This window comes from Micromonospora sp. NPDC005252, from assembly GCF_042872475.1.
In the GTDB taxonomy this organism is placed as follows: domain Bacteria; phylum Actinomycetota; class Actinomycetes; order Mycobacteriales; family Micromonosporaceae; genus Micromonospora.
The window spans coordinates 1-112274 of record NZ_JBIAKN010000008.1; the positions used below are offsets into that span (position 1 = coordinate 1).

Annotated in this window: 110 protein-coding genes, 3 pseudogenes and 1 riboswitch (1 of these 114 running past the window's edge); of the genes and pseudogenes, 83 read left to right on the forward strand and 30 right to left on the reverse strand. The window is 71.5% G+C overall.

All coding sequences use genetic code 11. From position 1 onward, the window contains the following. Positions 1 to 172: 172 nt before the first annotated feature. From ACFYPH_RS22005 to truA, 40 genes are all read left to right on the forward strand, one after another. A complete protein-coding gene (locus ACFYPH_RS22005; RefSeq protein ID WP_354858669.1) occupies positions 173 to 4060 on the forward strand; it encodes a DNA-directed RNA polymerase subunit beta' in 3888 nt (1295 codons plus the stop codon). A gap of 92 nt (positions 4061 to 4152) precedes the next feature. Continuing rightward, positions 4153 to 4521, forward strand: a complete 369-nt coding sequence (locus ACFYPH_RS22010; RefSeq protein WP_354858666.1) for a hypothetical protein — start codon at positions 4153 to 4155, stop codon at positions 4519 to 4521. Positions 4522 to 5229: 708 nt separating this feature from the next. After that, on the forward strand, positions 5230 to 5610 hold the full coding sequence (locus tag ACFYPH_RS22015; RefSeq protein WP_354858671.1) for a hypothetical protein: 381 nt from the start codon (positions 5230 to 5232) through the stop codon (positions 5608 to 5610). A gap of 479 nt (positions 5611 to 6089) precedes the next feature. Then, positions 6090 to 6464, forward strand: a complete 375-nt coding sequence (gene rpsL / locus ACFYPH_RS22020) for a 30S ribosomal protein S12 (RefSeq protein WP_007465318.1) — start codon at positions 6090 to 6092, stop codon at positions 6462 to 6464. Between the two features lies 1 nt (position 6465). Beyond that, positions 6466 to 6936 carry a 30S ribosomal protein S7 gene (gene rpsG, locus ACFYPH_RS22025; protein ID WP_007465317.1) on the forward strand — a complete coding sequence of 157 codons (471 nt, stop codon included), beginning with the start codon at positions 6466 to 6468 and terminating at the stop codon, positions 6934 to 6936. A gap of 74 nt (positions 6937 to 7010) precedes the next feature. Further along, a complete protein-coding gene (gene fusA / locus ACFYPH_RS22030; protein ID WP_354858664.1) occupies positions 7011 to 9107 on the forward strand; it encodes an elongation factor G in 2097 nt (698 codons plus the stop codon). 213 nt (positions 9108 to 9320) lie between these two features. Continuing rightward, complete coding sequence (gene tuf / locus ACFYPH_RS22035) at positions 9321 to 10514, forward strand: elongation factor Tu (RefSeq protein ID WP_007465313.1); 1194 nt, start codon at positions 9321 to 9323, stop codon at positions 10512 to 10514. Between the two features lie 350 nt (positions 10515 to 10864). Further along, positions 10865 to 11173: a 30S ribosomal protein S10 gene (gene rpsJ, locus ACFYPH_RS22040; protein ID WP_007073037.1), complete on the forward strand. Its 309-nt coding sequence runs from the start codon at positions 10865 to 10867 to the stop codon at positions 11171 to 11173. 11 nt (positions 11174 to 11184) lie between these two features. After that, on the forward strand, positions 11185 to 11850 hold the full coding sequence (gene rplC, locus ACFYPH_RS22045; protein ID WP_354823900.1) for a 50S ribosomal protein L3: 666 nt from the start codon (positions 11185 to 11187) through the stop codon (positions 11848 to 11850). After that, on the forward strand, positions 11847 to 12497 hold the full coding sequence (gene rplD / locus ACFYPH_RS22050) for a 50S ribosomal protein L4 (protein ID WP_354858661.1): 651 nt from the start codon (positions 11847 to 11849) through the stop codon (positions 12495 to 12497). The genes rplC and rplD overlap by 4 nt, the downstream gene beginning before the upstream one ends. Further along, positions 12494 to 12796, forward strand: coding sequence for a 50S ribosomal protein L23 (rplW, locus tag ACFYPH_RS22055; protein WP_088998352.1), 303 nt, complete (start codon positions 12494 to 12496; stop codon positions 12794 to 12796). Before rplD ends, rplW begins: the two co-directional genes overlap by 4 nt. A 12-nt stretch (positions 12797 to 12808) precedes the next feature. Continuing rightward, on the forward strand, positions 12809 to 13648 hold the full coding sequence (gene rplB, locus ACFYPH_RS22060) for a 50S ribosomal protein L2 (protein WP_007465301.1): 840 nt from the start codon (positions 12809 to 12811) through the stop codon (positions 13646 to 13648). A 12-nt stretch (positions 13649 to 13660) separates the two neighbouring features. Continuing rightward, on the forward strand, positions 13661 to 13942 hold the full coding sequence (gene rpsS / locus ACFYPH_RS22065; protein WP_007465299.1) for a 30S ribosomal protein S19: 282 nt from the start codon (positions 13661 to 13663) through the stop codon (positions 13940 to 13942). A 41-nt stretch (positions 13943 to 13983) separates the two neighbouring features. Continuing rightward, complete coding sequence (gene rplV / locus ACFYPH_RS22070; RefSeq protein WP_007465297.1) at positions 13984 to 14442, forward strand: 50S ribosomal protein L22; 459 nt, start codon at positions 13984 to 13986, stop codon at positions 14440 to 14442. Continuing rightward, complete coding sequence (rpsC, locus tag ACFYPH_RS22075; protein ID WP_007465294.1) at positions 14442 to 15311, forward strand: 30S ribosomal protein S3; 870 nt, start codon at positions 14442 to 14444, stop codon at positions 15309 to 15311. The genes rplV and rpsC overlap by 1 nt, the downstream gene beginning before the upstream one ends. A gap of 3 nt (positions 15312 to 15314) precedes the next feature. After that, positions 15315 to 15740, forward strand: a complete 426-nt coding sequence (rplP, locus tag ACFYPH_RS22080) for a 50S ribosomal protein L16 (RefSeq protein WP_007465292.1) — start codon at positions 15315 to 15317, stop codon at positions 15738 to 15740. Continuing rightward, entirely contained in the window at positions 15740 to 15976 is a 237-nt protein-coding gene (gene rpmC / locus ACFYPH_RS22085) for a 50S ribosomal protein L29 (protein WP_007465283.1), read from the forward strand. Before rplP ends, rpmC begins: the two co-directional genes overlap by 1 nt. Further along, a complete protein-coding gene (rpsQ, locus tag ACFYPH_RS22090; protein ID WP_354858656.1) occupies positions 15973 to 16251 on the forward strand; it encodes a 30S ribosomal protein S17 in 279 nt (92 codons plus the stop codon). Before rpmC ends, rpsQ begins: the two co-directional genes overlap by 4 nt. A gap of 101 nt (positions 16252 to 16352) precedes the next feature. Continuing rightward, the gene (rplN, locus tag ACFYPH_RS22095; protein ID WP_007073026.1) at positions 16353 to 16721 is read left to right on the forward strand and encodes a 50S ribosomal protein L14; all 369 of its coding nucleotides are present in this window, start codon (positions 16353 to 16355) and stop codon (positions 16719 to 16721) included. Further along, complete coding sequence (gene rplX, locus ACFYPH_RS22100) at positions 16718 to 17038, forward strand: 50S ribosomal protein L24 (RefSeq protein WP_007465276.1); 321 nt, start codon at positions 16718 to 16720, stop codon at positions 17036 to 17038. The genes rplN and rplX overlap by 4 nt, the downstream gene beginning before the upstream one ends. Further along, positions 17038 to 17604, forward strand: a complete 567-nt coding sequence (gene rplE / locus ACFYPH_RS22105; RefSeq protein WP_354858655.1) for a 50S ribosomal protein L5 — start codon at positions 17038 to 17040, stop codon at positions 17602 to 17604. Before rplX ends, rplE begins: the two co-directional genes overlap by 1 nt. A 1-nt stretch (position 17605) precedes the next feature. Continuing rightward, complete coding sequence (locus ACFYPH_RS22110; protein ID WP_007465272.1) at positions 17606 to 17791, forward strand: type Z 30S ribosomal protein S14; 186 nt, start codon at positions 17606 to 17608, stop codon at positions 17789 to 17791. 116 nt (positions 17792 to 17907) lie between these two features. Beyond that, positions 17908 to 18315, forward strand: a complete 408-nt coding sequence (rpsH, locus tag ACFYPH_RS22115; protein ID WP_007465270.1) for a 30S ribosomal protein S8 — start codon at positions 17908 to 17910, stop codon at positions 18313 to 18315. Between the two features lie 16 nt (positions 18316 to 18331). Then, positions 18332 to 18874, forward strand: a complete 543-nt coding sequence (gene rplF, locus ACFYPH_RS22120; protein WP_354858653.1) for a 50S ribosomal protein L6 — start codon at positions 18332 to 18334, stop codon at positions 18872 to 18874. A 64-nt stretch (positions 18875 to 18938) separates the two neighbouring features. Beyond that, entirely contained in the window at positions 18939 to 19316 is a 378-nt protein-coding gene (rplR, locus tag ACFYPH_RS22125) for a 50S ribosomal protein L18 (protein WP_355068567.1), read from the forward strand. Between the two features lie 33 nt (positions 19317 to 19349). Continuing rightward, the gene (gene rpsE / locus ACFYPH_RS22130; RefSeq protein WP_007465263.1) at positions 19350 to 19964 is read left to right on the forward strand and encodes a 30S ribosomal protein S5; all 615 of its coding nucleotides are present in this window, start codon (positions 19350 to 19352) and stop codon (positions 19962 to 19964) included. Then, positions 19964 to 20146, forward strand: a complete 183-nt coding sequence (rpmD, locus tag ACFYPH_RS22135; protein ID WP_007465262.1) for a 50S ribosomal protein L30 — start codon at positions 19964 to 19966, stop codon at positions 20144 to 20146. The genes rpsE and rpmD overlap by 1 nt, the downstream gene beginning before the upstream one ends. Further along, positions 20146 to 20589, forward strand: a complete 444-nt coding sequence (rplO, locus tag ACFYPH_RS22140; RefSeq protein WP_007465260.1) for a 50S ribosomal protein L15 — start codon at positions 20146 to 20148, stop codon at positions 20587 to 20589. The genes rpmD and rplO overlap by 1 nt, the downstream gene beginning before the upstream one ends. A gap of 231 nt (positions 20590 to 20820) precedes the next feature. After that, complete coding sequence (gene secY / locus ACFYPH_RS22145) at positions 20821 to 22149, forward strand: preprotein translocase subunit SecY (protein ID WP_354858647.1); 1329 nt, start codon at positions 20821 to 20823, stop codon at positions 22147 to 22149. Continuing rightward, positions 22150 to 22803, forward strand: a complete 654-nt coding sequence (locus ACFYPH_RS22150) for an adenylate kinase (RefSeq protein ID WP_007465256.1) — start codon at positions 22150 to 22152, stop codon at positions 22801 to 22803. Positions 22804 to 22891: 88 nt separating this feature from the next. Continuing rightward, on the forward strand, positions 22892 to 23743 hold the full coding sequence (map, locus tag ACFYPH_RS22155) for a type I methionyl aminopeptidase (RefSeq protein ID WP_354858645.1): 852 nt from the start codon (positions 22892 to 22894) through the stop codon (positions 23741 to 23743). A 122-nt stretch (positions 23744 to 23865) separates the two neighbouring features. Beyond that, a complete protein-coding gene (locus ACFYPH_RS22160; RefSeq protein WP_387184259.1) occupies positions 23866 to 24423 on the forward strand; it encodes a DUF1707 domain-containing protein in 558 nt (185 codons plus the stop codon). A gap of 339 nt (positions 24424 to 24762) precedes the next feature. Beyond that, positions 24763 to 24984 carry a translation initiation factor IF-1 gene (gene infA, locus ACFYPH_RS22165; RefSeq protein ID WP_007073013.1) on the forward strand — a complete coding sequence of 74 codons (222 nt, stop codon included), beginning with the start codon at positions 24763 to 24765 and terminating at the stop codon, positions 24982 to 24984. A gap of 91 nt (positions 24985 to 25075) precedes the next feature. Beyond that, complete coding sequence (gene rpmJ / locus ACFYPH_RS22170; RefSeq protein ID WP_043965539.1) at positions 25076 to 25189, forward strand: 50S ribosomal protein L36; 114 nt, start codon at positions 25076 to 25078, stop codon at positions 25187 to 25189. Between the two features lie 255 nt (positions 25190 to 25444). Further along, positions 25445 to 25825, forward strand: coding sequence for a 30S ribosomal protein S13 (rpsM, locus tag ACFYPH_RS22175; protein ID WP_007465236.1), 381 nt, complete (start codon positions 25445 to 25447; stop codon positions 25823 to 25825). A gap of 87 nt (positions 25826 to 25912) precedes the next feature. Next, complete coding sequence (gene rpsK / locus ACFYPH_RS22180) at positions 25913 to 26320, forward strand: 30S ribosomal protein S11 (RefSeq protein WP_030329919.1); 408 nt, start codon at positions 25913 to 25915, stop codon at positions 26318 to 26320. Between the two features lie 13 nt (positions 26321 to 26333). Further along, on the forward strand, positions 26334 to 26960 hold the full coding sequence (gene rpsD, locus ACFYPH_RS22185; protein ID WP_354858640.1) for a 30S ribosomal protein S4: 627 nt from the start codon (positions 26334 to 26336) through the stop codon (positions 26958 to 26960). 98 nt (positions 26961 to 27058) lie between these two features. Beyond that, complete coding sequence (locus ACFYPH_RS22190; protein ID WP_007465227.1) at positions 27059 to 28081, forward strand: DNA-directed RNA polymerase subunit alpha; 1023 nt, start codon at positions 27059 to 27061, stop codon at positions 28079 to 28081. 34 nt (positions 28082 to 28115) lie between these two features. Continuing rightward, positions 28116 to 28673, forward strand: coding sequence for a 50S ribosomal protein L17 (gene rplQ, locus ACFYPH_RS22195; protein ID WP_354858638.1), 558 nt, complete (start codon positions 28116 to 28118; stop codon positions 28671 to 28673). Between the two features lie 68 nt (positions 28674 to 28741). Further along, positions 28742 to 29572 (forward strand): tRNA pseudouridine(38-40) synthase TruA, encoded by an 831-nt coding sequence (truA, locus tag ACFYPH_RS22200; protein ID WP_355068552.1) that lies wholly within the window; start codon positions 28742 to 28744, stop codon positions 29570 to 29572. 110 nt (positions 29573 to 29682) lie between these two features. On the opposite strand, the gene ACFYPH_RS22205 is transcribed toward truA, so the two are convergent. Beyond that, on the reverse strand, positions 29683 to 30747 hold the full coding sequence (locus tag ACFYPH_RS22205) for a hypothetical protein (protein WP_387184263.1): 1065 nt from the start codon (positions 30745 to 30747) through the stop codon (positions 29683 to 29685). Between the two features lie 102 nt (positions 30748 to 30849). Here ACFYPH_RS22205 and ACFYPH_RS22210 point away from each other — a divergent pair, with 102 nt between their 5' ends. The 3 genes from ACFYPH_RS22210 to ACFYPH_RS22220 are packed head-to-tail and all read left to right on the forward strand — an operon-like array spanning position 30850 to position 34176. After that, positions 30850 to 31455, forward strand: a complete 606-nt coding sequence (locus ACFYPH_RS22210; protein ID WP_354858630.1) for a methyltransferase — start codon at positions 30850 to 30852, stop codon at positions 31453 to 31455. Positions 31456 to 31496: 41 nt separating this feature from the next. Then, positions 31497 to 33176, forward strand: a complete 1680-nt coding sequence (locus ACFYPH_RS22215; protein WP_355068556.1) for an ATP-binding cassette domain-containing protein — start codon at positions 31497 to 31499, stop codon at positions 33174 to 33176. A gap of 37 nt (positions 33177 to 33213) precedes the next feature. Further along, the gene (locus ACFYPH_RS22220; RefSeq protein ID WP_387184267.1) at positions 33214 to 34176 is read left to right on the forward strand and encodes an aldo/keto reductase; all 963 of its coding nucleotides are present in this window, start codon (positions 33214 to 33216) and stop codon (positions 34174 to 34176) included. Between the two features lie 94 nt (positions 34177 to 34270). On the opposite strand, the gene ACFYPH_RS22225 is transcribed toward ACFYPH_RS22220, so the two are convergent. Further along, positions 34271 to 34810, reverse strand: a complete 540-nt coding sequence (locus tag ACFYPH_RS22225) for a hypothetical protein (RefSeq protein ID WP_387184269.1) — start codon at positions 34808 to 34810, stop codon at positions 34271 to 34273. Positions 34811 to 34881: 71 nt separating this feature from the next. After that, positions 34882 to 40731 (reverse strand): ThuA domain-containing protein, encoded by a 5850-nt coding sequence (locus ACFYPH_RS22230; RefSeq protein WP_387184272.1) that lies wholly within the window; start codon positions 40729 to 40731, stop codon positions 34882 to 34884. A gap of 290 nt (positions 40732 to 41021) precedes the next feature. Next, a riboswitch (TPP riboswitch) is annotated at positions 41022 to 41131 on the forward strand. Here ACFYPH_RS22230 and thiE point away from each other — a divergent pair. The 7 genes from thiE (at position 41126) to thiC (ending at position 47074) form a co-directional block, all read left to right on the forward strand. Further along, on the forward strand, positions 41126 to 41749 hold the full coding sequence (gene thiE, locus ACFYPH_RS22235; protein ID WP_354858619.1) for a thiamine phosphate synthase: 624 nt from the start codon (positions 41126 to 41128) through the stop codon (positions 41747 to 41749). Its footprint overlaps the riboswitch before it by 6 nt. After that, a complete protein-coding gene (gene thiO, locus ACFYPH_RS22240) occupies positions 41746 to 42972 on the forward strand; it encodes a glycine oxidase ThiO (RefSeq protein WP_387184275.1) in 1227 nt (408 codons plus the stop codon). The genes thiE and thiO overlap by 4 nt, the downstream gene beginning before the upstream one ends. Then, on the forward strand, positions 42963 to 43163 hold the full coding sequence (gene thiS, locus ACFYPH_RS22245) for a sulfur carrier protein ThiS (protein WP_234583421.1): 201 nt from the start codon (positions 42963 to 42965) through the stop codon (positions 43161 to 43163). The genes thiO and thiS overlap by 10 nt, the downstream gene beginning before the upstream one ends. Further along, complete coding sequence (locus tag ACFYPH_RS22250) at positions 43160 to 43939, forward strand: thiazole synthase (RefSeq protein WP_387184278.1); 780 nt, start codon at positions 43160 to 43162, stop codon at positions 43937 to 43939. Before thiS ends, ACFYPH_RS22250 begins: the two co-directional genes overlap by 4 nt. After that, positions 43936 to 44682 carry a thiamine phosphate synthase gene (locus tag ACFYPH_RS22255; RefSeq protein WP_387184281.1) on the forward strand — a complete coding sequence of 249 codons (747 nt, stop codon included), beginning with the start codon at positions 43936 to 43938 and terminating at the stop codon, positions 44680 to 44682. Before ACFYPH_RS22250 ends, ACFYPH_RS22255 begins: the two co-directional genes overlap by 4 nt. Then, positions 44679 to 45464 carry a bifunctional hydroxymethylpyrimidine kinase/phosphomethylpyrimidine kinase gene (gene thiD / locus ACFYPH_RS22260; protein WP_363939468.1) on the forward strand — a complete coding sequence of 262 codons (786 nt, stop codon included), beginning with the start codon at positions 44679 to 44681 and terminating at the stop codon, positions 45462 to 45464. The genes ACFYPH_RS22255 and thiD overlap by 4 nt, the downstream gene beginning before the upstream one ends. A gap of 17 nt (positions 45465 to 45481) precedes the next feature. Next, entirely contained in the window at positions 45482 to 47074 is a 1593-nt protein-coding gene (gene thiC / locus ACFYPH_RS22265) for a phosphomethylpyrimidine synthase ThiC (RefSeq protein WP_387184285.1), read from the forward strand. Between the two features lie 123 nt (positions 47075 to 47197). On the opposite strand, the gene ACFYPH_RS22270 is transcribed toward thiC, so the two are convergent. The 4 genes from ACFYPH_RS22270 to ACFYPH_RS22285 form a co-directional block, all read right to left on the reverse strand. Then, the gene (locus tag ACFYPH_RS22270) at positions 47198 to 50260 is read right to left on the reverse strand and encodes a hypothetical protein (protein WP_387184288.1); all 3063 of its coding nucleotides are present in this window, start codon (positions 50258 to 50260) and stop codon (positions 47198 to 47200) included. 77 nt (positions 50261 to 50337) lie between these two features. Continuing rightward, complete coding sequence (locus ACFYPH_RS22275; RefSeq protein WP_266246239.1) at positions 50338 to 50646, reverse strand: cupin; 309 nt, start codon at positions 50644 to 50646, stop codon at positions 50338 to 50340. Then, a complete protein-coding gene (locus ACFYPH_RS22280) occupies positions 50643 to 51593 on the reverse strand; it encodes an LLM class F420-dependent oxidoreductase (protein ID WP_363939472.1) in 951 nt (316 codons plus the stop codon). The genes ACFYPH_RS22275 and ACFYPH_RS22280 overlap by 4 nt, the downstream gene beginning before the upstream one ends. Before the next feature lie 2 nt (positions 51594 to 51595). Beyond that, a complete protein-coding gene (locus tag ACFYPH_RS22285; RefSeq protein WP_354863214.1) occupies positions 51596 to 52381 on the reverse strand; it encodes an ABC transporter ATP-binding protein in 786 nt (261 codons plus the stop codon). Positions 52382 to 52650: 269 nt separating this feature from the next. Between ACFYPH_RS22285 and ACFYPH_RS22290 the strand changes: the two genes are divergently transcribed. Both ACFYPH_RS22290 and ACFYPH_RS22295 read left to right on the forward strand, forming a co-directional pair. Continuing rightward, positions 52651 to 53682 carry an ABC transporter substrate-binding protein gene (locus ACFYPH_RS22290; protein ID WP_354863213.1) on the forward strand — a complete coding sequence of 344 codons (1032 nt, stop codon included), beginning with the start codon at positions 52651 to 52653 and terminating at the stop codon, positions 53680 to 53682. 100 nt (positions 53683 to 53782) lie between these two features. Continuing rightward, on the forward strand, positions 53783 to 54643 hold the full coding sequence (locus tag ACFYPH_RS22295; protein WP_354863212.1) for an ABC transporter permease: 861 nt from the start codon (positions 53783 to 53785) through the stop codon (positions 54641 to 54643). Between the two features lie 189 nt (positions 54644 to 54832). On the opposite strand, the gene ACFYPH_RS22300 is transcribed toward ACFYPH_RS22295, so the two are convergent. Further along, positions 54833 to 55966: an ABC transporter substrate-binding protein gene (locus ACFYPH_RS22300; protein ID WP_387184490.1), complete on the reverse strand. Its 1134-nt coding sequence runs from the start codon at positions 55964 to 55966 to the stop codon at positions 54833 to 54835. Between ACFYPH_RS22300 and ACFYPH_RS22305 the strand changes: the two genes are divergently transcribed. From ACFYPH_RS22305 to ACFYPH_RS22325, 5 genes are all read left to right on the forward strand, one after another. Further along, positions 55917 to 56063, forward strand: a complete 147-nt coding sequence (locus ACFYPH_RS22305; RefSeq protein ID WP_357253710.1) for a hypothetical protein — start codon at positions 55917 to 55919, stop codon at positions 56061 to 56063. The genes ACFYPH_RS22300 and ACFYPH_RS22305 overlap by 50 nt on opposite strands. Positions 56064 to 56458: 395 nt before the next feature. Next, entirely contained in the window at positions 56459 to 59689 is a 3231-nt protein-coding gene (locus ACFYPH_RS22310) for a nitrate- and nitrite sensing domain-containing protein (protein ID WP_387184293.1), read from the forward strand. Beyond that, positions 59686 to 60093, forward strand: coding sequence for a roadblock/LC7 domain-containing protein (locus tag ACFYPH_RS22315; RefSeq protein WP_007465177.1), 408 nt, complete (start codon positions 59686 to 59688; stop codon positions 60091 to 60093). Before ACFYPH_RS22310 ends, ACFYPH_RS22315 begins: the two co-directional genes overlap by 4 nt. 91 nt (positions 60094 to 60184) lie before the next feature. Continuing rightward, complete coding sequence (locus ACFYPH_RS22320; RefSeq protein WP_007465174.1) at positions 60185 to 60550, forward strand: DUF742 domain-containing protein; 366 nt, start codon at positions 60185 to 60187, stop codon at positions 60548 to 60550. Further along, positions 60531 to 61157, forward strand: coding sequence for an ATP/GTP-binding protein (locus ACFYPH_RS22325; RefSeq protein ID WP_354862014.1), 627 nt, complete (start codon positions 60531 to 60533; stop codon positions 61155 to 61157). Before ACFYPH_RS22320 ends, ACFYPH_RS22325 begins: the two co-directional genes overlap by 20 nt. A 43-nt stretch (positions 61158 to 61200) precedes the next feature. On the opposite strand, the gene ACFYPH_RS22330 is transcribed toward ACFYPH_RS22325, so the two are convergent. Genes ACFYPH_RS22330 through ACFYPH_RS22350 form a run of 5 tightly spaced genes read right to left on the reverse strand, consistent with a single transcriptional unit; the run spans position 61201 to position 68708 of the window. Continuing rightward, positions 61201 to 62289 carry a uroporphyrinogen-III synthase gene (locus ACFYPH_RS22330; RefSeq protein WP_354862012.1) on the reverse strand — a complete coding sequence of 363 codons (1089 nt, stop codon included), beginning with the start codon at positions 62287 to 62289 and terminating at the stop codon, positions 61201 to 61203. Beyond that, positions 62289 to 62636 carry a nitrite reductase small subunit NirD gene (gene nirD, locus ACFYPH_RS22335; RefSeq protein ID WP_354862010.1) on the reverse strand — a complete coding sequence of 116 codons (348 nt, stop codon included), beginning with the start codon at positions 62634 to 62636 and terminating at the stop codon, positions 62289 to 62291. Before nirD ends, ACFYPH_RS22330 begins: the two co-directional genes overlap by 1 nt. Then, entirely contained in the window at positions 62633 to 65155 is a 2523-nt protein-coding gene (nirB, locus tag ACFYPH_RS22340; protein ID WP_354862009.1) for a nitrite reductase large subunit NirB, read from the reverse strand. Before nirB ends, nirD begins: the two co-directional genes overlap by 4 nt. Further along, entirely contained in the window at positions 65152 to 66591 is a 1440-nt protein-coding gene (locus ACFYPH_RS22345) for an FAD-dependent oxidoreductase (RefSeq protein ID WP_354862007.1), read from the reverse strand. The genes nirB and ACFYPH_RS22345 overlap by 4 nt, the downstream gene beginning before the upstream one ends. Further along, complete coding sequence (locus ACFYPH_RS22350) at positions 66588 to 68708, reverse strand: molybdopterin oxidoreductase family protein (protein ID WP_387184299.1); 2121 nt, start codon at positions 68706 to 68708, stop codon at positions 66588 to 66590. The genes ACFYPH_RS22345 and ACFYPH_RS22350 overlap by 4 nt, the downstream gene beginning before the upstream one ends. A gap of 529 nt (positions 68709 to 69237) precedes the next feature. On the opposite strand from ACFYPH_RS22350, the gene ACFYPH_RS22355 reads away from it, so the two are divergent. The 7 genes and pseudogenes from ACFYPH_RS22355 to glmM all read left to right on the forward strand — a co-directional run bounded on the left by ACFYPH_RS22355 (position 69238) and on the right by glmM (position 74197). After that, positions 69238 to 69933: a methyltransferase domain-containing protein gene (locus ACFYPH_RS22355; RefSeq protein ID WP_387184301.1), complete on the forward strand. Its 696-nt coding sequence runs from the start codon at positions 69238 to 69240 to the stop codon at positions 69931 to 69933. An 89-nt stretch (positions 69934 to 70022) separates the two neighbouring features. Then, positions 70023 to 70280, forward strand: coding sequence for a DUF6364 family protein (locus tag ACFYPH_RS22360; RefSeq protein ID WP_354855324.1), 258 nt, complete (start codon positions 70023 to 70025; stop codon positions 70278 to 70280). Beyond that, the gene (locus ACFYPH_RS22365) at positions 70270 to 70563 is read left to right on the forward strand and encodes a hypothetical protein (protein ID WP_354855325.1); all 294 of its coding nucleotides are present in this window, start codon (positions 70270 to 70272) and stop codon (positions 70561 to 70563) included. The genes ACFYPH_RS22360 and ACFYPH_RS22365 overlap by 11 nt, the downstream gene beginning before the upstream one ends. 156 nt (positions 70564 to 70719) lie before the next feature. Beyond that, positions 70720 to 71574: pseudogene (locus ACFYPH_RS22370) on the forward strand (nitrate/nitrite transporter); the annotation flags it as partial. A gap of 209 nt (positions 71575 to 71783) precedes the next feature. Then, complete coding sequence (rplM, locus tag ACFYPH_RS22375; protein WP_007465158.1) at positions 71784 to 72227, forward strand: 50S ribosomal protein L13; 444 nt, start codon at positions 71784 to 71786, stop codon at positions 72225 to 72227. A gap of 20 nt (positions 72228 to 72247) precedes the next feature. Next, the gene (rpsI, locus tag ACFYPH_RS22380; RefSeq protein ID WP_355068231.1) at positions 72248 to 72721 is read left to right on the forward strand and encodes a 30S ribosomal protein S9; all 474 of its coding nucleotides are present in this window, start codon (positions 72248 to 72250) and stop codon (positions 72719 to 72721) included. A 117-nt stretch (positions 72722 to 72838) separates the two neighbouring features. Then, the gene (gene glmM, locus ACFYPH_RS22385) at positions 72839 to 74197 is read left to right on the forward strand and encodes a phosphoglucosamine mutase (RefSeq protein WP_354855327.1); all 1359 of its coding nucleotides are present in this window, start codon (positions 72839 to 72841) and stop codon (positions 74195 to 74197) included. A 30-nt stretch (positions 74198 to 74227) separates the two neighbouring features. On the opposite strand, the gene ACFYPH_RS22390 is transcribed toward glmM, so the two are convergent. Together ACFYPH_RS22390 and ACFYPH_RS22395 are read right to left on the reverse strand one after the other, a co-directional pair. Then, on the reverse strand, positions 74228 to 75418 hold the full coding sequence (locus ACFYPH_RS22390) for a pyridoxal phosphate-dependent aminotransferase (protein WP_354855328.1): 1191 nt from the start codon (positions 75416 to 75418) through the stop codon (positions 74228 to 74230). Positions 75419 to 75458: 40 nt separating this feature from the next. Beyond that, on the reverse strand, positions 75459 to 76274 hold the full coding sequence (locus ACFYPH_RS22395) for an MmpS family transport accessory protein (RefSeq protein ID WP_387184307.1): 816 nt from the start codon (positions 76272 to 76274) through the stop codon (positions 75459 to 75461). Positions 76275 to 76641: 367 nt separating this feature from the next. Here ACFYPH_RS22395 and glmS point away from each other — a divergent pair, with 367 nt between their 5' ends. After that, positions 76642 to 78555: a glutamine--fructose-6-phosphate transaminase (isomerizing) gene (gene glmS, locus ACFYPH_RS22400; RefSeq protein WP_355068237.1), complete on the forward strand. Its 1914-nt coding sequence runs from the start codon at positions 76642 to 76644 to the stop codon at positions 78553 to 78555. Positions 78556 to 78562: 7 nt separating this feature from the next. Here glmS and ACFYPH_RS22405 read toward each other — a convergent pair whose 3' ends face one another. Together ACFYPH_RS22405 and ACFYPH_RS22410 are read right to left on the reverse strand one after the other, a co-directional pair. After that, positions 78563 to 80137: an alpha/beta hydrolase gene (locus ACFYPH_RS22405; RefSeq protein WP_355068239.1), complete on the reverse strand. Its 1575-nt coding sequence runs from the start codon at positions 80135 to 80137 to the stop codon at positions 78563 to 78565. Beyond that, the gene (locus tag ACFYPH_RS22410) at positions 80134 to 80430 is read right to left on the reverse strand and encodes a hypothetical protein (protein WP_354855332.1); all 297 of its coding nucleotides are present in this window, start codon (positions 80428 to 80430) and stop codon (positions 80134 to 80136) included. Before ACFYPH_RS22410 ends, ACFYPH_RS22405 begins: the two co-directional genes overlap by 4 nt. A 174-nt stretch (positions 80431 to 80604) precedes the next feature. Between ACFYPH_RS22410 and ACFYPH_RS22415 the strand changes: the two genes are divergently transcribed. From ACFYPH_RS22415 to ung, 6 genes are all read left to right on the forward strand, one after another. Continuing rightward, positions 80605 to 80973, forward strand: a complete 369-nt coding sequence (locus tag ACFYPH_RS22415) for a holo-ACP synthase (RefSeq protein ID WP_354855333.1) — start codon at positions 80605 to 80607, stop codon at positions 80971 to 80973. A 54-nt stretch (positions 80974 to 81027) separates the two neighbouring features. After that, positions 81028 to 82497 carry an NAD(P)H-hydrate dehydratase gene (locus ACFYPH_RS22420; RefSeq protein WP_355068241.1) on the forward strand — a complete coding sequence of 490 codons (1470 nt, stop codon included), beginning with the start codon at positions 81028 to 81030 and terminating at the stop codon, positions 82495 to 82497. Positions 82498 to 82587: 90 nt separating this feature from the next. Continuing rightward, the gene (alr, locus tag ACFYPH_RS22425; protein WP_354855335.1) at positions 82588 to 83709 is read left to right on the forward strand and encodes an alanine racemase; all 1122 of its coding nucleotides are present in this window, start codon (positions 82588 to 82590) and stop codon (positions 83707 to 83709) included. Positions 83710 to 83764: 55 nt separating this feature from the next. Continuing rightward, positions 83765 to 84868: an alpha/beta hydrolase gene (locus tag ACFYPH_RS22430; RefSeq protein ID WP_355068243.1), complete on the forward strand. Its 1104-nt coding sequence runs from the start codon at positions 83765 to 83767 to the stop codon at positions 84866 to 84868. Next, complete coding sequence (tsaE, locus tag ACFYPH_RS22435) at positions 84865 to 85347, forward strand: tRNA (adenosine(37)-N6)-threonylcarbamoyltransferase complex ATPase subunit type 1 TsaE (protein WP_354855337.1); 483 nt, start codon at positions 84865 to 84867, stop codon at positions 85345 to 85347. Before ACFYPH_RS22430 ends, tsaE begins: the two co-directional genes overlap by 4 nt. 76 nt (positions 85348 to 85423) lie before the next feature. Next, positions 85424 to 86125 (forward strand): uracil-DNA glycosylase, encoded by a 702-nt coding sequence (gene ung, locus ACFYPH_RS22440; RefSeq protein ID WP_354855338.1) that lies wholly within the window; start codon positions 85424 to 85426, stop codon positions 86123 to 86125. A 266-nt stretch (positions 86126 to 86391) separates the two neighbouring features. Here ung and ACFYPH_RS22445 read toward each other — a convergent pair whose 3' ends face one another. After that, complete coding sequence (locus tag ACFYPH_RS22445; RefSeq protein ID WP_354855339.1) at positions 86392 to 87096, reverse strand: helix-turn-helix transcriptional regulator; 705 nt, start codon at positions 87094 to 87096, stop codon at positions 86392 to 86394. A gap of 532 nt (positions 87097 to 87628) precedes the next feature. Between ACFYPH_RS22445 and tsaB the strand changes: the two genes are divergently transcribed. Genes tsaB through ACFYPH_RS22465 form a run of 4 tightly spaced genes read left to right on the forward strand, consistent with a single transcriptional unit; the run spans position 87629 to position 90096 of the window. Further along, complete coding sequence (gene tsaB, locus ACFYPH_RS22450; protein ID WP_355068247.1) at positions 87629 to 88306, forward strand: tRNA (adenosine(37)-N6)-threonylcarbamoyltransferase complex dimerization subunit type 1 TsaB; 678 nt, start codon at positions 87629 to 87631, stop codon at positions 88304 to 88306. Next, positions 88303 to 88788, forward strand: coding sequence for a ribosomal protein S18-alanine N-acetyltransferase (rimI, locus tag ACFYPH_RS22455; RefSeq protein ID WP_354855341.1), 486 nt, complete (start codon positions 88303 to 88305; stop codon positions 88786 to 88788). Before tsaB ends, rimI begins: the two co-directional genes overlap by 4 nt. Beyond that, positions 88781 to 89827, forward strand: coding sequence for a tRNA (adenosine(37)-N6)-threonylcarbamoyltransferase complex transferase subunit TsaD (gene tsaD, locus ACFYPH_RS22460; RefSeq protein WP_007465128.1), 1047 nt, complete (start codon positions 88781 to 88783; stop codon positions 89825 to 89827). The genes rimI and tsaD overlap by 8 nt, the downstream gene beginning before the upstream one ends. 14 nt (positions 89828 to 89841) lie before the next feature. Further along, positions 89842 to 90096: a hypothetical protein gene (locus ACFYPH_RS22465; RefSeq protein ID WP_039906914.1), complete on the forward strand. Its 255-nt coding sequence runs from the start codon at positions 89842 to 89844 to the stop codon at positions 90094 to 90096. A gap of 22 nt (positions 90097 to 90118) precedes the next feature. On the opposite strand, the gene ACFYPH_RS22470 is transcribed toward ACFYPH_RS22465, so the two are convergent. The 8 genes from ACFYPH_RS22470 to ACFYPH_RS22505 form a co-directional block, all read right to left on the reverse strand. Continuing rightward, complete coding sequence (locus tag ACFYPH_RS22470) at positions 90119 to 90859, reverse strand: DUF4142 domain-containing protein (RefSeq protein ID WP_354855342.1); 741 nt, start codon at positions 90857 to 90859, stop codon at positions 90119 to 90121. Between the two features lie 168 nt (positions 90860 to 91027). Further along, the gene (locus ACFYPH_RS22475) at positions 91028 to 91336 is read right to left on the reverse strand and encodes a DUF1707 domain-containing protein (RefSeq protein ID WP_354855343.1); all 309 of its coding nucleotides are present in this window, start codon (positions 91334 to 91336) and stop codon (positions 91028 to 91030) included. A gap of 19 nt (positions 91337 to 91355) precedes the next feature. After that, complete coding sequence (locus tag ACFYPH_RS22480) at positions 91356 to 92537, reverse strand: ROK family protein (protein WP_387184319.1); 1182 nt, start codon at positions 92535 to 92537, stop codon at positions 91356 to 91358. A gap of 22 nt (positions 92538 to 92559) precedes the next feature. Beyond that, the gene (locus tag ACFYPH_RS22485) at positions 92560 to 93822 is read right to left on the reverse strand and encodes a sugar ABC transporter permease (RefSeq protein ID WP_387184322.1); all 1263 of its coding nucleotides are present in this window, start codon (positions 93820 to 93822) and stop codon (positions 92560 to 92562) included. After that, the gene (locus ACFYPH_RS22490; RefSeq protein WP_387184325.1) at positions 93819 to 94637 is read right to left on the reverse strand and encodes an ATP-binding cassette domain-containing protein; all 819 of its coding nucleotides are present in this window, start codon (positions 94635 to 94637) and stop codon (positions 93819 to 93821) included. The genes ACFYPH_RS22485 and ACFYPH_RS22490 overlap by 4 nt, the downstream gene beginning before the upstream one ends. A gap of 115 nt (positions 94638 to 94752) precedes the next feature. Then, entirely contained in the window at positions 94753 to 95844 is a 1092-nt protein-coding gene (locus tag ACFYPH_RS22495; protein WP_387184328.1) for a sugar ABC transporter substrate-binding protein, read from the reverse strand. Positions 95845 to 96023: 179 nt separating this feature from the next. Continuing rightward, complete coding sequence (ybaK, locus tag ACFYPH_RS22500; protein ID WP_354855348.1) at positions 96024 to 96503, reverse strand: Cys-tRNA(Pro) deacylase; 480 nt, start codon at positions 96501 to 96503, stop codon at positions 96024 to 96026. A gap of 10 nt (positions 96504 to 96513) precedes the next feature. Beyond that, a complete protein-coding gene (locus ACFYPH_RS22505; RefSeq protein WP_354855349.1) occupies positions 96514 to 97710 on the reverse strand; it encodes a methyltransferase domain-containing protein in 1197 nt (398 codons plus the stop codon). Between the two features lie 262 nt (positions 97711 to 97972). Between ACFYPH_RS22505 and groES the strand changes: the two genes are divergently transcribed. The 3 genes from groES to ACFYPH_RS22520 all read left to right on the forward strand — a co-directional run bounded on the left by groES (position 97973) and on the right by ACFYPH_RS22520 (position 101800). After that, a complete protein-coding gene (gene groES, locus ACFYPH_RS22510) occupies positions 97973 to 98287 on the forward strand; it encodes a co-chaperone GroES (RefSeq protein ID WP_030330046.1) in 315 nt (104 codons plus the stop codon). Between the two features lie 70 nt (positions 98288 to 98357). Then, positions 98358 to 99998, forward strand: coding sequence for a chaperonin GroEL (groL, locus tag ACFYPH_RS22515; RefSeq protein WP_355068452.1), 1641 nt, complete (start codon positions 98358 to 98360; stop codon positions 99996 to 99998). 125 nt (positions 99999 to 100123) lie between these two features. Continuing rightward, positions 100124 to 101800 (forward strand): molybdopterin-dependent oxidoreductase, encoded by a 1677-nt coding sequence (locus ACFYPH_RS22520; protein WP_387184333.1) that lies wholly within the window; start codon positions 100124 to 100126, stop codon positions 101798 to 101800. A 201-nt stretch (positions 101801 to 102001) separates the two neighbouring features. Here ACFYPH_RS22520 and ACFYPH_RS22525 read toward each other — a convergent pair whose 3' ends face one another. Then, positions 102002 to 102385 (reverse strand): WhiB family transcriptional regulator, encoded by a 384-nt coding sequence (locus ACFYPH_RS22525; protein ID WP_234589302.1) that lies wholly within the window; start codon positions 102383 to 102385, stop codon positions 102002 to 102004. Positions 102386 to 102640: 255 nt separating this feature from the next. Here ACFYPH_RS22525 and ACFYPH_RS22530 point away from each other — a divergent pair. Beyond that, positions 102641 to 103184: pseudogene (locus tag ACFYPH_RS22530) on the forward strand (helix-turn-helix transcriptional regulator); the annotation flags it as partial. 71 nt (positions 103185 to 103255) lie between these two features. Next, positions 103256 to 103459, forward strand: a pseudogene (locus tag ACFYPH_RS22535) (response regulator transcription factor); the annotation flags it as partial. A gap of 37 nt (positions 103460 to 103496) precedes the next feature. Here the strand turns inward: ACFYPH_RS22535 and ACFYPH_RS22540 are convergent. Then, entirely contained in the window at positions 103497 to 103916 is a 420-nt protein-coding gene (locus ACFYPH_RS22540) for a DUF5319 domain-containing protein (RefSeq protein WP_354855353.1), read from the reverse strand. A gap of 186 nt (positions 103917 to 104102) precedes the next feature. On the opposite strand from ACFYPH_RS22540, the gene guaB reads away from it, so the two are divergent. Then, positions 104103 to 105665 (forward strand): IMP dehydrogenase, encoded by a 1563-nt coding sequence (guaB, locus tag ACFYPH_RS22545; RefSeq protein WP_354855354.1) that lies wholly within the window; start codon positions 104103 to 104105, stop codon positions 105663 to 105665. 27 nt (positions 105666 to 105692) lie between these two features. Further along, positions 105693 to 106811: a GuaB3 family IMP dehydrogenase-related protein gene (locus ACFYPH_RS22550; protein WP_354855355.1), complete on the forward strand. Its 1119-nt coding sequence runs from the start codon at positions 105693 to 105695 to the stop codon at positions 106809 to 106811. Positions 106812 to 106901: 90 nt separating this feature from the next. Here ACFYPH_RS22550 and ACFYPH_RS22555 read toward each other — a convergent pair whose 3' ends face one another. Next, positions 106902 to 110219, reverse strand: coding sequence for a ThuA domain-containing protein (locus ACFYPH_RS22555; RefSeq protein WP_387184337.1), 3318 nt, complete (start codon positions 110217 to 110219; stop codon positions 106902 to 106904). 214 nt (positions 110220 to 110433) lie between these two features. Then, positions 110434 to 111555 (reverse strand): sugar phosphate isomerase/epimerase, encoded by a 1122-nt coding sequence (locus tag ACFYPH_RS22560; RefSeq protein ID WP_354855357.1) that lies wholly within the window; start codon positions 111553 to 111555, stop codon positions 110434 to 110436. Positions 111556 to 111948: 393 nt separating this feature from the next. On the opposite strand from ACFYPH_RS22560, the gene ACFYPH_RS22565 reads away from it, so the two are divergent. Continuing rightward, positions 111949 to 112274, forward strand: partial view of a M1 family metallopeptidase gene (locus tag ACFYPH_RS22565; protein ID WP_354855358.1) — the 5' end (the start) only. The gene runs 1096 nt beyond the window's last position; 326 of the gene's 1422 nt are visible here — the first part of the coding sequence; its start codon is at positions 111949 to 111951; its stop codon lies off the right edge, out of view.

A 112274-nucleotide genomic window follows, 5' to 3' on the forward strand; every position in this document is an offset into this window, starting at 1 on the left:
GGCCGACCCCCGCTGTGTGGTGGGGCGGGCCGCGGGGGGCGGGGGCCCCCGCCGCGCCCCGCCGCCCGGGGGGGGGGGGGTGGGGGGGTGGGGGGGGGGGGGGGGGGGCGGGGCCCCCCCCCCCCGACCCCACCCGAGAATTAGCAGTACAGACGACGACATAGGGGACAGAGTGCTCGACGTCAACTTCTTCGACGAGCTGCGCATTGGTCTCGCCACCGCCGACGACATCCGTCAGTGGTCGCACGGCGAGGTCAAGAAGCCTGAGACGATCAACTACCGCACCCTGAAGCCGGAGAAGGACGGACTCTTCTGCGAGAAGATCTTCGGTCCGCAGCGGGACTGGGAGTGCTACTGCGGTAAGTACAAGCGCGTCCGGTTCAAGGGCATCATCTGTGAGCGCTGCGGCGTCGAGGTGACTCGCTCCAAGGTCCGTCGTGAGCGGATGGGGCACATCGAGCTCGCCGCTCCGGTGACCCACATCTGGTACTTCAAGGGCGTTCCGAGTCGGCTGGGCTACCTGCTGGACCTCGCCCCCAAGGACCTCGAGAAGATCATCTACTTCGCCTCGTACGTCGTGACGAGCGTGGACGCCGAGTCGCGTCACCGTGACCTCTCGACGATCGAGAACGAGATCCTGGCCGAGAAGCGGCAGTCCGAGAACAGCCGCGACTCGGAGATCGAGAAGCGGGCCGCCAAGCTCGAGGCCGACCTGGCCGAGCTGGAGGCCGAGGGTGCCAAGGCGGACGTCCGGCGCAAGGTCAAGGAGGGCGGAGAGCGCGAGATGCGCCAGATCCGCGACCGGGCCCAGCGCGAGATCGACCGCCTGGACGAGGTGCTGGACACCTTCCGCAAGCTGGAGCCGAAGCAGCTGGTCACCGACGAGCTGCTCTACCGCGAGCTGCGCGACCGGTTCGGTGAGTACTTCACCGGTTCGATGGGCGCGGAGGCGATCAAGGCGCTGGTCCAGAACATGGACCTCGACGCCGAGGCCGAGAGCCTGCGGGAGACCATCCGGTCCGGCAAGGGTCAGCGGAAGATCCGGGCGCTCAAGCGACTCAAGGTCGTCGCGGCGTTCCTGAACACCCGCAACTCGCCGCTCGGCATGGTGCTGGACTGCGTCCCGGTCATCCCGCCGGACCTGCGCCCGATGGTGCAGCTCGACGGTGGCCGCTTCGCGACCTCGGACCTCAACGACCTGTACCGGCGTGTGATCAACCGGAACAACCGCCTCAAGCGGCTGATCGACCTCGGCGCGCCCGAGATCATCGTCAACAACGAGAAGCGGATGCTCCAGGAGGCCGTCGACGCGCTGTTCGACAACGGCCGTCGCGGCCGGCCGGTCACCGGCCCGGGCAACCGTCCGCTCAAGTCGCTGTCCGACATGCTCAAGGGCAAGCAGGGCCGGTTCCGCCAGAACCTGCTGGGCAAGCGCGTCGACTACTCGGGCCGTTCGGTCATCGTGGTCGGCCCGAAGCTCAAGCTGCACCAGTGTGGTCTGCCCAAGCAGATGGCGTTGGAGCTGTTCAAGCCGTTCGTGATGAAGCGGCTGGTGGACCTCAACCACGCGCAGAACATCAAGTCCGCCAAGCGGATGGTCGAGCGTCAGCGCCCGGTCGTGTGGGACGTGCTGGAAGAGGTCATCGGCGAGCACCCGGTGCTGCTCAACCGGGCGCCGACCCTGCACCGTCTGGGCATCCAGGCCTTCGAGCCGCAGCTGGTCGAGGGCAAGGCGATCCAGATCCACCCGCTGGTCTGCACCGCGTTCAACGCCGACTTCGACGGTGACCAGATGGCGGTGCACGTGCCGCTGTCCGCCGAGGCCCAGGCCGAGGCGCGGATCCTGATGCTGTCGTCGAACAACATCCTCAAGCCGGCCGACGGCAAGCCGGTCACCATGCCCACGCAGGACATGGTCATCGGTCTGTACTACCTCACCCACCTCACCCCCGGTGAGAAGGGCGAGGGCCGGGTGTTCAGCTCGGACGCCGAGGCGCAGATGGCCTTCGACAACGGTGAGCTGGGCCTGCAGGCGCCGGTGAAGATCCGCCTGCGTGGCGTGGTCGGCGTCGACAACGGCACCGGCGCCGAGGCGTGGACCGCCCCGGAGGGCTGGGTCGAGGGTGACCCGCTGACCGTGGAGACCACCCTGGGCCGGGTGCTGTTCAACGAGACGCTGCCGCAGGGCTACCGCTTCGTGAACTACGAGATCCGCAAGGGTCAGCTCTCCGCGATCGTCAACGACCTCGCCGAGCGCTTCCCCAAGGTGGCGCTGGCCGCCACCCTGGACGGGCTCAAGGAGGCCGGTTTCCACTGGGCCACCTGGTCCGGCGTGACGATCGGCATGGAGGACGTCATCGCTCCGCCGCGCAAGGCGGAGATCCTGGCGAAGTACGAGAAGGAAGCCGACCGGATCGACAAGCAGTACCAGCGTGGTCTGATGACCGCCGAGGAGCGTCGCGGCGAGCTCATCGAGATCTGGACCAAGGCGACCAACGAGGTCGCCAAGGAGATGGACACCGCGCTGCCGCAGGAGAACCCCCTGTGGGTGATGATCAACTCGGGTGCCCGCGGTAACCTGCTCCAGCTCCGGCAGATCGCGGCGATCCGTGGTCTGGTGGCCAACCCGAAGGGCGAGATCATCCCGCGGCCGATCAAGGCCAGCTACCGGGAGGGTCTGTCCGTGCTGGAGTACTTCATCTCCACGCACGGTGCCCGTAAGGGTCTCGCCGACACCGCGCTGCGGACCGCCGACTCGGGTTACCTGACCCGTCGTCTGGTGGACGTCTCCCAGGACGTGATCATCCGCGAGGAGGACTGCGGCACCGACCGGGCGATCCCGATGCAGATCGGCGAGAAGCTGGACGGCAAGCTCGTCATTCACACCCACGCCGAGACCAGCGTGCACGCCCGGACCCTGGCCGACGACATCAAGGGGCCGGACGGCACCGTGGTGGCCGAGCGCGGTCAGGACATCAACTCCATCGGGGTCGACAAGATCGTCGCCGCTGGCGTGGAGACGGTCCGGGTGCGCAGCGTGCTCACCTGCGAGTCGAAGCTGGGCGTCTGCGCGGCCTGCTACGGCCGTTCGCTGCCGACCGGCAAGTCGGTCGACATCGGTGAGGCTGTCGGCATCATCGCCGCCCAGTCCATCGGCGAGCCGGGTACGCAGCTGACGATGCGTACCTTCCACACCGGTGGTGTCGCGGGTGAGGACATCACCCAGGGTCTGCCGCGTGTTCAGGAAATCTTCGAGGCTCGGGTCCCGAAGGGTAAGGCGCCCATCGCCGACACCCCCGGCCGGATCCGGATCGAGGACGGCGAGCGCTCGCGCAAGATCATCGTGGTGCCGGACGACGGCAGCGAAGAGATCGTCTACGACAAGATCTCGAAGCGGGTCAAGCTCCGGACCCACGACGGCGGTCACGTCGCGGTCGGCGAGAAGCTGACCGAGGGCACCATCGACCCGCACGAGCTTCTGCGGATCATGGGTCCGCGGGCGGTCCAGGTCCACCTGACCAGTGAGGTCCAGGAGGTCTACCGCTCGCAGGGTGTGCTCATCCACGACAAGCACATCGAGATCATCATCCGCCAGATGCTCAAGCGGGTGACGGTCATCGACTCCGGCTCGACCGAGTTCCTGCCGGGTGTGCTGGTTGACCGGGCGCTGTTCGAGTCGGAGAACCGCCGGCTCGTGTCGGAGGGTGGCGAGCCCGCCGCCGGCCGTCCGGTGCTGATGGGTATCACCAAGGCCTCGCTGGCCACCGACTCCTGGCTCTCCGCGGCCTCCTTCCAGGAGACCACCCGGGTGCTGACCGACGCTGCGATCAACTCGCGCAGCGACTCGCTGGTCGGCCTCAAGGAGAACGTGATCATCGGTAAGCTCATCCCGGCCGGTACGGGCATCAGCAAGTACCGCAACGTCCGGGTCGAGCCGACCGAGGAGGCCAAGGCCAAGGTCTACTCGATGACCGGCTACCCGGAGACCGACTACGGGTTCGGGCCGGCCAGCGGGCAGGCTGTGCCGCTGGACGACTTCGACTTCGGGTCGTACCGCTAAGCACCGACACCGACGAGGCCCCCGGCACCTGCCGGGGGCCTCGTCGTGTCCGGACCGACCCGGCCGTCGACCGGGTTGGGCATGATGGAGGCATGACGACCGCACCCGGACAGGTGTCCGTCGCGTCCCAGGGCCTGCGCCACCCGCTGGATCCGGACCCGGCCCGTGCCACGAAGGCGCGGGCGGTCTTCGCGCTGGGGCTGCTCGGCATGTTGACCGGGCTCTTCATCGGCGGGGTGGTGCCGGCGACGGTGGCGCTGCAACTGGCCCGGCAAGCCCGCCGGGAGGCGTACGCCTCGGGGGGTTTCCTGACCGGCGGCGTCTGGCTGCGGCGGGGGGAGCGGTTGGCCTGGACCGGCCTGGCGCTGGTCGCGGTCACCGTGGTCGTCGCCGTGGTGATCGGGGTGGTCCGGCTGGCTGACACGCCGTTCGGCCACGACTACCCGGCGAACATGGACTGACCGTTTCACCGGCCACGCCCAGCGCGGACGGCGCAGCTTCCGGCGGTAGCCTGGCCGGTGTCCGCCGCGCGGCGACGGCGGCCCTGTCGACAGGAGGACCTCGTGACGGAACCGGCGCGGCCCCCGGCGGACGAGCCGGCGGGGCATCCTGACGCGCCGGCCGCGAGCCCGGCCCCCTCCGGACCGGACGACCGGGCCCAACCCGATCCGGACGGGCAGCCCGCCCCACCCGCCGACGTCCCCGATCCGGGTACGCCGCCGTCGGGTTGGGGCGCGCCGCCCCCGCCCGGATGGGGTCCGCCCACGGCCGAGTGGGGCGGGGTCTATCCGCCCGGACACGGCCAGCCCCATCCCGCTTCCGGGGCGCCGCTGCCGCACGCCTGGGGTCAGCCGCCGTCGGGCCCGGGTGCGCCGTCGGGCTGGGGTCAGCCGTCGGGGCCTGCCGCGCCGTCGGGCTGGGGTCAGCCGTCGGGGCCTGCCGCGCCGTCGGGCTGGGGTCAGCCGTCGTCCGGGCCTGGTGCGCCCGGGGGTTGGGGGCACCCGCCGGCGGGGGTTGGTGTGCCGCCCGGCTGGGGTCAGCCGCCATCGGGGCCCGGCGCGCCAGCGGGTTGGGGCCACCCGGCGCAGGGCCAGCCGCCCGGGTGGGGCGTGGCTCCCGCCCGACCGGTGCCGCCGCCCACCGACGATCAGCGGCGGCCGCCGAAGCGGGTGGAGGCGGTGCCCGGCACGCCGTTCGGCGTGGTGTACCTGGACGTGCCGCCGGTCACCTCCGGACTGGCGACCGGGGCGCTGGTGGCGGGCATCGCGTCGATCCTGGTCTCGCTCCTGGTGATCTGCTTCGGGGTGGCCTTCGCAGACGACGGCGGCGTCTGGGCCTCCGGCGCCTTCACCGTTCTGGGGGTGCTGGCGGGGGTGGCGGCGATCGTCACCGGTCTGCTCGGTCGGCGGCAGATCGGCCGACCGGCCGCGCCGTCGGCGGTACGGTTCACCGGGCGAGGGCTGGCGGTGGCGGGCATCAGCTGCGGCGCGGCGGGTGCGGTGCTCAGCCTGCTGGGTCTGGGTCTGGCGTTGCTGATCACCCTGACGTGAGGCCGTGCGCCGGGTCTGCGGTGCCTGCCCGGGGGCGACGGGTGGTCCGGCGGGGAAGCCGGTACACTTGTGTCCGTAGGTGCCCATCGCGGGCGACGAGGCGGGACGAGATCCGGCCGGCGAGTGTGAGACGGTCGCCGACCCATTCCGTTTTGACCTGGGCGGCTGTGGTAGGTACTCTTTCCCCTTGTGCCCGGGCGTGCCCGGGCAACTCGTGCGTGCGCTGGATCCGGAGTCCGGACGGCGGCACGACAAGCCAGAGATCCGGGGCGGGGCGATCCGCGTGCCGGTGACAGAAAACCCGGTACGCCTGCGAAAGCGTCCGAACCGGGACCGTGAGCTGGGCGACACGCCCGACCGCGGGTGCCGGGGCCTCCGCAAGGTGGCCCTGGTCGGAATGTAGGAGAGCCGGTCATCAGGCCGGCTAACGAGCAGACGGCGCGGCCGCGTACAGCGGCCGAAGGGAGCGGAGAAACCCGGTGCCCACCATCCAGCAGCTGGTCCGAAAGGGCCGTCAGGCCAAGACGACCAAGACCAAGACCCCGGCGCTCAAGGGGTCCCCCCAGCGGCGCGGCGTGTGCACCCGCGTGTACACCACCACCCCGAAGAAGCCGAACTCGGCGCTGCGCAAGGTCGCTCGTGTGAAGCTCAGCAGCCAGATCGAGGTGACCGCCTACATCCCGGGCGTCGGTCACAACCTGCAGGAGCACTCGATCGTGCTCGTTCGCGGCGGCCGGGTGAAGGACCTCCCCGGCGTGCGTTACAAGATCGTCCGCGGCTCGCTGGACACCCAGGGTGTCCGCAACCGCAAGCAGGCGCGCAGCCGTTACGGCGCGAAGAAGGAGAAGAGCTGACATGCCGCGTAAGGGACCCGCTCCGCGGCGGCCACTGGTCGCTGACCCGGTGTACAACTCGCCGCTGGTCACCCAGCTGGTGAACAAGATCCTGCTGCGCGGCAAGCGTCAGCTCGCCGAGTCGATCGTGTACGCGGCCCTCGAGGGCTGCCGCGAGAAGTCCGGCACCGACCCGGTCGTCACCCTCAAGCGGGCGATGGACAACGTCAAGCCGACCCTCGAGGTGCGCAGCCGTCGTGTCGGTGGCGCCACCTACCAGGTTCCGGTCGAGGTCCGCCCCACCCGGGCGACCACCCTGGGCCTGCGCTGGCTGGTCACCTACTCCCGCGCCCGGCGCGAGAAGACCATGGTCGAGCGGCTGATGAACGAGCTGCTGGACGCGAGCAACGGCCTCGGTGCCGCCGTCAAGCGGCGCGAGGACACGCACAAGATGGCCGAGTCGAACAAGGCCTTCGCGCACTACCGCTGGTAACACCCTGGTTCCGGCGCCTCCGGGCGCCGGAACCGCCACCAGTTGAGTCGAGACGACGATAAGTAGGGATTGAAGTGGCCGCCGCAGACGCGCTCGCCAAGGTACGCAACATCGGCATCATGGCGCACATCGATGCCGGTAAGACCACGACCACCGAGCGAATCCTGTTCTACACCGGCATCACGTACAAGATCGGTGAGGTCCACGAGGGCGCTGCCGTCATGGACTGGATGGAGCAGGAGCAGGAGCGTGGTATCACCATCACCTCCGCTGCTACCAAGTGTGAGTGGAAGGGCCACACGATCCAGATCATCGACACGCCTGGTCACGTCGACTTCACGGTCGAGGTCGAGCGGTCGCTGCGTGTCCTGGATGGTGCGGTCGCGGTTTACGACGGTGTCGCCGGCGTGGAGCCGCAGACGGAGAACGTCTGGCGGCAGGCCGACAAGTACAACGTCCCGCGCATGTGCTTCGTCAACAAGCTCGACCGGACCGGCGCCGACTTCTTCCGCTGCGTGCAGATGATGATCGACCGGCTGAACGCCACCCCGCTGGTGCTCCAGATCCCGATCGGGCTCGAGGGCGACCACATCGGTGTCGTCGACCTGATCGGCATGCGCGCCCTCACCTGGCGTGGGGAGACTCAGAAGGGTGAGGACTACGCGGTTGAGGAGATCCCGGCCGACCTGGCCGACTCCGCTGCCGAGTGGCGCGAGAAGCTGATGGAGACCCTCGCCGACGTCGACGACTCGGTGATGGAGAAGTACCTGGAGGGCGAAGAGGTCTCCGTCGAGGAGATCAAGGCCGCCATCCGGCGTGCCACCATCGCCGGCAAGGCCAACCCGGTGCTCTGCGGCTCGGCGTTCAAGAACAAGGGCGTCCAGCCCATGCTCGACGCCGTGGTCGACTTCCTGCCGTCGCCGCTGGACGTTCCGGCGATCGAGGGTACGGCCACCGACGGCGAGACCCCGCTGCTGCGTAAGCCGTCCAACTCGGAGCCCTTCTCCGGCCTGGCCTTCAAGATCCAGACGGACAAGCACCTGGGCAAGCTCACCTACGTCCGGGTCTACTCCGGCACGCTCGATTCCGGTTCCCAGGTGGTCAACTCCACCAAGGACCGCAAGGAGCGCATCGGCAAGATCTACCAGATGCACGCCAACAAGCGGGAAGAGCGTCCGTCGGCGCAGGCCGGCGACATCATCGCCGTGCAGGGTCTCAAGCAGACCACCACCGGCGACACGCTCTCCGACCCGGCGAACCCGGTCATCCTGGAGTCGATGACCTTCCCGGAGCCGGTCATCTCGGTGGCGATCGAGCCGAAGACCAAGTCCGACCAGGAGAAGCTGGGCACCGCCATCCAGCGCCTGGCCGAGGAGGACCCGACCTTCCGCGTCCAGCTGGACGAGGAGACCGGTCAGACGGTCATCTCCGGCATGGGTGAGCTGCACCTGGACATCCTGGTCGACCGGATGCGCCGCGAGTTCAACGTCGAGGCCAACGTCGGCAAGCCGCAGGTGGCGTACCGCGAGACCATCCGCCGCAAGGTGGACAAGGTCGAGTACACCCACAAGAAGCAGACCGGTGGTTCCGGCCAGTACGCCCGCGTCATCGTGAGCGTCGAGCCGCTTCCGCTGGACAACGACTCGCCGACCTACGAGTTCGCCAACGCCGTCAGCGGCGGCCGCATCCCCCGGGAGTTCATCCCCTCGGTGGACGCCGGTGCGCAGGACGCGCTGCAGTACGGCATCCTGGCGGGCTTCCCGCTGGTCGGCGTGAAGCTGACCCTGCTGGACGGCCAGTACCACGAGGTCGACTCGTCGGAAATGGCATTCAAGATCGCCGGCTCGATGGTGATGAAGGACGCGGCCCGCAAGGCCGACCCCGCACTGCTCGAGCCGATGATGGCCGTTGAAGTCACCACTCCTGAGGAGAACATGGGTGACGTCATCGGTGACCTCAACTCCCGCCGCGGCATCATCCAGGCGATGGAGGAGCGCAGCGGCGCCCGCATCGTCCGGGCTCTGGTGCCGTTGTCGGAGATGTTCGGCTACGTCGGCGACCTGCGGTCGAAGACCCAGGGCCGGGCTAGCTACAGCATGCAGTTCGACTCCTACGCCGAGGTTCCGCAGAGCGTCGCGAAGGAGATCATCGCCAAGGCAACGGGCGAGTAACTTCCCTGAGCAGGTGATTCGTGGTCGGTCGCGGGTGGTTTCACCCGCCTGCGGCCACCACGATCGGATTGCGTGAGACCGGGCCTGTAGGCTTCATCGCCGCAGAACCCACAAAGGCTCTCCGGCCGCCAGGCCGGAAAGGCTGTCGACAGAGTCCTAAGCGCCGACCGGCGCGCCGGGCGTACGAACCAAGAAGTCCACAGGAGGACACCAGTGGCGAAGGCGAAGTTCGAGCGGACTAAGCCGCACGTCAACATCGGCACCATTGGTCACATCGACCACGGTAAGACGACGCTGACGGCGGCCATCACCAAGGTCCTGCACGACCAGTTCCCGGACCTGAACCCCTACACGCCGTTCGACGAGATCGACAAGGCGCCGGAGGAGAAGGCCCGCGGCATCACGATCTCGATCGCGCACGTCGAGTACCAGACCGAGGCGCGGCACTACGCGCACGTCGACTGCCCCGGCCACGCGGACTACATCAAGAACATGATCACCGGTGCCGCGCAGATGGACGGCGCGATCCTGGTGGTCGCGGCGACCGACGGCCCGATGCCGCAGACCCGCGAGCACGTGCTGCTGGCTCGCCAGGTTGGTGTGCCGTACATCGTCGTGGCGCTCAACAAGAGCGACATGGTCGACGACGAGGAGCTCCTGGAGCTCGTCGAGCTCGAGGTCCGTGAGCTGCTCTCCTCGCAGGAGTACCCGGGTGACGACCTGCCGGTCGTCCGGGTTTCGGCGCTGAAGGCCCTCGAGGGTGACCCCGAGTGGACCGGCAAGCTCCTGGACCTGATGACCGCGGTCGACACCGCGATCCCGCAGCCGGAGCGTGAGACCGAGCGGCCGTTCCTCATGCCGATCGAGGACGTCTTCACGATCACCGGTCGTGGCACCGTCGTCACGGGTCGCGCCGAGCGCGGCATCCTCAAGCCGAACGAGGAGGTGGAGATCGTCGGTATCCGCGAGAAGTCGCAGAAGACGGTCTGCACCGGCATCGAGATGTTCCGCAAGCTGCTCGACGAGGCCCGCGCGGGCGAGAACGTCGGTCTGCTGCTGCGTGGCATCAAGCGCGAGGACGTCGAGCGCGGCATGGTGGTCGTCAAGCCGGGCACCACGACCCCGCACACGGAGTTCGAGGCGACGGTCTACATCCTCTCCAAGGAGGAGGGCGGCCGGCACACCCCGTTCTTCCAGAACTACCGTCCGCAGTTCTACTTCCGGACCACGGACGTCACCGGTGTCGTTACCCTCCCCGAGGGCACCGAGATGGTCATGCCGGGCGACAACACCACCATGTCGGTGAAGCTGATCCAGCCCATCGCCATGGAGGAGAACCTCAAGTTCGCGATCCGCGAGGGTGGCCGCACCGTCGGCGCCGGGTTCGTCACCAAGATCATCAAGTGAGCTAGGTAACCCCGATTAGACCCGCCGCCGGTCGTGCGGCATACTAGTCAGGTTGCGTAACGACAGTTCGTCGCCTGTGTTCGGCTTTCGCTGAACCTCCGGGTGGCGAGACAGTCGAGCGTGGGGTGGTTGGCGGCCCAGTCGCCAACCACCCTCGCACGGCGTTCAGGTCGCGGTAATGCGATCGGCGCCTTGACCCACCGCGCGGTCAGCACCACTCCGGAACCACGGGGCGGAGCCCGGCCCGAGGGCGCGACACGCCCGACCGCGGGGGTCGGCGAAGTGGGCCTGTGCCAGCCGGTACAGGCGCCCGCAACACAGCGGCATCGAGAGAAGGAACAGAAGCCACCATGGCGGGACAGAAGATCCGCATCCGGCTCAAGGCCTATGACCACGAGGTCGTCGACTCCTCGGCTCGGAAGATCGTCGAGACGGTGACGCGCACCGGGGCGCAGGTCGCGGGCCCGGTGCCGCTGCCCACGGAGATCAACCGTTTCTGCGTTATCCGCTCGCCGCACAAGTACAAGGACTCGCGCGAGCACTTCGAGATGCGCACGCACAAGCGGCTGATCGACATCATCGACCCGACCCCGAAGACGGTCGACTCGCTCATGCGCCTCGACCTGCCGGCTGGCGTCGACATCGAGATCAAGCTGTAGGGACCGGACAAATGGACAGGCAAGTCAAGGGGATCCTGGGCGCCAAGCTCGGCATGACCCAGGTCTGGGACAACAACAAGGTTGTTCCCGTGACCGTGGTCGAGGCCGGCCCGTGCGTCATCAGCCAGGTTCGTAGCGCCGAGAAGGACGGTTACTCCGCGGTCCAGCTGGCGTACGGCACGATCGACCCGCGCAAGGTCAAGAAGCCGATCAGCGGGCACTACGCGAAGGCGGACGTGGCGCCGCGCCGGCACATCGTCGAGCTGCGCACCACGGACGCCGGGGAATACTCGCTGGGCCAGGAGGTCACGGTCGAGGAGTTCCCGGCAGGCGTCACGATCGACGTCACCGGCAAGACCAAGGGCAAGGGCTACGCCGGCCCGATGAAGCGGCACGGCTTCCACGGCCTGGGTGCCGGTCACGGCGTCGAGCGCAAGCACCGCTCGCCGGGCTCCATCGGCGCCTGCGCCACTCCGGGTCGTGTCTTCAAGGGCACCCGGATGGCCGGCCGCATGGGTGGCGTGCGCTACACCGTGCAGAACCTCACCGTCCAGGCGGTCGACACCGAGAACAACCTGCTGCTCGTCCGGGGTGCCATTCCTGGTCCCAAGGGCGCGCTGGTTCTGGTCCGTACCGCGGCCAAGAGCAAGGTGAAGAAGGGCGGTGCGGCCAAGTGACCACCGTTGACGTGCGCACCGTCGAAGGCAGCACCAGCGGCTCCGTCGAGCTGCCGGCTGACATCTTCGACGTGCAGGCCAACGTCGCGCTGATGCACCAGGTCGTGGTGGCCCAGCTCGCGGCGGCCCGACAGGGCACGCACAAGACCAAGACCCGCGGCGAGGTCGCCGGTGGCGGCAAGAAGCCGTACAAGCAGAAGGGCACCGGTCGCGCCCGGCAGGGCTCGATCCGCGCGCCGCAGTTCGCCGGCGGTGGCGTGGTGCACGGTCCCGTGCCGCGCGACTACAGCCAGCGGACCCCGAAGAAGATGAAGGCCGCCGCACTCCGCGGTGCCCTCTCGGACCGGGCCCGCGCCGGGCAGGTGCACGTCGTCGAGGCGTTCGTCTCGGGCGAGAAGCCGTCGACCAAGGCCGCACTGGCCACGTTGACCACGCTCACCGAGGCCCGTCGGGTTCTCGTCGTGCTGAGCAGCACCGACGAGCTGAACTGGGTGTCGCTGCGCAACGAGCCGCGGGTGCACCTGATCGAGTCCGGCCAGCTGAACACGTACGACGTGCTGGTGGCCGACGACGTGGTCTTCACCAAGGACGCCCTGGACGAGTTCCTGGGCGTGCCCGCCGAGACCACCGAGGAGGGTGGCAAGTGAGCACGATCGCCGACCCGCGCGACATCATTGTGGCGCCGGTCGTCTCGGAGAAGAGCTACAGCGAGCTGAACCGGAACTGGTACACCTTCCTGGTGCACCCGGACGCGAACAAGACCGAGATCAAGATCGCTATCCAGCAGATCTTCGACGTCCGCGTCCTGACGGTCAACACGCTCAACCGCCAGGGCAAGCGCAAGCGCACCAAGACCGGCTTCGGTCAGCGCAAGGCGACCAAGCGGGCGATCGTGAAGCTGGCTGACGGTGACCGTATCGAGGCCTTCGGCGGCCCGGTCAGCTGAGGGGTGTAGACAATGGCTATCCGTAAGTACAAGCCGACGACGCCGGGCCGACGTGGCTCCAGCGTCGCCGACTTCGCCGAGATCACCCGGTCCACGCCGGAGAAGTCGCTGCTGGCTCCGCTGCCGAAGAAGGGCGGGCGTAACGCCCACGGCCGGATCACCACGCGGCACCACGGTGGCGGTCACAAGCGCCAGTACCGTCTGATCGACTTCAAGCGGGTCGACAAGGACGGCGTGCCGGCGAAGGTCGCTCACATCGAGTACGACCCGAACCGCACGGCGCGCATCGCGCTGCTGCACTATGCCGACGGCGAGAAGCGGTACATCATCGCGCCGAAGGACATGAAGCAGGGCGACCGCGTCGAGTCCGGTCCGGGCGCCGACATCAAGCCGGGTAACAACCTGCCGCTGCGCAACATCCCGGTCGGTACCACGATCCACAACGTGGAGCTGCGTCCGGGCGGCGGGGCCAAGCTGGCCCGTTCCGCCGGCGTCGGCATCCAGCTGCTCGGCCGTGAGGGCGCGTACGCGACCCTGCGTATGCCGTCCGGCGAGATCCGGCGGGTGGACGTGCGCTGCCGCGCGAGCGTCGGCGAGATCGGCAACGCCGACCAGTCGAACATCAACTGGGGTAAGGCCGGCCGTATGCGGTGGAAGGGCAAGCGCCCGACCGTCCGTGGTGTCGCCATGAACCCGGTCGACCACCCGCACGGTGGTGGTGAGGGTAAGACCTCCGGTGGTCGCCACCCGGTCAACCCGCAGGGTAAGCCCGAGGGCCGCACCCGCCGTAAGGGCCAGCCGAGCGACAAGCTGATCGTCCGCCGCCGCTACGCCACGCGTAAGCGCGGCTGAGGGAGATAAGACATGCCTCGCAGCCTCAAGAAGGGCCCGTTCGTAGACGACCACCTGCTCAAGAAGGTGGAAGTGCAGAACGACAAGGGCTCGAAGAACGTGATCAAGACCTGGTCGCGGCGCTCGACGATCATCCCGGAGATGCTCGGGCACACGATCGCGGTGCACGACGGACGCAAGCACGTCCCGGTGTTCGTGACCGAGGCGATGGTCGGGCACAAGCTCGGCGAGTTCGCGCTGACCCGCACGTTCAAGGGTCACGAGAAGGACGACCGGAAGAGCCGTCGGCGCTGACGCCGCGGGCATACGGATAGAGGGAACAAGGGGTTACAGCGATGCCAGGAAAGGGCGACGCTCCGGTGCTTCCGGGCGCGCGGGCGGTTGCGCGGCACGTGCGCATCTCGCCGATGAAGGCGCGCCGGGTGGTCAACCTCGTCCGCGGCCTGCCCGCGAAGGAGGCGCTCACGGTGCTGCAGTTCGCGCCGCAGGCTGCGAGCGAGCAGGTGTACAAGGTGCTCGCTAGCGCGATCGCCAACGCGGAGAACAACGAGCGGCTGGACCCCGACGCGCTGCTCGTCAGCGAGGCGTTCGTGGACGAGGGCCCGACGATGAAGCGGTTCCAGCCGCGGGCACAGGGTCGGGCGTACCGGATCCGCAAGCGCACCTGCCACATCACCGTGGCGGTCGAGGCGGTCGCGCCGGCAGCGCCGAGGAAGGCCGCGGCGAAGAAGGCCGCCCCGGCCACGGAGGCCGCACCGGCCGAAGCGCAGAGCAAGACGGAGGACGCCGAGTAATGGGTCAGAAGGTTCACCCCACTGGGTTCCGGCTCGGCATCTCGACCGACTGGAAGTCCCGTTGGTTCGCGGACAAGCTCTACAAGGACTACATCGGCGAGGATGTCAAGATCCGCCGCATGATGTCCAAGGGCCTCGAGCGTGCCGGGATCTCCAAGGTCGACATCGAGCGCACCCGCGACCGCGTCCGCGTCGACATCCACACCGCCCGGCCGGGCATCGTCATCGGCCGTAAGGGTGCGGAGGCCGACCGGATCCGCGGCGAGCTCGAGAAGCTCACCGGCAAGCAGGTCCAGCTGAACATCATCGAGGTGAAGAACCCCGAGTCGGACGCTCAGCTCGTCGCGCAGGGCGTGGCCGAGCAGCTGTCCAGCCGGGTCAGCTTCCGTCGGGCGATGCGCAAGGCCATGCAGTCGGCCATGAAGAACCCGGTCTGCAAGGGCATCCGGGTTCAGGTCTCGGGTCGCCTCGGCGGCGCCGAGATGAGCCGGACCGAGTTCTACCGCGAGGGCCGGGTTCCGCTGCACACGCTGCGGGCCAACATCGAGTACGGCTTCTTCGAGGCCCGTACCACCTTCGGCCGGATCGGCGTGAAGGTCTGGATCTACAAGGGCGACGCGGTTCCGGGCCGGGAGGCTCCGGCCGAGGCCGGTCCGTCGCGCCCGCGTCGTGGTGAGCGCGGCGACCGTCCCGAGCGTCCGCGCCGTGGCCGGTCCGGTTCGTCCGGCACGACCGCTGGTGGCACCGAGGCCGGCCGGGCTGCTGCGACCACCATCGCGCAGCAGGCCGAGACGCCGAGTGGCGAGCCGGTCGACAGCGCTGCTGTCGCCGCGGCGGCTGCTCCGGCAGAAACGCAGCAGGAGGGCTGACAGATGCTGATGCCGCGCAAGCCCCCGAAGGGCTTCCGCAAGCCGCACCACCCGGACCGCAGTGGCGCGTCCAAGGGTGGTAACCGGGTGGTGTTCGGCGAGTTCGGGATCCAGGCTCTCGAGCCGGCGTACGTGACCAACCGCCAGATCGAGTCGGCGCGTATCGCGATGACCCGTCACATCAAGCGTGGCGGCAAGGTCTGGATCACGATCTTCCCGGACCAGGCCCTCACCAAGAAGCCTGCCGAGACCCGGATGGGTTCCGGTAAGGGTTCGCCCGAGTGGTGGGTCGCCAACGTCAAGCCGGGGCGGGTTCTCTTCGAGATGTCCTTCCCCAACGAGCAGATCGCGCGAGAGGCCATGCGTCGCGCGATCCACAAGCTCCCGATGAAGTGCCGCATTGTTACGCGCGAAGTGGGTGAATCCTGATGGCAGCGGGCGTTAAGGCGACCGAGCTGCGTGAGCTCTCCGAGGAGGAGCTGGTCACGAAGCTGCGGGAGGCCAAGGCGGAGCTGTTCAACCTCCGCGTGCAGGCCGCAACCGGGCAGCTGGACAACAACCGGCGGCTGCAGGTCATCCGTCGGGAGATCGCCCGGATCTACACGATCATGCGTGAGCGTGAGCTGGGGCTCTCGGCCGCGCCGACTGAGGTGACTGCATCATGACCGAGAACACCACCACTGACGCCACCCGCGCGCGCCGCAAGGTCCGCGAGGGCCTGGTGGTCAGCGACAAGATGGACAAGACCGTCGTGGTCGAGGTCGAGGACCGGGTTCGGCACGCGCTGTACGGCAAGATCATGCGCCGTACGCGCAAGCTGAAGGTGCACGACGAGCAGAACGCCGCCGGCATCGGCGACCGGGTCCTGATCATGGAGACCCGGCCGCTGAGCGCCACCAAGCGTTGGCGGATCGTGGAGATCCAGGAAAAGGCCAAGTAGCGAAGGCTCGATCTCGCCCGGCGTTGCGTCGGGCGTAGGTTCCGCCAGGCTCCGGCCGGCCGCTACGGCGGCCGGAGAACCGGCAGACATAGGAGATAGACGTGATTCAGCAGGAGTCGCGACTGCGCGTCGCCGACAACACGGGTGCTCGGGAGATCCTGTGCATCCGGGTTCTCGGTGGCTCCGGTCGGCGCTACGCGAGCATCGGCGACGTCATCGTGGCCACGGTCAAGGACGCGATCCCGGGTGCCGGTGTGAAGAAGGGCGACGTCGTCAAGGCGGTCGTCGTTCGCACGGCCAAGGAGAAGCGGCGGCCGGACGGCTCGTACATCCGCTTCGACGAGAACGCCGCCGTCATCATCAAGGACGGTGGGGACCCGCGCGGTACCCGCATCTTCGGCCCGGTGGGCCGGGAGCTGCGGGACAAGCGGTTCATGAAGATTATTTCCCTCGCGCCGGAGGTGTTGTGACCGTGAAGGTCAAGAAGGGCGACACGGTCGTCGTCATCGCCGGCAAGGACAAGGGTGCCAAGGGCAAGGTCATCGCGGCCTACCCGCGGCAGGACAAGGTCCTGGTCGAGGGCGTGAACCGGGTCAAGAAGCACACCCGCATCAGCACCACCCAGCGTGGCGCCAAGACCGGCGGCATCGTCACCCAGGAGGCCCCGATCCACGTCTCGAACGTGCAGGTCCTGGACTCCGACGGCAAGCCGACCCGCGTCGGTTACCGGATCGACGACAACGGCCAGAAGGTCCGCATCGCGCGTAGCACCGGTAAGGACCTGTGATGACCACGGCTACCGAAAAGACCATGCCGCGCCTCAAGGAGCGGTACCGCAACGAGATCGTGGCCCAGCTGCGTGAGCAGAACAGCTACGGCAACCCCATGCAGGTGCCGCGGCTGGTCAAGATCGTCGTCAACATGGGTGTCGGCGAGGCTGCTCGCGACGCCAAGCTGATCGACGGCGCGGTCCGCGACCTCGCCACGATCACCGGCCAGAAGCCGCAGGTGCGGCGGGCGACCAAGTCCATCGCGCAGTTCAAGCTCCGCGAGGGCATGCCGATCGGCGCGAAGGTGACCCTTCGTGGCGACCGGATGTGGGAGTTCCTGGACCGGCTGCTGTCCATTTCGCTGCCGCGTATCCGCGACTTCCGCGGTCTGGACGGGCGCAAGCTGGACGGGCACGGCAACTACACGTTCGGTCTGACCGAGCAGTCCGTGTTCCACGAGATCGACCAGGACCGGATCGATCGGCAGCGGGGTATGGACATCACGGTGGTCACGACCGCCACGACTGACGACGAGGGTCGGGCGCTGCTCAAGCTCCTGGGCTTCCCGTTCAAGGAGAACTGAGATGGCCAAGAAGGCGCTGATCATCAAGGCGGCCGCGAAGCCGAAGTTCTCGGTTCGCGCGTACACCCGCTGCCAGCGGTGCGGGCGTCCGAAGGCGGTCTACCGCAAGTTCGGGCTCTGCCGGGTCTGCATCCGGGAGATGGCCCACCGCGGTGAGCTGCCGGGTGTGTCCAAGGCTTCCTGGTAAGGGCGACCGCGTCCCGGCTGTCAGCCGGGAACTCCTGCACCGATTAGGTATTGCTCTTCGCCGTAGGCCCGGGGCTGATGCCCCGGGAACCCCGGCGAGAAAGGCTGACGAAATCCATGACGATGACCGACCCGATCGCAGACATGCTCACGCGTCTGCGTAACGCCAACCAGGCGTACCACGATCAGGTGAAGATGCCCTACTCCAAGATCAAGGCGAACATCGCCGAGGTCCTGAAGGCCGAGGGTTACATCGCCACCTGGTCGGTCGAGGAGCCCGAGGAGGGCGCCGTCGGCAAGCGACTGGTCGTCGAGCTGAAGTACGGCCAGAACCGGGAGCGGAGCCTGGCCGGCATCAAGCGCGTGTCCAAGCCCGGTCTCCGGGTGTACGCCAAGTCGGACGGGCTCCCGCGGGTGCTCGGTGGGCTGGGCGTGGCGATCATTTCGACGTCCCAGGGGCTGCTGACCGACCGGCAGGCCCGCAAGCGGAGTGTTGGCGGGGAAGTCCTCGCCTTCGTCTGGTAACGGGAGACTGGTAGAAATGTCGCGAATTGGACGTAAGTCGATCCCGGTACCAGCCGGCGTCGACATCACGATCGACGGGCAGACCGTCAAGGTCAAGGGCCCGAAGGGCGAGCTCCAGCACACGATCGCCGACCCGATCACGATCGAGCGTGCGGAGGACGGGCAGCTGAACGTCAACCGCCCGAACGACGAGCGCAAGGCCAAGGAGCTGCACGGCCTGAGCCGTACCCTGGTCGCCAACATGATCGTCGGCGTGACCGAGGGCTACCGCAAGAGCCTGGAGATCGCCGGCACCGGTTACCGGGTCACCGCCAAGGGTTCGGACCTCGAGTTCGCGCTCGGGTTCTCGCACCCGGTGGTCGTTCCCGCGCCGGCGGGCATCACCTTCACGGTGGAGCGGCCGACCCTGTTCCACGTGGCCGGCATCGACAAGCAGCAGGTCGGTGAGGTCGCCGCCAACATCCGGAAGATCCGTCCGCCGGAGCCCTACAAGGGCAAGGGCGTGAAGTACCAGGGCGAGGTCATCCGCCGCAAGGCCGGCAAGGCAGGTAAGAAGTAATGGGCGAGGTCATCCGCCCCAGCAACGCGAAGGCTGGAAAGGCAGGTAAGAAGTGAGCGCCACGCTGCTCAAGCGCCGCCGCGGCGTCGCCGCCAAGCGCGCCGTTGGGCGTGCGCGTCGGCACTTCCGCGTCCGCAAGAACGTCAGCGGTACGGCCGAGCGTCCGCGCCTGGTCGTCACCCGTTCGCTGCGGCACATGGTTGCCCAGATCGTCGACGACACCAAGGGCCACACCCTGGCGTCGGCGTCGACCCTGGACTCCTCGCTGCGCGGTGCGGAGGGCGACAAGAGCGCCCTCGCCGGCAAGGTGGGCGCCCTGCTCGCCGAGCGGGCCAAGGCCGCCGGCGTCTCCAAGGTCGTCTTCGACCGCGGTGGCAACCGGTACGCGGGGCGAGTCGCCGCGCTTGCCGACGCCGCCCGCGAAGCCGGGCTCGAGTTCTAACAACCCCGTCACGAGAGATAAGGAAGGCTGCTGATGCCAGGTCAACAGCGCCGTGGCGGCGGGTCCGGTGGCAACGAGGGTGGTCGCCGCGACAACCGCCGTGAGGGCGGCCGCGGAAACGCGCCCGTCGAGAAGACCCCGCACCTTGAGCGGGTCGTCGCGATCAACCGCGTCGCCAAGGTCGTGAAGGGTGGTCGTCGCTTCAGCTTCACCGCCCTGGTGATCGTGGGCGACGGCGACGGCACGGTCGGCGTGGGCTACGGAAAGGCCAAGGAGGTGCCCGCGGCGATCGCCAAGGGTGTCGAGGAGGCCAAGAAGCACTTCTTCAAGGTTCCGCGGATCGGTCAGTCGATCCCGCACCCGGTGACGGGTGAGGACGCCGCTGGCGTCGTGCTGCTCAAGCCGGCCTCGGCCGGTACGGGTGTCATCGCCGGTGGTCCGGTGCGTGCCGTGCTGGAGTGCGCCGGGATCCACGACGTGCTCTCCAAGAGCCTCGGCTCGTCGAACCCGATCAACATCGTGCACGCCACCGTGGCGGCCCTGAAGGGGCTTGAGTCCCCCGAGCAGGTCGCGGCGCGTCGTGGTCTGCCGGTGGAGGACGTCGCGCCGGCCGCCATGCTGGCGTCGCGTGCGGGGGTGGCGCGCTGATGGCACGCCTGAAGGTCACCCAGCTCCGGTCCGGTATCGGGACCAAGCACAACCAGCGTGAGTCGCTGCGTTCGCTCGGTCTCAAGCGGATCAACGACGTGGTGGTCAAGGAGGACCGGCCCGAGATCCGCGGCATGATCTTCACTGTGAGCCACCTCGTGAAGGTCGAGGAGGTCGAGTAATGACGATCAAGGTGCACCACCTGCGCCCGGCGCCCGGTTCGAAGACCGCGAAGACCCGTGTGGGTCGTGGTGAGGGTTCCAAGGGCAAGACCGCTGGTCGCGGTACGAAGGGCTCCAAGGCCCGCAAGAACATCTCGGCGGCGTTCGAGGGTGGGCAGATGCCCATCCACATGCGCCTGCCGAAGATGAAGGGCTTCAAGAACAAGTTCAAGGTGGTCTTCCAGGTGGTCAACCTGGACCGGCTCGCCGAGCTGTTCCCGAACGGCGGCCAGGTTGGCCCGCTCGAGCTGGTCGAGGCCGGCGCGGTCCGCAAGGGCCAGCCGGTCAAGGTCCTCGGCACCGGGGACCTTGGCGGGGTGGCGCTCCAGGTGTCGGCGCACGCGTTCAGCGCGTCGGCCAAGGAGAAGATCGCCGCCGCCGGTGGCTCCGCCACCGAGCTGTAAGGCGTACGACCTCGGCGCCCGTCAGTTGTGAGTAACTGGCGGGCGCCTAGGTCTGCCTGGGGCGTGTGCGCCCGGTAACATCGGATTCGGTTTATGTAGCCGGGCACACCTGCCCGGAGCGGGACAGGGCTGTTAGAGTCCCATCCCAGCCATGGATTGCGGGCACTCGCCCGTGATCCACCCCCACCCGCCAGGGATCACCGGCGGCCCGCCTCGCGCAGGAGGAAGAAGTTGCTGTCCGCCTTTCTCAGTGCGTTCCGTACGCCTGACCTGCGCAAGAAGCTGCTGTTCACAGTAGGCATCATCGCGGTCTACCGGCTGGGTGCCACGCTCCCCAGCCCGGGCGTCTCGTACGGCAACGTGCAGAAGTGCCTCGACTCCATCTCCGGGCAGACGACGGGCCCGCTGAATCTGCTCAACCTCTTCTCCGGCGGGGCGCTGCTCCAGCTCTCGGTCTTCGCGTTGGGCATCATGCCCTACATCACCGCGTCGATCATCCTGCAGCTGCTGACCGTCGTGATTCCGCGCCTGGAGCAGCTCCGCAAGGAGGGCCAGGCCGGCCAGGCGAAGATCACGCAGTACACCCGCTACCTGACCCTCGGTCTCGGCGTGCTGCAGGCCTCGGCGTTCGTGGCGCTGGCCCGCTCGGGGCAGCTGTTCCAGAACCGCTGCGACCAGTTCCCGATCATCCCCGAGGGCACCGGCATCCCGGACTGGCTGACCCTGTCCATCCTGGTGATCACCATGACCGCCGGCACGGGCATGGTCATGTGGCTCGGTGAGCTGATCACCGACCGGGGCGTCGGCAACGGCATGTCCGTTCTGATCTTCACCTCGATCGCGGCCCGGCTGCCCGGCGAGGGCTGGCAGATCAAGACCAGCCAGGGCTGGGGCAAGTTCGCCCTGGTCATCGCGCTGGTTCTGGTGGTCATCACCGCGGTCACCTTCATCGAGCAGGCGCAGCGCCGGATCCCGGTGCAGTACGCCAAGCGGATGATCGGCCGGCGGATGTACGGCGGCACCTCGACCTACATCCCGCTGAAGGTCAACCAGGCGGGTGTCATCCCGGTCATCTTCGGTTCGTCGCTGCTCTACCTTCCGCAGCTGGCGCTCCAGTTCTTCGACCAGAACGACCCGGGCAAGGTCCAGGCGTGGATCCAGAACAACCTGGTCGCTCCGAACAGCCCGATCTACATCTCGGTCTACTTCCTGCTGATCATCTTCTTCACGTACTTCTACGTCTCGATCACGTTCAACCCGACCGAGGTCGCGGACAACATGAAGAAGTACGGCGGGTTCGTGCCGGGTATCCGGCCGGGCAAGCCGACGGCCGACTACCTGGACTTCATCCTCAGCCGGATCACCCTGCCGGGCGCGCTCTACCTCGGCATCATCTCCATCCTGCCGAACTTCTTCTTCATCTGGCTGGACAGCCAGCAGTACCAGAACTTCCCGTTCGGTGGCACCGCTGTGCTCATCATGGTCGGCGTCGGTCTGGAGACCGTGAAGCAGATCGAGAGCCAACTCATGCAGCGGAACTACGAAGGGTTCCTGCGGTAGATGAGACTCGTTCTGGTTGGCCCGCCGGGTGCGGGTAAGGGCACGCAGGCAGAGTTCGTCGCCGCGCACCTGTCGGTACCCAAGATCTCGACCGGAGACATCTTCCGCTCGAACGTCACCCAGGGCACGCCGCTCGGCGTCGAGGCGAAGCGTTACATGGACGCAGGCGAGCTGGTTCCGGACGAGGTCACCATCAACATGGTCCGGGACCGGCTGGCCGAGCCGGACGCCAGCGAGGGCTTTCTGCTCGACGGCTTCCCGCGGACGACTCCGCAGGCCGCCGCTCTGGACAAGCTCCTCGCCGATCTGGGCACCGCCCTGGATCTGGTCCTGGAGCTGGTGGTCGACGACGACGAGGTGATCCGGCGGCTCTCCGGCCGGCGCACCTGCCGGGGTTGCGGCAAGATCTGGCACGTCGAGTTCGACGCCACCACCCGGCCGGGCATTTGTGACCGGTGCGGCGCCGAGCTGTTCCAGCGCGACGACGACAAGCCGGAGACCATCGCCACCCGCCTGCGGGAGTACAGCGAGAAGACCGCGCCCCTGGTCGACTACTACGGCGCCCAGGGCAAGCTGGTCGGGATCGACGCCACCGGCCCGGTGGAGGACGTCACCACCCGGGCCATCGACGCCCTGCGGTCGTACGGCGGCTGAGGTTCTCCCCGCGCCGCGGCGGATAGAGTGCGAACAGCGGGGTACGCCAGACGTGCCCCGCTGAATGGCCACGAAAGGTAACCGCTCCATGCGTCGTCCCCAGCTGGACATCCAGCTGAAGACCCCTGACCAGATCGAGAAGATGCGCGCCGCCGGGCTCGTGGTCGCCGAGGCCCTGCGCCGGATGCGCGAGGCGGTGGCCCCCGGCGTGAGCACGGCGGACCTGGACGCCATCGCCGAGTCGACGATCCGCGAGGCGGGCGCCGTCCCGTCCTTCAAGGGCTACCACGGCTTCCCGGCGTCGATCTGCTCGTCGGTCAACGAGCAGATTGTGCACGCCATCCCCTCGCCGGAGCAGGTGCTCGCCGACGGCGACCTCATCTCGATCGACTGCGGCGCGGTGCTCAACGGGTGGCACGGGGACTCCGCTATCACCGTCGGGGTGGGCGACGTCGACCCGGCGCTGCTCAAGATGGCCGAGGTCGCCGAGGACGCGATGTGGGCGGGCATCGCCGCCGCAGCGCGCGGAGCGGCCAGCGGCAAGGGGCGGCTCACCGACATCTCGTACGCCGTGGAGACGGCGGTCCGCAAGGGCGGCCGGTACGGCATCGTCGACGGCTACGGTGGCCACGGCATCGGCACCGAGATGCATCAGGACCCGCACGTGCTCAACCACGGCCGGCCGGGCAAGGGGCCGCGTCTGGTCCCCGGCATGGCGCTGGCGATCGAGCCCATGATCACCATGGCGTCCCCGCGTACGGTCGAACTGGCCGACGGTTGGACGGTCGTCACCCGGGACGGTTCGGTCGCGGCGCACGTCGAGCACTCGATGGCGCTGTTGCCCGACGGCGTGTGGGTGCTCACGGCCTTCGACGGGGGCCGCGCCCGCCTGGGCGACCTGGTCACCGCCCGCCAACCCGCAGAAACCACAACCCCCTGACCCACCTCGCCGGTTGATCATGAAGTTATTGCCCTGACACGCCGGTGCGGCTGGCAATAACTTCATGATCAACCGATGTTCGAGGTCGGGCTGACTGGCGGGGCGGTGGCATGCTTGCCGGCATGGACGGGCGCGACGGGATGCGAGCCGCGGACGCGGACCGCGAGGTGGTTGCCGACCGGCTACGGGCCGCCCTCGGCGAGGGGCGGTTGGACCTGCACGAGTACGACGAGCGGGTGCAGCGGGCCTACGCGGCGCGCACGTACGCCGAGCTGGACGCCCTGCTCACCGATCTACCCCCGGTCACGCCCCCGGAGCATTCGGCCCTGCGGCCGGCCAGCGCGTCGGCTGAGCCGCCCGTCGGCCCGCTCGCGCACGGCCACGTCAATCGTTGGCTGGCCGAGGTCTGGCTGCCGTACGCGAGGGTGATCGCGATCGTGGTGACCATCTGGGGCGTGACCTCGCTGCTGAGCCAGGAACTGCTCTACTTCTGGCCGGCGTGGGTGGCCGGGCCCTGGGGCGTGGTGCTGCTGCTCCGGACGGTCGGCGGGCTGGCCGGGGGAGAGCCGCGCCGGCAGGCGATCGAGCGGGAGCGCCGGCGTGAGCGCAAGCGAGCCAAGCGTGAGCGCCGCCGGGAGCTGCGCACCGACGGGCCGGAAGACCCCGGGCCTGAAACCTGACCCACCCCGATGATCATGGACTTGGTGTCGTCGATCGCGGTGTTTCGCCTCGACAACCTCATGATCGATATTCGGTGGGGCGCGGCTCCGCGAAGATCATCCGAGGGCCGGGTGGGGGAGCGGGGGCCGACGCGAGGCTGCGGTGGGTGGCCAATTTGGCGACGGCGCGCAGGCCGGCGTACACTTTCTGTTCGGCGCACAGCGTCCACTCCGGCATGCCCACCCTGCGCTTCGGTGGGACCTGGAGCCGCGGCTGGCGCGGGCTTCTGATCTTGGTCAGTTTCCCGTGTAAGACGTTGTGGGCCGCCCGGAGCAATCGACGTCAGGACAGCGGAGGACATGCCGAAAAAAGACGGAGCCATTGAGATCGAGGGTCGGGTCATCGAGCCCCTGCCGAACGCCATGTTCCGGGTGGAGCTCGCGAACGGCCACAAGGTGTTGGCTCACATCAGCGGCAAGATGCGGCAGCACTACATCCGCATCCTGCCGGAGGACCGGGTCGTCGTCGAACTCTCGCCGTACGACCTGACCCGCGGGCGCATCGTCTACCGCTACAAGTAGTCCTGACGGCGGCCGGGAAGTCCCGTGTCCGTCTTCGACGTCCGGTCTCGCGCATCGCGCGTCCCCGGGCCAGATGGGAAGTAAGGCAACCGTGAAGGTCAAGCCGAGCGTCAAGAGGATCTGCAACAAGTGCCGGGTTATTCGCCGGCACGGCCGGGTCATGGTCATCTGCAGCGACCCGCGCCACAAGCAGCGCCAGGGCTGACTCAGCCCGTCCGGTCGGAACACGGCCGGGTGGCGTTGGTCCGGGCAGTTCCTCAGCGACACACACATCACACATGCTCGTCCCAGCCGCGAGACGTACTTCTTCGTGGCTGACCCCCGGTCGGAGGCCGGGGCCCGCTCGGGCAGCGACCGATCCCGGTCGCCGGCGCTGACAGCGTCGGAAAGACGGGACGGCCGGTAGCGGGGTGGGACGGGTCCACACCTCCGCCACACATCACGAGGAGTACGCCCGCACATGGCACGTCTAGTCGGCGTGGATCTCCCCCGCGAGAAGCGGATGGAGATCGCGCTCACCTACATCTTCGGGGTCGGTCGCACCCGCGCCCTGGAGACACTCGCCGCCACCGGCATCTCGCCGGACAAGCGCGCTCGGGACCTCACGGACGAGGAGCTCGTGCAGCTCCGCGACCACATCGAGGGCAACTACAAGGTTGAAGGCGACCTGCGCCGCGAGGTCGCCGCTGACATCCGCCGCAAGGTCGAGATCGGCTGCTACGCCGGCATCCGGCACCGCCGGGGCCTGCCCGTGCGTGGCCAGCGGACCAAGACCAATGCACGGACCCGCAAGGGCCCGAAGCGGACCGTCGCCGGCAAGAAGAAGCCCGGCAAGAAGTAGTTCTTAACCGGATGACGGGGTCGGCCGCCGCCGAGGTAGGGCGGGCCGCAACCCAATCCGGAAAGTCAACTAGGAGCGCACAGACTTATGCCACCGAAGGCTCGTGCCGGAGCCGCTGTCAAGAAGGTCCGGCGCAAGGAACGCAAGAACGTCGCCCACGGGCAGGCGCACATCAAGAGCACCTTCAACAACACCATCGTGTCCATCACGGACCCGACCGGTGCGGTCATCTCCTGGGCCTCCGCGGGCCAGGTGGGCTTCAAGGGCTCCCGCAAGTCGACTCCGTTCGCCGCGCAGCTGGCCGCCGAGGCCGCCGCGCGTCGGGCCATGGAGCACGGCATGCGCAAGGTCGACGTGTTCGTCAAGGGCCCCGGCTCCGGCCGGGAGACCGCGATCCGTTCGCTGCAGGCCGTCGGGCTGGAGGTCGGCCAGATCGCCGACGTCACCCCGCAGCCGCACAACGGATGCCGTCCGCCTAAGCGTCGTCGGGTCTGAGAGGTAGAGAGAGATGGCTCGTTACACCGGTGCTGACTGCCGCCGTTGCCGGCGGGAGAAGATGAAGCTGTTCCTCAAGGGCAGCAAGTGCGATGGCCCGAAGTGCCCGTTCGAGTCCCGGCCGTTCCCGCCCGGGCAGCACGGCCGCGGCCGCACCAAGGAGACGGAGTACCTGCTCCAGCTCCGCGAGAAGCAGAAGGCCCGCCGCGTCTACGGCGTGCTGGAGAAGCAGTTCCGTGGCTACTACGAGGAAGCCGTTGGCAAGCAGGCCAAGACCGGTGAGGTCCTTCTGCAGATCCTCGAGTCGCGGCTGGACAACGTCGTTTACCGGGCCGGCTACGCCCACTCGCGGGACATGGCCCGCCAGCTGGTCAAGCACGGTCACTTCATGGTGAACGGCAAGAAGGTCGACATCCCGTCGTACCGCGTCAAGGAGCACGACATCATCGAGGTCCGGGGCAAGAGCAAGGAGCTCACCCCGTTCGTGGTGGCGCAGGCTCAGGCCGGTTCGAAGACGGTGCCGGCCTGGCTGGAGGCAATCCCCAGCCAGATGAAGGTGCTCGTGCACTCCCTCCCGGCCCGGCAGGTCATCGACACGCAGGTCCAGGAGCAGTTGATCGTCGAGCTCTACTCCAAGTAGTCGGGCTCGTTGCGGTGGCCCGCCCTTCGGGGCGGGCCACCGGAACAGTTTGTGTCGTGGACGTCAAATAGCGGGCGTCCTGAAAGAGAAGAGACAACATGCTCATCAGCCAGCGACCCTCCCTCTCCGAGGAGTCGATCAACGAGACCCGGTCGCGGTTCGCCATCGAGCCGCTCGAACCGGGCTTCGGCTACACCCTGGGCAACTCGCTGCGGCGCACGCTGCTGTCGTCGATCCCGGGTGCGGCGGTCACCTCGATCAAGATCGACGGCGTGCTGCACGAGTTCACCACGATCCCCGGTGTCAAGGAGGACGTGGTCGAGCTCGTCATGAACATCAAGGAGCTGTGCGTCAGCTCCGAGCACGACGAGCCGGTCAGCATGTACCTGCGCAAGCAGGGCCCGGGCGACGTGACGGCGGGCGACATCCAGCCCCCGGCCGGCGTCTCGGTGCACAACCCGGACCTCAAGCTCGCGACCCTCAACGGCAAGGGCCGGCTCGACATGGAGCTGACCGTCGAGCGGGGCCGGGGCTACGTGACGGCTGCACAGAACAAGCAGTCCGGCGCCGAGATCGGCCGCATCCCGGTCGACTCGATCTACTCGCCGGTGCTGAAGGTGACCTACCGCGTCGAGGCGACCCGCGTCGAGCAGCGCACCGACTTCGACCGGCTCATCATCGACGTCGAGACCAAGCCGTCGATGGGCCCGCGTACCGCGCTGGCCTCCGCCGGTTCGACGCTTGTGGAGCTGTTCGGGCTGGCCCGGGAGCTGGACGAGACCGCCGAGGGCATCGACATCGGGCCGTCCCCGCAGGACGCCCAGCTGGCGGCGGACCTCGCTCTGCCGATCGAGGAGCTGGACCTCACCGTCCGCTCCTACAACTGCCTCAAGCGCGAGGGCATCAACTCCGTTGGTGAGCTCATCGGGCGTACCGAGGCCGACCTCCTCGACATCCGCAACTTCGGTCAGAAGTCGATCGACGAGGTCAAGATGAAGCTCGCCGGGATGGGTCTCGGGCTGAAGGACTCGGCTCCGAACTTCGACCCGGCGCACGTCGTGGACACCTTCGGCGAGGCCGACTACGACACCGACGACTACCGCGAGACCGAGCAGCTCTAGTCCGCGCTGCCGCCACAACTGAGGAGCACCAAAAATGCCCACGCCCACCAAGGGCCCCCGCCTCGGCGGCAGCCCCTCGCACGAGCGGCTGATGCTCGCCAACCTGGCGACCGCGCTGTTCCAGCACGGCAAGATCCAGACCACCGAGACGAAGGCCCGCCGGCTGCGTCCGCTGGCCGAGCAGCTCATCACCAAGGCCAAGCGCGGTGACCTCGCCTCGCGGCGGCGGGTGCTGGGTGTCGTCAAGGACAAGGACGTTGTCTACGCCCTGTTCGACCAGATCGCGCCCCGGTACTCCAACCGCCCCGGCGGTTACACCCGGATCGTGAAGACCGGTCCGCGCAAGGGTGACAACGCGCCGATGGCCATCATCGAGCTGGTGGAGGAGCTTCAGGTCGCCGAGCCGAAGGTGAACAAGAAGACCGCCGCCCGCAAGGCCGCGCAGCAGGACAAGGTCGAGGCGCTCGCCCCGGCCGAGGAGGCCCCGCAGTCGGCCCCGGCCGACCAGGACTCCGAGGCACCGGCGTCGGCGTCCGGTGACACCGACGCCGCCCGCGAGGACAGCGACGAGGCCACCGAGAACAAGGCCTGATCAAGGGCAACGTCGGGCCCGGCACCCCCATCGGGGTGCCGGGCCCGACCCGTAACAGGAGGTACGAGGTGGACGAGCGGATCCGGCTGCGGCTGGACGTCTCGTACGACGGCGTTGGTTTCTCCGGCTGGGCGCCCCAGCCGACCCGGCGGACCGTCGCCGGGGTGCTCGTCGAGACCCTGGACCTGGTCCTCGGCGCGGGCACGGCGACCGGTCTGACCGTCGCGGGTCGCACCGACGCGGGGGTGCACGCCACCGGGCAGGTCTGCCACCTGGACCTCCCCGCCGAGGTGTGGCGGCAGCACGACGGACGGCTGCTGCGCCGGCTCGCGCGGCTGCTCCCCACCGACGTGCGGGTACGGGCGATGTCGGAGGTGCCGGCCGACTTCGACGCCCGGTTCTCGGCCACCTTCCGGCGCTACGAGTACCGGGTGACCGACGCCCCGTACGGCGCCGAGCCGCTACGCCGGCACGAGGTGCTGGCCTGGCCGCGACCGCTGGACCTGGCCGCCCTGAACGCCGCCGCGGCCGGTCTGGTCGGTGAGCACGACTTCGCCGCGTACTGCCGGCGCAAGGAGAACGCGACGACGCTGCGCGAGGTGACCCGGCTGGACTGGCGGCGCGACCCGGACGGCATCCTGGTCGCCACCGTGCAGGCGGACGCGTTCTGCCAGGCGATGGTCCGCAGCCTCGTGGGGGCGATGCTCGCGGCCGGCGACGGCCGTCGGGCGGTCCAGTGGCCGGGCAGCCTGCTCGACCGGCAGGAGCGTTCCAGCGAGGTGACGGTGGCCCCGGCGCACGGGCTCACCCTGGTCGCGGTCGGCTACCCGGCCGACCCGGCCGACTACGCCCGCCGCGCCGACCTGACCCGCCGCCTGCGCGTGCCCGTCGAGGGCTGACAACGGCGGCCGCGACCTCGTCCGCCCGTCGAGAAGGCTGACGACGGCGGCAGCGGACGACGACGGGTGTGCCACCGGTCGGCGGCACACCGGTCGGGCGGAGGCGCGGATCAGTCTCCGGGCAGTTCGCCGTCGCCGCTGCCGCTGCCGCTGCCGCTCTGGGTTCCGCCGCTCTCGGTCGGCGCTGCCGTTGGTTGTCCGGCCGTGCGGCTGTCGGCCCGCCGTTGCAGGACGCCTCGGCTGAGGTGCGCCTCGATCATGTCGAACAGGATCTCCCGGATCTTGGTGTCGCCGGACTTGACCGCGGCTCCGTCCGCGCGGACCACCAGCGCGTACGCCAGGTAGTGGCCCCGGACCTGCCAGCCGACCCGTGCCGGGGCGGTGGCCAGGACATCCGCGTCGTCGCCGGCGGACAGCCCCCGGAACCGGCCCTGCCGGTCGTCGAGGAGTTGCCGGATCCGGTCCCGGGCCCGTTCGGCGCTGACCTTGTCGGTGAGGTTGAACAGGCCGGCGGTGACCAGGTGGTCGCCGCCGGGTGCCCGCAACGTCGCCCGGACGACCTGGTTGCAGCCGAGCCGGACCAGCAGGTCGGCCACCTCGTCGGTGGCGGCGACGGCGCAACTGCCGCTGGAGTGCGTCTTGAGGATCTCGTAGGCGGGCTGGCCGTCGGCGAGCTTCAACTCCTTGCCGGGAAAGAGTTCCTTCGCGGTGAGCGGCGCCTGGTCGGTGTCCCGCGAGTCGAGATCCTGCCGCTGCGCGGAAGCGGACGCGGCGACGTTCGGCTGGTACGTCGGGGTGGCCTGTGGCGCCGGCTTGTTGTCCACCAGCAGCGCGGCGGCGCCCAGACCGCAGAGCGCGAGCAGGACCAGGACGGCCGCACCGCCGACCAGCACCTGCCAGAGTCGCCCGCCGCCGCGCCGCGCGGGCGGCTCCACCGGCTGGGCCGAGGTGTAGACCTGGCTGCGGGGGGCCGCGACCGGGGTGCTGACGCGGGTGACCGGCGGCGGCTGGGTCGACGGCAGCATCAGCTGGTTGGGTCGGGGCAGCGACGGAGCGGGAAACCGGGACGGTGAGGGGCCGGCCGGCGGAGGCGGACCGGCGCCGAGCACGGCCAGGTCGGAGCCGGGCTCCGGGTCCTCGAATGCGTCCTCTTCGGACTCGTACCGATACACCATGTCGCCTAGAGTAGGAGCCATTGTCCCTTTAGGGGGTAATATTGGGAAATGCGGCTGTGGGCCGTGTCGTGGCCGACCCGGGCCGGTGCGAGAATTGCCGGCGTGACCGGCGACCATTACTTCACCGCGCAGCCCGCCAGCGACGCGCCGGCGCGCGAAGTCGAGTTCTCTGTCGCCGACCGCGACTACCAGCTCGTCTCGGCCGGCGGCGTCTTCTCCGCCAGCCGCCTCGACCCCGGCACCGCGGTGCTCCTGCGCAAGGCCGAGCTGCCCGCCGCCGACACCACCGGTGACCTGCTCGACCTCGGCTGCGGGTTCGGCCCGATCGCCTGCGTGCTGGCCGACGTGGCACCGGCGAGCACCGTCTGGGCGGTCGACGTCAACGCCCGCGCCCGCGAACTGACCGCCGTCAACGCGGCCCGGATCGGCGCCGCCGACCGGGTCCGGGTCAGCGCACCGGACGACGTGCCGGCGGACCTCCGGTTCGCGCAGCTGTGGTCCAACCCGCCCATCCGCATCGGCAAGGACGAGTTGCACGAGCTGTTGCTGCGTTGGCTGCCCCGACTCGCCCCGGACGGCGTCGGCTGGCTGGTCGTCGCCCGCCACCTCGGCGGCGACTCGCTGCACCGCTGGATCGTCGACCAGGGTTGGCAGGTCGAGCGGCACGCCAGCCAGAAGGGCTTCCGGGTGCTGCGGGTCACCCGGTAATTGGATGTCCCTCCCGGCCCTCGCTGGGGCAGGATCCCGGCGTGGGATACGTGGACGTGGCAGCGGTCGGGCACATCCTGCCCGACGGTCGGGAACTCTTCGCCGACGTGTCGTTCCGGGTCGGTGAGGGCGCCAAGGTCGCCCTGGTCGGGCCGAACGGCGCGGGAAAGACGACCCTGCTGCGGATGGTCGCCGGTGACCTGCCGGTGCGTACCGGCACGGTCGCGCGGGCCGGCGGGCTGGGCGTGATGCGCCAGTTCATCGGCATGATCGGCGACGAGACGACGCTGGCCGACCTGGCGCTATCGCTCGCCCCGCCACCGCTGCGCGACGCCGGCCGCCGGCTCGCCGAGACCGAGACGGCCATGCGGGCGGCCGAGGTCCGCGGCAAGTTCAGCAGCGCCGCCGGAAAGGCCCAGCTGGCGTACGCCGACGCGCTCGGCGCCTGGGGCGAGGCCGGCGGGTACGACGCCGAGGTGCTCTTCGACACCGTCGCGACCATCGTGCTCAACCAGCCGTGGGACGCCGTACGGGACCGGCCGGTGCGTACCCTCTCCGGCGGCCAGCAGAAGCGCTTCGCCCTGGAGTTGCTGCTGCGCGGCCCGGACGAGGTGCTGCTGCTCGACGAACCGGACAACTTCCTCGACGTGCCCGGCAAGCGCTGGCTGGAGGCGCGGCTGCGCGAGTCCACCAAGTCGGTGCTCTACGTCTCGCACGACCGCGAGCTGCTGGCCCAGAGCGCCGACCGGGTGGTGGCCGTGGAGGGCGGCAGCGCCTGGGTGCACCCCGGTGGCTTCGCCAGTTGGTACGAGGCGCGGGTGGCCCGGCACGCCCGTCTCGACGAGCTGCGCCGGCGCTGGGACGAGGAGCACCAGAAGCTGCGCGAGCTGATGCTGATGTACAAGCAGAAGGCCGCGTACAACGACGGGTTGGCCTCGCGCTACCAGGCCGCGCAGACCCGGTTGCGCAAGTTCGAGGAGGCCGGGCCGCCGCCCGTACCGCCGAAGGACCAGGACATCCGGATGCGGCTGACCGGCGGGCGAACCGGCAAGCGCGCGGTCGTCTGCGACCAGCTGGAGCTGGACGGCCTGACCTTCCCCTTCGACCTGGAGATCTGGTACGGCGACCGGGTGGCGGTGCTCGGCGCCAACGGGACCGGCAAGTCGCACTTCCTGCGGCTGCTGGCCCGGGGTGGCACCGATCCCGACCCGGCGAACGGGCCGGTCGACGGGGCGGGCGGGCTCGCCCCGGTGACGCACGACGGCACCGCCCGGCTCGGCGCCCGGGTCCGCCCCGGCCACTTCTCGCAGACCCACGACCGACCGGAGTTGATGGGCAAGACGCTCGTCGAGATCCTGTGGCGGGGTGACGAGCACCGCACCGGGATGGACCGGCACGCGGCGATGGGGGTGCTCAGCCGCTACGAGCTGGCCGGGCAGGGCGACCAGCGCTTCGGCACGCTCTCCGGCGGGCAGCAGGCCCGGTTCCTGGTGCTGCTGTTGGAGCTGTCCGGCGCGACCCTGCTGCTGCTCGACGAGCCCACCGACAACCTCGACCTGGCCAGCGCCGAGGCGCTGGAAGCGGGCCTGAACGCGTTCGAGGGGACGGTGGTGGCGGTCACCCACGACCGGTGGTTCACCCGCTCTTTCGACCGGTTCGTGCTGTTCCGGGGCGACAGCGAGGTGGTGGAGACCCCGGAGCCGGTCTGGGACGTGGGCTGAGCGGTCGCCGGGCGGCGGTGCGTCCGGCCGGCATAGGGTGGATCTCGTGACTGAGATGACCTATCGCCGGCTGGGCGACTCCGGGCTCGTGGTGTCCGTCGTCGGGATCGGCTGCAACAACTTCGGCCGCAAGCTCGACCTCGATGGCACCCGCGCGGTCGTGGACGCCGCCCTGGACGTCGGGATCAACCTCTTCGACACCGCCGACATCTACGGCGAGCCGCAGGGCGGCTCCGAGGAGCTGCTCGGGCAGGCGCTCAAGGGACGCCGGGACGACGTGGTGGTGGCCACCAAGTTCGGCATGGACATGAACGGCCTCAACGGTCCGGACTTCGGCGCCCGGGGTTCGCGGCGGTACATCGCCCGCGCGGTGGAGGCGTCGCTGCGCCGGCTCGGCACCGACCACATCGACCTGTACCAGATGCACGAGCCCGACCCGGGCACCCCGATCGACGAGACCCTCGCGGCCCTCGACGATCTGGTCCGCGACGGCAAGGTCCGCTACCTCGGCAACTCCAACTTCGCCGGCTGGCAGATCGCCGACGCCGACTGGGTCGCCTCGTCCAACGGCCGGGCCCGCTTCATCAGCGCGCAGAACCACTACAGCCTGCTGGAGCGGTCCGTGGAGGCCGAGGTGATCCCGGCCTGCGAGCGGTTCGGCCTCGGCATGCTGCCGTTCTTCCCGCTCGCCAACGGCCTGCTCACCGGCAAGTACAAGCGCAGCGGGCAGCCGCCGGCCGGCAGCCGGCTCTCCGGCGGTGGCCGGTACGCCGACCGGCTCGCCGCGGCCGACTGGGACACCATCGAGGCGATCGAGGCGTACGCGGCCGAGCGGGGTCTGACCATGCTCCAGGTGGCGATCGGCGGGTTGGCCGCCCAGCCGGCGGTGACCTCGGTGATCGCCGGCGCCACCACGCCCGAGCAGGTGTACGCGAACGCCGCCGCCGGCACCTGGGAGCCCAGCGACGACGACCTGGCGGCGCTGCGCGCCATCCTCTGAGCGCGGCGGGCGCGTGGTCGCCTGAACGACACCGGGCCGGGCCGCTCGTCGCGGCCCGGCCCGGTCGTTTCAGTGGCGCCGGAGCGCCGGTCGGTCAGTCGTTCGGCGTGGAGGCGCGGCGGCGGCCGAACAGCATGGCCGCCCCCATCGCCGCGGCGACCAGCACGAGGCCGGCCGCCGCGAACGGCCACCAGCCGGCGCCCGCCCCGCTGTCGCCGGTCCCGTCCGCGGTCACCGCGACCGGTCTGGGGGCCGGAGGTGACTGCGCCGCCCGGGCCTGCACCGTGGCGGTGGCCTTGCCCTGCAGCGGAGCGGGGGAGTTCACCGTCACCTTCCACGTGCCGGTGGAGAGCACCGGGCCGCTGCTGTAGAACCCCTGCCCCTCGGGCTGTGGCTCCAGCTGCACCGGCCCGACCCGCTGCCCGTCCGGGCCGGTGGCGGTGAGCACCAACCGCACCAGCTGGTCCAGCCGACGGCCATCGGTGTAGGTGGCCTGGATGGTGACCCCCTCGGCGCCGTCGCCAGCCACCGTCAGCTTGAGTTTGTCGGCCTGGGCGGCCGCCGGGGCCGCGGCGAACAGGGTCAGGGCCAGTCCGGCGAACACGGCGGCGACCACCTTGCGGATACCCGTCACGGACATCTCCTCACTACGGATGAGGGAGGCCCCTCCCCGACACCGTGGCGTCGGGGAGGGGCCTCGTCGGATCAGAGCTGGCGGCCCGGAGCGAGCCGGGTGACGTCGCCACTCAGTCGCCCGGCACCCTTGACGGGTTTGCCGTCGTTCGCCTTGACCCCGGCGTTGCTGGCGGGCGTTCCGCCGAGCCGCACCGTCATGGCGTCGGCGTCGCGGATCAGCACGTCCCGGATCTCCGCCTCGGTCACCAGCTTGGTGTCCGCGGCGAGCTTCCGGAATGCGGTCAGTTCCTTGAGCGCCTTGTTGTCGTTGCCCGCCGCCTCGGCCTTACGGACGGCGTCGAGCTTGTTCGTCAGATCCTTGTGGGCCTTGGCCGAGAGCCGCCCCGTCGCCTTGAACCGGTCCAGCAGGAACTGCATGTCCCGGAACGAGGTGGTGACGAAGAACCGGACCGCCGAGGTCGTCGTGTTGCCGGCCTTGTCGGTCGCGGTGACGGTCAGCTCGTGCAGGCCGAGCGGCAGCTCGTACATGGCCTGCAGGGTGCCGCTGGCGTACGCCTTGCCGTCCAGTTGGCCGACCACGGTCGCGATGCCCGAGGTCGGGTCGACGGCCTGCCAGGACACCCGAACGTCCTGGCTGTCCCCGTAGAGCTGGCCGTCGGCGATACCGGAGACCAGCAGCGTCGGCTTGGTGCCGTCGATCTTCAGGATCGCCGACTTGAGCGTCTCGGCGTTGCCCGCCTTGTCGGTGGAGCGGTACAGCAGCTCGTGCTGCCCGTCACCGGTCACCTCGACCGGCTTCGAGTACGGCGTCCACGCGCCTCCATCCAGCGACCACTCGACCGTCTTGACTCCGGAACCGGCGTCGGTCGAGGTCAGCACCACCGGGATCGTTCCGTTGTGCCAGCCCGCGTCGTTCGCCGGAGCGAACGTCGCCGTGGTGACCGGCGCGGTGGCGTCGATCTTGACCGAGACGGTCTTCGTCGACTCCACGTTGCCCGCCTGGTCCGTCGAGCGGAATCGCAGCTCGTGCTCGCCGTCCCCGCTGACCGTCACCGGAGCGGTGTAGTCGGTCCAGGTGGTGGCCCCGTCCAGCTGGTACGCCGTACCGGCCAGTCCGCTGCCGCCGGCCTCGTCGGCGGCGGTCAGGGTGACCGTCACCGGCCCGGTGTACCACCCGTCGGTGGGGGTGCCGGACACCGCCGCCGTCGTCACCGGAGCGGTCTCGTCGGTGACCACCTTGGTGCTCAGCCGGAAGTAGTCGAACGAGGCCGTCTTCGACGCCGTCTGGTTGGCGCCGAGGGTGAACAGACCGACCTTCGGGGTGGCCCCGACCGCGCTGTTGGTCAGCGCCTCCAGCGTGGTCCAGGTCGTCCCGTCGGCCGAGTACGACGCCGTGAAGGTGTTGCCGCTGCGGGCCAGCCGCAGGTGCCACACCGCCGAGGTGAGGCTTGTGGCCTCCGGCTGCGGGTTCTGGACGACGCCGCCGATCTCGCTGCGGAACTCGATCCGCCGCGTCACCGTCTGGCCGGCCTGGTTGTCCGCGATGAAGTCGAACTTCAGGTAGTTGTCGTCGTCCGCCTGCACGAGCAGACCGGCCTGCTGGTACTGCTCGTTCAGCAGGCTGCCGTCGACAGTCGTCTCCAGGGTCCAGTCGCCCGAGGGCGCGGTCTGGAGGATGAAGTTCTTCGGCCCGGTGTTGCTGGTGCCGTAGATGTCACCGTTCGGCACGTCGATCCGCAACGCGCCACCGGTGACCCGGTAACCGTTCGGGTCCTCCCGCAGGATCGCGTCCCACCGGCACTTGTCCAGCGTGTCGCCGGTGAACTCGTCCGACGGGTCGATCGGGCCGGCCGGGGCGTCCGGCGTGACCTGGAACGAGTCGAAGGCCGCGTCGACCACGGGTGCCTCGGTGCCTCCGTTGAGCGCGAAGACCCCGATCCGCGGGTTGGTGATGCCGGCGAGCGCGGCCGACCGGCCGGCCGGGGTGAAGGTCTGCCCGTCGCCCGAGAAGGCCGCGGTCAGGTTCGTCCCGTCGCTGGTGATCCGCAGGTACACGGTGTCACCCGCCGGTGCGGCGGCGTTGTCGGCAGCGTCGTTGCGCGGCGTTCCGGCCGTCTCCCGGATGAACTCCACCCGCCGGCTGCCGTTGTAGAGCAGGTCCAGCTTGGCGTAGTTGTCGTCGTCGCCGTAGACCAGCAGGCCAGCCTGCTGGTAGTTGGCCGTCACCGGCAGGGTGACCTTGGTGGTCATCTCCCAGGCGCCGCTCGGAGCCGCCTGGAGCACCAGGTTGGTGGCGTCGTTGCGCGCGCCGTAGAGGTCACCGACCCCGGTCGGCAGCCGCAGCGCGCCGCCACTGACCGAGTAGAGCTGGTTCTCCCGGACCACGCTGGTCCACCGGCCCTTGTCGAGGCTGGTGCCGTTGAAGTCGTCCGAACGCGCCCCGAAGCAGGACGTGTCCGGCGCGTTCACCCGCACCGGCACCGTGGCGTACGACTTGGCGCCCTTGCTGTCGGTCACCGTGAGGGTGGCCGTGAAGGCTCCCACGCTTGTGTACGTGTGGCTGGCGTCCAGGGTGGACGCCGTACCGCCGTCACCGAAGTCCCAGGCGTACGTCAGCGGGGTGTCGCCCTCGGCGTCGGTGGCCGTGCCGTCGAAGGAGACGGTGACCGGCACGGTGCCGGTGGCCGGGGTCGCGGTGGCGGTGACCACCGGCGGCCCGTTCTCGGTGACGCCGCGGCCGACGAAGTCCATCCAGTTGACGTTGAACAGGGAACCCGTTCCGCCGTTCGGATCGCGGGCCACGAAGTACAGCGAGCCGCTCGCGGCACCGGTGACCGGCGCGCTCACGTCCGTGTACGTCTGCCACGCGCCGGTCGCCGGAACGGTGGCCGTGGCCACGACCGGTCCGTCGACGGCGCCCGCGTGGACCTCGATCCGACCGCCGGCGGCGGCCGAGGCGGCCCGGAACCGGATCTCGGTGATATTCGTCAGGTCCGCCGGGACGATCGACCACCAGTCGCCGTCCTCGATGAACCCGATGTTCTGGCCGCCACCGGCGGTGTCGGCCCCGGTCTCCCGCTGCACGCCGGCGTCTCCGCCGCCGGTGCCGCCCGGCACCCGTCCGGTGGCCGTGAAGTACTCGGCCTGCTTCTGCTTGGGCTGCAGGATCTCGATGTCCCGGCCGGTGAGCGCGCCGGACCCGCCGGCCCCGCCCTTGTCGGTGTAGGTGGCCTCGAAGACCGCGAACACGTTCGCCTCGGCGCCGTGCCCGGAGGCGAGCGACGTCTGGACGGTGCCGGTGCAGCCGGTGTGCTGCTCCAGCGGGTGGGCGTGCTCGTCGTGACCGAGCAGCACCTGCAGGTTCACCCGGGCGCAGTCGATCTGCCCGTCCTCGGGGTCGGTCACCTTGACCGTGTAGCGGACCTGGTCACCCCAGTTGAAGAAGCCACCGTCCGGCGGGAACTCGATGCTCACCGTCGGTGCGGTGTTGCCCACGGTGACCGGCACGTTGGCCACCGCGGTACGGCCCTTCGGGTTGGTCACGGTGAGCTGGGCGGTGTAGTTGCCCGCCGTGGCGTACGTGTGCGTCGGGTTGGCCTCGGTGGAGGTCTGCCCGTCGCCGAAGGTCCAGGCGTAGGTGAGCGCGCCGCCGTCCGGGTCCCGGGAGCCGGCGCTGGAGAAGGCGACCGTCAACGGCGCCGGCCCCGAGGTCGGGTTGGCGGACGCCGCGGCGATCGGTGCGCGGTCGCCGGCGGTGTAGTCGATCCGGTAGATGCCGGAGTCGTCGTTGTTGCCGCCGAAGCCCGTGCCCCACTCGATCAGGTAGAGCGCGCCGTCCGGGCCGAACTCGAAGTCCATCGGCCGGATCATGCGCATACCGGTGAGCAGCTGGTTGATGTCCACCAACGACTTGCCGTCGGCGGTCATCTGCATCGTGTACATCTTGTTCTGGTTCCACTCGCCGAGCAGCGCCTTGCCGTCGTAGTAGGCCGGCCACTTGCGGGTGGAGTTGAGGTTGGCGTCGTACCGGTAGGCCGGACCGCCCATCGGGGCGCCACCGCCACCGATCTCCGGGTACCGCGCGTCACCGGCGTAGCCGTAGTCGACGGTGGCCGGGACGACCGGCGGGAGGTTGGTCAGGCCGGTGTTGTTGGGCGAGTTGTTCACCGGCGCGGCGCAGTCGAACTTCGGACCGCTCGGGCCGGACGGGAACGTGTAGTCGTTGTACGCCTCGTTCGTCCCGGTGCAGTACGGCCAGCCGTAGTTGCCGGGGGTCACGACGTTCCACTCGACCAGACCGCGGGGGCCCCGGTTCGGGTTGTCCGCGTTGGCGTCCGGCCCGTAGTCCCCGACGTACAGCGTGTCGGTCTTCGGGTCGGTGCCGATCCGGAACGGGTTGCGGAAGCCCATCGCGTAGATCTCGGGACGGGTCTTCTCGGTGCCCGGCGCGAAGAGGTTGCCGGTCGGAACGGTGTACGTCCCGTCGTCCTCCGGGTGGATCCGGATCACCTTGCCGCGCAGGTCGTTCGTGTTGGCGGAGGTGCGCTGCGAGTCGTAGTCCTGACGGCCCGGCCGCTCGTCGAGCGGCGAGTACGCGTTCGACTCGAACGGGTTGGTGTTGTCACCGGTGGCCAGGTAGAGGTTGCCGGCGCTGTCGAAGGTCATGCTGCCGCCGGCGTGGCAGCAGGTGTTGCGCTGGGTGTCGACCCGCAGCACCTGCTTCTCGCTCGCCGGGTCGATGGTGTCGCCGGTCACCGTGAACCGGGACAGCAGGTTGCGGGTGACGCCGTCGTTCGGGGCGTAGTAGAGATACACCCACTTGTTGGTGGCGAAGTCCGGGTCGAGCCGGATGCCGATGAGGCCGTCCTCGTTGCCGGTGAAGACGTCCAGGTCGACGGCGGTGACGGTGCTGCCGGTGTCGGGCTTGATGATCTGCACCCGGCCGTCGCGCTCGATGTAGAAGACCCGCCCGTCGGGGGCGATGTCCAGCTCCATCGGGTTGCTTGTGTTGCTGTCCAGCGTGACCTTTTCGAAGCTGGACGTCTTCGAGGCGCCGCAGTCGGCGTCGACCACGCCGGCCGCCGTCTGGATGCCGCCGAGCAGGTGCTTGAGGAACTCGGGCTCGGCGTACGACTCCCGGGTGTGCCCGCCGCCGGTGTACCAGGAGCGGCCACCGTCGAAGTCCTGGCACCACGCGGTCGGGTGGTCGGCGCCCATCGCGCCGGCGCCCGGGGTGTAGCTCTTCTCGTCCAGGCTGGCCAGCACGTGCACGTCCGGCCGGGGGTTGGTCTGGAAGTTGTACCACTCGTCGAACCGGGACCAGCGGTCCGGCAGTTCGGCGGTGGACGGGTGGGCGTGGTCCTCCACCTTGACGGTGGCCTGCTGGTTCTGCGGGTGGTTGGCGAAGTACGCGCCGACCAGGTCGCCGTACCAGGCCCAGCTGTACTCGGTGTCCGAGGCGGCGTGGACGCCGGCGTAACCGCCGCCGGCCCGCACGTAGCGCTCGAAGGCCGCCTGCTGGTCGGCGTCGAGGACGTCACCGGTGGTGGAGAGCCAGATCACGGCCTTGTACTTGGCGAGGTTGGCGTCGTTGAACGAGGCGCCGTCCTCAGTGGTGTCCACTGTGAACCCGTTCGCCGCGCCGAGCTGCTGGATGGCGGCGATGCCGGTGGGGATGGAGTCGTGCCGAAAGCCGGCGGTCTTGGAGAAGATTAGGACGGAGTAGGGGTCGGCCGCTGCGGCCTTCGGTGCCTTCGGCACCACCTGGGTGACCGGAGCCGCGGCCTGCGCGTCTCGCGGGGGGACCTGCGCCGCGGCCGGAGCCGCCTGCGCCGGCGACCCGAGCAGGGTCGTCGAGGCGAGCGCTAGGGAGAGCAGGGTAGCGGTGAGTGGTAAACGGGTACGACGAGAACGGGACACGCCGCCTCCAATGTCGCGGTGGACAGGAATCGCGGGGGCCGGCTGCCGAAGACCGTCCCGGATGGAGCCGGCGGGGAGGCCGTGCCAGGGCGTCCCCACCGGCATTTTGTCGAATCGCTGAACAAATTAATTCTGGTGTATCCATGTCCGGCAAGATGCCGGCCGGTAACGGTTCTGCAACGGCGTGCGACATTCCGAACAGGACCGGAGAAAGTACCCCATCGATGGGACCCTGTCCGGCCGGCGGCCGCTCCCTTGGCAGACCGGCGGAACTGTCGTACGGTGACACGCAAGTAACCCACGGGAGCCCGGTGTACCGGGCTGAGAGGGGGGCTGACAGCCCCCGACCGTCGAACCTGATCCGGGTAATGCCGGCGCAGGGAGGAGTGTTGCCGTGCCGTCCCTTGGACGACTGCATCTGATCACCGACACCCGACCCGGGCGTGACCCACTCACCGTGGTCCGGGCCGCCCTCGCGGCGGCCCGCGCCGACCTCGTCGTGCAGGTCCGGGTGGAGGACTCCGCGACCGATCGCGAGGCGTACGACCTGGCCGGCCGGGTGCTGGCGCTCTGCGCGCCGTACGGAGCGACCTGCCTGGTCAACGACCGGCTGCACGTGGCGCTCGCGGTGGGCGCCGCCGGTGGGCACGTCGGGGCCGACGACCTGCCGGTCGCCGCCGCCCGGCACGTGCTCGGCCCGACCGGCGTGCTCGGCGCCACCGCACGCGCGCCGCAGACGGCGGTCGAGGCGGTCACCGCCGGGGCCAGCTACCTGGGTGTCGGCCCATGCCACGCCACCAGCACCAAGAACGGCCTGCCGGATCCCATCGGGCCCGCGGGCGTCCGCGCCGTCGCCGACGCCGTCGACGTGCCGGTCATCGCGATCGGCGGGGTGACCGCCGACCGGGTGCCGGCGCTGCGGGCCGCCGGGGCGTACGGGGTGGCGGTGGTCGGCGCGCTCTCCGACGCCGCCGACCCCGCGCGGGCGACCGCCGACCTGCTGCGGGCGCTGGCGTGACGCGCACCGATGTGGCGGTGGTCGGCGCGGGCCCGATCGGACTGGCCATCGCGTGGCGCTGTGCCATCCGGGGGTTGCGCGTCGAGGTGCACGACCCGGCTCCCGGGTCGGGGGCATCGGCCGTCGCCGCCGGCATGCTCTCCCCGGTCGCCGAGGCGTACTTCGGTGAGCGGCGGCTGACCGAGTTGCTGGTGGCGTCCGCCGCCCGCTGGCCCGGGTTCACCGCCGAGCTGACCGAGGCGAGCGGCACCGAGATCGGCTACCGGACCGAGGGCACCCTGATGGTCGGGCTGACCGGCGACGACCTCGCCGAGGCACGCCGGCTCTGGGCGTACCAACAGGGGTTGGGTCTGCCGGTGACGCCGCTGCGCCCCAGCGAGCTGCGCGACCGCGAACCGGCGCTCGCCCCTCGGGTGCGCGGCGGCGCGCTCGCGCCCACCGACCACCAGGTCGATCCCCGGCTGCTGGTGCCGGCGCTGCGCACGGCCGCGCGGCGGGCCGGCGCGGTGCTCGTGCCGCAGCCGGTCCGGCGGCTGTCCGACGTGGACGCGGGGGTCACCGTGGTCGCCGCCGGCTGCGGGGCCGCCGCGCTCACCGGCCTGCCCGTGCGGCCGGTGAAGGGCCAGATCCTCCGGCTGCGCGCGCCCGGCGGCGTCGCGCCGGGCTTCCGGCACGTGATCCGGGGGTACGCCGACGGCGAGCACGTCTACCTGGTGCCCCGCGCCGACGGCGAGGTGGTCCTCGGCGCGACGGTCGAGGAGCGCGCGGACACCAGCGTCACCGCCGGCGCGGTGCTGCGGCTGCTGCGCGCCGGTGTCGACCTGCTGCCCGAGCTGACCGAGTACGACCTGGTCGAGGCGGTCGCCGGCCTGCGGCCCGCAACGCCGGACAACGCGCCGATCCTCGGGCCGCTGCCCGGCCGGCCGGACGTCCTGGCCGCCACCGGGCACCACCGGCACGGCATCGTGCTCACCCCGATCACCGCCGAGAAGATCGCCGACCTGGTGACCACCGGCGTGCCCGACCCGCTGCTCGCGCCCTTCGGCGCGGACCGGTTCGCCGTCGCGTCGTCGACCGGGACCGGCGACGCGGCACGGCCCGACGCGGGCGACGTGAGCGGACGCCGGTTCGCCGTCGCCTCTCCGGCCGGCGACGCGGCACGGCCCGGCGCGGGCGACGTGAGCGGACCTGGACGGACGACCGAGGAGGACCTGTGGAGTTGACGGTGAACGGGGCCGGGCGCAGCGTCCCCGGCGGCGCGTCGGTGGCCGACCTGGTCCGCGACGTCGCCCCGCACCAGCGTGGCGTCGCGGTCGCGGTCAACGGCGAGGTGGTGCCCCGGGCCGGCTGGCCGGGCACGGTGCTGCGCGACGGTGACCGCGTCGAGGTGCTGACCGCCGCGCAGGGCGGGTGAGCGGCGTGTCCTTCGAACTGGGTGGGGTCACGTTCTGCTCGCGGTTGATCCTCGGCACCGGCGGCGCCGCGAACCTGCATGTGCTGGAACAGGCGATCCGGGCGTCCGGCTCGGAGCTGGTCACGCTGGCGCTGCGCCGGGTGGACACCGCCCCGGGCACCGCCGGAGGGCTGCTCGACCTGCTGGACCGGTGCGGCGTACGGCTGCTGCCGAACACCGCCGGCTGCCACACCGCGACCGAGGCGGTGAAGGTGGCCCGGCTGGCGCGCGACGCGTTCGACACCGACTGGGTCAAGTTGGAGGTGATCGGCGACGAGCGGACGCTGCTGCCCGACGGCGTGGAACTGCTCCGCGCCGCCGAGGAGCTGGTCGCCGACGGCTTCACGGTGCTGCCGTACACGAGTGACGACCCGGTGCTGGCCCGCCGCCTCGCCGACGTGGGCTGTGCCGCGGTGATGCCCGCTGGGGCGCCGATCGGCTCCGGGCTCGGCATCGGCAACCCGCACCACATCCGGCTGATCCGGCAGAGCGTGGACGTGCCCGTGATCCTGGACGCCGGCATCGGCACGGCGTCCGACGCGGCCCTGGCCATGGAGCTGGGCTGCGACGCGGTCCTGCTGGCCAGCGCGGTGACCCGGGCCGCCGATCCGGTGGCGATGGCCACGGCGATGCGGTACGCCGTCGAGGCGGGCCGACTGGCCGCCGGTGCGGGACGGATCGCCCGCCGCTTCCACGCCCTGCCGTCCACTCCCGACGAGGGAAGACCAGACCTGTGACGGGGTTGGTGCCGTCGGGGGTGGTCCTGTTGACCGATCGGCTGGTCGCCACGGGCGGGCTTGAACGGGTCGTCGCGGGAGCGGTCGCCGGGGGAGTGCGATGGGTCGTGCTGCGGGAGAAGGACCTGCCCCGCGCCGAGCGCGCCGCCCTCGCGGTCGACCTGCGCGCGATCCTCGCCGACGTCGACGGGACCCTCATCGTGGCCGGCCCCGACCCGCTCGGCGGCGACGCCGTCCACCTGCCCGCCACCGGCCCGTACCCGCCGCCGCCCCACCAACTGGTCGGCCGCTCCTGCCACAGCGTGGCCGAGCTGAACCGCCTCACCACCGAGCACTACGCCACGGTCTCCCCAGTCTGGCCAACAAAATCCAAGCCCGGCTACGGCCCACCCCTGAACGTCGCGGGACTGGGCAACCTGGTGCGCGCCAGCCCGGCGCCTCTGCTGGCTCTGGGCGGGGTTGAAACCCCGGAACAGGTAACCGCGTGCGTCGACGCCGGAGCCGCCGGAGTGGCCGTGCTGGGCGCACTCATGCGAGCCAAAGACCCAGAAGAAACAGCCGCCACCCTGAGCAGCGCTTGTGTCGAGGCGGTCACCCCTGAGCTCTTCCCAAGCCGGCACGGGCGCACGGAGGTCTCCCGGTCAGGGCTGCGGCCGACCGTGCCCACGCAGGGATCAAGCCTGACCGCCCGGAGTGGGCACGGTCGGCCGCAGCCCCATACCGCAACCAAAGAGGCAACATGACCCCGAGCACAGTGCTAACCATCGCCGGCTCCGACTCCGGCGGCGGCGCCGGCATCCAGGCCGACCTCAAGGTCTTCGCGGCGCTCGGGGCGTACGGCACCAGCGTCCTCACGGCGGTCACCGCGCAGAACACCCGCGGTGTCGACGCCGTCCTGCCGCTGCCGCCGCGCACGGTCACCGAGCAGCTGGACAGCGTCCTCGCCGACTTCACCGTCGGCGCGGTCAAGACGGGAATGCTCGGCACACCCGCCGTCGCCGACGCGGTGGCCCAGGCTGCCCAGGACGGCCGGCTGCCCCAACTCGTCGTCGATCCGGTGCTGGTCGCCACGAGCGGCCACCGGCTCGGCGTGGTGGGTGCGGTGGAGCGGCTGCTTCCGTACGCCCGGGTGGCGACGCCGAACTGCGCGGAGGCCGCGGCCATCACCGGACGCGCGGTGGACGACCTGGCCGGGATGGTCGTCGCCGCGGAGGCCCTCGCCGCCGGCGGCCCGGAGCACGTGGTGGTCACCGGCGGTGACCTGGGTGGAGGCGAAGCGGTCGACGTGCTGCACGGGGGCGGCGTCACGACCCTGCTGCGCGGGCCACGGGTGGACACCCGGCACACCCACGGCACCGGGTGCTCGTTCTCGGCGGCGATCGCCGTGCGGCTCGCGCTGGGCGATCCGGTGCCGGCGGCGGTGGGGGCCGCCAAGGAGTACGTGCTCCGCGCGCTGACCGGCGCGCGGGGCTGGGAGCTGGGCGCGGGGCGCGGGCCGCTGGATCACTTCGGCTGGTCCGCCTGATCACCAGGGAGGTTGTCATGCAGGCACGAGGCAAGGTGTACGTCGAGGGGTCACGGCCGGATGTGCGGGTGCCGTTCGCCGAGGTGGCGCTGACCGGCGACCATCCGCCGGTGCGGCTCTACGACACGTCCGGCCCGGGATCGGACCCGTCGGTGGGGTTGCCCGCGTTGCGGGGCCCGTGGATCGCCGAGCGGGGTGACGTGGCGCCGGTACGAGGCGCCGGTACGCCGCTCGCCGGTGTGGACGGACGACGTCCGACGCAGCTCGCGTACGCGCGGGCCGGCGTGGTGACGCCGGAGATGGAGTTCGTGGCGATCCGGGAGAACGTCGACCCGGAACTCGTGCGGGCCGAGATCGCCGCCGGCCGGGCGGTGCTGCCGCTCAACGTCAACCACCCGGAGTGCGAGCCGGCGATCATCGGCAAGGCGTTCCTGGTCAAGGTGAACGCCAACATCGGCACGTCGGCGGTCAGCTCGTCGGTCGCCGAGGAGATGGAGAAGCTGACCTGGGCCACCCGCTGGGGCGCCGACACCGTGATGGACCTGTCCACCGGCAAGCGGATCCACGAGACCCGGGAGGCGATCGTGCGGAACTCGCCGGTGCCGATCGGCACGGTGCCGATCTACCAGGCCCTGGAGAAGGTCGGCGGCGACCCGGTCAAGCTGAGCTGGGAGGTCTTCCGGGAAACCGTGATCGAGCAGGCCGAGCAGGGCGTCGACTACATGACGGTGCACGCCGGGGTGCTGCTGCCGTACGTGCCGCTGGCCGTGGACCGGGTCACCGGCATCGTCTCCCGGGGCGGCTCGATCATGGCGGCGTGGTGCCTGGCCCACCACGAGGAGAACTTCCTCTACACCAACTTCGCCGAGCTGTGCGCGATCCTCGCGCGCTACGACGTGACGTTCTCCCTCGGCGACGGGCTGCGGCCCGGCTCGATCGCCGACGCCAACGACGAGGCGCAGTTCGCCGAGCTGCGCACCCTCGGCGAGTTGACGACGGTCGCCTGGGAGCACGACGTGCAGGTGATGATCGAGGGCCCCGGCCACGTGCCCATGCACAAGATCAAGGAGAACGTGGATCTCCAGCAGGAGTGGTGCCACGAGGCGCCCTTCTACACGCTCGGCCCGCTGACCACCGACATCGCGCCCGCGTACGACCACATCACCTCGGCCATCGGCGCCGCGATGATCGGCATGTTCGGCACCGCCATGCTCTGCTACGTGACCCCGAAGGAGCACCTCGGCCTGCCGGACCGCGACGACGTCAAGGCGGGCGTGATCGCGTACAAGATCGCGGCCCACGCGGCGGACCTGGCCAAGGGGCACCCGGGCGCGCAGGCGTGGGACGACGCGCTGTCCAAGGCGCGGTTCGAGTTCCGCTGGGAGGACCAGTTCAACCTCTCGCTGGACCCGGAGACGGCGCGGTCGTACCACGACGCGACACTGCCTGCCGAGCTGGCGAAGACGGCGCACTTCTGCTCGATGTGCGGCCCGAAGTTCTGCTCGATGAAGATCACGCAAGAGCTCAAGGAGTACGCGGCCCGCGGCATGAAGGACAAGTCGGCGGAGTTCGTCTCCGGCGGCGGGAAGGTCTATCTGCCGCTCGCCTGACCGGTCCGGCATGGTCGACTCGGGTTCACTGAAGTCGGGGTGTCCCGGCGCGGTGGACAGCCCGGATTCAGGGAACCCGAGTCGATCAGACGGGGTCGGCGTCCCGAACGGACGTCAGGCGGGTCAGTCGCGGTGGTGACGGCCGGTGGAGCGCAGCGAGCGACGACCGTTCTCCTGCTCCGGCTCGTTGTCCGCGACCGGCTTGCCGAGCCCGGCGACCCAGTCGACGAACTCCTCGTCCTGCGTGGCCAGCGGCTCCGCCGCGTCCGCCGCGGGCCGCTTCTCCTCGTCGGCCCGGGCCCGGTTGCGCCGGAACAGGCCACCGAGCCGTCCCCGCCGGGAGGGCTGCTCCGCGTCGTCCGTGGACGCCGGTGCGGCCCGCCGAGCATCGCTGTCCGGCCCGCCACTGTCGGCGGTGCCGGACGCGCGGCCCTGCTCGGGTATGCCCGGACCGGCCGGCGGCGGCACGACCGGTCCCGCCGAGGCGGGCGCACCGGTAGCCTCGCCGACCCGGCCGCGCCTGCCGACGGCCCGGTCCGTCGCGTTGCTGGCCCGGTCGGTCATGCTGCTGGCCGGGTCGGTCGTGCTGTTGGCCGGGTCGGTCGTGCTGTTGGTCTGGCCCGTCGTGCTGGCGGCGCGGCCTCTCGACCAGCCCCCGTCGAGCGTGGCGGCGGTCGGGCTGTCCTGGTTCGGCGTGCTGGCGGTCGGATCTGTCGGGCTGCCCTGGTCTGGTGTGCTGGCGGTCCGATCCGACGCGGCGGCGCGTCGAGTGGTGTTGAAGGCGTCCCAGGTGCTGGCGCGGCTCAGGTCCGGCAGCGGCGCCCGGTGCCGGAAGCGGGGCGTCCAGTCGGTCGACTCCTCCGCCGGGACGGGAGCATCCGAACCGGACGGTTCGGGGTCGGCCGCCCCCGTCGCCGATCCGGTGGTCCACGCCGAGGTGACCGGCCAGGCCGGTGCCGTCGGGGCCCACAGGGCGGTCCCCGGGCCGTCGGCGGTCGCCTCACCGAACAACGAAGCGCCGCCGTCGCTCTCGGCCGCGGATCGTTCGGCGCGGCCCGTCCCGGACCCCTCGACGGGTGCGGGATCCCCAACCGGGGTGGTGGTGACCGCCGGCTCGGTGCTGGCGGCCCCGTCGCGCCGGCTCTCTCCACCGGTCCCGACGGTCTGCTCCTGCGGATCCTTGCCGCCGGTCTGATTCGCCTGGCCGGGCTCGGTGTCCTGGCCGGGCTCGGTGTGCCGGCCGGGCAGGGGAGCGTCCTGGTCGACGGGTCCGGCGGAGTCGGCGCCGGTCAGGTCGGTGGCCTTGCCGGACCGGGCCGGCCGCCTGGTGCGCCCAGCGGTCGATCCGGCGGCTGCCGCCGTGTGCTCGGCGGTCGTGCCCGGAGTGACGTCGGCGGGGGTGGACTTCGGCTTGCGCGTACGGCGCGGCTTGGGTGCGGGCGAGTCGGCCGCGCCCTCGCCCGCGCTGCTCGCGCTCGGCGTGGCCGCGTCGCCCGCGCTCGGCGTGCCCGGGGCCGTCGTGCCCGTGACCGGTGTGCCCGGGGCCGTCGTGCCCGTGACCGGCGTGACCGTGGCCGGCGTGCCTGGGGCCGGCGTGCCTGGGGCCGTCGTGACCGGGGTCGTCGGGTCGCTGGTCGTCGTGCGGTCACTGTCCCGCTTGTCCCCGCCGGCCGTGGTCGTCGTCGTGCTGCCGGTCGGGTCGTCGGCGCCCGCGTCGGGCGTCGGACCGACGGCCCCGGTACCGACGGCCCCTGTGTCGCCGGCCGCAGCGGTGGACGTCGCCGCGGTGAACGCCGGGACGGTAGGGGCCGGGTCGGCGGGGCCGATGGGGTCCGCGTCCCGGCTCGACGGGGCCGACTGTCGCCCGGCGGTGAACTCGCCGGTCGGGTCGGTCAGCCAGGAGGCGGGGGCCGGCGGGTTGGTCGCGCGGTCGTGCTGCCCGCCCGTGTGGAGCGCGTCCCGGGTCGGGGTGCCCGCCGTCGGCGCGTCCGGGGTGGTGTCGGCGTGCTGGCGGCGGCCGACCGGCCGGGACGCCTGCCCGGGGGGCGTCGCGTCGGTGGGGACGGCGCCGTGCTGGCCGCTCGCCGTGGTCGCCGGCCAGTCCCAGTGGGCGGGGACGGTGCGTACGGTGGCGGTGTCGTCGGCGGCGCGCGGACCCGGACCGGTCTTGGTCAGGTGCCCACCGGTGGGGGCCGCGTCGGCGGTGGGCTCGGTGTCACGGTGGTCGCCGACCGGACCCGTCGACCTCGCCGCTTCGGCGCCCGGCAGGGGCGGGCCGGCGGGCAGCGGGCGCAGGATGTCGGTCGGCTGGATCGCCTGGGGATCGGCGGTGCGGGCGCCGACGGGCCAGCGCAGCAGGGCGGCGGCCGCGGCGCCGAGGGCGCCGGCGAGGATCGCGATCAGCGCGCCGTAGTAGGGGGTGGTCTGGTAGCGGTCCACCGCGTCGCCGGGGCCAGCGGTCAGGTACGCGAATGCCACCAGCACCGGACCGGCCACCCCGGTCACCCCGCTGATCAGCGGAACCTGGCCGCGCCAGCGGGCCAACCCGGCGGTCGCGGCGCCCGCGAGCAGCGCCACCACGGGCAGCAGGAGCAGCGCCAGACGCTGCGCGGCGGCGTCGTCCAGCCAGTTCGGTTCGAGTACGCCGAGTCGGACCGTGGGCAGCGGGCCGGCCGTGCCGAGCGACGGCAGGACGGAAATGAACGCCAGCAGCCAGACCGCCCCGGCCACGGCCGCCATGTTCCAGCCCAGTTCCGGTCGGAACAGTACGGCGACGGCCGCGCCCGCTCCGATGACCGCCCCGAGAATGGCGCAGATGCCGACCGCCCAGACCGGGTCCACCGAGATCAACTCGGCGGCTCGGGCGGGCTGCATGCAGAGCGGGGCCACGGCGGTGGCGCCGAGTGCGGCCGCGCCGCCGATGGCCAGTTGCCGGCCGATGCTGGCCGGCGGGGTGTCCCGGCGGGCCAGACGCCCGGTCAGGACGGCACCGGCGACGGCGGCGTTCGCGGCGAACCAGCCCACCCAGACGAGCTGGGCCGGCCACTGGTTGACGGTCGTGCCGGTGAAGGCGCCGGTGAGTCGGACGATGCCGAAGCCGTACGCGACGCCGAGCTGGCCGGCTCCGGCCAGCACGCTCACCCCGAGCGCCGTGAGCAGTAATCTGCCCCAGGTCCGAAAGGCCATGTCCGGCACGTTACGCACCTGGTACACCCGATCGCCACCGGCACGCCGCGCGGCGGGGCGAGGCGCGCCCGGCGGGTCTACTTGAGTTCGACCAGTCGGGCCAGGTATGTCGTGTCCCCGACATTGGTGAGCATGTGTACGGCACCGGGGTCCCGGTAGACGACTCCGCCGGTGGGCTCGTCGGCGTCGATCCGGGTGCCGTCGATGGTCTGTACGACGTTCTTCGCGCCCTGGATCGCCACCACCAGGTAGGGGTGGTCGTGCCGGTGCAGCGGCTGCCGCTCGCCCGGTTCGAGCCGGATGTGCCAGACCCGGACCCGGTCGTTCTCGTACACGATCTCCTGGCCCACCGGCCCGAGTTCGGTGCCGTCGATCACATCCGTCATCGTCCACCGTCTAGTTGGGGAAGCACCTCGGCGGCGATCAGCTCGAGGTGGTCGAGGTCGTCGAGGTCGGTCATGCGCAGGTGCACCCGGGTGCCGCCGATCTCGGCGAACTCGCCGATTCGCTGCACGAGCTGCGCGGGCGAGCCGACCACCGGGTCCTCCGGTGGCAGCGCGCTCTTCTCGTGCAGTGGCGCGGCCCGCAGCTGCGCCTCGGCGTCGGTGCGGCCGATGGCCACCACGATCCCGGCGGAGAGCACCAGCGGGGCGCGGCCGGCCTCCGTGCGACCCACGCGGTCGCACGCCTCCCGCACCCGGTCGTACGCCCCGGCGGTCTCGGCCACGGACTTGAACGGCATGTTGAACTCGTCGGCGTAGCGGGCGGCCAGTTCGGGGGTCCGCTTGGGACCGCGCCCGCCCACGATGATCGGCGGTCCGGGCACCTGCGCCGGTTTGGGCAGCGCGGGCGCGTCCACCAGCCGGTAGTGGTCACCGGTGAAGCTGTACGTCTCGCCCATCGGGGTGGCCCACAGCCCGGTGATCACCTCAAGCTGCTCGGCCAGTCGATCGAAGCGCTCGCCGACGGGCGGGAACGGGATGCCGTACGAGGTGTGCTCGCGCTCGTACCAGCCGGCGCCGATGCCGAGGTCGACCCGGCCGCCACTCATCTGGTCGACCTGTGCGACCAGCACCGCGAGAGGGCCGGGCAGGCGGAAGGTCGCCGACGTGACCAGGGTGCCGAGCCGGATCCGTTGGGTCTCGCGGGCCAGCGCGGCGAGGGTCAGCCAGGCGTCCGTCGGGCCGGGCAGGCCCGGGTCGGCGCCCATCGACTGGTAGTGGTCGGCGCGGAGGAAGCCCTCGTAGCCGCCGGCCTCGACCAGTCGGGCGAACCGGAGCTGGGTGTCGTAGTCGGCACCCCGGTGGGGCTCGGTGAAGACCGACACCCGCATGTTCATCGTCCCTCCGCGCCGGCCGCGGCCGGCTGGTCGCGTTCCATCAACAGCTCGTGCAGGTCGGCGCTGACCCGGGCGACGTCGGCGAGGTGGGCGTTGCGACCCAGGGTGCGGGGTCGGGGGATGGCCACCTCGACCACCTTGCGGATCCGGCCGGGGCGAGGACTCAGCACGACCACCCGGTCGGCGAGCAGCACCGCCTCGTCGATCGAGTGGGTGACGAAGACGATGGTGGGCTTGTTCTCCATGTGCACGCGCTGGAGTTCGCCGGACAGTTCCTCGCGGGTGAGCGCGTCGAGCGCGGAGAACGGCTCGTCCATCAGCATCACCCGCGGCTCGCCGATCAGCGACCGGCACAGCGACACCCGCTGCTGCATGCCACCGGAGAGTTCGTGCGGCAGCCGCTTCTCGAACCCGGAGAGCCCGGCCACGTCGAGCAGTTGCCGGGCTCGCTCGCGGTGCTTGGCGCGGCTCCAGCCGAAGATCTCCACCGGCAGCAGGACGTTGTCCAGCACACTGCGCCACGGCAGCAGCGCCGGCTTCTGGAAGAGCATGGCGATGTCGCGGCGGGGTCGGGTGATCGGCGTACCGGCCACGGTGATCTCGCCGGAGGTCAGCGGGAGCAGCCCGGCGATCAACCGCAGCAGGGTGGACTTCCCGCAGCCGGAGCGCCCGAGCACGGCCACGAACTCGCCCTCGGCGACGTCGAGGTCGATGCCGCGAAGGGCTTCGACCCGGCCGGACCGGCCCTCGAAGGTACGCGACACCCCGGACAGTCGGATCATCTGCGGCGTACCTCCGCTGAGTGGACGGTCAGGAATCCGACAAAGGCTAGCTGCCCCGTTGACATTCCGCACCGTCCGGGGTGGTCGTCATGTTGTATCCGTTCCGCAACCCAATACGCCTGGCGTCGCAACTGTGGGTTTCTCGTACGCTGTGCCCGCGAAGAGTCCCCTCACGATGGCGGTGCCCGGCTTGCCCCTCCTGCCGGCACCGTCGCGACAACCCCCGCCGGTGGCCTGCGGTCCCGGTCGGAAAGGACATGGTGCTACTGATGAGAAGGCTGACCCGTACGGTCGCTACGGCCGCGCTGGCCACCGCCCTCGCCCTCGTCTCCGCCTGCAGCAGCGGGTCGGACTCGTCCGACGACGCCAAGGGCGGCAAAGACGGAGCACTGGAGAAGGTGACCTACCTCACCTCCTTCGGCAACTTCGGCCGTGACTCCTACGCCTGGGTGGCGAAGGAGAAGGGCTTCTTCAAGGAGGCCGGCTTCGACGTCGAGATCAAGGCCGGCCAGGGCACCGGCGGCGTGATCCAGACGGTCGTCGGCGGCCAGGCGGACTTCGGGCCGATCGACCTCACCGGTGGTCTGCTCCAGCTCGGTAACGGCCAGGCGAAGGACTTCACCGCCGTGGCCGCGATCCAGCAGCGCACGATGGCGGGCATCGCCACCGTCGAGGGCAAGAACATCAACTCGCCCAAGGACCTGGAGGGCAAGAAGCTCGCCGACACCCCCGGCTCCGTGGTGCGCAACCTGTTCCCGACGTACGCCCGGCTCGCCGGTGTGGACGCCAGCAAGGTGACCTGGGTCAACGGTGAGGCGCAGGCGCTGATCGGCACCCTGGCCAGCGGCTCGGTGGACGGCATCGGCCAGTTCGTCGTCGGCCAGCCGACGATCGAGGCGGTGGCCAAGAAGAAGGCCGTCATGCTGCCGTACAGCAACGTGATGCAGGACCTCTACGGCAACGTGCTGATCACCTCCTCGAAGATCGCCAAGGAGAAGCCCGAGATGGTGAAGCGGTTCACCGCGGCGCTGCTCAAGGGCCTCGAGTACAGCCTGGCGAACTCCAAGGAGGCCGGCGAGATCCTGAAGAAGAACGTCGACGCCGCCAACCCGGTGGCCGCCGCCGCCGAGCTGGACCTGATGGCCGCGTATGTGCGTTCCGGCAACTCCGGCACCGCGATCGGCACGCTGGACAGCGGCCGGGTCGCGAAGAGCATCGCGATCCTGCAGGGCGCGGGCGCGCTCAAGCAGAACATCACCCCCGAGCAGATCATCGACTTCAGCCTCGCGCCGAAGGCCTGATCGTCCGGTCGCCACCAGGGGGTACGTCCCGCCGGATCCGGTGGGACGTACCCCCGTCGCTCGTCGGCCCCCAGGGCCGTCGGATTTCGAGGAGGACAAGATGACCGACGTGCGGTCAGTCGAGCCGGCGGTGACGGTGCCCCCATCCCCGGGTGCCGGCCCGGAGGCGGGACGGGCGGGTCGGGGCGCCGGCCTGCGCGCCGGGGTCGGGGCGGCGCTGCTGCCCGCGGCCGGTCTGCTGGTCGCCCTGGCGGCGTGGTGGCTGATCGCCCGGCTGGAGCTGATCCCGCCGGCCGCCCTGCCGCCGCCGGGGGGTGTGTTCAGCGCGTTCGTCGACAAGCCCGCCCAGATGCTGGAGCACACCGGGACCACCCTGCTGGAGATCCTGGTCGGCTTCGCCCTGTCGGCGGCCGCCGGCGTCCTGATCGGACTGTCCCTGGCCAGTTCCCGCGCCGTGGAGCGGATGTTCACGCCGCTGCTGGTCGCGGTGAACGCGGTGCCGAAGATCACGTTGGGCCCGCTGCTGGTGGTGGCGCTGGGCTGGGGTCAGAAGCCGATCCTGACCATGGTGTTCCTGCTCTGCTTCTTTCCGATCGTGCTGTCCACCGCGACCGGGCTGACCACCACGCCGGCCGACCTGGCCGAGCTGGTCCGGTCGTGGAACGCCTCCCGCTGGCAGGCGTTCCGCAAGGTGCGGTTCCCGGCGGCGCTGCCGCAGATCTTCGTCGGGCTCAAGGTGGCCATGCCGCTGGCGGCCATCGGCGCGGTGATCGGTGAGTTCCAGGCCGGAGAGAGCGGCCTGGGCTACGTCATCCTCCAATACGCGGGCGTCGGCGACTACGCCACCGCCTGGGCGGCCATCCTGCTGGTGGCGCTGGTGAGCATCCTGCTCTACTCCGCGCTCGTGCTCATCGAGCGGATCGCCCTGCCCTGGGTAAGAGAAACCACCAGCAGCCGCTGACCCCGATCGGCAGAGCTGAACAACAAAGGCAACGCGAAGGGCCGGCCCCCACGAAGGAGGCCGGCCCGTTCCGATAACGGTGACGCGGGAGGGCTGTGGCCTACCGTGCCCGGCGGAGGGATCAAGCCTGACCGCCCGGAGCCGGGCACGGTAGGCCACAGCCCTCAACCTGGAACACGACGAGCCGAGCTACCCCGCCAACCGCCAGCGCCCGTTTCGCGCGACCAGCGTGGTGAGCGCCTGCGGCATGAGGCCGGAGTGGTTGTCGGGCGTCATGCGGATCGGGCCGGAGAGGCCGTCGATCTGGGACGTCTCCAGCACGTCGCGGATGCCGTTCCGGTCGACCTTCCCGGCCGGGCCGCCGGCCCGCAGTTCGGCGTCGGCGATCAGCTGGATCGCGTCGGCGGCGAAGGACGAGGCTCCGTTGTAGCCGCCGAAGCGGGCCGTGTAGTCCTGGAACCACTGCCGCCGGGCCGCCTTCGCCGGGGTGGTGGCGATCACGTCGTCGATCACCATGGTCTGGGTGAAGATCAGCGTGGCCCGCTCGGTGGCTCGGGCCGCGGCGCCGAGGAAGAGATCGCCGGCCGCTCCCGCGTCGAAGAACAGCGCCCCCCGGAACGAGGCCTGTTGGGCGCTGGTCGCGGCCAGCGCGGCCTGCTCCGGCGGTGTCCAGACGACCAGCGCGTCGGGCTTGAGCTTGGTGAGTTTGTCGACCTGCTGGCCGACCTCGGTGTCGGTGGTCTTCACCGACTCCTCACCGGCCACCTTGATGCTGGCCTTGGTCAGTTCGCGGCGCAGTGCGAGCATGCCTTCCCGGCCGTAGTCGTCGTTGCTGGCGAGCAGGCCCACCTTGCGGACGTTCTTGCGACGCAGTTCGGTGGTGAGCGCCGCGGCGCTGTCCGCCGCGTTCGGGCCGAGTTTGAACACGTAGCGCCGCTCGGCGACCGGGCTGGCGATCGCACCGGAAGCGGCGAGCGCAATGGTGGGAATCCGCTTGTCGTTGATGATCCCGACCGCGCCGACCGCGCATTCGTTACAGCCGCCCATGACGATGGCGCTGACTTGGGAATCGCTGCTGAACTCGGCGATGTTGCGCAGTGACTCGGCGGCGTCGGAACGGTTGTCCTTGACCTTCAGATCGATCTTCCGGCCGTTCAGTGCTCCGGAGGAGTTCAACTGCTCGACCTTGAGTTTCAGGGCCCGCTGGTATGTCTGACCGACGGGGGCCGCAGCCCCGGAGAGTTCGAGATCGGCAGCGATCACGATCGGACTCGTGTCCTGCTCCGCTCCACCGAACTGGCAGCCGGTGAGCGTGGTGGCCACTACGGCCGATGCGAGCGCCGCGATGGTCGCGGAGCGGATGGGGCTCAACTCAGTCCTCCAGGTGCGGGCGCGGGCGCTGCCCGGTCACCGCCGCTAATCCGTCCTCAGTGGAGGACGGGATCTCCTCTGCCGTACGGTGTGCGCGAAGCCTGCAAAACCTTGCCAATGGCCGGCGCTGTGGTCAAGCGCGGACCCCGGTTGCATTTTCGGGACGGTCATCCCACATGCTGGGGTAACACAATGTTTGCAAAAGCTCACTTTGCATACACGCGTGACCACTCTGGAGTTACATGCCCTGTTCAGGGGCTTGCGGAAATGAAGGTATCAGTTGACCGGATCAGGGGTTCCGCGCCGTCCGACCGTTTCCTGCCTCACTGCGGCTTCCCAAACACGATCTTCTCTGATGAAATCGCGGCCGTGCCGCACGTGGTCCCCTCCGCTTACGGCACGGCTCGGCGGGCCAGGCGGGGAAGAAACGACGGAGGCGATGTCGTGAGCACCGGACCGACGACCCTGCCCGCGCTCGGCGAGAATGCTCGGCGTACGCGCCGGCGCCTGCCGAGACTGCGGGACGCCCGGATCCGGTCCAAGCTGGCGCTGATTCTGGTCGTTCCGGTGGCCGCCGTTATCGCGCTGGCCACCGTCCGGCTGATCTCGGTGGGCGAGGGCGCCTACGACGCCACCCGGGCCCGGTCGCTCACCGCGCTCTCCATCGACGTCAGCGCGCTGACCCAGGATCTCCAGGCCGAGCGGATGGCCGCGGCGGCCTACCTGGCCGCTCCCCAGCAGCCTGCCGACGCGTACAACCTGCGGGTGCGCCAGACGCAGCAGCGCGTGGACCAGTACAACGCCGAGCGGGGCCGCATCGGCGACGTGCCGGCGGCGCTGCGGGACCGGCTGGCGGCGATCGACGACCACCTGTCCACCCTGGACGGCACCCGCCAGGAGGTGCTGGACCGCCGGCAGATGGCGGTCGCCGAGGCGGTGCTGCGCTACGGCGTCATCCTCACCGACCTGGTCGCCTACGGCGACGGGCTGGCCCAGCTGCCCGGCGACGAGAGCCTGTCGGACAGCCGTCGCGCGGTCGCCGCGTTCGCCCGCGCCAAGGCGTCCGTCGCCGAGGAGGAGGCGGTCGCCTTCACGGCGCTGACCGCCGGCCAGCTCGACCCGGAGCAGTTCTCCTCCTTCGTGGCCACGCTGACCAGCCAGCAGGAGGCACTGGTCGCCTTCTCGCTCGCCGCTGACCCCGTGCAGCGGGCCCTCGTCGACAGCACCGTCTCCGGTGACGCGGTCGGCCTCTCCGACCGGGTCGCCACCGACATCACCCGCTCCGTCGGGCAGCGCCCGCTGGTCAGCGCGCAGGACGCCACCGCCGCCATCGGCGCGGTCAACGACCTGATGCGCTGGGCTGAGACCCAACTGCAGGACCGGCTGCTCGAGCAGGCCGACCAGGCGCGTTCGGACGTCATCCGGCAGGCCGTGGTCGAGTCGATCCTGGTGCTGCTCACCCTGATTATCGCGGTGTCGCTGGCCGTGGTGCTGGCCCGATCGCTGAACCACTCGCTGCGCCGGCTGCGCGAGGGCGCGCTCTCGGTGGCCAACCACGACCTGCCGGACGCCGTGCAGCGGCTGCAGAACATGGGCAGCGTGGGTGACGGTGGCGTGGACGAGATCGTCCGCCAGGTCCGGGACCCGATCCAGCTGAACAGCCGTGACGAGGTCGGTCAGGTGGCGTTGGCCTTCAACGTCGTCCACCGGGAGGCGGTGCGGGTCGCCGCCGAGCAGGCCGCACTGCGCACCAGCGTCTCGGCGATGTTCCTCAACCTGGCCCGCCGCAGTCAGACCCTCGTCGACCGGATGATCGGCGAGCTGGACGCGATCGAGCGCGGCGAGGAGGACCCGAAGCGGCTGGCCCAGCTCTTCGAGTTGGACCACCTGGCCACCCGAATGCGCCGTAACGACGAGAACCTGCTGGTCCTGGCAGGCGCCGACTCCGGCGCACCGCGCCGCGACGACGCGTTGGTCGTGGACGTGCTGCGCGCCGCGCAGTCCGAGGTGGAGCTCTACAACCGCATCGAGTTCGGCACCGTCGACACCGACATCTCGGTGGCCGCGCACGCCGTCAACGACGTGGTACGCCTCGTCGCCGAGCTGCTGGACAACGCCACCCGGTTCTCGCCGCCGAACACGACGGTCGTCGCCGACGGTCGCCGTATCCGCGACTACGTCCTGATCCAGATCGAGGACCGCGGGCTCGGCCTCACCGACGAGCAGCTCGACTCGCTCAACCGCCGGCTGGCCGCCCCGCCGAGCGTGGACGTCGCCGCGTTCCGGTTGATGGGTCTGGCCGTGGTGAGCCGGCTCGCCTCCCGCTACGGCATCCGGGTGGAGCTGCGCCGCAACGCGGAGGGCGGCACCGTCGCCCAGGTGACGCTGCCCGCCGCCACCGTGCTCCTGCCCAGCAACCGGGGCCGCGAGCAGGTGCTCACCCGTCCGCGCCAGCCGATGGCGGTCGAGCAGACGCCGCTCACCCCGGTCAACCACGCCGAGTCGTACGCCGGGGCCACCACCGCGGCGGCGACGCTGCCCGACCAGTGGCGGACCAGCGCCCCTGCGCCCGCGCAGTGGCAGTCGCCGGTCGACGCGCGGGACACCGCCCCGGCCGTGCAGGCCGGCGGCTACACCGGGGCCCGCCCGACGGTGCCGCCCGCCGCCGCGCCGGCCACCCCGGTCCCGCCCGCCCGAACCGCGTACAGCAACGGCGCGGGCACCTCGGTGGGCAGCCCGACCGTGGCGTACCCGACCATCGACGCGCTGCCCCGACGCGGCTCGACGGCCGACACCACGGACGGTCGGAGCGCGCCGGTGCTGCCCGTCGGGCCGGTCGCCGGTCCCGGAGCGGTCGCCCCGCCGGCGCCGCCCGCGACGCCGGCCCCGCCCGTGCAGCCCGCCCCGCCGGCCACGCCGCCGACGCCCGCCGCGCCGGTCAGCACCCGGCCGGAGTTCCCCGCCGAGGCGCCGATCTTCCGGGAGATGGAGGCGGTCTGGTTCCGGTCGCACGGCGACGACGCCACCGCGATCTTCACCCGGCCGCAGTTCGACACACCGCCCGCGCCCGCCGACGCCGGCCTGCGGGGGGCCAACGGCGGTCAACCGGCCACCGCGTCCGCGCCGGCGACCGCGCCGGCCCGACCGCCACTGCCCACCCGCACCCCGGGCAGTTCCGAGGGCACCGGAGCGCAGAGCGTGGGAAGCATGGACGGATTCGGCGGTGCGAACACCGGCGGTCGTGGCGGTGCGAGCACCGGCAATCGTGGCGGTGTGAGCACCGGCGGTCGCGGCGCCTCGACGCCGAAACCACCGCCGTCGTACACCCCGCCGGCCGTCCCGACGGCGCCGGTAGCGGCCCCCGCCGCCACGGCGAGCACGCCCCCGCCGGCCACGGACCCGGACGCCTGGCGGACGGCGGCCGACGAGGGCTGGTCGCTGGCCAGCCGGGCCGCCGAGCCGGCCGCCGCCGGCACCACCCGCTCGGGTCTGCCCAAGCGGGTGCCGCAGGCACAGCTCGTGCCGGGTGGCATCGAACCGAAGGGTGGCCGGGACCGCAGCCGGCGGACCCCCGATGAAGTACGCGGCCTGTTGTCGGCCTACCACCGCGGCGTACAGCGTGGTCGGACGGCCGGCACGGACCTGAACAGCACCTCGACCAAGGAGAGCCGATGAACAGGCCAGCTGCCATGCAGGACATGGGTTGGCTGCTCACCAACTTCGCCGACAGCGTGGCGGGCATCGCCCACGTGGTGGCGGTGTCCGCCGACGGGCTGCTGCTCGCGTCCTCCCGGGACCTGCCGGGGGACCGGGCGGACCAGCTCGCCGCGATCACCTCCGGCGTGGTGAGCCTGACCGAGGGCGCGGCCCGGATGTTCAGCGCGGGCGGGGTGTTGCAGACCGTCATCGAGATGGACAGCGGTTACCTCTTCCTCATGTCGATCAGCGACGGCTCGTCGATGGCCGTGCTGGCCGCGCGGAGCTGCGATGTGGGCCAGGTGGGCTACGAGATGGCGCTGCTGGTGGAGCGGGTCGGTGCCGCGCTGGTGCCGCTGCCGAGGGACGCGGTGCGTTCGTAGCGCCGGTAGACCCGGCGCGCGGACCGCGCGCCGGAACAGGGATGGGAGGCGGTGTGGGCCGGCTCCGCTGGGGACGAGGAGGTGATCATGGATGGACCAACGGCGCGCTGACCCGCGCGGCGCTCTGGTGCGTCCGTACGCGGTCACCCGTGGTCGTACCGAGCCCCGGCAGGACATCGCCCTCGAGGCGGTCCTCACGGCCTCTCCCACTCAGGTTGCCGAGTCCCGTTTCGCGGGGCACGACAAGCACCGCATCGCCACCGTCTGCGAGGGCCGTGCACAGTCGCTGGCGGAGATCGCCGCGTACACCCGGATGCCGCTGGGCGTCGCCCGGGTACTGGTCGCCGACATGGTGGCCGAGAGCCTGCTGACGTTACACACTGCTGCTCCCGCCGAGGGGTTCGAGGAGCGGATGGAACTGCTTGGAAGGGTGCTAAGTGGACTTCGCAGGCTATGACCCCCCCGCTGGGGGGCGGCCGAGCCGGGGAATCGTCTCCGCGAAGATCGTCGTCGCGGGCGGCTTCGGCGTCGGTAAGACGACCCTCGTCGGCTCGATCTCCGAGATCACGCCGCTGACGACCGAGGCGGTGATGACAGCCGCGGGTGTCGGTATCGACGACCCGTCCAAGGTGCCGGGCAAGGAGACCACCACGGTCGCCATGGACTTCGGCCGGATCACCATGGCCCAGGACCTGATCCTGTACCTGTTCGGTACGCCGGGTCAGACCCGCTTCTGGTTCATGTGGGACGAGATCATCCGAGGTGCGGTGGGTGCCGCCGTCCTGGTGGACACCCGCCGGATCACCGACGCGTTCGCCCCGCTGGACTACTTCGAGAACCGCAACCTGCCGTACGTGGTGGCGCTGAACCGGTTCGACGGCGCTCCCCAGTACGAGCTGGAGGAGATCCGCGAGGCGCTGGCCATCTCGCCGCAGGTGCCGTTGGTGATGACCGACGCCCGGCACCGGGATTCGGTCAAGCAGGTGCTGGTGACGGTGGTCGAGCACGCGATGCTCCGGCTCCAGGCCGAGCACGGTCGGGGCTTCCCCACGCCGGTCGGCTGAACCACCGCGTCGTGGCCGGCACACCAGGGCCGGCCACGACGCGTCAGTCGACCCGGAGCCGGTAGCCGCGCTTGACCACGGTCTGCACCACGCGCGGCGCGCGCAGGCCGGCCCGCAGGCGTGCCACCGCCATCTCCACCGCGTGCTCGTCGGCGCCCCGGGGGAGGGTCCGCAGCAGCGCGGTGCGCGACAGCACCCGTCCGGGGGCCTGGGCCAGCGCCCGCAGCACCGCCATGGGGGCGGGAGCCAGCGGGCGTAGTTCCCCGTCGATCACCGCCGCGTGCCCGCGCAGGGTGAGCAGGTGCCCGCCGGCCTTGAACGTCAGGGTCCGGCGAGGCAGTTCGTCGACGATGGTCCGCACCAACGCGCCCAGCCGGGCCCGCCCTGGCGCGCTCACCGGCACCCCGTGGCGCAGCAACGGCTCGGCGGTCACCGCGCCGACGCAGCTGGCCAGCACGTCGCTGCGGAGCGCGGCCACCACCGCGTCGGTACGGTCCCCGGCGGCCCGCAGCAGCGCCTCGGCCGCCGGTGCCGAGGTGAACGTCACCGCGTCCACCAGCCGGCCGGCGATCAGGTCGATCAACCGGTGCAGCGGCGCCGGGTCGGTCGGCGGCGCCCAGCGGTAGACCGGCACCTCGATCACCGTGGCGCCGGCCGCCTCCAGCGCGAGCGTGCACTCGGGCTGCCGCTCACCGTGCAGCTGCATGGCGATCACCTGCCCGGCCACGCCACGGCGGCGCAGGTGATCGACCACCTCGTCGCAGCTCTCCGACGCCGGTGACCACTGGTCGTGCAGCCCGGCCGCGCGGATCGCGCCGCGTGCCTTCGGGCCCCGGGCGACGACGTACGAGCTGGCGAGCACCGAACGCAGTGGTTCGGCCAGCCCCCAACCCTCGGCCGCCTCCAGCCAGCCGCGCATCCCGATGCCGGTGTTGGCCATCAGGATGTCGGGTGGCTGGTCCAGGCAGGCGCGGGTCGCCTCGCGCAGTTCCGTGTCGTCGGACAGCGGCACGATCCGCAGCGCCGGGGCGAGCACCACGCGGGCGCCCCGGCGTTCGAGCAGCGCGGCCAACTCGTCGCGCCGCCGGTCGGCGGTCACCCCGATGGTGAAGCCGGCCAGTTCTTCCCGCATCAGCCCTCCCGTCGCAACCGCACTTCGACGATCCCGTCGTGGCAGCGCGTGTCGTGCCGGGCCACGGCCATCCCGGGCAGGTCGAGGCACTCCCCGGTGCGCAGGTCGTACACCTGCTTGTGCAGCGGGGAGGCGACCGTCGGCACGCTGCCGCGGCTGCCCACGATGCCCCGCGACAGCACGTACGCCCCGGAGACCGGGTCGCGGTTGTCGATCGCGAACAGCCCGTCCACGGTGTGGAAGAGGGCGACCTGCACGCCGTCGACCAGGGCGGCGGCGCCCCGGTTCGGCTCCAGCCGGTCCAGCGGGCACACCGGGGTCCAGGTCAGCGTGGTGGTGGGGCTCATCGCCGTACCCCCGGAAGGCCGAGGGTGACCGGCTGCCGGCGGTGACCGCCGGGCGGACCGTCACCACGCGCGGGCACCGGCTGGCCGCGCTCCTGCGCGAAGGTGATCGACGGGTCGGGCACGTCGGGGGCGTTGACGAAGGAGGTGTAGCGGCGCAGCCGCTCCGGGTCGTCCAGCACGTCGCGCCACTCGTCGGAGTACGACGCCACGTGTCGGGCCATCGCCGCGTCCAGGTCGGCGCAGAGCCCCAACGAGTCGTCCACGATCACCGCGCGCAGGTGGTCCAGGCCGCCGTCCATGGCCTCGATCCACCCGGCGGTGCGTTGCAGCCGGTCGGCGGTGCGGATGTAATACATTAAAAATCTATCGATTAGTCGAATCAGTGCTTCTGTCGACAAATCAGTGGCGAACAGGTCGGCGTGGCGGGGCCGGAAGCCGCCGTTGCCGCCGACGTAGAGGTTCCAGCCGGTCTCGGTGGCGATGATGCCGAAGTCCTTGCTGCGGGCCTCGGCGCACTCCCGGGCACAACCGGAGACCGCCGACTTGAGCTTGTGCGGCGCGCGCAGCCCGCGATAGCGCAGCTCCAGCGCAACGGCCAGCCCCACCGAATCCTGCACCCCGTACCGGCACCAGGTCTCGCCGACGCAGGACTTCACCGTGCGCAGCGCCTTGCCGTACGCGTGGCCGGACTCGAAACCGGCGTCCACCAGGCGTCGCCAGATCTGCGGCAGCTGCTCCACCCGGGCCCCGAACAGGTCGATCCGCTGCCCGCCGGTGATCTTCGTGTAGAGCTGGAAGTCCCGGGCGACCTCGCCGATGACGATCAGCTTCTCCGGGGTGATCTCGCCGCCGGGGATGCGGGGCACCACCGAGTAGCTGCCGTCGCGTTGCAGGTTGGCCAGGAAGTGGTCGTTGGTGTCCTGCAACGACGCCTGCTCCCCGTCGAGCACGTGGCCGTTGCCCAGCGAGGCGAGGATCGACGCCACCACCGGTTTGCAGATGTCGCAGCCGCGTCCCCGGCCGTGCTCGGCGACCAGCCGGGAGAACGTGCGGATGCCGCGGACGCGGACGATCTCGAACAGCTCGCGGCGACTCACGTCGAAGTGCTCGCACAGCGCCGTGGACTGTGCCACGCCGGCCGCGTCCAGCAGCTGCTTGAGCATCGGCACGCAGGAGCCGCAGCTCGTGCCCGCCCGCGTGCACGCCTTCAACGCCGGCACGTCCGCGCAGCCGCCCGCGATGGCGTCGTCCACGTCGCCGCGGGTGACCGCGTTGCAGGAGCAGACCTGGGCGGTGCCGGGCAGCGCTCCGGCGTCCGCGCCGCCGCCGTCCGGGGCGAGCAGCGCCAGCGGAGCGGCCGGCAGCGGGCCGCCCACACTGGCCCGCAACGTCGGGTACGCGCTGGCGTCACCCACCAGCACCCCGCCCAGCAGAGTGTGCGCGTCGTCGGAGAGGACCAGTTTCGCGTACACCCGGGTGGCCGGGTCGGTGAACGTGACGTCCAGGCAGTCCTCGGTGGTGCCGTGCGCGTCGCCGAACGACGCCACGTCGACACCGAGCAGTTTCAGCTTGGTGGCGGTGTCCGCGCCCGGGAAGGTCGCCGCGCCGCCGACCAAACGGTCGGCCACCACCTCGGCCGTCGCGTACCCGGGGGCGACCAGGCCGTGGCAGGTGCCGTCGACCGCCGCGCACTCACCGACGGCCCAGACGCGCTCGTCGGCGCTGCGGCAGGTCGCGTCGACGAGCACCCCGCCGCGCGGACCCAGCGGCAGGCCGGCGGCCCGCGCCAGCTCGTCGCGGGGCCGGATGCCGGCGGCCACCACGACCAGCTCGGCGTCGACCACGCGGCCGTCGGACAGCTCCAGGGCGTCGACCGCGCCGTCGGCGCCAGCCCGGATCGCGGTGGTGGCCACCCCGAGGTGGGTACGCACACCCAGCTCCTCGACGTAGCGGCGCAGCATCGCACCACCGGCCTGGTCCACCTGCACCGGCATCAGCCGGGGCGCGAACTCGACCACGTCGGTGCTCAGGCCGAGCAGGCGCAGGGCGTTCGCCGCCTCCAGCCCGAGCAGTCCGCCGCCGATCACCGCGCCGACCCGCCGGCCCCGCGCGTACGCCCGGATCGCCGCCAGGTCGTCCAGGGTCCGGTAGACGAACACGCCGGGCAGGTCGGCGCCGGGCACCGGCGGCACGAAGGGGTACGACCCGGTGGCCAGCACCAGCGCGTCGTAGCCGTACTCGCCGACGGCGGTGGTCACCACCCGCCGGGCGCGGTCGATGGCGGTGGCCGGCTCACCCAGGCGCAGTCGCACACCGTCGTACGGGGTGTGCACGTTGAGCTCGTCCTCGCTCACCCCGTCGAAGTACGCCGAGAGCCGCACCCGGTCGTACGCCGGACGCCCCTCCTCGGCCAGCACGGTCACCCGCCAGCGGCCCTGCGGATCACGGGCGCGCAGCGCGTCGACGAAGCGCTGCCCCACCATGCCGTTGCCGATGACGACCAGGTCCCGACCGCTCATCGCGTCACCTCCACCGATTCCGCTTCGGACAGCCAGTCGACGATGCCGCCGACCGCGTCCCGGCATCCGCCGCATCCGGTGCCGGCCCGGGTCCCCGCCACCACCGCGTCGACCGTCCGCGCGCCGGAGCGCCAGCACCGCACCAGCGCTCCCTTGGTGACGGTGTTGCACTGGCAGACGACTGCCGCGTCCGGCATCAGCGCCGGTGACGCGCTCGGCGCCGCGACGGCCCCGCCCAGCGCCCGGCCCAGCAGCAGGGCCCGCCGGTCGGCCGGCACCGGGTGACCCCGGTCGAAGAGCTGGATCACCGTGCCGACCGAGGGGTTGTCGCCGAGCAGGATCGCGCCGATCAGCCGCTCGTCGTGGATCCGTAGCCGGGCGTACGTGCCCCGGGCCGGGTCGGCGAAGGTCAGCTCCTCGCCCGGCCCGCCGCCCGCCGCGTCGCCCATCGCGGCCAGGTCGATTCCGGCCGCCTTGAGTCGGGTCACCACCGGCCGGGGTCGGTAGCGGGCCAGCGGGTCGGTGCCGGTCAGCACGTCGGCGAGCACCCGGGCCTGGGCCCAGGCGGGTGCGACCAGCCCGGTGATCGCGCCGTCGTGCTCGGCGCAGTCGCCGAGCGCCGAGACCCTCCGGTCGTTGGTGCGCAGCCGGTCGTCCACCACCACGCCGCGCCGCACGGTCAGCCCGGCGGCCTGCGCGAGGGCGGTGTCCGGGCGTACCCCGCAGGAGAGCACCAGCAGGTCGGCGTGCAGCGACCGGCCGTCGGCCAGGTCGAGGCGGACGCCGGTGTCGTCGGCGACGACTCCGGTCGCCGGCACCGCGAGCTGGATGGTGACGCCGAGCCGGGCGAGCGTGCCGGCGAGCACCGCGCCGGCCGCGGGGTCGAGCTGCCGTTCCATGAGGTGCCCGGTGTGGTGCACGACGGTGGTGGCGAGCCCCCGGGTGGCCAGGCCGCGGGCGGCCTCCAGGCCGAGCAGCCCACCACCGAGCACGATCGCGCTGCGGGCCCCGTCGGCGACGGCGAGGATCCGGCGGCAGTCGTCCAGGGTCCGGAAGGGAACGACCCGCTGCGGCAGGTCGGTCGGGTCGAGGCCGGGCAGCGGCGGCACCACCGCCCGCGCGCCGGTGGCCAGCACCAGGTGGTCGTAGGAGATCCGTTCGCCGTCGCCGGTGCGGACCTCGCGGGCGGGCCGGTCCACCGCGGTCACCGGCACGCCGGGGCGCCTGTCGATGCCGTGCCCGGCGGCCTCGGTCAGCTCCACGTCCGGTTCGGCGATCCGGCCGGTCAGCAGCGTGGAGAGCATGATCCGGTTGTACGCGCGGTGCGGCTCCGCCCCGAGCACGGTGACCTTCCGGTCTCCCTCGCGGGCGTGCAGCTCGGCCGCGAGCCGGGCACCGGCCATCCCGTTGCCGACGATCACCACTCGGGCCGTCATGCCTTCTCCACCCGGACCGCGCAGATCTTGAACTCGGGCATCCCGGAGATCGGGTCCACCGCGTCGTTCGTCACCGAGTTGGCTCGGCCGGCGCCGGGCCAGTGGAACGGCGCGAAGACCGTGTCCGGGCGGATCCCCGCGCTGAGGCGGGCCGGCGCGCGCAGCTCGCCTCGGCGGGACGTGACCCGCACCGGGTCGCCGTCGTCGATGCCCAGCCGGGCCGCCAGGTCGGGGTGCAGCTCGACGAACGCCTCGGGCGCGGCGCGGCGCAGCGCGGCCACCCGGCGGGTCTGGGTGCCGGACTGGTACTGGGCGAGCACCCGGCCGGTGGTGAAGTGCAGGGGATACGTGGCGCAGACCTCCTCGGCTGCCGGCCGGTGCTCCACGGCGTGGAACCGGGCCCGGCCGTCCGGGGTGCCGAACCGGTCGGCGAAGAGCCGTGGCGTGTCCGGCCCGTCCTCGCTGGGGCAGGGCCAGAAGACACCGTCGGTCTCGTCGATCCGGGCCCAGTCGATGCCGGCGTAGTCGGCGACCCCGCCGGCGGAGGCGCGGCGCAGCTCGGCGAACACGGTGGCCGGATCGGTCGGAAACCGCGCCGCCGCCGTCCCGGCGTCGCCCAACCTCGCCGCCAGGTCGGCGAGGATGGCCAGGTCGGTGCGGACGCCCGGCGGAGGCGGGCGCAGCGCCCGTCGACGCAGCACGCGGCCCTCCAGATTGGTCATCGTGCCGTCCTCCTCGGCCCACTGCGCGGTGGGCAGCACCACGTCGGCCAGGGCCGCCGTCTCGGAGAGCAGCAGGTCGGCGACGACCAGCAGGTCGAGGTCGCGCAGCCGGCCCTCGATCCGGGCGGCCCGGGGAGCGGAGACCACCGGGTTCGAGCCGAACACCAGCAACGCCCGGGGGCCGTCGGGGGTGCCGAGCGAGTCGAGCAGTTGGTAGGCCGGCACGCCCGGGCCGGGCAGGTCGTCGGCCGGCACGCCCCAGACACCGGCGACGTGTTCCCGGGCCGCCGGATCGTCGATCCTGCGGTAGCCGGGGAGCTGGTCGGCCTTCTGCCCGTGCTCGCGCCCGCCCTGGCCGTTGCCCTGGCCGGTGAGGCAGCCGTACCCCGAGCCCTCGCGGCCGGGCAGGCCGAGAGCGAGAGCGAGATTGACGTACGCGGTGACGGTGTCGACGCCCTTGGCGTGCTGCTCGGCGCCGCGCGCGGTCAGGATGATCACGCGGCTGCCGGTGCCCAGCGCGCGGGCGGTCGCCTCCAGGTCGGCCACCGGCACGCCGGAGAGCTGTTCCGCGCGGGCCGGCCACCAGGCGGCGACGCTGCGGCGGACCGCGTCGAAGCCGGTGGTCCGCTCGGCCACGTACGCCTGGTCGACCCACCCTTCGGTGAGCGCGATGTGCAGCAGCGCGTTGGCCACGGCGAGGTCGGTGCCGGGCAGCGGTTGCAGGTGCAGGTCGGCCTGGCGGGCGGTGGCGGTGACGCGGGGGTCGACGACGATGAGCCGGCCGCCGCCCCGGCGCTGCTCGGTGAGCCAGCGCACCAGCGGCGGCATGGTCTCCGCCGGGTTGGCGCCGACCAACAGCAGGGTGTCGGCCCGGCCGAGGTCGGCCAGCGGGAACGGCAGCCCCCGGTCGACACCGAAGGCGCGCAGCCCGGCGGCGGCCGCAGAGGACATGCAGAACCGTCCGTTGTAGTCGATGTTGCGGGTGCGCAGCGCGACCCGGGCGAACTTCCCCAGGGCGTACGCCTTCTCGTTGGTCAGCCCGCCGCCGCCGAAGACGGCGACCGCGTCCCGACCGGAGCTGTCACCGATGGCGCGCAGGCCGGTGACGATCCGGTCCAGCGCGGCGTCCCAGGTCGCCGGGCGCAGCTCGCCGCTGACCGGGTCGCGCAGCAGCGGGGTGGTCAGCCGGTCCGGGTGGTCGAGCAGTTCGGCGGAGGTCCAGCCCTTCTGGCAGAGCCCGCCCCGGTTGGTGGGAAACTGGCGGGGGAGCACGCTCACCCCGGTGTCGTCCTCGCGCAGCGTCATGCCGCACTGAAGGGCGCAGTACGGGCAGTGCGTCGCCACCTCCCGGGGGGTTCGCCCCGGTCGAGTTGCCGGCCATGCACCGTCTGTCATGTCCCGAAAGCGTGCCGCCGGGCGGTTTCCGGTCCGGGTCTCTTCTGTTTCGGTCCTGTCAAGTGGGGCTCACACCGCACAGGGGCAGCGGACGTGACGGGCGGGTGATGGCGGCCCCGGACGGACGCGTGACCAGCGGCGGCGCCGGGCTTCATCTCCTGGGATGGTCAGCGTAAGTCGGCGCGGCGGGGCGGCGGGTAAGGACGTCACCCGCGCGTGGGTTCGCCGCGGACCCGCTCATGCGTTCACCCGGAGCTGCCCGGCGACGCGGTCGAGTCGGTTCACCGGCCATGGCGGAACGATGGTCCCTGCTGGCCAGGGCGCGCCCGTGAGTGCTCGCCCGTGGAGATCTTGGACAGTTTCCGTTAGCTCGTAACGGAAACTGTCCAAGATCTGGGGCGGGGCAAGAGCGGCCCCGGCACGAACGGGTCCGCCGGGTCTCGGGTCCTTGCCGGCCGCGCTGTCTATGACCACCTTGCGATCAGTGCTTATAATGTGGGAAACCTGTCTCAATTTATGGGAGACTGCGATGAGCGTGGTGGACGTCTTCGACGCGGTGGCCGGTACCTATGACGAGGCCCGTCGGCGGCTCGTGCCCTGCTTCGACGCGTTCTACGGCACCGCCGTCGAGGTGGCCGCGCCGCCGCTGCACGCCGCGCTGGCCGCCGGCCGTACCCCCGAGGTGTTGGATCTGGGCGCGGGCACCGGCCTGCTCTCGCTGCTGCTCGCCGCGGCGGTGCCCGGGGTCCGGCTGACCCTGGTGGACGCCGCACCGGCGATGCTCGCCCGCGCCGCCGACCAGTTGAACGCGCGGTCCGTGCCACACCGAACGGTCCGGGCCGACCTGGCGGACGAGTTGCCGCCGGGCCGGTACGACGCGGTGGTCAGCGCCCTGGCGATCCACCACCTGGACGACGCCGGCAAGCGCGCGCTCTACCGGCGGGCCGCTGCCGCGCTGGCGCCAGGCGGGGTGTTCGTCAACGCCGAGCAGGTCGCCGGCCTCACCCCGGCGCTGGACCGGCGCTACGACGAAGTCTGGACAGCCAGGATCACCGAGCTGGGCTCGTCCCCCGAGGAGATCGCCGCCGCCCGGGAACGGATGAGCCACGACCGCCCGGCGACCGTGGCCGACCAGTGCCGGTGGCTCGCCGAGGCGGGCCTGGTCGACGTCGACTGTTTCTTCAAGGAGTGGCGCTTCGCGGTGTTCGGCGGCCGGGCCGGGTAATCCCGGCGGAATGTACGTTTCGCCGCCCCGGGGCGAGTCGATGGGCGTGGGGATGACTGGGGGTCATACCGCTGGGTAGTCTCAGCGGCATGACTGCCAAGGTGACGTTGTCGTTCACAGACGAGACGATCGAGGAGGCCCGACGCTTCGCCAAGCGCGAAGGGCTGTCCCTCTCGGCGTGGATGGACCAGGCCGCCCGCGAGAAGGCGCTGCGCGAGGTGTTCACCGCGCACGCCGCCGCCGTGGGTCGTGCCGGCCTCGACCTGGAGTCCGCCGCCCTCGCCGACGCCCGCGAGGTCGGCATGGTCAACGATCTCTACTCCGGCGGACGGCCGCGTGCTGCGTAGGGGTGAGGTCTGGCGCATCGAGGGCGCCCGGGAACGCCTCGGGCTCGTGATCAGCTCGGACGTCTACAACTCCACAGACGTGCCCATCGTGATCGTGGTCGAGGTGGTCGAGGAATCACTGCTGCGCGACTCACCCCTTGCCGTGCCGATGGGCCGGTACGTGGTGATGCCCGACCGGATCTCCGCACCGATGAAGAAATGGTTCACCGACTGCGTGGACGTCGCCGACACCGAGACCATGCTCCGGGTCGGCCGCGCCCTGCGCATCCTCCAGCAGCTCTGAGCCATCGGACCTCACCATCGCCGCCGGCCCGTGGTGCGGTAGGCGTTTCCGGGTCGACCCGTGACGGGCACTGCCAGGTAATCCCGCTTTCCTAGCGTTCCTCCTCGTCGCATCGACGAGGAGGAGCCGCCGTGAGCGCGCTCACCAGCACCGCAGTCCGGTGGCGGCAACCTCGGCGTGCCCGCGGTGCAGCTGGTCGGGCTGGCGGTGCTCGCCACCGCCGGCGCCGCGTACCCCCGGTTGGTGCCCGCGGTCTACCTGCCGCTGATCGTGCTGGCCGCGCTGGCGGCGGCCCGCTGGCTGGACACCGTGCCCGGCGCGCGCAACGAGCCCGGGTCGCTGCGCGAGGCTGCCCGGGACCCGCACACCTGGATCATGTCGCTGCTCTACATCGGCACCTTCGGCTCGTTCATCGGGTTCGGCTTCGCGTTCGGCCAGGTGCTCCAGCTCCAGTTCGCCGAGCGGTTTCCCACAGCCGTCGACGCCGCCTGGCTGACCTTCCTCGGGCCGCTTGTGGGCTCGCTGATCCGGCCGCTGGGCGGCCACCTCGCCGACCGGCTCGGCGGAGCCCGGGTGACCTTCTGGAACTTCGTGGCGATGGCGATCGGCGCCGGCACGGTGCTGTACGCGGCCCGCGAGCGCTCGTTCGGGCTCTACCTGGCCGGCTTCCTCGCCCTCTTCGTCTTCTCCGGTGTCGGCAACGGCTCCACGTACAAGATGATCCCGGCGATCTTCCAGGCCCGGGCGGCGGACGCCGTGGCCACCGGCACACGTGACCCGGAGGCCGCCGCGCGGTGGGCGCGGCGGATGACCGGCGCGTTGATCGGCATCGCCGGCGCGATCGGCGCCTCCGGCGGGGTGCTGGTCAACATCGCCTTCCGCCAGTCGTTCCTCGGCTCCGGCAACGCCGATTCCGCCTACCTGGCGTTCATCGGCTGGTACGCGCTGTGCTGCGCGGTGACCTGGTTCGTCTACCGGCGTCCGGGGTCCCATCGGCTCGCCGGGGTGTGATCCGGGTCATGACCGGCGCGTCGCCGCGCGGCATCCCACCCCCGTTTTGACCTGCCGATGGGGCGCCGGGTATCGTTGCCTGCTGTTGTACGACATCCAGAGGCGTGCCCTATCAGGTACGCTTGGTCGTTCGTGCGCGCTGGTCCGGCCTGCTAGATCTGGTCACCTCGGCGCGCGACCCCAGACCGACGACGAGACAAGGTAGACCTGTGCGTACGTACAGCCCGAAGCCGGGTGAGATCGAGCGTCAGTGGCACGTCATCGACGCCTCTGATGTCGTGCTGGGCCGCCTGGCCACCCACGCCGCCACGTTGCTGCGTGGTAAGCACAAGCCGACTTTCGCGCCGCACGTCGACACGGGCGACTTCGTCGTCATCGTGAACGCGGGCAAGGTTGCGCTGACCGGCAACAAGCGCCAGACCAAGGTCGCTTACCGCCACTCGGGTTACCCGGGTGGTCTGAAGCAGGTCGGCTACGACGAGCTGCTGACCAAGCGCCCCGAGCGGGCCATCGAGCTGGCCGTGAAGGGGATGCTCCCGCACAACAAGCTCGGCCGTCAGCTGATCAAGAAGCTGAAGGTCTACGCCGGTGCCGAGCACCCGCACCTCGCGCAGCAGCCGGTGCCGTTCGAGATCAAGCAGATCGCGCAGTGAGCGCGGGCGAAGGAAGCAGCATGACCGACATCATCGAGACCGAGGTCGCCCCGGAAGCCCCCGAGGCTACCGAGGCGCCGGCGCCCGTCGCCCGCGCGCCTCGTGGTGACCGGCCGATCCAGACCGTGGGCCGCCGCAAGGAGGCCATCGTCCGGGTCCGCATCGTCCCGGGCACCGGCAAGATCACCTGCAACGGGCAGGACCTCGAGGCGTACTTCCCGAGCAAGGTGCACCAGCAGCTCATCAAGGACCCGCTGGTCACCGCCGAGAAGCTCGACCAGTTCGACGTCATCGCCAACCTGCGTGGCGGCGGCACCACCGGCCAGGCCGGTGCGCTCCGGCTGGGCATCGCCCGCGCGCTGATCATCAGCGAGCCGGACGACCGCCCGGCCCTCAAGAAGGCCGGCTTCCTGACCCGGGACGCCCGGGTCAAGGAGAGCAAGAAGTACGGCCTCAAGAAGGCCCGTAAGGCTCCCCAGTACTCGAAGCGCTGATCTTTCCCAGCGCGTTGTACTTCTGACGGACGGCCGGTCCGCCTCCCCTCGACCGGGGAGGTGGGCCGGCCGTTCCGCTTTCTCCTTCTCGGTAGTGCTCATCGGAGGTTGGCGGGTATGGGTCGGTTGTTCGGCACGGACGGCGTACGCGGGCGGGCGAACGCGGATCTCACCCCCGAATTGGCGCTCGCGCTCGCCGTGGCCGCCGCGCACACACTCGCCGAGACGGACCGCAGCCACCCGCCGCTCGCCGTGGTCGGCCGGGACACCCGGGCCAGCGGCGAGATGCTGGAGGCCGCCGTCGTGGCCGGGCTGACCAGCGCCGGCGCCAACGTGGTACGCGTCGGCGTGCTGCCCACCCCGGCCGTGGCGTTCCTCACCGCCGAGGCGAAGGCCGACCTCGGAGTGATGCTCTCCGCGTCGCACAACCCCATGCCGGACAACGGCATCAAGCTCTTCGCCGCCGGCGGGCACAAACTGCCCGACGAGATCGAGATGCGGATCGAGGCGGCCGTCGAGACGAACGCCACCACCGCCTGGGACCGGCCGGTCGGCGCCGGCGTCGGCCGGGTGCACGACCTGCTCGACGGTGCGGACCACTACATCCAGCACCTCGTCGGCACCGTGCCGCACCGGCTCGACGGGATCAAGGTCGTCGTCGACTGCGCCAACGGCGCCGCCGCCGAGGTCGCGCCCGTCGCGTACCGGGAGGCCGGGGCCGAGGTCATCGCGATCCACGCCGAGCCCGACGGGCTGAACATCAACGACGAGTGCGGCTCCAACCACATCGAGGCGCTGCGCGAGGCCGTCGTCGAGCACGGCGCCCACCTGGGCATCGCCCACGACGGTGACGCCGACCGCTGCCTGGCGGTCACCGCCGACGGCGACGAGGTCGACGGCGACCAGGTGATGGCGATCCTCGCGCTGGCCATGCGCGACGCCGGCACGCTCACCCAGGACACCCTGGTGGCCACCGTGATGAGCAACCTCGGCCTGCGGCTGGCGATGTCCGCGCAGGGCATCCGGCTGATCGAGACCAAGGTCGGCGACCGGTACGTGCTGGAGGAGTTGCGCGCCTCCGAGCTGGCGCTCGGTGGCGAGCAGAGCGGCCACATCGTCATGCCCGCGCACGCCACCACCGGCGACGGGGTCCTCACCGGCCTGCACCTGATGGCCCGGATGGCCGCGACCGGCAGATCCCTGGCCGAGCTGGCCTCCGTCGTCACCAAGCTGCCGCAGGTGCTGATCAACGTCCCGGTCGGCGACCGCACCGTCGGCGCCGCCGCGCCGGCCGTCCGTGCCGAGGTCGAGCGGGCCGAGGCGGAGCTGGGCGAGACCGGCCGGGTGCTGCTGCGCCCGTCGGGCACCGAACCGCTCGTCCGGGTGATGGTCGAGGCCGCCACCGAGGCGACCGCCCGCGAGGTCGCCGAGCGCATCGCCGACCTGGTACGCACCGCCAGCCCCGCCGGGTCGTAGTCGAGTGGACCGGGGCTTTGGCCCGGCGCGTCAGCGGGTCAGGGCGCGCAACCGGGTGACCGCCTCGGTCAGCACCTCCGGACGCTTGCAGAACGCGAACCGGACCAGTCGTCGGCCGGCCTCGGCGTCGTCGTAGAAGACCTGGGTCGGCACGGCCACCACGCCGCAGCGCTCCGGCAGCGACCGGCAGAACTCCACCCCGTCCGAGCCGCCGAGCGGGGTGATGTCGGCGGTGACGAAATACGTCGCCTCCGACGTCAGCACCTCGAAACCGGCGTCGGTGAGGCCGCCCACGAGCTGGTCGCGGCGCTGCTGGAGCCCGTCGCGGAAGCCTGTGTAGTAGTCGTCGGGCAGGGCCAGCGCCACGGCGACCGCAGGTTGCAGCGGAGCGGCGTTGACATAGGTGAGGAACTGCTTCACCCGCAGCACGGCCGAGACCAGCGCCGCCGGGCCGCTCACCCAGCCGACCTTCCAACCGGTGCAGGAGAACGTCTTGCCGGCCGACGAGATGCGCAGCGTCCGCTCCCGCATCCCGGGCAGCGCGGCCAGCGGCACGTGCGGACCGGACGCGTCCGTGAACACCAGGTGCTCGTAGACCTCGTCGGTGACCGCGTACGCGCCGTACTCCTGACACAGCTCGGCCACCAGCGCCAGCTCGGTCGGCGTGAACACCTTGCCGGTCGGATTGTGCGGTGAGTTGAGCAGCACCAGTCGGGTACGCGGCCCGAACGCCGCCCGCAGCGCCGCCGGGTCGAAGGCGTACCGGCCGTCCGCGGCGGGACGCAGCGTGACCGGCCGCCGGACCGCGCCGGCCAGCGCGATCGAGGCGGCGTACGAGTCGTAGTACGGCTCGAAGCAGACCACCTCGTCACCCGGCTCGCACAGCGCGAGGATGCTGGCCGCCACCGCCTCGGTCGCGCCCGCCGTGATCACGATCTCGCCGTCCGGGTCGTACGACAGGTCGTGGAACCGCCGCTGGTGGGCCGCGACGGCCGCGCGCAGGGCGGGTATCCCCGGACCGGGCGGGTACTGGTTGTGCCCGCCGCGCAGCGCCTCGGCGGCGGCGGCCAGCATCTCCGGCGGGCCGTCCGTGTCCGGGAAGCCCTGGCCCAGGTTGACCGCCCCGGTCCGTACGGCGAGGGCGGACATCTCGGCGAAGATCGTCGTGCCGAACGGCCGCATCCGGGCCACCAGCGGGTCGACATCGGTGCTCGTCGTCACCTGCGCCAGCCTACGGGCACCCGGCGGCGCAACCCCAGCCTCACTCGGGCTCGCAGCGGGTCATCCAGTACCCCTGGCTTTTGTCGATCACCGGCTTTCCGGCGCCGGTGATCGTGATCGTGCAGTCGAGGGGCTTCTCGGCCACGCCGTCGGGCCAGGTCGCCTCCACCATGACCCGGCTCTGGCCGTTGGTCCGGATGGTCGTGCGCCACGGCAGCTTCGCGCTGTCGACGTGGATGAGATCACTCTCGGCGTCGTAGTAGGCGATGTCCGCCTCACCCACGCCGGACACCTGGTAGACCACGGTCACCGGCGCGGGCCCCGACGTCGGTTGCGTGATCGGCTTCTTGGTGGGCCCGGCGGTGGTGGTCTCCGGATCGGTGGGCGCGGTGGGCTCCGGCGCGACGCTCGGCGGCCAGCCGTCGTCGTCGAAGGGGCCGGTGTCGTACGGGTCCTCGGCCACCGGCTCCCCGACGAACTGCCCGACCAGGGGCCCGGCCACGCAGAAGCAGCCGCAGACGGCGAGGGTGAGCGCCGCGACGACCGCGACGACGATCCCGACCACGCGACCGTTGCCGCCGGAGGGGCGACCGGCCGGCGGATAGCCGGGATAGAGGTAGGGCGGTGGATAGCCGGGTGGTGGGTAACCCGGCGGTGGGTAACCCGGCGGTGGGTAACCCGGCGGCGGATAGGCGGCCGGGATGGGTGCCGGCGACGGGGGTGGTGGCCAGGGAGCCGCCGCGGTGGGCGTCCACGAGGTTCCGGTGGGATCGGGTGTCCACGGCGCGGAGGGCGACGCGGGTGTCCACGGCGGTGGGGGTGCCCAGGGCTGGCCCGGGGCCAGTGGGTCGGGCATCGGGAAAGAGCCCGGCGCGGCCCAGTCGGACGGCGGCGTCGCCGGCTGTCCCGCCGTCGGATCCGGCGGCGTCGGGGTTGGTTCCGGGGGTGACGTCGGGGGCACCTCGGGTGGGGGCGCGTCGGACATGGCTGCTCCGGGCGGGAGTGGGTATGGGGCCAACGGGCCAGGGGAGCGCGCGCCGAGCCCGCCGGAAGACTGTCGTACCCGCTGGCCGTCCGCAACCCCGTCGGGTCGGTGGCACCGCGACCGGTCCGGTGACACTCGTCCCATTGCGGCCCGCCAACCACTGATCGCTCAAATTCGGTGCTTGTTTAGCCGACTTTCGAGCACCCATGCTGAGCGAAACTGGGTTAGGCTGCGGGCCATGTGTGGAATCGTGGGATACGCGGGCGCGCGCCCGGCACTGGGCATCGTGCTCGACGGGCTGCGGCGGCTGGAATACCGGGGCTACGACTCGGCGGGCGTGGCGATCGTCTGCGATGACCAGCTGCTGACCGAGAAGAAGGCCGGCAAGCTCGCCAACCTGGAGAAGGTGCTCTCCGAGCGCGCCGCCGACGACCCGACCTCCTGCGCGGCCAGCCCGATCGGCATCGGTGACGGCACCACCGGCATCGGGCACACCCGGTGGGCCACCCACGGCGGGCCGACCGACCGCAACGCCCACCCGCACCTGGCCCCCGACGGGCGCGTCGCGGTGATCCACAACGGCATCATCGAGAACTTCGCCAAGCTCCGCGCCGAACTGGAGGCCGACGGCGTCCAGTTCACCAGCGACACCGACACGGAGTGCGCCGCGCACCTGCTCTCCGCCGCGCTGGCCGACCTGCGCGCCGCCGGCCAGCCGGACAGTCCGCAGCTGCTCGCCGCCGGCATGCGCGTCGTGTGCCAGCGGCTGGAGGGCGCGTTCACCCTGCTCGCGGTCGACGCCGGGGTGCCCGGCGCGGTCGTCGGCGCCCGGCGCAACTCGCCGCTGGTCGTCGGCCGCGGCGAAGGGGAGAACTACCTGGCCAGCGACGTGGCCGCGTTCATCGAGCACACCCGGGAGGCGGTGGAGCTGGGTCAGGACCAGATCGTCCTGATCACCGGCGACAGCATCGAGATCACCGACTTCGACGGTCAGCCCGCCAGCGGCAAGGACTTCCACATCGACTGGGACTCCTCGGCCGCCGAAAAGGGTGGCTACGACTGGTTCATGCTCAAGGAGATCGAGGAGCAGCCGCAGGCCATCGCCGACACGCTGCTCGGCCGGCTCACCGAGACCGGTGAGATCGCCCTCGACGAGGTCCGCCTCAGCGACCAGGATCTGCGCGACGTCGACAAGATCTTCATCGTGGCCTGCGGCACCGCGTACCACGCCGGCATGGTCGCCAAGTACGCCATCGAGCACTGGACGCGGATCCCCTGCGAGGTGGAGCTGGCCAGCGAGTTCCGCTACCGCGACCCGGTGCTCGACCGGTCCACGCTGATCGTGGTGATCTCGCAGTCCGGCGAGACGATGGACACGCTGATGGCGCTGCGCCACGCCAAGGAGCAGAAGGCCCGGGTGCTGGCGATCTGCAACACCAACGGCTCGACCATCCCCCGCGAGTCCGACGCCGTGCTCTACACCCACGGCGGGCCGGAGATCGCCGTCGCCTCCACCAAGGCGTTCCTCACCCAGGTCGTCGCCTGCTACCTGATCGGTCTGCACCTGGCCCAGGTCCGCGGGATCAAGTTCGCCGACGAGGTCGGCGCGGTGGTCGCGCAGTTGCAGGACATCCCGGGCAAGCTGCGCGAGCTGCTCGACCGGATCGAGCCCGTCCGTGAGCTGGCCCGGGAGCTGAAGTCCGAGCCGACAGTGCTGTTCATCGGCCGGCACGTCGGCTACCCGGTGGCCCTGGAGGGCGCGCTGAAGCTGAAGGAGCTGGCGTACATGCACGCCGAGGGCTTCGCCGCCGGTGAGCTGAAGCACGGCCCGATCGCCCTGATCGACAAGGGCACCCCGGTGATCTGCGTGGTGCCGTCGCCGGTGGGCCGGGGGATGCTGCACGACAAGGTCGTCTCCAACATCCAGGAGGTCCGGGCTCGTGGCGCGCGGACCATCGTGATCGCGGAGGAGGGCGACGAGGCCGTCGTCCGGTACGCCGACCACCTGATCTACGTGCCGCGTACGCCGACCCTGCTGGCCCCACTGGTCACCACGGTGCCGCTGCAGGTGCTCGCCGCCGAGATCGCCGCCGCCCGGGGGCACGACGTGGACCAGCCCCGCAACCTGGCCAAGTCGGTCACCGTCGAGTAGCGCGTCGTCAGCGGCCCAGCACCACGCGGGCCATCCCGTCCAGCGCCGGGTTGTCCGGCTCCCAGTAGCCGGTGTGCCCGCCGCGACCGCTGGGGAACACCCGGCCGCCGAACCCGGGGTCGGCCGGGTCGTGACCGAACCACAGCTCGTGGCCGGTCCGATCCGGCCACCCCAGCACGGCGGCGAGCGGAGCGGCGCCCAGCAGGACCCGGCGGCCCAGCTCGTCCACCGGCCGGGCCAGGCGGATCACGTCGTCCGGAGCGCTGCTGGCCCACACCTCTGCGGCCGGTACGCCAAGCTCGGCGGCGTGCGCCGCACCGACCCCCGGTGAGCCGACGAACATCAACGCGTCGGCCGCCAGCCCGTGCTCCCGGGCGGCGATGCCCACCACCAGCGACCCGTAGCTGTGCCCGAGCACGGTCTGCCGCGCCGGCGGCCCCTCGTGGGTGGCGCGCAGCCCCTCCTGGAAGCGGTGCAGCGCCCCGCCGGCGTCCCGGGCCTGGCCGGCCGACGCCGCCTCGGTCAGGAAGTCCGGTGCGTCGTAGTCCAGCCACAGCACCGCCGCGCCGCGCTCACCCGGCGCGAGTGTCGCGCAGCGCTCCAGCACCCGGGCCGCGCGACCCAGCTCGCCAGGGGCGTCGTCCAGCCCGGCGGTCATTCCCGGCACGTACGTCAGCACCCGGTCGGCGTGGTCCGGGTCGCCGAGCGCCACCACCACCCGACCCTCACCGGCCGGGTCCAGCCCCAGCAGGTACGCCCGCGGTTCCCCGGTCGCCAGGCGCTCGGTGAGCGTGTCCAGGCCGGCCAGCCGCGCCGCCACCGCGCGCAGCCGCAGCGACGCGAGCGGCCCCGGCGGCACCCGGGCCAGCAACCGCCGACGCTCGGCCAGCAACTCCGCGCGCCGCGCACCGAGCCGCAGGCGGTTGGCCTGGTCGCGGGCGGCCACCGGCACCCCGTCCAGGCCGCCGACGAGGGCCGGCTCGTGCCCGACCAGCCACCGTCGCTGCGCCGGGGTCAACCCGGACCACCAGGCGCGCACCAGCGCCGGCGTCGCCCCGGAGGCCGGTCGGCCGGGCGGCGGTGGGGACGCCCAACCGGTGCCGGCGGCCCGGGCCAGCTCGTCCAACCGGTCGGCGGCCTGCCGGTCCGCCGCGTCGGCCAACTCCAGCGCGCCCCGCAGCGCCGCCGCCACCCCGGCCGGCTCGGTCGGTCGGGGACGAGTCGGATCGACGTGCACGCCACCGGACCGGTCCACCACCAGGCCGGCCGCGTCGGCCCGGGCGACCGCCTCGGCGAGCCGCGCCTTCGCCACCACGAGGCACCCGGCCAGCTCGGACAGCACCTGATCGGCCTCGATCAGCGCGGGCGCCACCGAGGTCACCTCGCCCCGCAGGCCGCCCAGCCGAGCGTCCGCCGCCACCGCTGCCGCGCCGGACCAGCCGCCCCGCAACCGCCCGGCGGAACCGGCCAGCTCGCCGGCGTGCCGCTCGACCGGACCGGTCAGCCCGGCCCAGGCCGCCCCGGCCGCCCGCCAGCCGCCCGGATCGGCGGCCCAGAGCTGCCGGTAGCCGACCCCGCTCACCGGGGCAGGACGGCGAACCGGCCGGCCGCCCGGTCGTCCACCGTCTCGTACGCCTCGGCCGCGGCCCGGACCCCACCGGCGGTCGCCGCCACGTCCGCTCCCAGTCGGCAGAACCACGCGTGCGCTGCCGACTCCAGCCCCGCCAGAGCCGTGGCGGCCCGCCAACCCGGCGCCGGCACCAGCAGGCCGGGCACTCCGGCCAGACCCCACGCCAACCGGTACGCCTCGTCGTCGAGCGCACCGGCCACGGCGCGCAGCTCCTGCGGCCGGACGGCGAACGGCTCCTCGGTCATGACCCCCACCCCCGTGCACGATCGGCATCCACGCGCTGACGCTAGGCAGGGTCGGGCCGTGCCGGAGTGCCCTGTGGACAGCCGGCTGCGGCCGTACCCCGGTGTGTCCACAGGCGTTGCCCACGGCGGGCCCGACGGCTAATCTGCCGCCTCGGCCGCCGGTAGGGTGGTCTGGTGATCGTCGCTGTCGGCATCGACGTCGTCCTGGTCGACCGGTTCACCCGGTCCCTGGCGCGGACGCCGCTGCTTGCCGACCGGCTCTTCACCGCGGCCGAGCGGGCCACCCGCTCCGGCACCCCACGCTCGCCCGAGTCGCTCGCCGCCCGGTTCGCCGCGAAGGAGGCCGTCGCCAAGGCGCTCGGCGCCCCGGCCGGGCTGAGCTGGCACGACTGCGAGATCGTGCCCGATAGGGCTGGCCGGCCCTGGCTGACCGTCTCGGGCACCGTCGCGGCGGCGGCCGTCGAGCGGGGGATCAACCACTGGCACCTCTCGCTGTCGCACGACGGCGGGATCGCGTCGGCGATGGTGGTCGCGGAACGGTGACGTCGGCCGGGTGGCCGGGGCGGCCCACTCGCGAGCGGAATGGGGCACGGTGACATGAGAGCGGTGTGGCGGGCGGCCGACGTACGGGCAGCAGAGGCGGGGCTGAAGGGCACACTGCCGGAGGGCACGCTGATGCAGCGGGCCGCCGCCGGGTTGGCCCGCCGGGCTGCTCTGCTGCTCGCCGAGCGGGGCGGGGTGTACGGCGGCCGGGTGCTGCTGCTCGTCGGCTCCGGCGACAACGGCGGTGACGCCCTCTACGCCGGGGAACGGTTGGCCCGCCGGGGCGTCGAGGTGTCCGCCCTGCTGCTCAGCCCGGGGCGGGCGCACCCCGCGGGGCTGGCCGCGCTGCGCGCCGCCGGTGGCCGGCTGGTCGACCGCCCGGGCGGCCCCGTCGACCTGGTCCTCGACGGCATCGTCGGGATCGGTGGCGCGGGCGGGCTGCGGGCGAGCGCGGACGAGGTGGTCCAGCGCCTCGACGACCTGCGCGGGCGCGACGGCGCTCGGGCCACCGTGCTGGCCGTGGACGTGCCGAGCGGGGTGGCGGTGGACACCGGGCACGTGCCGCTGGTCGCGTCCGGCCGGCCCGCCGCGGTCCGCGCCGACGTGACGGTGGCCTTCGGCGCGTTGAAGCCCGCCCTGGTCGTCGGACCGGCAGCCGTCCTGGCCGGGCACGTGGAGCTGGTCGACATCGGGCTGCGGCCCTGGCTGCGGGGCACTCCCGCGCTGCGGGTCACCGAATGGTCCGACCTCGTGCAGTGGTGGCCGCAGCTGGGCGCGGCGTCGGAGAAGTACACCCGGGGTGTGGTCGGGGTGGCGACCGGCTCGGCGACGTACCCGGGCGCGGCGGTGCTCTCCGTCGGCGGGGCGCTCGCCGGGCCGACAGGGCTGGTCCGCTACGCCGGCGGCGCTCGGGCCGAGGTGCTGCACCAGCACCCCTCGGTGATCGCCACCGGGCGGGTCGCCGACGCCGGCCGGGTGCAGGCCTGGGTGTGCGGCTCGGGGCTGGGCACCGGCGACGACGCGGCGGCCGAGCTGCGGGCCGTCCTGGCCGCCCCGGTGCCGGTGGTGCTCGACGCGGACGCGCTGACCCTGCTTGTGGACGGCTCGCTCGCCGACCGGCTGCGCGGCCGGGACGCGCCGATCGTGGTCACCCCGCACGACCGGGAGTTCACCCGGCTGTGCGGGGAGGAGCCCGGCGCCGACCGGGTCGGGGCCGCGCTGCGGCTGGCCGCCTGGATGAACGCGGTGGTGCTGCTCAAGGGGGACCGCACGGTGATCGGCACGCCGGACGGCCGGGCGTACGTCAACCCGACCGGCACCCCGGCGCTGGCCACCGGCGGCACCGGCGACGTGCTGGCCGGGCTGCTCGGCTCGCTCCTGGCGGCCGGGGTGCCGGCGGACCGGGCGGCGGCCTCGGCCGCGTACCTGCACGGGCTCGCCGGTCGGGAGGCGGCCCGCGGCGGCCCGGTGACCGCGCCCGACGTGGCGACCGCCCTGCGCCCGGTCGTCGCCCGGCTGGGCTGATCGTCGCTGTTCGGGGCCGGTTGGCCGGCTCGGCGGGCCGGGCCGTGCGTCGCCGCCCACCCGGATCAGGGCGGAAAGTAGGCTGGGCGTATGTGGCAGGCCGAGGTACGCGTCGATCTTGATGCGATCCGCGAGAACGTGAGCCGGCTCCGCTCCGGCACCACCGCCGAGCTGATGGCGGTGGTCAAGGGCGACGGGTACGGCCACGGGATGATCCCGTCCGCCCGCGCGGCGCTGGACGCGGGGGCCGACTGGCTCGGCGTGTGCACCCTCGACGAGGCGCTCACGCTGCGTCGGGCCGGGATCACCGCGCCGGTGCTGGCGTGGTTGCTCGCGCCGGGGCTGCCGCTGCACGAGGGGGTCGGCGCCGGGGTGGACCTCGCCGCTGCCAGCCTGCCGCAACTGGACGAGATGATCGAGGCGAGCCGGCGTGCCGGACGCCCGGCCCGACTGCACCTGAAGATCGACACGGGGCTGTCCCGGGGCGGCGCCACCGTCGCCGACTGGCCGGCGCTGCTCGACGCCGCCGCGAAGGCCCAGGCCGACGGCCTGGTCGAGGTGGTCGGCGTGTGGAGCCATTTCGTGTACGCGGACATGCCCGGCCATCCGACCACGGACCGGCAGCTCGCCGTCTTCCACGAGGGGCTGGCCATGGTCGAGCAGGCCGGGCTGCGCCCCCGCTGGCGGCACCTGGCCAACTCGGCGGCCACCCTGACCCGCCCGGACACCCACTTCGACCTGGTTCGCCCCGGGCTGGCCGTCTACGGTCTGTCCCCGGTGGCCGGCGAGACGTACGGGCTGCGGCCGGCGATGACCGCGCGGGCCCGGGTGATGCTCACCAAGCGGGTGCCCGCCGGCACCGGCGTCTCGTACGGGCACACCTACACGACCGAGGCCGACGCGAATCTCGCCGTGGTGCCCCTCGGGTACGCCGACGGTGTGCCCCGGCACGCGTCCAACACCGGGCCGGTGCAGCTCGCCGGTGCGCGGCGGACGATCTCCGGGCGCGTCTGCATGGACCAGTTCGTGATCGACTGTGGTGACGACCCGGTGGCCGACGGCGACGTGGCGACCCTGTTCGGCAGCGGTGCCGACGGCGAGCCGACGGCCGACGACTGGGCCGAGGCGGTCGGCACGATCAACTACGAGATCGTCACCCGGTTCGGCAGCACGCGGGTGCCGCGCGTCTACGACGGCGAGCGCTCGCCGTGAGCGCGAGGAGTGAGCCGGGGTTGCGAGCCCCGCAGTCGCGAACAAAGGTGACGCCGTGACGTACCGCATCCCGCGGCCGCGGACCGCCGCCGGCCGGGTCGCCGGCCTGGTCGGCGCCGCGGTCGGAGTGGCGGCGGCCGGCCTGGCCGCCGGCGTCGCGACCGAACGCACCCTGGTCCGCCGGCTCAAGGCCGACCCGGCCGACCGCTACGCGCACGAGAGGTTCGGCGAGCAGCGGTACGACGACGCGTTCCGGCTGGAGCTGCCGGACGGCACCGACATCCACGTCGAGGTGGTCGAGCCGACCCGCCCGGTGCCGGGGCACCCGACGGTGGTGCTGGTGCACGGCTTCTGCCTGGACATGGGCACCTTCCACTTCCAGCGCCGGATGCTCGCCGCGCGCGGCGACTACCGTGTCGTCGCGTACGACCAGCCCGGTCACGGCCGGTCCGGCCGGTTGGAGACCGGGGAGTACGACCTGGCGGTGCTCGGCCGGACGCTGCGCCAGGTGATCGACCGGACCGCCCCGGAGGGGCCGCTGGTGCTGGTCGGCCACTCGATGGGCGGCATGACCATCATGGCGTTCGCCGAGCTGTTTCCGGAGCTGTTCGGTGACCGGGTGGTGGGCACCGTGCTGATGGCCACCTCGGGCGGGTTGATCGCGGAGACCAAGCTGGTCGCGCCGGCGCTGCTCGGCCGGGTCGGCGGGCCGGTGCTCTACATGGTCAGCAACGCCACCCGGTACGGCGGCCCGGTGATCGACAAGGCCCGCAAGTCCACGTCCAACGTGGCCTGGCTGCTCACCCGCAAGTACGGCTTCGGCACCCGCAAGCCCAGCCCGGCGCTCGTTTCGTACGTGGAGACGATGAACTCCCGGACCTCCGCCGACACGGTGACCCGCTACCTGCGGACGCTTGCCACGCACTCGCGCTTCCCGGCGCTGGCCGCGTTGGCGAACGCGCCGGTGCTGGTGGTCGTCGGCGACAAGGACATGATCACTCCGGTGACACACTCGGAGGAGATCGTCCGGCGGTTGCCACACGCCGAGTTCATCAAGATCAAAGATAGTGGCCACGTGGTGATGCTGGAGCACGCCGACGAGGTCAACGCCGCGCTGGCGCGGTTCCTCGAGTCACTGGAGAGCATGGAGGACCGGTGAGTTTCGTCGTCAAACTGCCGACCGTCGAGGACACTCGGGAGTTCGGTCGCCGGCTGGCCAGGCTGCTGCGGGCCGGTGACCTGGTGCTGTTGACCGGTCCGCTGGGGGCCGGCAAGACCGCGCTCACCCAGGGCGTCGGCGTGGGGCTCCACGTTCTCGGCGACGTCACCTCGCCGACGTTCGTGATCGCCCGCGTGCACCGGCCCGACCCGGCCCGGGGTGGCCGGGTGGCCCTGGTGCACGCCGACGCGTACCGGCTGGGCGCCGCCAGCGACCCGCGTGCCGAGATCGACGACCTGGATCTGGACGCCTCGGTGGACGAGTCGGTGACCGTGGTGGAGTGGGGCGAGGGCCTGGTGGAGCAGTTGGTCGACGCGCACCTGCGGGTCCGTATCGACCGCCGCGACGACGACACCCGGATCGTCGAGCTGGAGCCGGTCGGTGGCGACTGGGCCCGACGGCTCGCCGAGCTGAGTTAGGGCCCGTGTCGGCGCGGCGTTGTCGGACCCGGTGCCTAGAGTGCGGGGGACCGACCCGCGCTGGAAGAGGTTCCTGATGCCCGACGACGCCCCCGCCCTGGATCTGCTGGCACTGCTGCCGGAGCAGTGGCGTGCCGTGCTCACCCCGCACCTCGATCCGGCCCGCACCGCCGCGCTGGCCGAGTTCGTCGCCCGGGAGTACGCGACGCAGACCGTCTTCCCGCCGTTGGAGGATCTCTTCTCGGCCTACCGGCTCTGCCCGCCGCAGAGCACCCGGGTGCTGATCCTCGGGCAGGATCCCTATCACCGCGCCGGGCAGGCCCACGGGTTGAGCTTCAGCGTCCGCGAGGGGGTGGCGGTGCCGCCGTCGCTGCGCAACGTCTTCAAGGAGTTGGGCGAGGACGTGGGCGTGGCCAAGCCGCGCAGCGGCAACCTCGACGGCTGGGCCGCGCAGGGCGTGCTGCTGCTCAACGCGGTGCTGACGGTGCGCCAGGCCACCCCGGGTTCGCACGCCAACTCGGGCTGGGAGGAGTTCACCGACGCCACGATCCGGGCGCTGAACGCCGCACCCGACCGGGTGGTCTTTTTGCTCTGGGGCGGCTACGCGCGCAAGAAGGCGGCCCTGGTTACCAACCCGCAGCACGTGGTGCTGGAGGCTGGCCACCCCAGCCCGATGAACCCGCGCGGCTTCCTCGGCAGTCGCCCGTTCAGCGCGGCCAACAAGGCGCTCGCCGACGCCGGCCGGCCCACCATCGACTGGGAGCGCACCGCGGGCTGATCCCTACGGCGCGGGCCGCGTCGCCAGCTCAGTGGCGTGGGCCGCGTCGCCGGCTTGTTGGTGGGGCGTGGGCCGTGCGGCCGGTTTTTGTTGTGGTGCGGGGGCCGCGCCGCTGACCTCTGCGGCGTGCGCCGCGTCGCCGGCTCTGCGGCGTGCGCCGCGTCGCCGGCTTGTTGGTGGGGCGCGGGCCGTGCCGCCAGCTTGTTGTTGTGGTGCGGGCCGTGCCGCCTGGCGAGACCGCGTGGCCCTTCGCCGCGCGGCGCGGGTCAGCCCTCGGCAGCGAGTTGCCGCGCCCGGTAGCGGCGCAGTAATTCGGCGGCCCGCGGCTCGGTCAGCTCCAGCTCGACCAGCGGCACCACCCGATAGTCGCGCCCGCCGTGGCGCACCTCGATCGTCTCGGGCAGCTCGTCGCACATGGTCGCCCTGATCTCGCCGTACCGGGTCGACCAACGGTGCTCGCCCGGCTCCTCTGGCTCCAGCCACACCCCGCCGAACTCGCCCCACCGGGCGTTCCACCGCTGGCCGTAGTTCGCCTTCAGCCAGCCGGTGAACCGTTTCGAGTCCTGCCAGCGCAGGGCGATCTCCACGGCGTCCACCGGCACCGGCGCGCCCTGCAACAGGGCCGCCGTGCCGCCGGTGAGCACCTGCGGAAAGTCGGTGAGTCGGTCCAGCGTCTCATCCAGGCCCAGCTCGTCGATGCGTTGGGCGATCGGCCGGGCGGCCAGTTCGTCGATGCGGGCGTCGAGGTGCGCGTCCAGCGGCTCGACCTCGACCACCATCTGCACGTCCATCGCGGCGAACAAGCGCTCCAGCACCGCAAGGCTCGCGGCGCGGCTGCCGCTCTCGATCCGGGCAACAGCCGCCTGGGTGACCCCCGCCGCCTCTGCCAACTCGGACTGGGTCAGGTCGCGCAGGTGCCGTTGCTGGCGGACAGCCCTGCCGAGCAGGGTGGCGAGGCGCGTCGGCGGCATGCCGACATGGTGGACCGGGCACGGCCGAGGAGAAACCGCTGAGCCGGATTCACGACTGCGTGGCCTGGGTCCGAGATCCCGGCGACCCGGCGCCGTCGGGTGGGCCATTCCCTGATGAGCGGTATTCCTGTGGGTCATAAATATGACTCACAGGTATACCGTTTCTCACCGCAAGTGGCCTCCGGCCGAGCGGTGGCGTCCGCACAGGTCGACTGAGAACGGCCAGGACGGTGAGAGCGGCCAAGACGGCCAAGGCGGCCGATGCGGGCGATAGCGACAGCCCTGCTCGACGGCCTGAACGGCCGGAGTGGCCATGACGACAGTCGGAACGGCCAGGACGACCCGCTTAGAGCGGCCCAGGCGGCCGAGGATGACAGGCGGCCGGGCTTGAGTGGCCGGGCTTGAGGGGCCGGGCTTGAGGGGCCGGCACCCAGGGTGCCAGGGCGTCCAGGAGTGAGTGGCTGACCCTGGGCGCAGGCAGGGGGCGGGGCGTGGCCGGGCGGCGGTGGTGGGGCCGCTAGGCTGGCTAACCGTGCTCGTACTCGTGGTGGACAGCTCTACCCCCGCGGTGACCGCAGCGTTGGTGGAGATCTCGGCGGACGGCGTGACGTCCCGGGCGCACCGGTGCACGGTCGACGCCCGCGCGCACGGTGAACTGCTCGCGCCCCAGGTCGACGCGGTCCTCGCCGACGTCGGAGCGCGCCCGCGTGACCTGGGCGCCATCGTCGCCGGCCTCGGCCCGGGGCCGTTCACCGGGCTGCGGGTCGGCCTGGTCACCGCCGCCACGATGGGGCAGGTGCTCGGCGTCCCGACGTACGGCGTCTGCTCCCTGGACGGCATCGGCTACCCGGCGGCGGCCGGCGAGCCGGTGCTGGCCGCCAGCGACGCCCGCCGCAAGGAGCTGTACTGGGCCGTCTACGACGGCGCCGGTCAGCGGATCGTCGGGCCCGAAGTGTCCGCCCCGGCGGTGGCCGCCGCGCGCGCCCGGGAACTGGGGGCGACGGTCGCGGTCGGCGACGGGGCACACCGGTACGCCGAAGCCCTGGACCTGCCGGTCCGGGTCGAGCCGCGCTACCCGGAGGCCACCGTGCTGGCGCAGCTCGCCGCCGAGCGGATCCGGGCCGGCGCACCCGGCGAGCGGCTCACCCCGCTCTACCTGCGCCGTCCGGACGCCGTGGCGGCCACCGGCCGCAAATCGGTCCTGCCGTGAGCACGACGGTACGGCTGGACCCGTTCCGCTGGTGGCACATCGACGAGGCGATGCCCATCGAGGTGGACCTCTTCGGCGCGGAACACTGGTCGCCGGCGATGTTCTGGAACGAGCTGGCCAACAGGCACCACTATCGGGTCGCCACCGACACCGACGGCACCCTGCTCGGCTATGCCGGGCTCGCCGGAGCCCCACCGGACGAGGTGTGGGTGCAGGTCATCGCGGTCCGCCGGGACGTCCAGCGGCGCGGTGTCGGGCGTGTCCTGCTGGAGGAGCTGCTCGCCGAGGCGGCCCGACGTGACGCCCGCAGCACCCTGCTGGAGGTCGCCGTGGACAACGTGGCCGCCCAGCGGCTCTACGCGATGTACGGGTTCGAGCCGATCGGGGTGCGTCGCGGCTACTACCAACCGAGCAACACCGACGCGCTGGTCATGCGGCGCGACGCCGAGCCGACCGGGGACGGACCACACGACCATGGCTGACGAACCGCTGATCCTGGGCATCGAGACCTCGTGCGACGAGACCGGCGTCGGCATCGTACGCGGGCACACCCTGCTGGCCGACGCGCTCGCGTCCAGCGTCGAGGAGCACGCCCGCTTCGGCGGCGTGGTGCCCGAGGTGGCCAGCCGGGCCCACCTGGAAGCCATCGTGCCGACCATGCAGCGGGCGCTGACCGAGGCCGGTGTCACCCTGGCCGACATCGACGCCATCGCGGTCACCTCCGGGCCCGGGCTGGCCGGCGCGCTGCTCGTCGGCGTCGCCGCCGCCAAGGGGTACGCGCTGGCGGCCGAGAAGCCGGTGTACGGCGTCAACCACCTCGCCGCGCACGTCGCGGTGGACACGCTTGAGCACGGCCCGCTCCCGGAACCCGCGATCGCGCTGCTGGTCTCCGGCGGGCACTCGTCCCTGCTGCTGGTCGATGACCTGGCCCGGGGCGTCACCCCGCTCGGCGCCACCATCGACGACGCGGCCGGTGAGGCGTTCGACAAGGTCGCCCGACTGCTGGGGTTGCCGTTCCCGGGCGGCCCGCCCATCGACCGGGAGGCCCGCGCCGGTGACGCCGCCTCGATCGCGTTCCCGCGTGGCCTCACCGCCGCCAAGGATCTCGCCGCCCACCGGTACGACTTCTCGTTCTCCGGGCTGAAGACGGCGGTGGCCCGCTGGGTCGAGGCGCGGCAGCGCGCCGGCGAGCCGGTGCCGGTGGCCGACGTCGCCGCGTCCTTTCAGGAGGCGGTCTGCGACGTCCTGACCAGCAAGGCGCTCGCCGCCTGCCGGGCGCAGGGGATCGAGACGCTGGTGATCGGCGGTGGAGTGGCGGCGAACTCCCGGCTGCGGGCGCTGGCCGAGCAGCGGGCCGAGAAGTACGGCATCCGGGTGCGGGTGCCCCGGCCGAAGCTGTGCACCGACAACGGGGCGATGGTGGCCGCGCTCGGATCGCACCTGGTCGCCGCCGGGGTCGCGCCGAGCCGGCTGGACCTGCCGGCCGACTCGGCGCTGCCGTTGACAACGGTCAGCGTGTGACGGGGGCACCGGAGATGATCGTGCGGATGTGGGAGGCGCGCGCCGAGGCGTACGGCGTCGCCGACCTGATCACCTGGGTGTGCGACACCGCCCTGCCCGAGTTGGAGCACGACCCTCTGCACGTGTCGAGCGAGGTCTTCTCCTCCACCGACCACCGTGTCGTGGTCATCTCCAAGTGGCGCAGCAGCCCGCGTCCGCTGCCCGATCCACCCGCCCTGCTGGTGGCCCGCGCCCCGCACTCCTGGGATTTCACCCAGGTGGACCGCTGACGGGGGCCACCTCCACGGGTGGTCAGCTGCGGCGCAGCATCCGGTAGGTGGCGATCCCGCCGGTGCCGAGCGCGGCGAGGAAGACCAGCCAGACGACTGTGCTGCTGACTCCGACCTGTGGGCCGGCGTTCGCTCCGGCGGCGGCGAGCAGGCCGTCCTTGCCGGGGGCGGGCAGCGCGGCCGGCGGCAGTTCGGGCCACCGGACCAGTCCGGTGGACTCCAGCATCTGCATGTGGTGCTGCACGAAGGCGTTGGCGTCCTCGCAGAGCTTACGAACTGTCGCGTCGCGGGTGCTGGCACGCACCGCGCCGATCACCGGGAAGATCTTGCCGTGGGCCACGCGGAGCCGGGTCACGAAGATCTGGTCGAACCGGGCGCCGGAGGCGTTCTGCATCTCCGACAGCCAACCCTTCTGCTCGGCGGTCGGCTCGGTGGGGATGGACGCGCCGAGCTTGTTGGCGGCGTCCACGACGAGCTGGTCGAGCTTCTGGTGCTCGCCGGCGATGGCCGCGCCGATCTCCCGTACCTTCGCCGACTGTCCCTTCTCGGCGGCCATCTGACCGGCCGGCATCTCCCACAGCCCGGCCAACCGCACACCGTTGAGCAGTGTCATGTCGGCGGCGTTGAGCTGCTGCCCGCCGGAGGGGGCGGCGATGGCCACTCCGGGCAGGACACCGACCCCCGCGACGATCGCGATGAGCAACATCGCCGCGCGGTGCATCCGGTTGCCCGGCCGACGACGGGCGGATCTGAGCGGTGCCATGTCTGTGGTGCCTCCTCGGTCCGGACCGAAACGCGTCTGGACCGGGCAGCCGCACCCTGCCGGCCGCCCGTCCGCCCACTGGTACGGACTGATCGCCCGATCAGTTCATCCGCGCGCCCGGTGGAAATGCGTGCGGTGGACGAGCCGAAGCCCTCGGCGCGACGCGGATCAGCGGGTGACGGCGAGGAAGCCGCCGAGCAGCAGCAGCGTGAGCGCGGCGACGGCGAAGAGCACCAGCAGCTCCCGGCGGCCGTGCCCGATCGGGTCACCGCCGCCGGCCGTCGCGGCGGCGGGGTCGGGCAGGGCCGGCAGGTCGCGGGTCAGCGCGGCCAGGTCACCGAGGGTACGGGAGGCCCAGACCGCGCCGGCCCGCTCGGAGAACTCGTCCAGCGTGAGCCGGCCCTCGGTGGTGTGCCGGTGCAGCTCGGCGACCACCCGGTGGCGGTCGTCGTCGGAGGCGCGCAGCTCGACATCCACGCCGGACAGGGTACGCGGGTCAGCCCACGTCGAGGGGGTCGGCGAGGAGCCGTTCGAAGGCCAGTTCGGCGGCGCCGATCAGGGGCGCGTCCTCGCCCAGTTTGGGGGTGCGCAACCGGACGTGTTCCAGGCAGGCGCCGAGGGCGTTGGAGTTGAGTCGACTGCGGATCTGGGCCGCCGCGGCGAGGTAGAGGTCCCGCATGGTGCCGCCGAAGATGACCATCTCGGGGTTGAAGACGTTCACCAGGTTGGCCACCCCGAAGCCCAGCCAGTCACCGGCCTTGCGGACCGCCGTCTGGGCGCGGGCGTCTCCCCGGTCGGCGGCGTCGAAGACGGCCAGCAGCGCGTCGCGGCCCCGGGCGTCGGATCGTCCGGCCGCGCGGAGCAGGCCGTGCTCGCCGATCTCGGTCTCCCAGCAACCCCGGGCGCCGCACTCGCAGGGCATGCCGTCACGGACCACCTTCATGTGGCCGACCTCGCCGCCGTACCCGCCGTGTCCGGTGAGTCGACGCCCGCCGGCGATGATGCCGGCACCGACGCCGACGTCGCCGTACAGGTAGATGACGTTGTCGCAGCCGGCCGCGACCCCCCGGGCGTGCTCGGCGAACGCCGCCACGTCGGCCACGTTGCCGACCGTGACCGGCACGTCGAGGCCCAGTTCGGCGCCGAGCGCGGCGCCGATCGGCTGGTCCACCCAGCCCGTGGTGGGGCCGAGCCGGACCAGACCGTCCTCGCGGCGGACCATCCCGCAGACCGCGACGCCGGTGCCGACGCAGATCGCGTCAGCGGGCACCGCCTGCTGCATCTCCTTGACCGCACCGGCGAGCAGCGGCGCGGCCTCGGCGGCCAGCAGCCCGCGCGGTCGGTCCAGCTCCCGGCGGTCCAGCACCGCGCCGCCCAGGCCGACCCGGGCGGCGCGCAGTCGGTCCACCTCGACGGAGTACGCGTACGCGTAGACCCGGGCCGACTCGGGCCGGACGACAATGGACGGTCGTCCGGCCCGGCCGGTCTCCTTCGGTGTTCCCTCGCTTACCAGTCCGACGCCGGCCAGGTCGGCGGTGAGCGCGCCGATGGTGCTCCGGTTCAGCCCCAGGGTGGTGGTGAGTTCGGCGCGGGTGGTCGCCCCGTGGACGTGCACGTGCCGCAGCAGGGCCCCGAGGTTCTGCCTTCGGACCTCCTCCTGGCTGGGTGCCGGGCGCATGCTGGTGCTACCTTCCGCGCGGTCAGCGGGTGCCGGTGGCTGCCGCGCGACGGCGGGAGAGCGCGTCGACGCTGGCGGCGAGCAGCAGCACGACGCCGGTGACCACGTACTTGACTCCCGCGCTGTACCCCATCAGGCCCATTCCGTTTTCGATGACCGCGACCACCGCGCCTCCCAGGACGGCGTCGAGGACGCGACCCTTGCCGCCGAAGAGGCTGGTGCCGCCGATCACCGCCGCGCCGACCGCGTAGAGCAGTACGTTACTGCCCCCCGTGTTCGGGTCGACCGAGTTGGCCCGGCTGGCCGCCACGATGCCTCCGACGGCTGCCATCGACGAGCAGATCATGAAGACCGAGATCCGGATGCGGTCGACGCCGATGCCGGCCCGACGGGCCGCTTCCCGGTTGCCGCCCACGGCGTAGATGTGCCGGCCGTAGCTGGTGCGTTGGAGCACGAAGGTCCAGATGACCAGCAGCACCGCGATGATCGGCACCACGATCGGTACGCCCTTGAGCGAGCTGATCAGGACGTTGCGGCTGCGCTCCAGGTTGAGGACGTACACGGCCGTGCCGAGGATGATGGCGAGCCCGGCGATCCGGAGCGCCACCACGGCGATCGGGTCGGTGATCAGGCCGCGGGCCACCCGGTTGCGGTGACGCAGCAGTTGCACCGCCGCGTAGCCGACGACCGCGAGGATGGCAAACGCCCAGCCCAGGGCGGGGGTGAGGTTGCGGTTGGCGATGGCGACCAGCACGTTGTCGCGGACGGAGATGTTGGTGCCCTCCTTCACCAGCAGCAGCACGATGCCCTGGAAGGCGAGGAAGCCGGCGAGGGTGACCACGAAGGACGGGATACCGACCTTCGCGACGAGCATGCCGAGGCTGGTGCCGATGACCAGGCCGGTGGCGATCGCGGCGAGCACGGCGACCCACCAGGGGTAGCCGAGCACGGTGACCACGTTGGCCAGCACTGCCGCGCAGACGCCGCTGGCGAAGCCGGCGGAGAGGTCGATCTCGCCGAGCAGCAGCACGAAGACCAGACCCATCGCGATCAGCGTGACCGCGGCGCCTTGGGTGAAGAGGTTGGCGAAGTTGCCGGCCGACAGGAACGACGACGGCCGCATGACCGCGAACACGGTGCAGAGCACGATCAGACCGAGCACGGCCGGCAACGCGCCGACGTCGCCACCGCGTACCCGACTCAGGTAGTTGCGGGCGTGCCTTCCGACGGTCGGCGGCGGTGTGACGGCCGCCGGGCCGTCCTTGCGCACCGCGGTGGTGGTCATCGGACGCCTCCTGAGATCGAGTCGGCCGGCTGCGGGCCGTCGCCGTTGCCGCCCGGGTCGGTGGCGAGGCCGAGCCCGCCCGAGCGCCCGGCGGTGATCAGCTCAACCACCTGGGCGTGAGTGATGTCGGTGGTCTTCACCTGGGCGACCATCTGGCCGAGGTACAGCGCGGCGATCCGGTCGGAGACGGCGAAGACGTCGTTCATGTTGTGCGAGATGAGGACCACGGCCAGGCCGTTGTCGGCGAGGCGGCGGACCAGTTCCAGGACCTGGGCGGTCTGTGCCACACCGAGCGCCGCGGTCGGCTCGTCCAGGATGACGAGCTTGCTGTTCCACAGCACCGCTTTGGCGATGGCCACGGTCTGGCGCTGACCGCCGGAGAGGCTGGACACGTGCTGGCGGAGCGAGGTGACGGTACGGATGGAGAGCCCCGCCAGGGTCTCGGCGGCGAGCTGTTCCATGCTCGGCTCGTCCAGGACGATGCCCCTGTGCTTCTCCCGGCCGAGGAACATGTTCTGCACGATGTCCAGGTTGTCGCAGAGCGCGAGGTCCTGGTACACGACCTCGATGCCGAGGGCGGCGGCGTCGCGGGGACTGCCGATGTGCACCTGTTCGCCGTTGAACAGGACCTCACCGGCGTCGGTGGGGTAGATGCCGCTGATGCACTTCACCAGGGTCGACTTGCCGGCGCCGTTGTCGCCGACCAGTGCGGTCACTTCGCCCGGGTGGACGGTCAGGGCGACGTCGCGGAGCACCTGGACGGGACCGAAGCTCTTGTCGATCCCGCGGAGCTCCAGCAGGGGGGTCGCGGACACGGGGGTCTCCTTCTTAAGGGAGGGTCGGGGCCCGTCCGGCGGGCGCCGCCCGGCACGGGAGGGGTGCTCCCGTGCCGGGCGGCGGTGGTCGTCCCGGCGGGTACTGCGGCGTCGGTCAGCTGATGCCGGCGTCGGCGCAGGCCTTGGCGTACGCCGCGGTGCAGACCTCTTCCTTGGTCACGTAGCCGTCGGCGATGACGTCCTTGATGTTGTCCTTGTAGATGGCCTTCGGGGTGAGCAGCACCGAGGGGACGTCGCGGCCACCCTCCGGGTCCTTCACCGTCTGGCCGGTGTCCTTCCTCTCGCCCTTGGCGAGCGCGATGGCCAGGTCGGAGGCGGCCTTCGCCTCTTCGCGGACGGCCTTGTAGACGGTCATGCACTGGTCACCGGCGAGGATGTTCTGCAGGCCCTCGGTGCTGGCGTCCTGGCCGGTCACCGGCACCTTGCCGTTGAGCTTGTTCTTCTTCAGGATCGAGATGGCCGCGTTGCCGAGACCGTCGTTGGCGGCCAGCACGCCGTCGATCTTGCCTTTGGCCTTGGTGAGCTGCTGCTCGAAGATCGTCGTGGCCTGCGCGTTGTCCCAGGCCGGCACGGCGTCCTCGGGGCCCTTGACGTACTCCTTGGAGTCGAACTTCGGCTTGAGCACCGAGTCGTAGCCGGCCTTGAACAGGGTGGCGTTGTTGTCGGTGGGGGAGCCGTTCAGGTACGCCACGACGGGGTTCTTGGCGTTCTTCTCAGTCAGGCACTTGGACAGGCCCTCGCCCTGGAGCTTGCCGACGGTCTCGTTGTCGAAGCTGACGTAGTACTGGGCGGAGCCGCCCAGGGTGAGCCGGTCGTAGTCGATGGTGGCGACGCCCTGCGACTTGGCCTTGTCGAGCACGGCCTTGCCGGTGCCGGAGTCCAGGTTGACGATCATCAGGGCGGTGACGCCGCTGGTGATCATCTGGTCGGCGATGGTCTGGAAGGCGGTCTTGTCGTTCTGCGCGTTCTGGATGTCGTACTGGACGCCGGCGGCCTTGAACGCCTCCTCCAGGAACCGGCGGTCCGCGGTCTCCCACCGGGCGGAGGACTTGCTGTCCGGGAGGATGACGCCGATCTTGGGGGTCTTGGCGGAGGCGGCCTTGTCGCCGGAGTCGTCGCCGCAGGCGGTCAAACCGCCGGTCGCGAGCAGGCCCACGGCGGCGATGGTGAGGATCCCCTTACGCATGTGCAGGGTCCTTTCGGAGGTGGGGGAGGTGTTGTTTTGTTGTGTCCGGCAACGTATTTCGCGTCACACTGGTCCCACAAGACCGCGCAGGTGCCAAGTTTGTTGGAAGCCATAACAATTCAGCAACGCGACTGTTACTCCCCGGGTATCCCACGCGGGAGTCGACGTAACGACTGTCGTCAGTGGGTCTGCAACGGCGCGGTGCGGGCGTCGGTCAACGCCACCAGATCCGCCGCGGCCAGTTCGAGTTGCAGACCGCGTCGGCCAGCCGAGACGTAGATCGTCGGCAGATCCAGCGCGGATTCGTCCAGCACTGTGGGCAGACGCCGCCGCTGCCCGAGCGGGCTGATCCCGCCGCGAACGTAGCCGGTGGCCCGCTCGGCGACCGCCCGGTCGGCCATCGTCGCCCGCTTGCCGCCGACCGCCGCCGCGAGCGCCTTGAGGTCCAGCTCGCCGGTGACCGGGACGACCGCCACGGTCAGGGCGCCGTCGACCTCGGTCACCAGCGACTTGAACACCCGCTCGGGTGCCACACCGAGCGCCTCGGCGACCAGCGCGCCGTAGTTCGGCACGTCCGGGGAGACCCGGTACGGATGGGTGCGATACGCGATCCCACGCTTGACCAGCAGCGCGGTCGCCGGAGTGCCCTGTCCCGCCACACCGACGACGCTAGTGGACCGGGTGGCCGACCAACACGGTCGGTGCCCCGGCCGTCCGGGTGAGCACCAGGCTCGCCGCCTGGTCGCCGGCCAACCGCAGATCCCGCCGCAACTGCTCCGGGGTGAGCGCGGAGCCCCGCTTGAGGATCTCCACCCGGCCCACCCGCCGTTCCCGCAGCAGTGCCCGCAGGCGCTTGAGCGAGAACGGCAGCACGTCGGTGATCTCCAGGCACCGGGCGTACGGGGTGGGCGTCGGCCGGTCGGCGTAGAGGTAGGCGATGCTCGGGTCACCCAGCGTGGCGTCCAGCTGGTCGGCCAGTTCGGCGACGAGGTGCGCGCGGACCACGGCCGGATCCGGGTCGTACAGGTAGCGGCGCGGTGGCCCGACCGGCGCGTCGGTGGCGCCCGAGCCGGTGAGCTGAAAACGGTGCGTCTCGGCGCCCACCTGCCGGTAGAGAGTCGCGCGGCGGGGCACCTGGGCCAGGTCCCCACACCAGAGCGCGGCCTCGACCAGGTCGCCGTCCACGCCGACCCACTCCGCCTCCGCGCCGGCCGGGATGAGCGCGTGGTCCAGTCCCGGCGCCACCTTCACCACCGTGCGCGGCACCCGTTCCGCGAGCCCGGTGACGAAGTCCCACGGTGGCGAGTAGGCGCGCGGGTCGAAGATCCGCCGACCGGTGCCGCTCGTACGTCGGGCCGGGTCACAGAAGACGCCGTCGACCCGGGAGACGTCGAACGCGGTGGCGTCGCCGCACTCGACCGTGAACAGCTCGGCCAGCCCCGCGGCGGCGGCGTTGGCGGCGGCCATCGCGGCGGTCACCGGGTCGGCCTCCACCCCGTACACCCGGATGCCGGCGCGGGCGGCGGCGAGCGCGTCGGCGCCGAGGCCGCAGCCGAGGTCGGCCAGCGTGCGCACGCCGGCCGCGCGCAGCCGCTCGGCGCGGCGGTCGGCGACGACCCGGCGGGTGGCCTGCTCCAGCCCGGCGCGGGTGAGGAACATCCCGGCGGCAGCCGGGCCGAACTTGCCGACCGCCCGGTGGCGCAGCTCGGCCTGGGTGAGCGCCGCCGCGGCCAGCGCGGGCGGCACCCCGCCGGCGCGTAACGCCGACGCCGCCGCCAGTGGATCACCGCCGGCCAGCCCGGCCGCCGCCGTGAGCGCGGCCGACCCCTCGGGGGTACGCAGCGCCGCCAGCTGATCGAGATCCACCCCACCATTCTCCCGGCCGAGGCGGAAATACCGGCTGGCGGGGCGCGACGCGCTGGCACTCTCCTTGACGGAGTGCTAGCCACGGAATAACCTGCGATTAGCACTCTCACCCTGAGGGTGCCAGCTTCCGGGTCTCGCGACCCGGGTGCGCACGCCAGGCGGACCGGCACCCGCGACGACGGCCCCGCCCGGTGGCATGAGGCAGATTGACGCTGGTCAGCCCCGCTGGCCGGCAACGAAACCAGTAGTACCCCAGGAGGGTATGCCCGTGACTACCGCGACCAAGGTTGCGATCAAGCCGCTCGAGGACCGCATCGTGGTCCAGGCGAACGAGGCTGAGACCACCACGGCGTCGGGCATCGTGATCCCCGACACCGCCAAGGAGAAGCCGCAGGAGGGCACCGTCCTCGCTGTGGGTCCGGGGCGCGTCGACGACAACGGCAACCGGGTTCCGGTTGACGTGCAGGTCGGCGACACCGTCCTCTACTCGAAGTACGGCGGCACCGAGGTCAAGTACGCCGGCGAGGAGTACCTGGTGCTCTCCGCCCGCGACGTCCTCGCGGTCATCGAGAAGTAAGCAACCGATCAGTGTCGCTGCCCCGGTCCGGCTCGCCGGGCCGGGGCAGCTTCGCTTCGAAGGGACATACATGGCGAAGATCCTGAGCTTCTCGGACGACGCCCGGCACCTGCTGGAGCACGGTGTCAACGCCCTCGCAGACGCGGTCAAGGTCACCCTCGGCCCGCGCGGGCGCAACGTCGTCCTGGACAAGAAATTCGGTGCGCCGACGATCACCAACGATGGTGTGACCATCGCCAAGGAGATCGAGCTCACCAACCCCTACGAGAACCTCGGCGCGCAGCTGGTCAAGGAGGTGGCGACCAAGACCAACGACGTCGCCGGCGACGGGACCACCACCGCGACCGTGCTGGCGCAGGCGATGGTCCGTGAGGGCCTGCGCAACGTGACCGCCGGGACCAACCCGGCCGGCCTCAAGCGGGGCATCGACGCGGCGGCCACCAAGATCTCCGAGGCGCTGCTCGGCCGCGCCGTCGAGGTCGCTGACAAGAAGTCGATCGCGAACGTGGCGACGATCTCGGCGCAGGACGCCACCATCGGCGAGCTGATCGCCGAGGCGATGGAGCGGGTCGGCCGCGACGGTGTCATCACCGTCGAGGAGGGCTCGATGCTCACCACCGAGCTGGACGTGACCGAGGGTCTCCAGTTCGACAAGGGCTTCATCTCGCCGAACTTCGTCACCGACCTGGAGGGTCAGGAGTCCGTCCTGGAGGACGCGTACATCCTGGTCACCACCCAGAAGATCTCGGCGATCGAGGAGCTGCTGCCGCTGCTGGAGAAGGTCCTGCAGAACAGCAAGCCGCTGCTGATCATCGCCGAGGACGTGGACGGTCAGGCGCTCTCCACCCTGGTGGTCAACTCGCTGCGCAAGACCCTCAAGGTCTGCGCGGTCAAGGCCCCGGGCTTCGGCGACCGGCGCAAGGCCATGCTCCAGGACATCGCGATCTCCACCGGCGCCGAGCTGGTCGCTCCGGAGCTGGGCTACAAGCTCGACCAGGTCGGCCTGGAGGTGCTCGGCAGCGCCCGGCGCGTCGTGGTCGACAAGGAGAACACCACGATCGTCGACGGCGGCGGCCAGAAGGCCGACGTCGACGACCGGGTCTCCCAGATCCGCAAGGAGATCGAGGCCTCCGACTCCGACTGGGACCGGGAGAAGCTGGCCGAGCGGCTGGCGAAGCTCTCTGGCGGCATCGCCGTGATCAAGGTGGGTGCGGCGACCGAGGTCGAGATGAAGGAGCGCAAGCACCGCATCGAGGACGCCATCGCGGCGACCAAGGCCGCGGTCGAGGAGGGCACCGTGCCCGGCGGCGGCGCCGCCCTGGTGCAGATCCTTCCCGTGCTCGACGACGACCTGGGCTTCACCGGCGAGGAGAAGGTCGGCGTCTCGATCGTGCGCAAGGCGCTGGTCGAGCCGCTGCGCTGGATCGCGCAGAACGCCGGCCACGACGGCTACGTCGTGACGCAGAAGGTCGCCGACATGCAGTGGGGCCACGGCCTCGACGCCGCCACCGGCGAGTACGGCGACCTGGTCAAGGCCGGCATCATCGATCCGGTGAAGGTGACCCGCAACGCGGTCACCAACGCCGCCTCGATCGCCGGTCTGCTGCTCACCACCGAGAGCCTCGTGGTGGAGAAGCCGGAGCAGGCCGAGCCGGCCGCCGCCGGTGGGCACGGCCACGGCCACGGTCACCAGCACGGCCCGGGCTTCTGACCCGGTAGCGACACCCGCCCCGGGGCACACCGTCGTACGGCGGTGTGCCCCGGTTCGTCTCCGCGATCATTACCAAGCGCTGACATGGTTGGCGACCCGGCGGATTGATCGCGCACACTGGGCCGATGAGCACCACGTCGCGGCGGTACGCCGCGCTGGCCGGAGTGACCGCCGCCGCCGTCGCGATCGGGATCGCGGAGCCGGTGGCGGTGCTGACCGGCCCCCGGTCGGCGCCACTGGTCGCGGTGGGCGGGGTGGTCGTCGACGCCGTCCCCGAGCCGCTCAAGCAGTTCGCCATCGACGTCTTCGGCACCGCCGACAAGATCGCCCTGCTGATCGGAACGGCCCTGCTGCTGGGCGCCTTCGCCGCGCTGCTCGGAATGGTGGCGGTCCGCCGGCTGGCCCTGGGCCTGGCGGGGATCGCGGCGTTCGGCGTCGTCGGTGTGGCCGCCGCGCTGACCCGCCCCGGCGCGGACGTCTTCGACGCGCTGCCGTCGCTGGTCGGTGGGGGACTCGGCGCCCTGGTGCTCTGGCTGTTCATCGCCGGCCCGTTCGAGCTGGACCCCTGGCCCTGGACCTCACCCGCCACCTCCCGCCCGGCAACCCCGCCGGCTGCCGGTCCTGGTGAATGGCCGGTGTCGTCCGCCGGGCCGCCGGAGGGCCTGCCGGTCCCGGTGAGCCCCGCCGCCCCGCCGGCGCCGGTGACCCCGGCCGCGCCGGCCGCGACTGTCGATCCGGAGTCGCGCCGGCGGTTCCTGACCGCCACCGGCGTGCTACTCGGCACGGCCGCCGTGGCCGGTCTCGGCGGGCGCTGGCTGGCCGGGCGGCGCGGCGTGTCCGCCGCCCGGGACGCGATCCGGCTGCCCGCGCCGGTCGCCCCCGCACCGGCCGTGCCGGCGGGCGCGGACCTGTCGCTGGCCCAGCTCGCGCCGTACGTCACCCCGAATCTCGGGTTCTACCGGATCGACACCGCCCTGGTGGTGCCGCAGGTGGACCCGGAGACCTGGCGGCTGCGCATCCATGGCCGGGTGGGCACCGAGCGCACCTACAGCTACGCCGATCTGCTGGCCCGGCCGTTGGTCGAGCGGTACGTCACGCTGGCCTGCGTCTCGAACGAGGTGGGTGGGGACCTGATCGGCAACGCCCGCTGGCTGGGCGTACCCCTGCGGGAGCTGCTGGACGAGGTGCAGCCGGAGGAGGACGCCGACCAGGTCGTCGGCCGGTCGGTCGACGGTTGGACCTGTGGCACCCCCACCGCCGCGCTCCGCGACGGACGCGATGCGCTGCTGGCGATCGGCATGAACGGCGAGCCGCTGCCGGTCGAGCACGGGTTCCCGGTCCGGATGGTGGTGCCGGGCCTCTACGGCTACGTGTCGGCCTGCAAGTGGGTGACCGAGCTGGAGCTGACCCGGTTCGCCGACTTCGACGCGTACTGGGTGCCGCGTGGTTGGTCCGCCCAGGGCCCGATCAAGACCCAGTCGCGCATCGACGCGCCGCGACGGCGCAACCGGTTGACCGCCGGTCCGGTGACGGTGGCCGGTGTGGCCTGGGCGCAGCACCGGGGCGTTCGCCGGGTCGAGGTACGCGTCGACGACGGCCCCTGGCAGGAGGCGCAGCTCGCCCCGACGGTGTCGGTGGACACCTGGGTGCAGTGGTCCTGGCGCTGGGACGCCACGCCGGGCGAGCACCGGCTCCAGGTCCGGGCAACGGACGCGACAGGCGAGACCCAGACCGAGCGCACGCAGAGCGTCGCCCCGGACGGCGCCACCGGCTGGCACACCGTCCCAGTCAACGTCCACTAACCCCCACCCTGCCCCGCCCCCACCCGCCTGACCCCTGGTGATCATGAAGTTATTGCCCCGATCGACGGCGTGTCGGGGCAATAACTTCATGATCGACGGGGGCAGGTGTGGGTGGGGGAGGGGTGGGGTGGGGGCAGGCGTGCGGAACCGCGCTCCCGCTAGGCGGGGGCGCGGTTCGCGGTGTTCGGGGTGGGTGCCGGGTCAGGCGACGTTGCGCTGGGCCGGGACCGTCGACTTGTGCGGGCGGCCCAGTCGCGCCTCCAGGCGGGCGACGTCGACCCGGATCTGCCGGCGGTCGGCCAGGTCCTCCCAGCCGACGGCGAGCAGGCGCAGCCGCTCCGACTCGCTGAAGCCGCCCCAGACGCCGTACGGCTCGCGGACCGACAGGGCGTGCGCGGCGCACTCGGCGCGGACCGGGCAGGCCCGGCAGACCGACTTGGCGGCGGACTCCCTGCGCAGCCGGGAGGAGCCCCGCTCCCCGTCCGGGTGGAAGAACTGGGCGCTGTCCCGGCCCCGGCAGGCACCGAGCCGCTGCCAGTCCCAGAGATCGACGATGGGTCCGGGCAGTCTACGTACGTTCGACATCAGCACCCCTCCTCCCGCGCGGCACCGCGAGACTCTTGTGGCCGGCTTCCGGGCGGCGGGCCGCGCAGGCGCACCGTTCCCGGCCTGGATTTCCCGGTACCCGGGCTGCCGCCGGCTCACACGTGTGTGATCCAAAACGTCTGGCAACTCGCGGCTTTTGCCCTATCTGTCGGAAAAGTTCAGATGATTGCCGGGAACCCCCTCCCCAGCCGACGCCGTCATGGTCTGCTCGTGTGCGGAGAGGAGACCACCACAGTGCGTACCGTTCTTGTGTGCGTTCGGACACCGCTCGCGGCTCAGCACCTCAACTCTGCTGCCGCGCGGCTGGGGTTGTCCGCGATCGTCCGTACCGCCGTCTCCGATCCCGAGGTGATGCTGCGACTCGCCGAGCGCCCGGCCGACGTGGTCCTGGCCGACACGGCTCTCACCCGGCCGGACAGCGCGGGTTTCGTCCGCCGGGTGCTGGCCCGCGCGCCGCAGGCCGCGGTCCTGCTGCTCGGCGCCGAGGAGTCCGAGGCCGCCGCCGCCACCATCAGCGCTGGCGCCCGGGGTCTCATCCAGAACGCCGACCACGACCTGACCAGCGCGGTCGCCAAGGCCCTGCTGCTGCTCACCGCACCCGGCCGAGCCTCCCGGCAGCGGGTCACCGACCCGGCCCGGGACACCGCGGCGGTCGGTGGGTCGGGCCGCTCCGCGCCATCGGTACGCGGCTCCGCCGAACCCGGCTGGACGGCCGCGCCCGGCGACGGGTCGCCGGGCATGCCGTCGGTGCCGGTGCAGCGGGGTGACGACGAGGTCGAGTCGGCGACCGACGGGTCGGCAGCCGGCCAGACCGACCCGACCCGGCCCGCCCCGAGCGCCCGCCCCAACCGGGCGTCGATCGGGCTCACCGAACGGGAACTCCAGGTGCTGCTGGGCATGGCCGAGGGCAAGAGCAACGCGGAGATCGGCCGGGAACTGTTCGTGTCCGAGGACACCGTCAAGACCCATGCGCGACGGCTGTTCCGCAAGCTCGGCGCCCGGGACCGCGCCCACGCGGTCGCCGCCGGCTTTCGTGCCGGCCTGGTCTCCTGACCCACGCGGCCCCGCCCCCGGCGGGGTCAGCCAGCGGTCACTCGCCGGTGGTGGCGGTGCCCGGTTCGTCCTCGGTGCCCTCGGTCAGGGTGTCGTGCACCCCGTCGGCGTAACCACGGGCGTAGTCCCAGGTCACGTAGTGGTCCGGGTCCGGGTCGTACGCCGGCTCGTGCACCCGGGGCCGCCCCGAGTTGAGCAGGTGCCGCAGGTTGCCCCGCAGCAGGTCCCAGTCGAAGTAGTGCGGTTCCCGGCAGTCCTCGCATTCGATGACCAGCCCGCGCACCCCGATTGGCGCCAGCAGGGCCTGGTAGATCTCCAGGTCGGCGAGGTCCTCCAGCACATCCTGCCGCTCGACGTCGGTCAGCGGATCCGGCGTCGCGTCGTCGCCCGGGTCGTCCAGGCCTGCGGTCGGGTCGGCCGGGTCGCCGTTGAACGGGTCGATGGGCTCGTCGTGCACCCCCTCACCGTAGACCCAACGCGGCGCGAACGTCCGCCCCCCGGCACCGCGCCCACGCGGCCGCCGCCGACGGAGGTCGCCCAGGTCACTGGGTACGATAGGACGACGTGCCGGCACCGTGGCGTGCTCCGGTGCCCGCCCGCGCCACCTCGCTGAAGCCCATCCGAGCAGCTCAGGAGAGCAATCGTGGAAAATTCGCCCAGCACCGATCTTCCGGCCGGCGTCGAGCACGCCGATCTGGGCGGCCACCTGCCCGAGCTGCCCGCCGGCTCGGCCCGGGTCGTTCCGCTCGGGCTCACCTTCGATGACGTGCTGCTCCAGCCGGGCGAGTCGGACGTCGTCCCCAGCCGGGTCAACACCCGGACGAAGCTCACCCGCGGCATCGAACTGACCGTTCCGCTGCTCTCCAGCGCCATGGACACGGTCACCGAGGCGCGCATGGCGATCGCCATGGCCCGCCAGGGTGGCATCGGCGTGCTGCACCGCAACCTCTCCGTGGAGGACCAGGCGCTTCAGGTCGACCTGGTCAAGCGCTCCGAGTCCGGCATGATCACCAACCCGGTGACCGCCAGCCCGGACGACACCCTGCGCGAGGTCGACGAGCTGTGCGGGCGCTACCGCATCTCGGGTGTCCCGGTGGTGGACGGCGATGGCCAGCTGGTCGGCATCGTCACCAACCGCGACATGCGTTTCGTCTCCGAACCGAGCACCCCGGTCCGCGAGATCATGACCCGGACGCCGCTGGTCACCGCCACGGTCGGGGTGAGCAAGGACGACGCGCTGGCGCTGCTGCGTCGCCACAAGGTCGAGAAGCTGCCGATCGTGGACGACTCGGGTCGGCTGCGCGGGCTGATCACCGTGAAGGACTTCACCAAGAGCGAGCAGTACCCGAACGCCACCAAGGACGACGCGGGCCGGCTGCGGGTGGCCGCCGCCGTCGGTGTCGGCGAGGACTCGTACAAGCGGGCCCGCACGCTCGTCGACGCCGGCGTCGACGTGCTGATCGTGGACACGGCGCACGGGCACCAGCGGGCCGTGCTGGACATGGTCCGCCAGCTCAAGAAGGACGTCACGATCGACATCGTGGGCGGCAACGTGGCCACGTACGCCGGTGCGCGCGCGCTGGTCGAGGCCGGCGCCGACGGGATCAAGGTGGGTGTCGGTCCGGGCGCGATCTGCACGACCCGGATCGTGGCCGGAGTCGGCGTCCCGCAGATCACCGCGATCATGGAGGCGGCCCGTGCCGCCCGCCCGGCCGGCGTCCCGGTGATCGGCGACGGCGGCATCCAGTATTCGGGCGACATCGCCAAGGCCCTGGTCGCCGGCGCCGACACGGTGATGCTCGGCAGCCTGCTGGCCGGCTGCGAGGAGAGCCCCGGCGAGCTGATCTTCATCAACGGCAAGCAGTACAAGGCGTACCGCGGGATGGGCTCGCTCGGCGCGATGCAGTCCCGGGGGCAGGCCAAGTCGTACTCGAAGGACCGGTACTTCCAGCAGGACGTGCTCGCCGAGGACAAGCTGGTCCCCGAGGGTGTCGAGGGGCAGGTGCCCTACCGGGGCCCGCTGTCCGCGGTCGCCCACCAGCTCACCGGCGGGCTGCGGGCCGCGATGGGGTACGTCGGCGCGGAGAGCATCCCCGAGCTGCACCGGCGTGGCCAGCTGATCCGGATCACGGCGGCGGGGCTCAAGGAGAGCCACCCGCACGACATCCAGATGACCGTCGAGGCGCCCAACTACCACTCCCGCTGACCATCCCCCAACAACCTGGAGTCCCCCATGCGTGACGTGGTCGAGATCGGGCTGGGCAAGACCGCGCAGCGCGGTTACCACCTGGACGACATCGCCATCGTGCCGAGCCGCCGGACCCGGGACGTCGACGACGTCTCGACCGCGTGGCAGCTCGACGCGTACCCGTTCGGCATCCCCTGTGTCGGGCACCCCTCGGACGCCACGATGAGCCCGTCCTCGGCGGTCCGGCTCGGTCAGCTCGGCGGTCTCGGCGTGCTCAACGTCGAGGGGCTGTGGACCCGCTACGAGAACCCGACGAAGGTGCTGGAGGAGCTGGCCGGCCTCGACGAGGACGCCCGCGCCACCAAGCGGCTCCAGGAGGTGTACGCCGAGCCGATCCGCCCGGACCTGATCGCCGAGCGGGTCCGCGAGCTGCGCGCCGGAGGCGGCACGGTGGCGGTGCGGGTCTCCCCGCAGCACACCCTGGCGCTGGCCCCGGTCATCCTGGACGCCGGAGTGGACATCCTGGTCATCCAGGGCACCATCGTGTCGGCCGAGCACGTGTCGACGACCGACGAGCCGCTGAACCTCAAGGAGTTCATCGCCGACCTCGACCTGCCGGTCATCGTCGGCGGCTGCACCGACTACAAGACGGCCCTGCACCTGATGCGTACCGGCGCGGCCGGCGTGATCGTCGGCATCGGCGGCGACGAGTGGTCGACGACCGAGTCGGTGCTGGGCATCCGGGTGCCGATGGCCACCGCGATCGCCGACGCCGCGGCGGCCCGTCGGGACTACCTCGACGAGACCGGCGGCCGGTACGTGCACCTGATCGCCGACGGCGACATCCAGACCTCCGGTGACATCGCCAAGGCCCTCGGCTGTGGCGCGGACGCGGTGATGCTCGGCGAGCCGTTGTCGCTCTGCGACGAGGCGCCCGCCGGCGGCGCCTGGTGGCACTCGGCGGCCAGCCACCCGTCGCTGCCCCGCGGCGCGTTCGAGGTCGCCGGTGAGCCGCTCGGGTCGATGGAGCAGCTGCTCTTCGGCCCGGCGGACGAGGCCGACGGTCAGCTCAACCTGTTCGGTGGGCTGCGCCGGGCGATGGCCAAGTGCGGCTACCGCGACCTCAAGGAGTTCCAGAAGGTCGGCCTGGTCCTCGACCGCTGACCTGCCGTTCAGACGCCGGAAGGCCGGCCCCGCCACGTTGCGGGGCCGGCCTCCGTCGTACCGGGGGCGTGCCGGGGGTGGGCCGGCGCGTCAGCCCTCGGTGAACTCGACCCAGTTCAGGTTGCCCAGGCCGCTGGTCGGACCGCCCGGTACGGCGGCGTAGACCAGGTAGAGCCGGTGCGCCCCGGCCGGCTGGTCCACCGGCACCGTCGTGCTGGTGAAGGCCGCGTTGCCGGTGGTCGCGTTCACCGTCGCGGTGGCGACGAGCGGGCCGGTGGGCGAGTCGAGCCGCAGCTCCACCGCCGCCCGGGGAGTGCCGGCGGTGGCCGCCGAGCCGCCGGAGTGCCGCAGGGTAACGCTGGACACCCCACCCAGGTTGATCGGGTCGAAGGCGATGTGGTCGCCCGGGTCGATCCCGCTGACGTGCTGCCCGCCGCCGGTGTCACCCGTGGTGGCGACCTCGACGCCCTGCTTCACCTGGGCGTACTCGGCCTGCTGCCGGGGTGTCTGGATGATCGCCTGGCCGACCGTGGTGAGGGGGGCCTGGCCGCCGCCACCGAGGTCGGTGTACGAGGCGCTGATCCCGCCGTACAGGTACCCGCCGGCGTGGTCACCGCCGTCGGCGGGGGTGGCGAGGGTGCCGGTGCAGCCGGTGGTGGAGCTGTCCGGGTGGCCGTGGCTGTCGTGGCCGAGGACGAAGGTCACGGTGACCCGTGCGCAGTCCACCGGCCCGTCCTCGGGGTCGGTCACCGTGACGGTGAACGGCACGCTCTCGCCCCAGGTGAAGAAGCTGCCGCTCACCGGGGAGGTGACGGTCACCGTGGGCGCGGTGTTGCCGACCACGATCTCCTTGGTGAGCACCGCGGTCTTCCCGCTGGAGTCGGTCACCGTCAGCTTCGCGGTGTACGTCCCGTTCGCGGTGTAGGTGAACGACGGGCTCGGGTCGGCCGAGTCGACAGTGCCGTCGCTGGTGAAGTCCCAGGCGTACGAGATGGACTCGCCCGGGTCCGGGTCGTAGCTGCCGGCCGAGGAGAACCGCACCGTCAGCGGTGCCGTCCCGGAGGTCGGTGTGGCGTCGAGCTTCGCCACCGGCGACCGCTTGCCCTTGACGTAGCGGATCACCGAGAGCTGGGCGTCGGGGTTGGCCCGGAAGAAGCCGTCGCCGTACTCCAGCAGGTAGAGCGAGCCGTCGGGGCCGAACTCCATGTCCATCGGGTTGTCGAACACGACGCCCGGCAGGAACTGCTCCACGCCGGTCAGGGTGCCCTTGCCGTCGGTGCGCATCATGAAGATCTTGTCGCGGGTGAACTCACCGAAGACCACCGCGTTCTGGTAGTACTCGGGGAACTTCACCTCGGAGGTCGACGCCGGGTCGTACGAGTAGATCGGGCCGCCCATCGGGCCGACGCCGCCGGTGCCGATGACCGGCCATGTGAAGTCGCAGCCGACCGGCGGGGTCTCCAGGTACGACCCGGCACACGGGGTGCGCCCGTCGAAGGTGTACCAGAACTGCGGCTGCTCGACCTTCGGCAGCACCCGCAGGCCGGTGTTGCGGGGTGAGTCGTTGACCGGGGCGCCGCAGTTGAACGGGGCGCCGGAGGTCCGGGTGACGAAGTCGTAGTCGATGTACGGCAGGCTGGGCGAGTAGCAGTACGGCCAGCCGTAGTTGCCGGCCTTGTTGGTGGCGAACCAGCGGCCGGTGCCGTCCGGGCCGCGGGTGGCGCTGGGTACGCGGGAGTCCGGCGAGTAGTCGCCCACGTAGACCATGCCCTTGGCGTCCACGTCGTACCGGAACGGGTTGCGCAGCCCCATCAGGAAGATCTCCGGCCGCGTCTTCCCGGCGGTGTCCTGCTCCTCCGGGAAGAGGTTGCCCTTGGGCACGGTGTACGTGCCGTTGGCCCGCACCTTGATCCGCAGCAGCTTGCCGCGCAGGTCGTTGGTGTTGGCGGCGGAGCGCTGCGCGTCGTAGCCGGGGCCCTGGGTCGGCGACTCGTTGATCGGGGTGTAGCCGTCGGAGCCGCCGGCGTTGGTGTCGTCCCCGGTGATCAGGTAGAGCAGCCCCTTGCCGTCGAACTTGACCTCACCGGCCACGTGGCAGCAGATGCCACGGTCGGTGTCGACCCGGAGGATCTGCTGCTCGGTGCTCATGTCCAGGTGCGGGGTGGGGGAGTCCACCAGCTTGACCCGGGAGAGCTGGTTGTAGCCCTTGAACCTGTCCCACACGGTCGGGTCGGTGGAGGTGACCGGCGCGTCGCCCTCGTTGACGCCGGGGGTGGCCGGGTTGTCGACCGGGGTGTTCAGCTTCGGCGCGTAGTAGATGTAGACCCACCTGTTGGTCGCGAAGTCCGGGTCGATCGCCACCGACTGGAGGCCGTCCTCGTCGTGCTGGTACACGTCGACGGTGGTGATCACCGGGCTGGCGCCGGTGGCCGGGTCGTAGAACCGGACCTCGCCGCCGCGGGTGTTGTGCAGCACCCGGCCGTCCGGCAGCACGGCCAGCGACATCGGCTCGCCTGGGTCGTCGTTGAGGGTGACCTTCTCGTAGTTGCCGAGCACGGTGGCGCCGCAGTCGCCCTCGACCACACCGGCGGACCACCGGATGCCGCCGAGCAGGTGCTCACGGAACTTCGCCGAGCGGTACGTCTCGATGCTGTGCCCGAGGCCCGTGTAGAAGGAGCGGCCGCCCTGATAGTCCTTGCACCAGGTGACCGGGTGGTCGTACCCCATCGTGCCGCCGGTGTAGGTCTTCTCGTCCACGGTGGCCAGCACGTGCGCGGCGCCCCGGACGTTGCGGTCGAAGTTGTACCACTCCTCGGTGAGGGTGAGCGTGCGGGGCAGCGTCTCGGACGCCGGGTGGGCGCGGTCGGCCACGTCCACCACGCCGCGGCCGACCGGCGAGGCGGCGGCCGCCTTCGCGCCGACGAGGTTCTGGTAGAAGGCCCAGTCCGGCTCGGTCTCCGCCGCCGCGTGGACGCCCACGTAGCCGCCGCCCGCCTTGACGTACGCCTCGAAGGCCGCCTCCTGGCTGGCGTTGAGTACGTCGCCGGTGGTGTTGAGGAAGACCACCGCACGGTACTTCGCCAGCTCGGCGGCGGTGAACACGGCGGCGTCGCGGCTCACCGTGACGGTGAAGTGGTTCGCCTTGGCCAACTGCTGGATGGTGTCGACACCGTCGGTAATGGACGCCCGGCGCTCACCGGCGGTCTTGGTGAACACCAGCACCCGGTAGGTCTGCGGAGCGCGCACGGCGGCGCGGAGCGCGGCCGGTCCGTTCTCGACCACGGACGGCGCGATCGGGGGCGCGTCGTCGGCTGGTGCGGCGGTGGCGGGAACGGCGGAGGTGAGGGGGATGGTCAGGATGAGTCCAGCGGCGACGGCGAACCATCGTCGTCCGGTCGGTCGGGTCATCGTTCCTCCGGTGGTCGGCAGGCGCGTGGCATCCCCGGCCTGTTCGGGCCGGCAGCGCGACTGCGGTGGGGGATGGACCGGGCGCGTCCCGTCGCCGTACGGGAGGCGCGGGTGCGCAGGGCCGGTGCTCGACCGGCCCGTCACCACCTGCCGGCGGCTGGGCCGGCGGGGTGGGACGCGGCCGGCGTCGGACGGACGCCGGCCGCGCCGGAGGTCACTTCTTGAGGTAGATGGTCAGGTCCGACATGTTGCGGTAGCTGAGCGCCGCAAAGTCCAGCGACTGGGCCCGGTTGGCGGTGCCGCCGGGGGCGGTGTCCATCTCCCAGTTGGCGTGGTGGAAGTCCCGCTCGCCGATGGTCTGGAAGAACTGCTGGAAGTTGATGTCGCCCTCGCCGAGCGGGGTCATCTGGTGACCGTTGGGCACGCTGGTGTCCCGGTCGCCGTCCTTGGCGTGGAAGAGCGGGAACCGGGTGGTCCGGTCGGCCACGTTGAGGATCGGGTCGAACAGATCGGTCACCTCGCGTCCGGCCGGGTCGACGTACTTCTGGTGCTTGTAGCGGGCCACGTAGCCCCAGTAGATGTCGAACTCGAAGAAGACGTACCGGGGGTCGGTCCTGCCGAAGAAGTACTCCAGCCGCCGGATGCCCGACGAGCGGGTCGGGCGGCCCTGCGCGTCGAGCGGCCCGGAGTCGAGCAGGAAGCTGTACGCGACGTCGTGGTTGTGCGTGTAGAGGCGCATGCCCCGGGCGTGCGCCTGCCGGCCCAGCTCGTTCCAGGTGTCGGCGGCGGCGTCCCAGTCGGCCTTGTACGCGCTGTTGGTCGGGTCGCTTCCGGTGCCGATGTTCTTCATGCCGAGTTCCTCGGCGATGTCCAGCTGCTGCTGGAACGTGGCCGCCTGGATCGAGGCGTGCGTGCCGTTGGCGACCAGGCCGTTGTCGTCGAGGATCTTGCGAATCTCGGTCGGGGTGATCTGCCGGCCCAGGATCTCGGTGTTCTGGGTGTAGCCGGCGAACTCGATCTCCTTGTACCCGATCTCGGCGAGCCGGGCGAGGACACGCTCGAAGCCGTACGGCACGCCGCTGTCGTCGGGGGCGGCGGTGATCCGGTCCCGGACGCTGTAGAGGATGATGCCGCGGTTCTTCGACGGAATCAGCGGCTCGACCCGCAGCTTGCTCTTGCCCTTGTCCTTGGGGTGGGCGAGCGCGGGGGTGCCGGTGGCGAGGACCGGCAGGCCGGCGGCGCCGAGCGCGGCGGCGGCTCCGGCCGACGCGGCAAGCAGGGAGCGGCGGCTGAGCCGACCGGCAGATGAGGCGTTGGGTGCGGTGTGATCTGGCATTGTTCCACCTTTCGCGACGGTGGTGGCCGTCGATGACGATCAGCAGAGGTGCGACGAGGGGTCAGGTCGCGGGCGCCGCCGAGCGCCCGATCCGCGTCCCGGTGAAGCCGAGGGCGTGCCCGGGTACCGCGAGTCGAAGGGGCAGTTTCCACGCCGTCGCTGCGGCGTGGTGGTGCGGGACGCCGGTCCCGTCCATGGACACGATCGGCTTGAATGTTCCGAGCGCGTTACATCTTGGAGACAGACACTAACGTCGGTCGAAGCCAAAAGAAAGCATCGATCCGCACGAACTTTTGTTTGTTTAAGCGAAAGTAACCGATGATCGTCAATATGCGCGTCGGGTCCGATGACGCTGGCTACGCTCGTCGTGACCGAGGGACGAAGGAGTCGTGCATGGTCCTGACCGGACGCACACCGTCCCGCCGGCTGGCCGCCGCCCTCACGGTGCTGAGCTGCGCCGTCACGCTGACCGCCGCCGGGTGCACGGGCGACGACGACGGCGGGTTCCGACCCGGCGCCGCGGACGTCGGCGACCCGTACGTGCCGGGCCATGGCAACGGCGGTTACGACGTCACGCACTACGGGCTGGACGTCCGCTACGACCCGAAGACCGACCGGCTCACCGGTCGGGCGACCATCACGGCGACGGCCACCCAGGATCTGTCCCGGTTCAACCTGGACCTGGTCGGCCTGGACGTCGGCGCGGTCACCGTCGCCGA

What these genes read in the sequence shown, in the direction of transcription:
- ACFYPH_RS22555 (WP_387184337.1), bottom strand. Translation starts at nt 110,219, where the DNA reads ATGACCCGACCGACCGGACGACGATGGTTCGCCGTCGCCGCTGGACTC.
- nirD (WP_354862010.1), bottom strand. Translation starts at nt 62,636, where the DNA reads ATGAGCCCCACCACCACGCTGACCTGGACCCCGGTGTGCCCGCTGGAC.
- ACFYPH_RS22560 (WP_354855357.1), bottom strand. Translation starts at nt 111,555, where the DNA reads ATGCCAGATCACACCGCACCCAACGCCTCATCTGCCGGTCGGCTCAGC.
- ACFYPH_RS22330 (WP_354862012.1), bottom strand. Translation starts at nt 62,289, where the DNA reads ATGCGGGAAGAACTGGCCGGCTTCACCATCGGGGTGACCGCCGACCGG.
- rpsI (WP_355068231.1), top strand. Translation starts at nt 72,248, where the DNA reads ATGACCGACATCATCGAGACCGAGGTCGCCCCGGAAGCCCCCGAGGCT.
- rplB (WP_007465301.1), top strand. Translation starts at nt 12,809, where the DNA reads ATGGCTATCCGTAAGTACAAGCCGACGACGCCGGGCCGACGTGGCTCC.
- ACFYPH_RS22160 (WP_387184259.1), top strand. Translation starts at nt 23,866, where the DNA reads ATGGACGGGCGCGACGGGATGCGAGCCGCGGACGCGGACCGCGAGGTG.
- ACFYPH_RS22350 (WP_387184299.1), bottom strand. Translation starts at nt 68,708, where the DNA reads ATGACAGACGGTGCATGGCCGGCAACTCGACCGGGGCGAACCCCCCGG.
- rpmD (WP_007465262.1), top strand. Translation starts at nt 19,964, where the DNA reads ATGGCACGCCTGAAGGTCACCCAGCTCCGGTCCGGTATCGGGACCAAG.
- groES (WP_030330046.1), top strand. Translation starts at nt 97,973, where the DNA reads ATGCCCGTGACTACCGCGACCAAGGTTGCGATCAAGCCGCTCGAGGAC.
- ACFYPH_RS22445 (WP_354855339.1), bottom strand. Translation starts at nt 87,096, where the DNA reads ATGCCGCCGACGCGCCTCGCCACCCTGCTCGGCAGGGCTGTCCGCCAG.
- rpsM (WP_007465236.1), top strand. Translation starts at nt 25,445, where the DNA reads ATGGCACGTCTAGTCGGCGTGGATCTCCCCCGCGAGAAGCGGATGGAG.
- nirB (WP_354862009.1), bottom strand. Translation starts at nt 65,155, where the DNA reads ATGAGCGGTCGGGACCTGGTCGTCATCGGCAACGGCATGGTGGGGCAG.
- ACFYPH_RS22320 (WP_007465174.1), top strand. Translation starts at nt 60,185, where the DNA reads ATGGACCAACGGCGCGCTGACCCGCGCGGCGCTCTGGTGCGTCCGTAC.
- rplE (WP_354858655.1), top strand. Translation starts at nt 17,038, where the DNA reads ATGACCACGGCTACCGAAAAGACCATGCCGCGCCTCAAGGAGCGGTAC.
- thiD (WP_363939468.1), top strand. Translation starts at nt 44,679, where the DNA reads ATGACCCCGAGCACAGTGCTAACCATCGCCGGCTCCGACTCCGGCGGC.
- rpsQ (WP_354858656.1), top strand. Translation starts at nt 15,973, where the DNA reads ATGACCGAGAACACCACCACTGACGCCACCCGCGCGCGCCGCAAGGTC.
- alr (WP_354855335.1), top strand. Translation starts at nt 82,588, where the DNA reads ATGTGGCAGGCCGAGGTACGCGTCGATCTTGATGCGATCCGCGAGAAC.
- ACFYPH_RS22345 (WP_354862007.1), bottom strand. Translation starts at nt 66,591, where the DNA reads ATGACGGCCCGAGTGGTGATCGTCGGCAACGGGATGGCCGGTGCCCGG.
- rplF (WP_354858653.1), top strand. Translation starts at nt 18,332, where the DNA reads ATGTCGCGAATTGGACGTAAGTCGATCCCGGTACCAGCCGGCGTCGAC.
- ACFYPH_RS22280 (WP_363939472.1), bottom strand. Translation starts at nt 51,593, where the DNA reads ATGCGGGTGTCGGTCTTCACCGAGCCCCACCGGGGTGCCGACTACGAC.
- ACFYPH_RS22315 (WP_007465177.1), top strand. Translation starts at nt 59,686, where the DNA reads ATGAACAGGCCAGCTGCCATGCAGGACATGGGTTGGCTGCTCACCAAC.
- rplV (WP_007465297.1), top strand. Translation starts at nt 13,984, where the DNA reads ATGCCAGGAAAGGGCGACGCTCCGGTGCTTCCGGGCGCGCGGGCGGTT.
- rpsJ (WP_007073037.1), top strand. Translation starts at nt 10,865, where the DNA reads ATGGCGGGACAGAAGATCCGCATCCGGCTCAAGGCCTATGACCACGAG.
- glmS (WP_355068237.1), top strand. Translation starts at nt 76,642, where the DNA reads ATGTGTGGAATCGTGGGATACGCGGGCGCGCGCCCGGCACTGGGCATC.
- ACFYPH_RS22270 (WP_387184288.1), bottom strand. Translation starts at nt 50,260, where the DNA reads ATGGCCTTTCGGACCTGGGGCAGATTACTGCTCACGGCGCTCGGGGTG.
- ACFYPH_RS22520 (WP_387184333.1), top strand. Translation starts at nt 100,124, where the DNA reads ATGAGCACCACGTCGCGGCGGTACGCCGCGCTGGCCGGAGTGACCGCC.
- ACFYPH_RS22010 (WP_354858666.1), top strand. Translation starts at nt 4,153, where the DNA reads ATGACGACCGCACCCGGACAGGTGTCCGTCGCGTCCCAGGGCCTGCGC.
- ACFYPH_RS22485 (WP_387184322.1), bottom strand. Translation starts at nt 93,822, where the DNA reads ATGACCACCACCGCGGTGCGCAAGGACGGCCCGGCGGCCGTCACACCG.
- rpsE (WP_007465263.1), top strand. Translation starts at nt 19,350, where the DNA reads ATGCCAGGTCAACAGCGCCGTGGCGGCGGGTCCGGTGGCAACGAGGGT.
- ACFYPH_RS22525 (WP_234589302.1), bottom strand. Translation starts at nt 102,385, where the DNA reads ATGTCGAACGTACGTAGACTGCCCGGACCCATCGTCGATCTCTGGGAC.
- ACFYPH_RS22290 (WP_354863213.1), top strand. Translation starts at nt 52,651, where the DNA reads ATGAGAAGGCTGACCCGTACGGTCGCTACGGCCGCGCTGGCCACCGCC.
- ACFYPH_RS22360 (WP_354855324.1), top strand. Translation starts at nt 70,023, where the DNA reads ATGACTGCCAAGGTGACGTTGTCGTTCACAGACGAGACGATCGAGGAG.
- map (WP_354858645.1), top strand. Translation starts at nt 22,892, where the DNA reads ATGCGTCGTCCCCAGCTGGACATCCAGCTGAAGACCCCTGACCAGATC.
- ACFYPH_RS22150 (WP_007465256.1), top strand. Translation starts at nt 22,150, where the DNA reads ATGAGACTCGTTCTGGTTGGCCCGCCGGGTGCGGGTAAGGGCACGCAG.
- ACFYPH_RS22190 (WP_007465227.1), top strand. Translation starts at nt 27,059, where the DNA reads ATGCTCATCAGCCAGCGACCCTCCCTCTCCGAGGAGTCGATCAACGAG.
- thiC (WP_387184285.1), top strand. Translation starts at nt 45,482, where the DNA reads ATGCAGGCACGAGGCAAGGTGTACGTCGAGGGGTCACGGCCGGATGTG.
- glmM (WP_354855327.1), top strand. Translation starts at nt 72,839, where the DNA reads ATGGGTCGGTTGTTCGGCACGGACGGCGTACGCGGGCGGGCGAACGCG.
- ACFYPH_RS22295 (WP_354863212.1), top strand. Translation starts at nt 53,783, where the DNA reads ATGACCGACGTGCGGTCAGTCGAGCCGGCGGTGACGGTGCCCCCATCC.
- ACFYPH_RS22275 (WP_266246239.1), bottom strand. Translation starts at nt 50,646, where the DNA reads ATGACGGATGTGATCGACGGCACCGAACTCGGGCCGGTGGGCCAGGAG.
- rpmC (WP_007465283.1), top strand. Translation starts at nt 15,740, where the DNA reads ATGGCAGCGGGCGTTAAGGCGACCGAGCTGCGTGAGCTCTCCGAGGAG.
- ACFYPH_RS22395 (WP_387184307.1), bottom strand. Translation starts at nt 76,274, where the DNA reads ATGCCCGACCCACTGGCCCCGGGCCAGCCCTGGGCACCCCCACCGCCG.
- infA (WP_007073013.1), top strand. Translation starts at nt 24,763, where the DNA reads ATGCCGAAAAAAGACGGAGCCATTGAGATCGAGGGTCGGGTCATCGAG.
- ung (WP_354855338.1), top strand. Translation starts at nt 85,424, where the DNA reads ATGCCCGACGACGCCCCCGCCCTGGATCTGCTGGCACTGCTGCCGGAG.
- rplQ (WP_354858638.1), top strand. Translation starts at nt 28,116, where the DNA reads ATGCCCACGCCCACCAAGGGCCCCCGCCTCGGCGGCAGCCCCTCGCAC.
- rpsH (WP_007465270.1), top strand. Translation starts at nt 17,908, where the DNA reads ATGACGATGACCGACCCGATCGCAGACATGCTCACGCGTCTGCGTAAC.
- rpsC (WP_007465294.1), top strand. Translation starts at nt 14,442, where the DNA reads ATGGGTCAGAAGGTTCACCCCACTGGGTTCCGGCTCGGCATCTCGACC.
- ACFYPH_RS22465 (WP_039906914.1), top strand. Translation starts at nt 89,842, where the DNA reads ATGATCGTGCGGATGTGGGAGGCGCGCGCCGAGGCGTACGGCGTCGCC.
- ACFYPH_RS22495 (WP_387184328.1), bottom strand. Translation starts at nt 95,844, where the DNA reads ATGCGTAAGGGGATCCTCACCATCGCCGCCGTGGGCCTGCTCGCGACC.
- ACFYPH_RS22205 (WP_387184263.1), bottom strand. Translation starts at nt 30,747, where the DNA reads ATGGTGTATCGGTACGAGTCCGAAGAGGACGCATTCGAGGACCCGGAG.
- ACFYPH_RS22550 (WP_354855355.1), top strand. Translation starts at nt 105,693, where the DNA reads ATGCGTGACGTGGTCGAGATCGGGCTGGGCAAGACCGCGCAGCGCGGT.
- ACFYPH_RS22470 (WP_354855342.1), bottom strand. Translation starts at nt 90,859, where the DNA reads ATGGCACCGCTCAGATCCGCCCGTCGTCGGCCGGGCAACCGGATGCAC.
- rplO (WP_007465260.1), top strand. Translation starts at nt 20,146, where the DNA reads ATGACGATCAAGGTGCACCACCTGCGCCCGGCGCCCGGTTCGAAGACC.
- tsaD (WP_007465128.1), top strand. Translation starts at nt 88,781, where the DNA reads ATGGCTGACGAACCGCTGATCCTGGGCATCGAGACCTCGTGCGACGAG.
- rpsS (WP_007465299.1), top strand. Translation starts at nt 13,661, where the DNA reads ATGCCTCGCAGCCTCAAGAAGGGCCCGTTCGTAGACGACCACCTGCTC.
- ACFYPH_RS22110 (WP_007465272.1), top strand. Translation starts at nt 17,606, where the DNA reads ATGGCCAAGAAGGCGCTGATCATCAAGGCGGCCGCGAAGCCGAAGTTC.
- groL (WP_355068452.1), top strand. Translation starts at nt 98,358, where the DNA reads ATGGCGAAGATCCTGAGCTTCTCGGACGACGCCCGGCACCTGCTGGAG.
- ACFYPH_RS22420 (WP_355068241.1), top strand. Translation starts at nt 81,028, where the DNA reads ATGAGAGCGGTGTGGCGGGCGGCCGACGTACGGGCAGCAGAGGCGGGG.
- ACFYPH_RS22355 (WP_387184301.1), top strand. Translation starts at nt 69,238, where the DNA reads ATGAGCGTGGTGGACGTCTTCGACGCGGTGGCCGGTACCTATGACGAG.
- rpsD (WP_354858640.1), top strand. Translation starts at nt 26,334, where the DNA reads ATGGCTCGTTACACCGGTGCTGACTGCCGCCGTTGCCGGCGGGAGAAG.
- rplC (WP_354823900.1), top strand. Translation starts at nt 11,185, where the DNA reads ATGGACAGGCAAGTCAAGGGGATCCTGGGCGCCAAGCTCGGCATGACC.
- rpsK (WP_030329919.1), top strand. Translation starts at nt 25,913, where the DNA reads ATGCCACCGAAGGCTCGTGCCGGAGCCGCTGTCAAGAAGGTCCGGCGC.
- rplP (WP_007465292.1), top strand. Translation starts at nt 15,315, where the DNA reads ATGCTGATGCCGCGCAAGCCCCCGAAGGGCTTCCGCAAGCCGCACCAC.
- ACFYPH_RS22410 (WP_354855332.1), bottom strand. Translation starts at nt 80,430, where the DNA reads ATGACCGAGGAGCCGTTCGCCGTCCGGCCGCAGGAGCTGCGCGCCGTG.
- ACFYPH_RS22480 (WP_387184319.1), bottom strand. Translation starts at nt 92,537, where the DNA reads ATGCGCCCGGCACCCAGCCAGGAGGAGGTCCGAAGGCAGAACCTCGGG.
- ACFYPH_RS22285 (WP_354863214.1), bottom strand. Translation starts at nt 52,381, where the DNA reads ATGATCCGACTGTCCGGGGTGTCGCGTACCTTCGAGGGCCGGTCCGGC.
- rpsG (WP_007465317.1), top strand. Translation starts at nt 6,466, where the DNA reads ATGCCGCGTAAGGGACCCGCTCCGCGGCGGCCACTGGTCGCTGACCCG.